Origin of the sequence: Burkholderia pyrrocinia, from assembly GCF_018417535.1 — a bacterium.
GTDB classification, from domain to species: Bacteria; Pseudomonadota; Gammaproteobacteria; order Burkholderiales; family Burkholderiaceae; genus Burkholderia; species Burkholderia pyrrocinia_E.
The window spans coordinates 3,191,010-3,306,352 of the sequence record NZ_CP070978.1 but is presented as its reverse complement, the minus strand read 5'-3'; the positions used below and the strand labels follow the sequence as shown (position 1 = coordinate 3,306,352).

Genomic DNA, 115,343 nt, shown 5'->3' with positions numbered 1-115,343 from the left:
TGTACGCGCTCACGCCCCTTTCGGTTTCGCCGTCCGGCCCGGCCGGCGTGCGCGCGCGCGCCGGCCATCCGGCGCATCCCCTCGCTCGACGCACGGCCCAGGCGCCGCTCGCCCCTGCCCGGCGCCTGATCTGACGGCTCGGTCTCCTCCCGGAGCCAGGTCAGACAGGCTCCGGGCGATCCCCATAGGCACGCCACGCCTGCCCCTGCCGATCATTTGGAGAACTTCCATGAAACAACGCCTTTACCAGTTGACCGAACTCGACGTCGCTCGCCTCGAGAAGCACGCCGAGCACAACCCGCGATTCCAGACGATGCTCGACGCGCTGCTCGAGCGCGCCGACATCGTTCAGCCCGACGCCATCAAGGCGAACGTCGTCACGATGAACTCGCAGATCACGCTGCTCGACGAAGCGACCCAGGAACAGGCCACCTGGACGATTGTTTATCCGGACGCCGCCAATCTCGAACTCGGCCGCCTGAACGTCTTCTCGCCCGTCGGCATGGCGCTGCTGGGTACGCAGCGCGGCCAGATGGTCAAGGTGATGCAGCCGAGCGGCGCCGAAAAGCTGATGAAGGTCGCCGCAATCGTGTTCCAGCCGGAAGCCAACGGCGAATACACGCGCTGAGCCGCCGGCCGGCCAGCGCCGCGCCGCAACGGGCGCAGAACGGAAAAAGCGAGGCACAGGCCTCGCTTTTTTGCGTCCGGGCAATCCGGATCGTCGTCATTGCAATTCGCACACGAAAAAAAGGCGCCCGAAGGCGCCTTTTTCGAAGCTGCGAAGCTGGTTACCCAGCCGTCACGCTTAGAAGCGGTGACGCAGACCAACCGTTGCTGCGGTTTGGTTGATCGACGAGCTCGGCAGCGTGTCAGCGTCGCCGTTGTAGATCGATGCGCCGCCTGCGTTCTTCGATGCACGTTGGTACACAGCTTGTGCGTACACGTCCGTGCGCTTCGACAGAGCGTAGTCAGCTTGCAGGCCGAACTGGTTCCAGTGCGCGCTGCTGCCGTCAACCTTCGCGTTCGTGTACGTGTAAGCAGCACCCAGGCCGAGAGCCGGCGTCAGGTTGTACTTTGCGTTGACTTCGTAGTTGTCAGCGCGCAGCGAGCCGCCGCCGTTCGCTTGGTTGTCCAGACGCGATTGCGTCCATGCTGCACCGACTTGCGCCGGGCCGAATGCGTACGCAGCAGCTGCACCGAACGTACGGTTACGGCCTTGTGCCGTAATCGAGCTTGCACCTGCCGTGTTCAGCGGGCTGCCGATGTTGGCTTGCGAGTACGCTGCACCCAGCTTCAGGCCTTGGTACTGGTACGACACGCCGCCGCTGTATGCACGGTTGTTGCCGAAGTTCGTGTTGTTCGAGAACGAGTACGTGCCGCCGAATTGCAGGCCAGCGTAGTTCGCGCTCGTGTACTTGACCGTGTTGTTCAGCGCGACGTCGCCGTTCGTGCTCAGACGGTCATTGTTCAGCGGGTGCGCGAAGTACGTGCCGCCCCACGAACCCGTTGCCGTCAGCGGCGCCAGGTAGTCTTGCGTTGCGTCGTACTGCTTGCCCAGCGTGACCGTGCCGTACTGGCTCGACAGGCCGACGAATGCTTGACGGTTGAACATGCCGCCGTTGCCGTTCGCGAACTTGCCGTTACCGATGTTGAAGCCGCTTTCCAACGTGAAGATTGCCTTCAGGCCACCACCGAGGTCTTCCGAGCCACGCAGGCCGAAACGGCTCTGGTCAATGCCCGAACCCATCGACCACAGCGACTTGCCTTGGCCGGCTGCGTTCTGGACGTTGCTTTGGTAGGTGATGCCTGCGTCCAGCACGCCGTACAGCGTGACGCTGCTTTGCGCGTGAGCGACGGTAGCGAACGATGCTGCAGCTGCTGCAACGATCAGAGTCTTGTTCATTCGTGGAGCTCCCTTCTAAAAAGAGGCAGGTCTCGCGACCTTGTTTCATAAACGGTCTTCAACCGCCCGGGAACGCCATCGGTCCTGCTGGCCGCGCCCGGATAGTTGCCCGTTTGGGAACCGTGAGTTTAGGGGTGTACCCTAGGGGCGCGATCCGCGAATAAAGAAATAAGCTTTTCCAGAACTAGAAATAATGAAAACGGGGCCGCGTTATAAGTATTTGTTTTGATGCCTTTTTTTGGCTTCTTGACGGCGGCTTTTTGGAGGCTTTCATCGCACCATTCTTTCATGTCATCGTCTTGACGGTTGCATAGAAACAACAAACAGGTTCGATGGGCACCCAGAAATCGGTAACTTTTGCCTATTTCTGCCTCGAATACCGAGCTTCGATCGTCTGGAACGCGTCTGTCGAACAGTAAACAGGGAGCGACGCCCGTGCAGCGGGCCATGTCGGCCCGTCGGCCCGCAGAGACGGAAAGGTCGATCTTCGCCGGCTGGCGGCCCATCCACGTGCCGTGACACGCGGTAACAGCCTTGACCGCTCGCGTAACCCGGCCGGCGGACCGGCAGGCTAATGTAAGGCAGCCTCTAATACAGAACAGGACACGTCATGAATCGACGCTCGTTGTTGCGCGCCATCGGATTGACCGCCGCCTTCGTCGGCACCGGCTGGCTCCGCGCCGCCTCAGCCCAGCCCGCGCCGCCCGTGTACCGGCCGTCCGGCCCGAACCGCGTACCCGGCGGGCCGCCTTATTCCGACCGGCCGGGCTTCGCGCCGCCGGCGGCTCGGCACGACCGCCGACCGCCGCCACCGCGGCCGCATGGCTATATATGGACCGACGGCTACTGGCGCTGGCAGGGCGGCCGGTATATATGGGTGTCCGGCCGCTGGGTCGCACGGCGCCCCGGGCGTCGCTGGGTGCCCGGCTACTGGCGTCGCCAGGGGCAGGTGTGGGTCTACGTCGACGGTTCGTGGCGATAGGCGGCTGCCCGGCTCCGGCTCGTGGCAGGCCCGCAGCCGGGCAATGCGTGCGAACCCGCGCCGTCCGGCCACGGAATCATGGTGCCCGGCAGGCGCGCATGTGACCTGCACAGGTTGCCTCAGTCGGGAACGATCCTGACCGGCCAAACCGATGCCCAGGCGTCCAATCTGCCAGCGTCGATAACCGACACGCCCGCCAATCGCCAGCGTGTAATCGCGCATCAACAGAATTCCTCCCAGCCTCCCGGCGTGCGTATCGCACGCCACCCAACAAAAGACGGCAGGTTTCGCTCGCCCGGATGCAAGGCCCGCGATTCGGACGTCGAGTCGCAAGCACATTGCCGTATTCGCAACGAACACGGCAAAGCATCGTCAAGCCTCCCATCCTGACGGGTTCCTTCGGATAACGAAATCATGCGCTGCCGATGCAGTGCATCGAGCCCCGCTCCATCTGCAACGCACCGCCAATCGACAGAGTGGCGCATGCATCCCGCTCAGCGCCCGCCGCCCTCCTGCTCCCGCGCACGACGGCGCGCAGCGCAGATCGCACGATGATGCTCATCGGCCCACCGGATCATCGCCTGCATCGGCGTCAGGAACGAACGCCCGAGGTCGGTCAGCGCATATTCGACACGCGGCGGCACTTCGGCGAACAGCGTGCGGCTGACGAAGCCGTCCTGCTCGAGCCGCTTGAGCGTGCGCGACAGCATTTGGTTCGACACATCGCCGATCGCGCGGCCGAATTCGTTGAAGCGCATCGTCCCGCCGGACAGCGCCTCGAGCACGAGCAGGCTCCACTGGTCGCCGATGCGGTCCAGCACATCGCGGATCGGGCACGGCTGATCGAGTTCGACGGTTTCGTCGGCGGACGGGAACGGCATGACTGGATTCTCTTTCACGGGCAACACACGGTCACCGCGGTGTGACCTGTTCATACCGCGGTGACTTCTTGTGACGGGTTCGCGGCAACTGTACCATTCGATCGGCCCGAAAGCCGCACGTACGGATTCGCCAGTTCAACGAAGCATGACGACGCAGCCCGTCGTCGCGACATCGCCGCTCGTGACGGCACCGGATTCGCGACGCACCCTGCATGTCGATACGGCATGCGTGCTCGCGCCCACGCCCGCATCGCCCGCCGATCAAGACGATCGGCGTAACCCGCAGTCGCGCATCGCGCGCCAACCGACGACTCGTCAGACAAGGAAAACGCACCATGTCATCGCTCCGCTCCCCCGTTCGCGCCGTTGCCGCGTTCGTCCTGCTGGCCGCATCGGCGGCCGCATTCGCCGCCGGCCCGGCCACGCGCGACCTGGCCGCCGAGGAAGCCAACCGACAGCTCGTGCTGACGTTCTACGACCGCTTCTTCAACAAACATGAAGCGGTCGAGGCCGCCGCCGTCGTCGCGGACGACTACAAGCAGCACAACCCGCACGTGCCGGACGGCAAGAAGCCGTTCGTGTCGTACTTCGTCGGCGCATTCGAGAAGAACCCGGCATCGCGTGCGCGCATCGTCCGCAGCGCGACCGACGGCGATCTCGTCTATCTGCACGTGCATGCGACCGAGCGTCCGGGCGATCGCGGCGAAGCGGTCGTCGACATCTTCCGCGTGAAGGCCGGCAAGATCGTCGAGCACTGGGACGTGATCCAGCCGGTGCCCGAAACGGCCGCGAACCCGAACACGATGTTCTGACGCGCGGGCCGCCATGCGGCGCGCCACAATGCGCGCCGCCCGTCGACGGGCGATCGGCCGCCCGCCAGGCAAGCGCGACTGCCCCGCGCCTGCGAAGTCCCCTACAATCGAGCTTCGCCTCCGCGGCGGCCGCCGGCTCGCACGACCGCACCGCAGGCCGCCGCCCCGCAGGCGCGCCGCCGCACGCGAAGCACGGCCGGCGCGGGCGGCCGTTCGCGAAGACGGTGTCAACGATGAGCCCCGCCCATATTTCCCTGAGCAACGCCGGCGACCTGGTCGCCAGCCTCGGCAGTCCGCAGTTTCCCGCCCGGCTTTGGGCGTGGCTGCGCGATACCGTCGACCCGCAGTCCCATTACAGCGTCGCGACGCGTTACCGGCGCGACGCGCCGTCGCAATCGGTCGACAGCGTCGACGTGCTGTTCTTCGCCGGCGGCGACGATCCCGACGGCACGCGCCATGCGCTCGATCTGTATACACAGGGCGACTGGCGGTCCGACACGCTGCTTCCGCATATCGAGCGCGTCACCGATTCGCAGCTCGTGTTCTCGTGCAACGAGGAAATCGACACCGCGACCGAATACGGCCGCCAATTCGCGCTCGGCGAGCTCGGCGAGGACTGCACGCTGCTCGGCAGCGAGCGCGACTATGTCTACGCGTTTTCGCTGTTCCGCCGGCGCGGCCAGCCGTCGTACACGCTGGCCGAACTGGCGCTGCTGCGGCAGCTCGGCGATTTCGTGCTGCCGCTGCTGATCCAGCATGCGCGGCTCGCACGCCTGACGCCGCGCTCGGACGACGGCGCGCTGCTGCAGCGCTTCGAACAGCGGCTGTCGGGCAGCGGCGCGGCGCTGTCGCAACGCGAACGACTCGTGTGCCGCGCCGTGCTGCAAGGCCGGCCCGTCCCGCAGATCGCCGACACGCTCGCGCTCAAGCCGAGCAGCGTGCGCACCTATCTCGAGCGCGCGCTCGCGAAGCTCGGCGTCGCGAACCGGGCCGGGCTCTTCGCGTGGTGCGTGACCGAAGACGACACACCCGATGTGTCGCGGTCACTAAATAACGCCGCCACCTCACCGCAACCGCTCCCACCGCCTTTGTCGCGCGTTGTCCTCAAAACGATGACAGACAGCCGGCTCTCCCGCTCCTAGTATCTGTCTCACCCGACGACAGGAACGCGTCGGATGCCACGGAGACACGGAATGCCGAATACCGGATGGACGCCGGCCCGCACGGCCGCGAGTGCGTCGCCGATCGCTGTGCCGATACGAACCGATCGGCGAAATCGGCGTGACGTACCGCCGGCGAAACCCGTCCTTCGCCGCAACGCGTCGCCGCCCGTGCCACGCAACGCCGGCGCATAACGCCCTACACCCCATTCCAACCCGACCGGGTTCACCCGACCGGACGAGCCAGACGGCCCGCCCGCCGGACACGTGCGCCCGTCGACAAGCCCCCTGTCCGGAGGAGACACATGCAACACGCCGATACCGTCTATCTGAACGGCCTGCTCTACACGGGCGACGCGCAGCGCCGCTTCGCCCAGGCACTCGCCACGAAGGACGGCAAGATCGTCGCGGTCGGCCGCGGCGACGACATCCGCCCGCTGGCCGGCCCCGCGACGCGCATGGTCGACCTGGCCGGCAGGCTGATGCTGCCGGGCCTCATCGACGGTCACGTGCACCCGCTCGAAGGCCACCAGATCCTCGGCGACTTCGACCTGTCCGGCATCAACGATCCCGATGCGATCCTGCGGCGCATCCGCGCGTGCGCCGATGCGACGCCGAACGAACCGTGGGTCTATCTCGGCGGCGCCAACCTCGCCGCGTTCGGCGCGTATCCGACCCGCGAGCTGCTCGACCGGATCGTGCCCGACCGGCCGCTGCTCGTGGTCGGCTTCGACGTGCACAGCGGCTGCCTCAACACGAAGGGGCTCGAAGCGGCCGGCATCCAGGCCGACACGCCCGATCCGAGCGGCGGTGTTTACGAGCGCGATGCGTCGGGCGCGCCGAACGGCGTCGCGCATGAAGCGGCGTTCTACCGCATCTGCCCGATCATTCCGCAATTGAGCCCGGCCGGCTACCCGAAGTCGCTCGCAAAGGCGCACGCGATGGCGCACGGTTTCGGCATCACGGGCTGGTTCGACGCACGGGTCGAGGAAGCCGAGCTCAAGGCTTATGCCGACGCGCAGCGCGCCGGCAAGCTGAAGGCCTACATGAGCGCGGGCCTCTATGCGAACCCGCGCCGCGACCCGCGCGAGCAGGTCGAGCGCTTCGTCGCATGGCGCCGCGAATACGAGCGCGACAACCTGCGCCTGCATACGGTGAAGATCTTCGTCGACGGCGTGCCCGAATCGAAGACCGCCGCGCTGCTCGAGCCGTACGAAGGCACCGACGACTGCGGCCTCGCGCTGTGGAACCAGGACGCGCTGAACGAGATCTGCCTGCTCGCCGATACGGCCGGCTTCGACCTGCACTTCCATACGCTCGCCGACCGCGCGGTGCGCATGACGCTCGACGCGCTCGAACACGTGCAGCGCCGCAACGGGATGCGCGACCGGCGCGCGCAACTCGCGCACCTGCAGCTCGTCGATCCGGCCGACATGAGCCGCTTCAACCGGCTCGGCGCGATCGCGAGCGTGCAGACGCTGTGGACGGCCGCTCGCAAGGAGCAGCAACAGCTCTATCGCGACCTGCTCGGCGACGAGCGCGCCGCGCGCAATTACCCGTTCCGCAGCCTGCGCAACGCGGGCGCGATGCTCGCGGCCGGCTCCGACTGGTCGGTCAGCACGATGGACCCGATGCAGATCATCCAGACGGGCGTCACGCACCTGCTGATCGACCAGCCCGACAGCCCGCCGTGGAATCCGCACGAGCGCCTCGACCTGCTCACGATGCTCGAAGCGTATACGGTGAACACCGCGTATGCGCTGCGCTTCGACGACTGCACGGGCTCGCTCGAAGCGGGCAAGGACGCGAGCTTCGCGATCCTCGACCGCAATCCGTTCGCGCATCCGGTCGAGACGTTCGCGCAAACCCGCGTGATCGAAACGTGCTTCCGCGGCGAAGTCGTGCACGCCGCGCCGGGCTGGGCCGACTGAAACGCGAACCGGGCGGCCGTCAGGCGACGTCGAGCGCCAGCACCTGCCCGGTCGTCAGCACGTCGCCGAACGTGTCCGACAGCGCGGCCAGCGTCGCGCGATGGAGGTCCCGGTGCGCCACCGTGCTGCCGTCCGCGACGTCGAGGTCGCGCGTCGCGCATGCGTCGTCGACGACGATCACCGCATAGCCGAGCGGCACCGCATCGCGGGCCGCGCCGGCGATGCATGCATGCGTCATCAGGCCCGTGACGATCAGCGTGTCGATGCCGGCCGCCTTCAGGCGCGCATCGATGTCCGTGGTCGGGAACACGCTCACCGAGGTCTTCCTCACAACCGTGTGATGCGGCGCCGGCTGCAGGTCCGCGTGAAAGCGGAAGCCGTCGCTGCCGTCGGCGAAGATCGGGCTGTCAGCCGTATCGACGTGCTGAACATGAAACACCGGAATGCCCGCGCGGTCGGCAAACGCGATCACGCGCCGCGCGTTGCCCAGCGCGTGCGGCCCTTCCGGAATCGGCAGGCGGCCGCTGAAGTATTCATTCTGGAAATCGATCACCAGCAGCGCGGTGCGGGCGGCATCGATCGACGTCGGCGCCGTCGCGCCGGCCAGGGTACGGATGGTCGGATGTTGCATGGGTCGCTCTCTCGGTTGGCACGTCAAACAGAACGGCGCGCCGGGCCTGCCGGCGCCGCCGGACGCGGCGTGGGGCCTTCCCGGCCGCGACGCGCCAGTGTCGGGCCGCGCGGCTTTGCGCGACAGCGGCGCGCGGGACAACGTCCGACAGGATCGGGCCAACGTGCGCGCGACCGCCTACGACAGCGCGGCCGCTCGCGCGCCCGGCCGCGTGCGCCCGGCCGCGACCATCATCACAAAGCTGGGCAGGATGCCCGCGTGCGGATCGCTGAAGATCGCGGACATCATCGGATAGACGAGCCCGGACCCCATCGCGTCGATCGCGATCGCAAGCAGGCAGGCAGGGGCCGAGCAGCGTGTAGTCGAGCCGGGACATGGCGACCTTCCGGACTGAGTGGATGATCGCCCCAGCGTAATGACCGGGCGGCGGCCGCGGTAGGCCGCCGCCCGCGATGCCAACCATCGGCCGAGCCGATACCCTGCATGCCGCCCGCGCCGATGGCTCGCCGGCACGGGCGACGGACCGCCGGCCGCTACTTGGCGCTCAGCGGTTCGCCCTGAAACTGCCGGCGCGCGAGCACGCACGGTGCGCCGTCGTGCATGAACACGCTCGCGAGCAGCCCGAACGACGCCGCGAACAGCCCGTACCACGCGGGCGCGACCGGCGATCCGCTCGCGTGCGTCAGCCACGTGACGATGAACGGCGCGAAGCCGCCGAACACCATCACCGCGACGTTGTATGCGAGCGCGATGCCGGTCGAACGCGAGCGCGTCGCGAACTGTTCGGCGAGTGTGGTCGGCGCGGGGCCATAGCAGATGCCGATGATCGTGCAGATCACGAGCTGCATCACCAGCAGGCGCCCGATGCCCGGCGCCGCGGCCAGCCACGAGAACAGCGGATAAGTGACCGTCAGCAGCGCCAGCGTGCCGGCGATCAGCACAGGCCGCCGGCCGATGCGGTCGGACACGATCGCGGCGACCGGAATCGTCACCGTCAGCAGCGCGACCGCCACCATCTGCACCTTGAAGACCTGGTCGAGCGGCAGCCCGAAGGGCTTGTGCACGAATGTCGGCATGTTGACGAGCATCACGTAGAACACGGCCGTGCCGGTGATCGTCTGCCCCATCGACACCAGCACGCCGCGCAGGTTGTCGCGCAGCACGCGCGACACGCTCGCCGGCGGCTCGACGCTCGACTCGCTCGCATCGAGGAACGCGTCGGTCTCCTCCATGTGCCGGCGGATCCACAGGCCGACCGGCCCGATCAGCAGCCCGAGTGCGAACGGCACGCGCCAGCCCCAGCTATGCAGCGCGGCATCCGACAGCGACTGCGTCGCCCACGCGCCCATCGCGGCGCCCGAGAACACCGCGAGGCACTGGCCGATCAGTTGCCACGACCCGTACAGGCCGCGCCGGTTCGCGGGTGCGCTCTCGACGAGGAACGCGGTGGCGCTCGCATATTCGCCGCCAGTCGCGAAACCCTGCAGCAGCCGCGCGACGACGATCAGGATCGGCGCTACCGGGCCGATCGTCGCGTACGAAGGCGCGAACGTGATCAGCGCGATCGACAGCGTCATCAGGAAGATGATGAGCTGCATCGCAGCCTTGCGGCCCTTGCGGTCCGCATAGAGCCCGAACAGGATGCCGCCTACCGGGCGCATGAAGAAACCGACGCCGAATGTCGCCAGCGACATCAGCAGCGACGCGTACTGGCTCTCGGCGGGAAAGAACAGCCGCGCGATGATGCCGGAGAAGAACCCTTAAACGATGAAGTCGTACCACTCGAGGGTATTGCCGACGACAGCGGCAACCACCTGCCGATGCCGCGTATTCCGACGTGAGTCGCGCATGCTTGTCTCCTGCAGTCTCATGGTGCCGCGCCGCATGCGTGCCGCCTTCCGTGGCACGCATGGGCGAATCGGCTGTTCGCATCGTCGACGGCTCGCGGCGGAACGACGAAACCGCTCGCCCCGCGCGCACGACCGGCGTGAAACGATGATAGGGATGCCGAAAACCCGCATCAATTGATGCCCGAGGCAGATGATTAGCCGGAGATTAAATGTTTCCGCGCCACGCCATGCTGCGCGAAAACCCCGGTTATTAGCGCATTGTTGCGCCCCGGGTTCTGCGGCAGAATCGTCGGCCGCCCTTCCCGTCTTCCGCATCATGCGCAACCGCATCAACGAAGAGATCACGTTCCGCAAGCTCGAGGTGCTCCTCGCCTTCATGGAAGCCGGCAGCCTCGCGAAAGCGGCCGAGGCGCTGGGCGTCAGCACGGTCAGCGTGCATCGCGCGCTGCATACGCTCGAGGAAGGCATGCACTGCGCTGTTTCGTCATGAGGGGCGCAACCTGATTCCGACCGATGCCGCGCAGGTTCTCGCGGAAGTCGCGGGCGAAGTGCTGAAAACGATGACGGCCGGGATCCGCGCGACGCGCGAGGCGGCCGGCTACGGCGCCGGCCAGTTGAAGATCGGATCGCTCTATTCGCTGACGATCCGCACCGTGCCCGAGGTCGTGATCGCGCTGAAGGAGCGCCGCCCCGAACTGCAGGCCGAGCTCGTGCTCGGCTCGAACGCCGACCTGCTCGACAAGCTCAGGCAGGGCGCGATCGACGCGACGCTGATGGCGCTGCCCGAACCGGACGCCGAAATCGAACCGATCGTGCTGTTCGAGGACGAGATGTTCTTCGCCGCGCCGATCGATTCGCCGTATGCGCAACGCGACGCGATCGATCTCGGCGCGTGCCGCGACGAGCCGTTCGTGTCGCTCGGCGAAGGCTTCGCGACGCATCACGGCTTCACGGAGGCGTTCCGCGCGGCCGGCATCACGCCGAATATCGTGATGCGGGTGGGCGACATCTTCTCGCTGATCAACCTCGTGTCGGGCAGCGTCGGCTGCTCGCTGCTGCCCGGCCGCGTGCGCGACCTGTTCGCGCACAAGATCGCGCTGGTGCCGCTCGCCGGGCCCACGATCCGCCAGACGATCGGCCTGAGCTTCCTGCACCGGCGCGAACGCGACCCGAACCTGCTCGCACTCGTGACCGTGTGCCGACTGACGGTCAAGGGGCCGAACGCGCGGTGATGCGCGGATCGATCCGCAGCGCTCGCCGTCGCCCATTCCCCTTCGGTCGCCCGCATCCGCATCATGGCGGTGCCGCGTAACGCGGCAGCGAAAGCCGAGATTCCCTGCGACACAAGCAGCGCGTGCTAGTCCGTTCGGACGACACGAAGCGCACGCTTTGTTGCGATCATGGCCGTCATACATCGCGCGGCACGCACGCGTGCGCCCGCCACGGAGACGACATGAACGACCCGGTCCTCGGCCCCATCGACCAGATCGGCTATGTGGTTGCCGACCTCGACCGCAGCATCGCGCGCTGGCGCGTCCGCCACGATGCGGGCCCGTGGACCGTGTTCCGCAACGTACGCGTCGACGGCCGCCATCTCGGCGAACCGGTGACGGTCACGATGGACGTCGGGCTCGCGTATCGCGGCGGCCTGCAGATCGAACTGATCCACGTGACGAACGACACGCCATCGCCGTACCGCGATGCGCGCGGGCAACCGCTCGTCGGCCTGCATCACGTCGCGTGGGTCGTCGACGATCTCGACGCCGCGGTGGCGCGGCTGACGGCGCGCGGCCTGCGTGTCGTGTTCGAAGCGCGCAACCCGGCGACGCGCGTCGCGTATCTCGACGACGCCGACGATCCCGGCGTACGCGTCGAAGTGATCGAAGGCGCCGGCATGCGCGACATGATCGCGCACGGCATCGCCGAAGCGCGCGCGTGGAACGGCACCGATCCGGTTCGCATCATCGACGCGGCGGCCGCCTCCGCATGAGCGGGCTCGCGCGCGTCCCCCCTCACTCACAGGAGCAAGCAGGATGAAACGACTCGAAGGCAAGGTGGCGCTGATCACGGGCGGCGCCCGCGGCCAGGGCGAAGCGGAAGCGCGCCGGTTCGTCGCCGAAGGCGCACGCGTGGTGATCGCCGACGTGCTGGACGACGCCGGCCAGCGCGTCGCAGCCGAACTCGGCGATGCCGCGCGATTCCAGCATCTCGACGTAACGAACGAAGGCGACTGGCAGGCGGCCATTCAAGCGACGCTCGCGCAGTTCGGCCGGCTGGACATCCTCGTGAACAACGCGGCGATCCTGAAGCTCGTGCCGATCGAATCGTGTTCGCTCGACGACTATCGCAAGGTGATCGAAGTGAACCAGGTCGGCTGCTGGCTCGGCATGAAGTCGGCGCTTGCCGCGCTGAAGGATGCGGGCGGCGGCTCGATCGTCAACGTGTCGTCGACGGCCGGGATGGAAGGCGTCGCGGGCGGCAGCGCATACGTGTCGAGCAAGTTCGCGGTGCGCGGGATGACGAAGGCCGCCGCGCTCGAATTCGGCCGCCACGGTATTCGCGTGAACTCGGTACATCCGGGCGGCATCGACACGGTGATGGCGCGCCCGCCCGAGTTCGCGGACTTCGATCCGTCGTCCATCTATAGCGGTCTGCCGATCGCGCGCATCGGCAAACCCGACGAAGTGGCCAGTCTCGTGCTGTTCCTTGCGTCCGACGAATCCGCGTATTGCACGGGCTCGGAATTCATCGTCGACGGCGGGATGCTCGCGGGCAGCACGTTCCACTGACACCGCTCTCCTGCCGGAAACGGAAACGACAACGCCGCCGGCGGCCGTGCCCGCACGGCGGCGTTATCGTTCCGGGGCCAGGCGCCACGCGCCGCCGCTCAGTATCCGTTCGGCTGGATCGCCGGCGCACCGACGCCGCGCGCCGCGCGCTTGCCGCCGCGCACGAAGCGGCGCCCGTGCGGACCGTACACACCGTCCGGTTCCGGATACAGCGTCAGCAGCACCAAGTACAGCATCCCGCCGACCGCCAGCGACAGCGGCACGCTCAGGTCGAGCCCGCCCGCGAGGTTGCCGAGCGGCCCGACAAACTGGCCCGGCAGGTTCACGAACGACAGCCCGACGAACGCGGCAGGCATCGTCCATGCCGTGTGCCGCGCAACCGCTCCTCCGTTACCGCCCCGACTGCGCGAGCGGCCCTTGCGCGCGCAGCGCCGTTCCCGACGGCCAGCCGCCCGCCAGTGCCTTGTACAGCGCGACCGTCGACGTCGCACTGCGCGTGCGTGCGTCGGCCGCCGCATCCTGCGCCTGCAGCAGCGTCCGTTGCGCGTCGAGCACTTCGTAGTAGTCGATCGCACCGGCCGAGAAGCGCGTCTGCGCGAGCTGTGCGGCGCGCGCGCTGTCGTCCGCCGCGCGCACGAGATGGGACGTCTCGTCACGCGTACGCGCAACGCGCAGCAGCGCGTTCTCCGTGTCCTCCAGCGCACCGAGCACGGTCTGCCGGTACTGCGCGAGCTGGCCGGCCGCTTCCGCGTCGCTCGCGGCGATCCGCGCACGCACGCGGCCGACATCGAGGAACGACCAGTCGATGCCGAGCGCGATCAGGTTCGTGTCGCTGCCCGCGCGGAAGAACCCGTAGCTGCTCGTCGCGCTGCCGAGCAATCCCGACAGCGTGAAGCGCGGAAACAGGTCGGCCGTCGCGACGCCGACGCGCGCGGTCGCCGCGTGCAGCCGTGCCTCGGCGGCCGCGACATCGGGGCGCCGGCGCAGCAGGTCGCCCGGCGTGCCGGGATCGATGTCGGCGGCAAGCGCCGGCAGCGGCACGGGCGTGCCCGCCGAAGCGACGGCCTTCGGGAGATCGAACCGGCCGATCAGCGCATCCGGCGTCTGCCCGGTCAGCACCGCGAGCCGGTGTTCGTCGACGCCGATCGCGGCTTCGTACACGGCGATCCGCGACGTCGTCGATTCGTACTGCGCGCGCGCACGCGCCGCATCGAGCTCGGAACCGCGCCCCGCGCCGACGCGCGCATTGATCAGCGCGAGCGTCTGCTTCTGGTTGTCGGCGTTCTCGCGCGCGATCCGCAGCCGCTCCTGCGCGCCGCGCAGATCGACGTACGTGCTCGCGACCTCGCCGGCGATCGCGACGCGCACCGCGCGCACGTCCGCCGCGCTTGCAGTCGTTTCCGCACGCTGCGACTCGATCGAGCGGCGCACGCGGCCGAACAGGTCGAGCTCCCATGCCGCATTGATCCCGACGCTGGAAATCGGCGTATCGCGCTGGCTGCGCGGCGCGCCGAACGCCTGGTCCTTGCTCGTCAGTTGATGGCCGATCTGGCCGCTCGCGGTGATCGTCGGATAGCGGTCGAACGTCGCCTGCGACAGCAGCGCGTTCGACGCATCGTAGCGCGACACCGCGACCTGCAGGTCCTGGTTCGCCGCGAGCGCCGTGTCGATCAGTTGCGTCAGCGCCGGATCGCCGAAGCCGCGCCAGAACGCCGCATCGGCATCGGCCGACGCGTCGGGCGGCGTATCGGCCGGCGATGCATCGCGCTGCGTCGCCGGCTGCGCGTCGCGCGCGAACCGCGCGGCCGTGGCCGTATCGGGCCGTTTGAAATCGGGGCCGACCGCGCACGCGGCCAGCGTCACCGACATCGCGAGCGCGGAAAGACGGAAAGCGGCACTCATCGGTTTTCTCCTTCAAGGGTGCCGTGCTGTTCGCTCCAGACGGCCGGCGTGCCGCCCGCGAGCTTGCGGATCGCTACATAGAACACAGGTGTCAGGAACAGCCCGAACAGCGTGACGCCCAGCATCCCCGCGAACACGGTAACGCCGGTGGCCGCGCGCACTTCGCTGCCCGCGCCGCTGCCGATCAGCAGCGGCACCGAACCGGCGATGAACGCGACCGACGTCATCACGATCGGGCGCAGCCGCAGCTTGCACGCCTCGAGCGCGGCCTCGATCACGCCCTTGCCCTGGATTTCGAGCTCGCGCGCGAACTCGACGATCAGGATCGCGTTCTTGCATGCGAGCCCCATCAGCACGACGAGACCGACCTGCACGAATACGTTGTTGTCGCCGCCGGACAGCCACACGCCGAACAACGCCGCGCACATGCACACGGGCACGATCAGGATCACCGCGAGCGGCAGCGTCCAGCTCTCGTACAGCGATGCAAGCACGAGGAACACGAGCATCACCGCGAGCGGGAACACGACGATCGCCGCGTTGCTCTGCGTGACCTGCTGGTAGCTGAGGTCGGTCCATTCGAGCGTGATGCCGGGCGGCAGCACCTCCTTCGCGATCTGCTGGAGCTTCGCGATCGCCTGCGACGACGACATCACTTTCGGATCGGCGTCGCCGATCAGGTCGGCGGCCGGATAGCCGTTGTAGCGGACGACCGGGTCAGGGCCGTACGCGGGCCCCACCGTCACCATCGAGCCGATCGGCACCATCTCGCCCTTCGCATTGCGCGTGCGCAGGTTCGCGATGTCGGCGGCCGTCTGCCGGTGACCGGCATCGGCCTGCGCCATCACGCGATACACGCGGCCGAACACGTTGAAGTCGTTCACGTACATCGAGCCGAGATAGACCTGCAGCGTATTGAACAGGTCGTTCAGCGCGACGCCCTGCGCCTTCGCCTTCAGCCGGTCGACCTTCACCTCGAGCTGCGGGATGTTCGCCTGGTACGAGCTGACGGGGTAACTCATCCCCGGCGTCTTCGCGACCGCCGCCTGGAACGCGGTCAGCGCGTTCTGCAATGCGCCGTAGCCGAGCCCGCCGCGATCCTCCAGGTACAGCGAGTAGCCCGAGCCGTTGCCGAGGCCCTGGATCGGCGGCGGCATCAGCGCATAGGTGATGCCGCCGCCGATGGCCGCGAAGCGCGCGTTCAGGTCCGCGTTGATCTGCGCGGCGCTGCGGTGGCGCTGGTCGAACGGCTTCAGGATCACATACGAGTTCGTGATGTTCGGCGTGTTCACGCCCTGCAACGCATTCAGCCCCGCAAACGCCGGCACCATCTCGACGCCGTCGGTGCCGAGCGCGATCTTCGTCATCTGCTCGGTCACCGCGCTGGTGCGCGAGAGCGACGCGCCTTCCGGCAGCTTCGCGCCCGCGAACAGGTACAGCTTGTCCTGCACCGGGATGAAGCCGCCCGGCACCGCGTTGAACAGCAGCGCGGTGGCCGCGAGCAGCGCCGCATAGACCGCGAACACCACGCCGCGCCGTTTCAGCGTGCGCGCGACGACGCCGTGATAGCGATCGGAGCTGCGCTCGAAGAAGCGGTTGAACGGATGGAACAGCCAGCCGAACGCGCGATCGAGCGCGCGCGTGAGCGCATCCTTCGGCGCGCCGTGCGGGCGCAGCAGCTTCGCGGCGAGCGCGGGCGACAGCGTCAGCGAGTTGATCGCGGAGATCACCGTCGAGATCGCGATCGTCACCGCGAACTGCCTGTAGAACTGGCCCGTGACGCCCGACATGAACGCCATCGGCACGAACACCGCGCACAGCACGAGCGCGATCGCGACGATCGGCCCCGACACCTCACGCATCGCCTGGTGCGCGGCATCGCGCGGGCTCAAGCCCTGCGCGATGTTGCGCTCGACGTTCTCGACGACGACGATCGCATCATCGACGACGATCCCGATCGCAAGCACGAGCCCGAACAGCGTCAGCGTGTTGATCGAATAGCCGAGCAGATGGAGAAACGCGAACGTGCCGACCACCGATACCGGCACCGCGACGAGCGGAATGATCGATGCGCGCCACGTCTGCAGGAACAGGATCACGACGAGCACGACCAGCACCACGGCCTCGATCAGCGTGTGCTGCACCGCGCGGATCGATTCGCGCACGAACACGGTCGGGTCCCACACGGGGCGGTACGCGACACCGGGCGGGAAACGCTTCGACAGTTCGTCGAGCTTCGCATACACGGCCTTTGCCACGTCGAGCGCGTTCGCGCCCGGCGACAGGAAGATGCCGACCACGGCCGAATGCCTGTCGTTGAAATACGAACGCAGCGTGTAGTCGCCCGCGCCGAGCTCGATGCGCGCGACATCGGACAGCTTCACGACCTGGCCGTCGTCGCCGTTGCGCAGCACGATGTCGCTGAACTCCTGCACCGTGCGCAAACGGCCGCGCACGTTGATCGACACGAGGAAGTCGTTCGCCTTCGGCGACGGCTCTGCGCCGAGCTGGCCGGCCGACACCTGCACGTTCTGCTCGCGCACGGCCGCGATCACGTCGCTCGCGGTCAGCCCGCGCGACGCGAGTCGGTTCGGGTCGAGCCAGAGCCGCATCGCGTAATCGCCGGAGCCGTATACGCCGACGTCGCCGATGCCGGTGAGCCGCGACAGTTCGTCCTTCACGTGCAGCGTCAGGTAGTTGCGCAGGTACAGCGAATCGCGGCTGTTGTCCGGCGAATAGAGGCTCACGTACATCAGCGGCGTCGGCGACTGCTTCTGCGTGGTCACGCCGTACTGGCGCACCTCGTCGGGCAGGCGCGACAGCGCCTGGCTCACGCGGTTCTGCACGCGCACGGCGGCCGTGTCGGGGTCGACGCCCTGCAGGAACGTGACGACGACCTGCAGGCTGCCGTCCGACCCGGCGACCGACTTCATGTACATGATGCCTTCGACGCCGTTGATCGCCTCTTCCAGCGGTTCGGCGACCGATTCGGCGATTTCCTTCGGGTTCGCGCCCGGGTACGTCGCACGCACGACGACGCTCGGCGGCACGACTTCCGGGTATTCGCCGGCCGGCAGCATCGGAATCGAGATCAGGCCGATCGCGAAGATGACGATCGACAGCACGACCGCGAAGATCGGCCGGTCGATGAAGAATCGGGAGAAATCCATCACATGCCTCCCGTCATTGCGCGGCCGGCACGCCGGCCTCGGCCACGGCCTGCGTGCCGCCACCCGTGCCGCCGCCCTTGCCGCTGCCCGTGCCGGCACCGGCATCGGCGCGCGCGAGCAGCGCCTTCGGCTTCACCTGCGCGCCCGGATAGTAGATCCGCTGCACGCCGTCGACGACCACGCGGTCGCCCGCCTGCAGCCCCTTCTCGACGATCCGCTCGCCTTCGAGCTCGCGGCCGATCGTCACGTCGCGTCGCAGTGCCTTGTCGCCGGGGCCGATCACGTACACGTACTTGCGGTCCTGGTCGGTGAGCACGGCCTTGTCGTCGACGAGCAGCGCATCCTGGTCGCGGCCGCTGACGAGCTGCACGCGTGCATACAGGCCCGGCGTGAACGTGTGGTCCGCGTTCGGCAGCCGCACGCGCGCACGGATCGTGCCGGTTTGCGGATCGAGCCGGTTATCGAGGAAGTCGACGGTGCCTGCGTGCGGGAAACCCGTCTCGTTCGCGAGGCCCACGCGCACCGGATCGGCGCCGATCGCGCGATGCTTCGGATCGGCGCGGCGCGCGTTGTAGCGCAGGTAGCTCTGCTCGTCGCAATCGAAATACACGTAGACCGGATCCTGCGACACGACGGTCGTCAGCAACGTGTCGTCCGCGCGCGCGAGGTTGCCGGCGGTCGCGACCGCGCGGCCGACGCGGCCCGCGATCGGCGCGCGCACTTCGGTGAAGCCGAGATTGAGCTTTGCGTCGGCGACGGCCGCGTCGGCCGCCTGCAGGTCCGCACGCGCCTGCTCGGCGGTGGCGCGCGCGTTGTCGAGTTCTTCCTGCGACGTCGCATGCGCATCGATCAGCGTCTGCACGCGCTTGAGCTGTACGTTCGCGAGGCTCGCGGCCGCGCGGGCCCGCTGCTGCTGCGCGTTCGCGCGGTCGAGTGCGATCCGGTACGGGCGCGGGTCGATCTCGAACAGCAGCGCGCCCTGCGCGACGAGATCGCCCTCCTTGTACGCGACACGTTGCAGATAGCCGCTCACGCGCGGCCGCAATTCGACCGCGTCGACCGCTTCGACGCGTCCGTTGAATTCGTCAGCGAGGCGGACCGTGCGCGGCGCGACGGTTGCCACGCCGACTTCGGGAAGGGAATAGGCTGACGCTGCGCCTTTGCCGTCGTGACAGCCCGACAACGCCAGCAGCAGTGCGCAAGCGGCGCCCAAAGGCGACGTCCTGCGTAGGGATAAGGGGAACATGATGCCTCGCGACGGGTTAAACTGCCGCGTAGCATAAAAGTTGAAGTTAACTTCAAGTCAAGCTTTTCCCGGAGAACGTCATGGGTACCCCGGAAGAACCGAAATGGCCGCTGATGTCGATCCGCGACGTGGCCGCGCGCAGCGGCGTGCCGGCGTCGACGCTGCGGTTCTACGAAACGCGCGGTCTCATCAAGTCGCACCGGAACGGTTCGAGCCATCGCCACTATTCGCGCGCGGTGCTGCGGCTGATCGCGTTCATCGTGTTCGCGCAGAAGATCGGCTATTCGCTCGACGAGATCGCCGAGCAGCTCGTCAGCCTGCCCGAGGACACCGCGCCGAGCAACAAGGACTGGCAGCGGTTGTCGCGCGGCTGGAAGCAGCGCGTCGCGAGCCGGATCGAGGAGCTGCAGCGGCTCTACATCAACCTCGACGAGTGCATCGGCTGCGGCTGCCTGTCGCTGAAACGCTGCAAGCTGACCAACCCGGAAGACCGCGCGGGCCGCAACGGGCCCGGCGCGCGGCGCTGGCTCGGCGACAAGCCGCCCACGGACGTCGAATGACGCACGACCCTGCGCCCGCCGCCGGCGCGGGTTGCATCATCCGACTCGCCAGCCGCCGTTCACCGCGATCGTCGCGCCCGTGACGAACGACGCGCGCGGCCCGGCGAGCCACGCGACCGCGTCCGCGATGTCATCCGGATGCCCGGCGCGGCCGGGCTCGTCGCGGGCGGCATCGGCGTTGCGCTGATGCCGCGCCTGTTCGTGCCGATGCAGCCGCAAGGCATCGTGTTCCGCGAACTGAGGGATGCGGGCAGCCCGCTCGCGTACGAACTGGCGATCGCGTACCGGACGCCGTCGCCGCTCATCGACGCGCTGCGCGAGACAGCGCGGAACGCGGTAGGCGAGCTGGGGCTCGTCGCCGCGACGTGACGTGACCGCGCGCATCGCGCGCGGCGTTCAGTCGCCGACGATGTTGAACGCGACGTCGAGCACGGCCTGCCGGAACGCGTCCCGCCGCGTCGGCAGCGACGTGAACTCCAGCATCATGTGGCTGTACGACACCGTCGTGCCGATCGCGCTCGCGATCATGAAGAACAGCACGTTCGGATCGACCGCGCGAATCGCGCCGGCCTGCACGGCGTCCGACAGCAGCGGGAACATGACCTCGTGATACGGCCGCACGAGCCGCTCCTGCAGCCGGTCGAGCCGCCCGCCCACTTCGGTCGCCGCGGTCGAGAAGAACATGCCCATGTCGGGCTCGTCGAATTCGTGATCGACGCACAGCTCGAGCGCGCGCCTCACGCGGTCGCGATGCGGCAGTGACGACGTGCGCAACGCACGCAGCGCGTCGAACATCGGCTCGGCGAGATCGACGATCTGCTCGACGACAGCCAGCCACAACGTTTCCTTCGTCCCGAAATGATGGGCGATCAGCGCCGCGTCGACGCCCAGCTCGCGCGCGACTTCGCGCACGCTCGTCGCGTCGTAGCCCCGCTTCGCGAACGTGCGGCGCGCGGCCCGCAATATCACGTCCGGACCGACGGACGCACCCGCCAGCGGCCGCCCGCGCGTACGCCGCTTCGACGGCGCGCGCTCAGTGACTTCAGCCACGTTTTCCTGCTCCCTTGAATGGTTCGAATACCCGTGTTCGGGCCCCGGTTTCACATCGCCGGAACCGGGTTGCCTGCCCCGCTCGCGTTGACACGCGAAGCCGGGAAGCGCTAGGATCATACCTTATTCATCACGCGATGATTTATCCATGACAACCCCTACACGCATCGTCATCGTCGGTGGCGGGATCGCCGGGCTGCAGCTCGCGACCCGCCTGGGCGAGCGTCTCGGCCGATCCGGGCGGGCGCAGGTCACCGTCGTCGACCGCAGTCCGACCCATATCTGGAAACCGATGCTGCACACGATCGCGGCCGGCACGCGCGACGTCCAGCAGCAACAGGTGATCTTCCTCGCCCATGCGCGCGACCACGGCTACACGTACCAGCCCGGCGAACTGAAAGGGCTCGATCGCGCGCGCCGCCGCGTGCAGCTCGGCGAGATCCGCTCGCAGGACGGCGACGTGGTGATCGAGGCCCGCGAACTCGACTACGACGTGCTGATCGTCGCGCTCGGCAGCCAGGCCAACGATTTCGGCGTGCCGGGCGTGCGCGAGCACTGCTACTTCATCGACAGCCAGCAGCAGGCCGAGACCTTCAACGAAGCGTTGCGAATGCGCGTGTTCCGCAGCATCGCGCGCGACGAGCCGTTTCGCGTCGCGATCGTCGGCGCGGGCGCGACGGGCGTGGAACTCGCGGCAGAGTTGAGCCGCTTGCTGGAAGTGGCGCAGGCATATGGCGACGCGACGGTGCGCGAACGGCTGCAACTGACGCTGCTGGAAAGCGGCCCGCGCATCCTCGCCGCGTTTCCGCCGAGGATTTCCGCGTCGGCGCAGCGACGGCTCGAACAGATCGGCTTTCACGTGCTGACGTCGACGCGCGTCACGGCGGCCGACGCGAACGGCTTCCGCTACGGCGACGGCTCGTTCGCCGAAGCAGACCTGATGGTCTGGGCGGCCGGCGTGAAGGCACCCGATTTCATGCAGGCGCTGGGCGGGCTCGACACGAACCGCGCGAACCAGATCGTCGTCGGGCCCACGCTGCAAGCGACTGCCGACGAGCACGTATTCGCGATCGGCGATTGTGCGAGCCTGTTGCCCGACGGCCACGAACGGCCGCTGCCGCCGACCGCGCAGGTCGCCACGCAGCAGGCCGAGCATCTCGCGAAGCACCTGCCAGCGTGGCTCGACGGCAAGCCGATGCCGCCGTTCGCGTTCCACGATTTCGGCGCGCTCGTGTCGATCAGCGACTACGACGCATTCGGCACGCTCGGGCAGTTCGGGTTCTTCCGCGGCGGCTTCATCCAGGGGCGTTTCGCGCAGTTCAGCCACCTGATGCTCTACCGGCGGCACCAGCAGGCGCTGCACGGCTTCTCCAAGGCGACCCTGCTGTGGATCGCCGAACGGATCAACGGCTGCGTGCAGCCGCGCATCCGCCTGTCGTGATGCCGCGCGTCGCGGCATCGCGTAACGTTTCGAGGAACACCGACATGAACGACAGTGCAGCGCCCTGGCTCATGACCGTCGCCGCAATCGGCAGCTTCGACATGCCGTCCGTATCGTGGGGCATACCGCAACGACGCAGCGTCACGCGCGACCGGCTGCCGACGTGGGACGCGACGAGCCGGCCGACCATCAGCGTGCTCGAGCGGCCCACGGCCGACACCGTGATGATTTCATGGTGCGACGCATGCACCGGGCACTACGGCTACCAGAAGTGGCGGCTGTTCACGACGCGCAAGCGCGGCACCTGCGCGCTGTCGGGGCGGCCGATCGAGATCGGCGACAGCGTCTATGCGCCGCAATTGCTCGGCTCGACGCCGGGCAACGCCGCCGCGATGGTACTGGCGGCGTGCATCGACGAGGCGCTGGCCGCCTGACGTCAGGTCGACGTGGCCTGACCGGCGCCATAGGCCGGATCGCTGTTCTGCCGTTCCAGTTCGGCATCGAGATGCGCGGCATGCGCCTGGGCCTCGGCTTCCGACATCAGCTCGCCCTCCCACTTCGCAACCACCGCGCTGGCGATCGAGTTGCCCACCGCGTTCGTGGCCGAGCGGCCCATGTCGAGGAACGTGTCGACGCCGAGAATCAGCAGCAGCCCGGCTTCCGGGATGTTGAACTGGTGCAGCGTCGCCGCGATCACGACGAGCGATGCGCGCGGCACGCCGGCCATCCCCTTCGACGTCAGCATCAGGATCAGCAGCATCGTGACCTGCGTGCCGAGCGACAGGTGGATGTTGTAGGCCTGCGCGATGAACAGCGACGCGAACGTGCAGTACATCATCGAGCCGTCGAGGTTGAACGAATAACCCATCGGCATCACGAAGCTCGAGATCTTGCGCCGCACGCCGAAACGGTCGAGCGCGTCGAGGATTTTCGGATACGCGGCCTCGGAACTCGCGGTCGCGAACGACAGCATGAACGCTTCCTTGATCAGCACGAGCAGCTTGAACACGCGGCGGCCGAGGAACAGCAGCCCGGCGGCGACGAGCGTGGCCCACAACAGCACGAGGCTCACGTAGAAGTCGCCCATGAACACCGCGAACTTCAGCAGGATCGACAGCCCGTTGATCGCCACCGTCGATGCCATCGCGGCCATCACCGCGAGCGGCGCGAGCTTCATCACGTAGCCGGTGATCTTGAGCATCACGTGCGACAACTGGTCGATCGCGGCGACGAGGATCTTGCCGCGCTCGCCGAGCGCCGACAGCGCGACGCCGAAGAACATCGAGAACACGACGATCTGCAGGATCTCGTTGTTCGCCATCGCCTCGGCGAACGACTTCGGCACCATGTGGCCGACGAAGTCCTTCAGCGTGAACTTGGCCGTCGCGAGATGCGCGGACGCGCCGATGTCCGGCAGCGGCAGGCCGAGGTTCTCGCCGGGCCGCAGCAGGTTCGCCATCAGCAGCCCGAGCAGCAGCGAGATCAGCGACGCGGTGACGAACCAGCCGAGCGCCTTCACGAACACGCGCCCGACGGACGACGCATCGCCCATGTGCGCAATGCCGACGACGAGCGTCGAGAACACCAGCGGGCCGATCACCATCTTGATCAGCCGCAGGAACACATCGGACACGAGCGAGATGTAGCCGGCGATTTCCGCCGCGGATTGCTTGTCCGGAAGCTGCGTGTAGATCAGGTAGCCGATGAAGATGCCGGCCGCCATCGCGAGCAGGATCCAGCCTGCCGCGGACATTCGTTTGTTCATGTCGGGATTCGTCGCACGATGAAGGGGTTGACGGATGAAAGGCGCGCGTCCGGTGCCGTACCAGGGCGCGCGCATGGCGAGCCGGTCGTGCGCCGAGTGCCACGCACCGGCGCCGATCGGACTTGCGGATGTTCGCGAGCGGACGCGCTGCCGCCGTCACGGCATTCGCGCAAGCGCGAACGCCGTCGGCAGCGGTTCGGCACGATGCGATCGGGTCGGTCAGTAACCGATCGCCGATCCGGCCGGACGACGCGGATCGTTGTAGCCGTAGATGAAGCCGACGCGCACGTTGCCGGACACGGACGAGTCGTTCCCGGAACTCTGGCGGCTCGCCGCCTCGGTGCCCGGCAGGCCGACCATGATCAGTTCGGCCGCGCCCCACGGCGTCTGCTCGACCATCTTGTAGCCCATGTTGCGCAGGATCGCGAGCGTGTCGGGCGACAGGCCGTAGGTTTCGTAGTAGACCTCGTCGGGCAGCCACTGGTGGTGGATGCGCGGCGCGGCGACCGCATCCTGCGGCGTCATCCCGTAGTCGATCACGTTCAGCACGGTCTGCAGCGTGATCGTGATGATGCGCGACCCGCCCGGCGAGCCGACCACCATGAACACCTTGCCGTCCTTCTTCACGATGGTCGGCGCCATCGACGACAGCGGACGCTTGCCCGGCGCGATCGAGTTGCGGGTGCCCTGCACGAGGCCGAACAGGTTCTGCGCGCCGACCTTCGTGGTGAAGTCGTCCATCTCGTCGTTCAGGAAGAAGCCCGTGCCCGGCGCGATGACCACGGCGCCGAAGCGGCCGTTGACCGTATAGGTCGTCGACACCGCGTTGCCGTCGTGGTCGACGATCGAGTAATGCGTCGTTTCAGGCTTCTCGTGCACGCCGACACCGGGCTGCACGTCGACCGACGGCGTCGCCGTATCGGCATGGATGCTCTTGCGGATTTGCGCCGCGTATTCCTTGCTCGTCAGCTTCGCGATCGGGTTGTCGATGAAGTTCGGATCGCCGAGCAGCGTGTTGCGATCCTCGTATGCGTGCCGCATCGCTTCGGTCATGTAGTGGACCGACGCCGCGGAGTGATAACCCAGCTTGCGCAGGTCGTACCCTTCGAGGATGTTCAGCGTCTCGCACATCGTCACGCCGCCGGAGCTCGGCGGCGGCGCCGACACGAACTCGTAGCCGCGATACGTGCACGTCAGCGGCGCCATGTCCTGCGCGCGGTAGGACGCGAAATCGGCTGCCGTGACCAGGCCGCCCGCCTGCTTCGATGCCGCCTCGACGATCTTCGGAATCTCGCCGTGATAGAACGCGTCGGGCCCCTGCTCCGCGATCCGCTCGAGCGTGCGGGCCAGGTCCTTCTGCACCAGGCGGTCGCCCGGCTGCAGCGGCGTGCCGTCGGGCCGCAGGAAGATGCGCGCCGCGTCCGGGTCCTGCTTGAAGCGGTCGATCGTCGTGTCGAGGATGTCGGTATCGCCGCGCGTCAGCACGAAGCCGTCGCGCGCGAGCCGGATCGCGGGCGCCATCACCTGCTTGCGCGTCAGCTTCCCGTATTTGCGCTGCGCGAGATCGAGGCCAGCGACCGTGCCCGGCACGCCGACGGCGCGATAGCCGTACAGGCTTTCGCCCGGACGCACGTTGCCCGACGCGTCGAGATACATGTTCGCGGAAGCGGCAGCCGGCGCGGTCTCGCGGAAATTGATGAAGCGGTCGCGGCCGTCGGCGAGGTGCACGGTCATGAAACCACCGCCGCCGATGTTGCCGCAGCATGAATTGGTCACCGCCTGTGCATAGCCGACCGCCACCGCCGCGTCCACCGCGTTGCCGCCTTCCTTCAGGATGTCGACGCCGATTTGCGACGCGAAGTGCTGCGACGACACGACCATGCCGTTCTTCGCTTCAACCGCGGGGTCCGAAGCGGCGAACGCGCACACGCTCAATGCCGACAACAGGGTGAGTACGACGAGCCGCCTCATGCGGAATCCTCCAGACAAATAACCGGGCCATGCCGGGATGCGCCGCCGCGTCATCGCGTGCCAACGCTGCCAATCCGGCATGTAATAAACAGTACATTCCGGCGAGGCCGCGATCATAGCACTCGCTTTTTTGCGCTAAAACCTAGGGTTATTACTGAATATAAAGTGAAGGCACGCGGAAACACTTCCAGATAAATGTTCGTTTCATTACATTGACTGGCGTACCACCCGCCCAAGTGATACGTCCCTCTAATTTCGGACCGCGGGCGGTCCGCCGCACGCCTATCGGCTAACATGCGTGGAGTCCCGGCAGACGCACGTCTGCCGTTTGTCATTCAGATAAGAGAGCTGGAGTGCCCGATGGGGACGAGCATCAGGGCGTTGCTGTTATCCCAGATGGATAGCTTCACGCCGTCGGAACAGAAGGTTGCGCATGCGTTGCTGGATCGCTATCCGAGCCTCGGCCTCGGGCCGATCGCGAGCGTGGCCAAGCAGGCTGAAGTCAGCGACCCGACCGTGTTCCGCTTTGTCGTCCGGATCGGCTTTCCGAATTACTCGTCGTTCCAGCAGGCGCTGTACGACGAGATCGACACCGCGATGAATTCGCCGCTCGCGCGGATGGATGCGTTCCATTCCGAATCGGGCATGCGCGACAGCCATTCGGCCATTTTCCAGCGGCTGTCCGAGTCGCTCGCGACCACGATCGAAGGGCTCGACGCGGCTGCGTTCGACGCAGCCGTGGCGCTGCTGGCCGATCCGGACGTGCGCATCTTCTGCGGCGGCGGGCGCTACACGGCGCCGCTCGCGTCGCTGTTTTCGTTCACGCTGGCCTATGCGCGCCCGCATGTGCAGTACGTCGAACCGAACGTGAATCTCGCGTCGGTCGCACTGGCCGACATGGGGCACGGCGACGTGCTCGTCATCTTCGACCTTCGCCGCTACCAGAAGGACAGCATCCGCTTCGCGCAGGCCGCGCACCGGCTCGGCACGCGGATCCTGCTGATCACCGACGAATGGCGGTCGCCGATCGGCGAGTTCGCGGAGATCGTGCTGCGGATCCAGGGGCGCCCTTTCGCGATGCTGCAGACCAACGTGCCGGCGCTGGCGCTCGCCGAAGCGCTGGTGATCGGCGTGACGAACCAGTTGCCGGAACTGGCGCGGCAGCGGATGGAGAAGATCGAGGATCTCAATACCGACGGGATCGAGCGGGATACCAACCAGCGCGATTTGCCCGAATGACGATCGCTCGCCATCCGGGCGCGGGCATCAGCTCTCGACATCCTCGAGACTGAACACCTCGGTCTTGTCGTTATACGAGAAGACTTCGCCGTAACGGCCCCAGTCGATCACCGCGTCGAGCGTCTCCTCGGCCGCTTCGTCCGACAGGAAATCTTCCAGCTCCTGCTCGAAGCGCACGCGCGGCGCACGATGGCCCGGCCGCTCGTTCAGCACCTTCCTGATCCGTGCGGCGAGCGGCACGTGCTTCAGCAGGTGATCCGCGAACATCAGCTTGCGCTCCTGCGTGCCGAATTCCGCGAACACGCGCCCCGGCGGCGTCAGGAACACGTCGCCTTCCCGCACGTCCGCGAATCCGAGGTACTGCAGCACTTCGGCGATCGGGAACAGATCGTCGACTTCCAGATGCAGCGTACGCGCGATTTCCGGCATGTCCGCGCGGCCGTGGTACGGCGCCATCGCGAGCGTTTCGATCAGGCCGGCCATCAGGTTGGTCGACACCTGCGGCAGCCAGCTACCGAGCTCGAGCCCCTTCTTCGTCGCCTCGTTGGTCTGGCGGGCCGTCATCTTCGCGTAGATATCGTCGACGAGCTTGCGGAAATCGGTGTCGAGCCGGTTGCGCGGATGCTTGAACGGCACCTTGATCTCGGCGATCACGCGGCCCGGATTCGACGACAGCACGAGAATCCGGTCGCACATGAACACGGCTTCCTCGATGTTGTGCGTGACGATCAGCACCGACTTGATCGGCATCCGCCCTTGCGTCCACAGGTCCAGCAGGTCGGTACGCAGCGTCTCGGCCGTCAGCACGTCGAGCGCGGAGAACGGCTCGTCCATCAGCAGGATCGTCGGGTCGACGACGAGCGCGCGCGCAAAGCCGACGCGCTGGCGCATGCCGCCCGACAGCTCGCGCGGATACGCGTTCTCGAAGCCGTCGAGACCGATCAGGTCGATCGCGGCGAGCGCGCGCTCGCGCCGCTCGCGCGCGCCGACGCCGAGCGCTTCGAGGCCGGCCTCCACGTTCTGCAGCACGGTGAGCCACGGGAACAGCGCGAAGGTCTGGAACACCATCGCGACGCCTTCGGCCGGGCCGCTCAGCGGCTTGCCGAGATAGGTCACTTCACCGCCGGTCGGCTCGATCAGGCCGGCGATGATCCGCAGCAGCGTCGACTTGCCCGAGCCGGAACGGCCGAGCAGCCCGACGATCTCGCCTTCGCGCAGCGACAGGTTCGCGTCGTCGAGCACGAGCAGCTCGCCCTGCGTCTTGTTGAAGCCGCGGCAGACGTGATCGACGCGCAGGATTTCTTCGCCGAGGCGCGGCGGCTGCAGCGGCTGGGACGTCTTGACAGGGGCGTTGATAACGGTCGAATTTTGCATCGCGCTTACTCTCAATCGAGACGGAGCCTGGATTCCGCATAGGCGTACATCGGACGCCACAGCAGGCGGTTGAACAAGGTAACGAACAGGGACATCACGGCGATGCCGAGGATGATCTTCGGGAAATCGCCGGCGGCGGTCGTTTGCGCGATGTACGAGCCGAGGCCGTGCGCGACAACCTTCGTGTCGCCCCACTGCACGAACTCGGACACGATGCTCGCATTCCATGCGCCGCCCGACGCGGTGATCGCCCCCGTCACGTAGTACGGGAAGATGCCGGGCAGGATCGCCTGCCGCCACCACTGCCGGCCGCGAATCCGGAAGTTCTTCGTGACTTCCTTGTAGTCGTTCGGATAGGACATCGCACCCGCGATCACGTTGAACAGGATGTACCACTGCGTGCCGAGCACGATCAGCGGCGACAGCCAGATGTCGGCATTCAGGTGGAAGCGCACGATCACGATCACGAACACCGGGAACAGCAGGTTCGCCGGGAACGCGGCGAGGAACTGCGCGATCGGCTGGACCTTTTCGGCGAGCGCCGGGCGCAGGCCGATCCACACGCCGATCGGCACCCAGATCACCGACGCGATCGCGATCAGGATCATCACGCGCAGCAGCGTGACGAGCCCAAGCACGAACACGTGGCCGACCTCGGCCAGCGTCACGCCGGTCGACACGAAGCTGACGACGCGCCACACGACGTACGCCGTCAGCAGGATCACGAGCGCGCCCCAGATGATGTCGCCGATCCGTGACGAACGGCGGCTCAGCGCGACACGCGCGCCAACGCCCTTGAACGACGGCACGCGCAGCGGCACACGGGCCGCCTGCGACAACAGCCAGCCGGCCGGCACCAGCAACTGGTGGATCAGGTGCGTGCGACGCATCATGTCGAGCAGCCACGACTGCGGCGCATCGCCCGACGCGGTGTTCTCCATCCGGAACTTGTCGGCCCACGCGACGAGCGGGCGGAACAGGAACTGGTCGTACGCGAGGATCACGATCGACATCGCGACGATTACCCAGCCGACCGCACCGAGGTTCTTGTCCGAGATCGCCTGCGCGAGATACGCGCCGATCCCTGGCAGCGTGATCGTCTGGTTGCCGACGGTGATCGCTTCCGACGCGACGACGAAGAACCAGCCGCCCGACATCGACATCATCATGTTCCAGATCAGCCCCGGCATCGAGAACGGCACCTCGAGCTTCCAGAAGCGCTGCCAGGACGTCAGGTGAAAGCCCCGCGATACTTCGTGCAGGTCGCGCGGCACCGTACGCAGCGACTGGTAGAAGCTGAACGTCATGTTCCACGCCTGGCTCGTGAAGATCGCGAAGATCGCCGCGAACTCGGCGCCGAGCACGCGGCCCGGGAACAGCGCGAGGAAGAACGTGACTGTAAACGAGATGTAGCCGAGCACCGGCACCGACTGCAGGATGTCGAGGATCGGGATCAGCACCATGCCCGCACGGCGGCTCTTGGCCGCGAGCGTGCCGTAGACGAGCGTGAACACGAGCGACGCAACCATCGCGGCGAGCATCCGCAGCGTGGTGCGCAACGCGTATTCGGGCAGGTTCGACGGATCGAGCGAGATCTTCTGCGTCTGCAGCACGCCGATCGGCGCCAACGTCTGATGGAAGCCGACGATCGCCATCGCCAGCAGGCAGATGATCAGCGGAAACGCGATGGCATCCCAGCGGTTGGGGAGCACGCGCCACGCCGAGGCGTTCGCGGTGCGATTCGGATCGAAGAAACTGATATCCATCGGTAGCGTCTTGTGTTGAATTGAAAATCGATGGGACCGGCCGCATGCCGTGCGGCCGGGCGGCGCATCCGTCGACGCCGGTCAGAACAGTCCGTGCAGCGCCCAGTACAGGGCGGCCGACAGCGCGATCGACGCGGGCAGCGTCAGCACCCATGCGAGCACGAGGTTGCGCACCGTGTCCCGGCGCAGGCCCGCGCCGCTCGCCGTCATCGTGCCGGCCACGCCCGACGCGAGCACGTGCGTCGTCGACCCCGGCAGCCCGTACGCGTCGGCCATCCCGATCGTCAGCATCGCGACGGCTTCTGCCGACGCGCCCTGCCCGTACGTGAGATGCGACTTGCCGATCTTCTCGCCGACCGTCACGACGATCCGCTTCCAGCCGACCATCGTGCCGAGGCCGATCACGATCGGCAGCATGAACGGCAGGACCAAACTTCCCCTGACCGGACTGAGGCCGGCGCTCGGGTGAATCGCGATATAGAAGATGCCGCAGGCAATGATCAGAAAAAACAGCGCGAAGCCGAGGGTGCGGGTGCGCTGGCCGGCCGCGCCGCTGGTTTCCGTTGCCGCGAGATTCGGCATGAAGAGGCTCCGGAGAGGTGACTCGGTGTCGCAGGCTATCGGGCGGCCATGACGCAAATGTGACGCGTCAATTACAGGACATTGACAAGTCATCGTCCGGTATCCCGACGGCCGCCTTGCGGGCTGCCGGCACCGTGCACGAATTCACGGATGGCGGGAATAAAACCGTCGTCGCGCCGGTATGGCACACGAAGGCGCCGGCTTATTCCAGGACGATCCGGCCGTCCGTTTTCGTCATACGATTGCGAGGCTCCCATGTCTTCATCGAACCCCACCCGCCCGTCGCGCCGCAAGGCCCTGCAGTGCATGGCCTTCGGCGGCCTCGGCACGCTGTTTACGCTGTCGGGCGGCATCCTGACGCCGTTCGACCTCGCGCTCGCGCAGACCGGCGACGCGCGCCCGGCCGATGCGGGCCGGCCGCTGTTCGTACAGATCAGCGACACGCACATCGGCTTCAACAAGGACGCGAATCCCGACGTGTCGGCCACGCTGCGGCAGACGATCGACTTCGTCAACGGGATGCCCTCGATGCCCGCGCTGGCCATCCATACCGGCGACATCACGCACCTGTCCAAACCCGAGGAATTCGACCACGCGTCGCAGTTGCTGTCCGCGCTGCGCGTGCCGGAACTGCATACGGTGCCCGGCGAGCACGACGTCACCGACGGTTCGGGCGCCGAATATTTCGGCCGGTTCGGCAAGGCGTCGGACAACCGCGGCTATTACAGCTTCGATCACGCGGGCGTGCATTTCATCGGCCTCGTCAACGTGATGCATTTCAAGCCGAACGGGCTCGGCAGCTTCGGCGACGACCAGCTCGCGTGGCTCGCGCAGGATCTGAAGAGCCGCTCGTCGAGCACGCCGATCGTCGTGTTCTCGCACATGCCGATGTGGACCATCTACGAACCGTGGGGCTGGGGAACCGGCGACGCGCCGCAGACGATGGCGCTGCTGCGCCGCTTCGGCTCGGTCACCGTGCTGAACGGGCACATCCACCAGATCGTGTCGAAGGTCGAGGGCAACATCACCTTCCACACCGCACGCTCCACCGCGTTCCCGCAGCCGACGGCCGGCAACGGCCCGGGCCCGGTGCCGCTCACGGTACCGCGCGACCAGTTGCCGAGGATGCTCGGCGTGACGACCGTCGAGTTCGCCGGCCACCCGGCCGCATCGGCGCTGCACGACGCGACGCTGGCCTGACAGTCGCAAGGAGACCGACATGACCCGCTTCAAGCAACCCAAAATCATCGCCGCACTGCTCCTGTGCGCGGCCGCTGCCGGCACGCCGCTCGCCGCGTTCGCGCAGGGCCCGGACGGCCCGCTGGTCACGATCCACAACTTCATGTTTTCGCCGATGTCGACCACGATCAAGGCCGGCACGACGATCACGTGGAAGAACCTCGACGGGGAACCGCACACCGTCGTCAACGATGCCGGCACCTTTCATTCGAAGGCGCTCGACCAGGACGAGACGTACTCGTTCCGCTTCGACAAGCCGGGCGTCTACAAGGTGTTCTGCGGGATCCATCCGTACATGAAGGAGACGATCACCGTCGAATGACGCGGCCCGCCACGAAACGCGCGGACGAACGGCGGGCGGCGGGCGCCTACAATGACCACCGTCCCATTCGCCCGCGTGGCAGACGGAGCCGCCCATGCCCAGGATCGACCTCGGCGCCGTACCCGAACGCCGCGGCAGCGGCTATCCGCGGCCGTTCGACGCGCCGTGCGCGCAGCGCACCCGCCAGCGCCTCGGCGACGCCGGCGGGCTGCGCGATTTCGGCGTCAACCTGATGCGCGTGCCGCCGGGCGGCTGGTCGAGCCAGCGCCACTGGCATTCCGACGAAGACGAATTCGTCTATGTGCTCGAAGGCGAACTCGTGATGATCGAGGACGGCGGCGAGACCGTGCTGCGCGCGGGCGACTGCGCGGCATTTCCGAAAAACTCCGGCAACGGCCATCACCTGGCCAACCGGTCGGACGCGGTCGCCGTCTATCTCGAGGTCGGCTCGCGCTCGCCGGACGACGTGATCACCTGCCCCGACATCGACATGATGAGCCCGAGCAGCGACGGCCGGTTCCTGCACAAGGACGGCACGCCGTACCCGGACGCTTGACGCCGGCCGCACGACAAGCGATCCCCCGCCGCCGATCGCCTACACTGAATCGAACTGTTCGGATCCGACCCACCGTCACACGCAGCGAGGCAAGCCATGACCGCGAGCCAGCCGGCACGAATGGACCTCCCCGGGCAAGTCGTGCTCGTGCTCCAGGGCGGCGGCGCACTGGGTGCGTACCAGCTCGGCGTCTTCCAGGCGATGGACGAAGCCGGTATCCGGCCCGACTGGGTGGTCGGCACGTCGATCGGCGCGATCAACGCGGCGCTGATCGCCGGGAATCCGCCGGAACAGCGCTACGAGAAGCTGTCGGCGTTCTGGCATCGCGTGACCGAACGGACCCGTTTCGACGTCTCGCCGCTGCTGCCCGGCTGGGACAAGACGCTGGCCGAGCTGATGATCATCGGCGGCGGCATTACGGGATTCTTTCAGCCCAATCCGGCGTCGTGGCTCGGCCCGATGATCCGCCTCGGCGTCGATCGCGCGTCGTACTACCGGATCACGCCGCTGCGCGACACGCTCGCGTCGCTGATCGATCACGACCTGCTGAACGCGGGCCACCCGCGCCTGACCGTCAGTGCGGTCAATGCGTGCACGGGCACGATGCGCTATTTCGATTCGCGCGACACGCACCTGGGAATCGACCACATCATGAGTTCCGGCGCGCTGCCGCCCGCGTTCCCGGCGATACGGATCGACGGCGAGCCGTACTGGGACGGCGGCGTGTATTCGAATACGCCGGTCGAGGTCGTGCTCGACGACAACCCGCGCCGCAGCTCGATCATCTTCTCGGTGCAGATGTGGAATCCGGCCGGCCCCGAGCCGGAGAGCATCTGGCAGGTGTCGGAACGGCAGAAGGACATCCAGTACGCGAGCCGCACCGACAGCCACATAGCGCGCCAGCAGCAGATTCACCGCCTGCGCCACGTGATCCGCGAACTGGCCCGGCACGTGCCGGAAGCCGACCGCGCATCGCCGGCCGTGCGCCGGCTCGCCGCGTGGGGGTGCGAGACCACGATGCACCTGATCAAGCTCGCGGCGCCGCGACTCGACGGCGACAATCAGTTCAAGGACATCGATTTCACGCCGGCCGGCATCGCGGCCCGCCGGCAGGCCGGCTACGACGCCGCGAAGCGGGCCATCGCCGCACGCCCGTGGGACAGGCCGACGGACCCGACGGAAGGCTTGACGGTGTTCGACCCGGACGCACCGGCGGCCGCTGAAAAGCCGGTTTGACGCGCGGCGTCGCAGCCCTGCTCCGCTCGCCCCGGTGCGATCATGCACGATCGACCTGAAGGTGCGCGCGGCCAGCCCGCGCTCAACTCGCCCGTCGCCGGGCCGCCAGGCGCATGGCGCCGGACCACGTAGCCGTGCGCGCAGGCTTCCTCCCAGATCGGCAGGCGCGGGCACGACGTTCGCCATTCGTCGATCACGTCGTCGCAAGGCCGCACGCCGGGCCCGATCCATTCGAGCAGGTCGAGGATCAGCGGCTCGATCGATAATCGGGAAATGAATCTATCTTGCCGATTCCTGCATTTTTTCGATCGATCCACGGCCGTCGTCGCGGATGGCGCGCGCACGCTCACTGCCCCGCCGCGTGCACGACCGGCGCGGTTCCGGCGACAACCGGACACGACTGCGGCAACGCCTGGCCGAACAGCACGGCCAGCCCGCAAGCGGACGTGAACATGCCGGGATTGTCGTGCCCGACGCCCGGCACTTCGACGACCTGCTGCGCGAGATCATCCGGATGCCGCTTCTTCAGGTAAGCGAAATATGCCAGCCCGCGCGCAAGCCGGTACGGCCCTTGCGCCATCGCCGCGCACGAGCGGTCGATCAAATGCGTGTAAGGGTTCGTGTCGGCCTGGCCGAGCAGGTACACGACGTAGCGCGCGGACACGCACCGCCCGCGAGCGCCTGGCTGTCCGGCCGTTCGTCTTCGAAATACAGGTAGCTCGACGGGTTCGCGATCACGTAGCGCACGGCGATGCCGGCCTGCACCAGCGCGTCGCCTTCGCGCCCGGTCACCGCGTAACGCTGCAGCAATTGCGCACCGGCGGAATGACCGATCACGACCACGGTCGACAGCACGGGGTACAGGCTGCAGCCGGCGAAATGCGCGAGCAACGCATCGAGCGCGGCAAACGAACTGACCGGCCCCGGCTGGCGCGCCGGTTCGCCGCCCTCACATCTGAAAAGCAAAAACCTCTCGCTTCGGAAGGCGAGAGGTTTTTCGACAATTCAAGGCCCGGCAAGCAGCACCATCCGTGCCTGGCCAAGCGCTTGTCAGAACCGATGACGCAGACCGATCGTCGCTGCGACCTGGTTCTTCGTGCTCGACACGCCGCCGTTGGTTGCGTCGTAGACCCACGAGCGCGCGCCGGTGCCCGACGCATGTTGATAGACCGCCTGCGCATAAACGTCAGTGCGCTTCGACAGTGCGTAATCGGCCTGCGCGCCAACCTGGTTGTAGTGCTGGCGCGCCGTAGCACCGAACAGCGACTCGCCGACCTGCGTGTAGGTGTAAGCGACCCCCAGGCCGAGTGCCGGCGTCAGATTGTACTTCGCGTTCACCTCGTAGTTGTTTTCGTGAACTGTCAGCGGAATCTGCGCGTTGTCGAGACGGGCCTGGGTCCACACGAAGCCAACCTGAGCCGGTCCGAACAGATAGCTCACGCCCGCACCGTAAGTACGCTGACGGAAGTTTCCGACGTTCGTCACGACACCACCGCTCAGGCCGTCGACAATCGAATCCGCGAACGTTCCGATGTTCGATGTGCCTGACGCACCAACCGATGTATTGAGCGGATTGTTTTGCTGCACATAGGCCGCAGCGATTCGCAGCCCCTGCATCTGGTACGCCGCACCGAGACTGTACTCGCGATTGTTCGCGAATCCGCCGGCCTGGTTCGAGAAGCCGTAGGTACCACCGAACGTCAGGCCGTAGTAGTTTGCGCTGGCGAACTTGATCGAGTTGTTGACCGAAGCGCCATAGTTCGAATTCAGGTTGTCGAAGTTAGCGAAATGCGCGAACGGAGTTCCGCCCCAGCTCCCCGTCGCAGACAACGGAGCGAGGTAGTCTTGCTCCGCATCGTATTGCCGGCCAAGCGTGACAGTGCCGTAATTGCTGGACAGGCCAACGAATGCCTGGCGATTGAACAAGCCGCCGTTGTTTGCCAAGCCGCCGGTATTCAGGCCAAAGCCACTTTCGAGCGTAAAGATCGCTTTCAGGCCACCACCCAGATCTTCCGTGCCACGGAGCCCGAAGCGACTCTGATCGATGCCCCCGCTCGTCTGTTGCCAGGCGGCGTGGCCGCCCATGTTGCTCGTGTACGTAATGCCGGCATCGAGCGCGCCGTACAGGGTGACGGAGCTCTGTGCATGCGCGGCCATTGCGAACGCCGACGATACGGCCACGAGCACGATCTTCTTGTTCATTCTAAACATTCCTTTTTCTAGTCTAAATTGCCGCCCCGATCAACGGTGGCGCTTGAAACCTACGTAGATATCCTGTGAGGCAGGAGTCCTGCAAGCCATAGCCGAGCTCCGACATGAATAGTCAGAGGTAAGTCGAACGGTCACACATTCAATCGGCTTCGCGCACGGACATCACGCGATCGGATCGCATAGACAAAACAGGTCCGACGATTAGCAATACAGAGCCAATTCAAGCCGACCTAGTCGGGCATACCACTTGTCGCTGCTTCGCATGACGAACGGCGCTGCCCCCGAATATGTGGGTGCCATATTAAGGTGGCATCAACCTTACATGGATCAACAATTGTGATTTTCACGAACACTTGGCATGCTGTCCGGAAACGGCGATTTCTCTGCCGATTGCGCAAACCGGTAAAACCGTTCCATGCATTCGATATAGCGACACATCGGAACACGGCTCACCGCCTCGTCGAACCACAAGAGGATTTTCTCCAGGATGGGCGACTGTTCAGCGGTAACCTCCCAGGTTCCAGCTTTCTCTGCCGTCGAGATGCTTTGATCCAGCACCGCTTCGGCATCACGAAACAATGCCATCTCATCATCCGAGGCCACGCGCTCGATCAAGAAATACGTCATATAGAGCGCGCGCGTCAGCACCTTCATGATCCGTGGCGCACCCCATCCGGTTCTGATCGCGGCCAGAGCGAGATGATTCTCCAGAGAAAGACTACGTACGATATGAGTCGACAACGGCAACAACATCTCCCGCGTCCGATCGATCGAATTGTGGTTTTTCGTTTTCATGTTGCACTTGCCTCCCGTAATCCACCTGCCGCGCGGCCACGCCAGCTTGCCCCCCCGTTTCCATCCGCTGTCGGCCACTCCGAAATGCATCCGATACGGCCGGCACCGTACCGTCATTTATCAATGAAGAACGAGCTGCGTTTCAAATATGATGCGAAGCACAAGGTAGAGAAAAATCCCAGAAACCAATATCAGTGCGAGGATTCCAGCCACCTTCCTGCGCATACCGACTCGACGGGTTTCGAATCGTGGGACAGATTCACCGGCCCGACGCTGTGCGGCCAGGTTCTTCATATCCCCAATCCCTCGGCCTGGATTTGGTTGTTTCATTTTTTCTCCGTCGATCAACTTCGCGTACCGAAGTACGCTGGCCAGTTCGGCTGGCGATAACGACTTCGGTCATGTCCACCTGCTCTTTTGAACACAAACGTATTGAGCCAGATACCAACCAGATCCTTCAGCCGCATGGCGAAATCCTGGCGAGCCGTTTCGCGTCAAGCTTGGACGATGGCCCGCAATTGCATGAGTAAGCTTCACGACCGGGAGCAGCAAGCATGTGGTCCCGCCCTTCGCCACCCGGATCCCTCGAACCTCACCCACGACCACTCTCCACAGTCGTCGCGACTCGGCGCTGTACCGGCGCGTTAGCACGTCGAACGGCATTCCGGACTTCGCTCGGGTCAGTCCTCCCACTGTGGGCGGGACATCCTTCACGACGACCACACGGGACTTACTATTCCCGGCCAAAAGACGCCACGCTGGTCTTGTAGTGCTTCTTAACCTCCACTCCATATTGGGCCCCGGGCGGGTTCAGACGATCTCAAGTGCTGCAGTATCTCGCTGCCTGAAAAACCGCCACGTGAACTTCGGGCAATTTCAGTAGATGACTTTTTCGGCGGCCTGTTCGAGTAACCTGTGAGCGATTGGATCGTTCTTGATCGCCATTCGGTTCTCCCGGGCTTGTCAGGCGGGTACGCCGAATGCCGCGCCAATATCCGCCACCGTAATCGGCGCATCATTCACTGTTGTAACGATGGCCGCCCGCCGCGAAGTTGACATCGCGGCTTTCACATCGATCGTGCCGAAATACAACGCGGATATCGCGATGAAAGTTGTCCTATTGGGTAAATTCGTGATCATGTTTCTGTACATATTTTGGTGAATGCTTGCTGATTCGAGTCGCGACATCAAACGGCGTGTGTCACGTTGCAAGTGGATTCACGCACCAGATATCACCGTACCCCGCGAGTACGCGACTTTTTCCTGCATGTTGTCAACACCGTGACGATCGCGCATGCGAAATCCATGGCAGATCATCGAGGTCCAGCAGCAAACCGGGACCATAGCTATCATGGCTCGTTGCCACAGGTTCAGCAGCGTCTTACAGGGCGACGCCATTCGCGCTTCCGTACGACTCTCGACGAGGGGATATGTCAATTCTTCGACTTGATCGCCTTAACGTCCGGTACGGATGCCGCGCCTGCCGTCGACTTCGACAATATTGACACAACGACTGCAAAAGCCACGATCACAAATAGCACGCACAAACCGAGGCGGTTTTTGGTTCTATGTTCCATCTTCATATCGCCACGAAGGTCTTCGCAGTCTTGACTCTCTTCGGCTTTCCGATCTCGGCGCATAGAACAATGCCGATATCGCCGCCGACGCCCCGTTCTCTCAGGTTCCCGCACCCGCAACGCGTATTTTCTTCGCTCGATCCGGCACCGAAAAGCGATCAGCGTGCAATCGCACATCCGGGATACAGTCGACACATTTTAGAACGGCGCAAACCTTGCAAGTATCAACAATCGTCATGTGAGAGACGCGATGTGTCGGGCATGCTACGTCCTACCGGACACCTTGCCAACAAACGACTTTAACCGTTCGAATACCATCCGTCTCGATCGCCGGGACATTCGGAGAGCGAACCGAAGCCGGACTATCTTTGTCCTGCTCAAGGGGCGCGTGCCGTGCACAGGTTCGGCACCGATCTACTTCAAAGTGAAAGTCAGTGTGCCGTAGCCAAGCTGATCGAAGCCCCCGCTATTGGGCCCATAGTCTCCGCCACCGCCTTCGGTGCCGGCTGCGTCTGCAAATGCCTTGACATCGGGCGCGCTCAATCCCTTGACCACCACGTAATGGTTGTAGAGTAACGCCCATATTGGCCGCATGTCGCCCCGACCTGTGTCAGATATCGTAGCCTGCGTGACATCACTGTTGCTGTACGGCGTGTACGGCACATCGCGTCCACGGTTGTAACGCGCAGCATATTCGGCGCCGAGCAACACGCGGTTGTGATCGTAGCCAAACAAGTCATCACCCTGATTCCAGGCCATCTGGCAGAACGTCCCGAGCAGAGCTATATCAAGCATGGTGTGACCCTGGTCGCGGCCGCTCTCCTGCACCTGGGCAATTCCACCGTCATAGACTCTCCAGATCGCGTGCTCGATAGACCCATTTCCCGCGCCATGCCGGAAATAATCGACTGCCTCGTTGTAGATGTCCCGCCGATCCGCAAGTACGCCGATCGCAAGCATAGACGTCATGTTCGCAAGGTCCCAGTTCGCCCAATAATGATCGACTTTCGCTCCGTTGTGACGAATCAGGAAATCATGATTCATCGGGTAGAAGACCGTCAGCATCATCGATCGGAAGCGCTCGAAATCGGCCGGGTTCCAACGCGAGAACCCGCGCAGGATCTCGGCAGCGTTTGCCAGCTGATAGCCATAGATCCCGGCAGCCAGAAATTTGTCCGAGCTGCCGTCAATCGAGGTTAGCGTCGACGACCACGCATTCAGGATCGCGACAGCCTTGTCCGCATACGCGTCGTCACCTGAGATCTTCCAGCGCAATGCCAGCACATATGCTGCGGCGGCATCGTTGTAGAGCGCCGGATAATTTTGCGCGTGACGGTGATCCGAGCCTCTATACACAGTCGCCTGTAGATTGGGCTTCCAGTTCACCGACGCATGACGGTTGGCGACGAGCTTGCGCCAACCGTCGGCCCATGGTTGATCTCCTTGCTCGACTTTGGAGCGCATGCGGTCAAAATCTCGCTGCGTATGAAGCATGCCTGGATGTACGAATGATCTGGCCTCGTCTGCACTCACCGTGGGACAAATGCCGATCAGAAGCATTGACGTGGATACTACACAACCGACCCGCCTGGCGCGGGACCAATAACGATCCGTGCTCGATGAGCTCAACATGACTCCAGAAATGGTGAACGTATATGGCCGACAAGCGCCTGCAGCGCGATCGCAACCTCCGCGATAACCTGTTCCCAATCACCTGGTGAACGTTGCCTGAACAGCCGCGCCGTCGGGTACCACGGTGAATCGTCGCGATTCGATAACCAGCGCCAGCACCGGTCGAATCGCGACAAGATCCATACCGGCTTTCCAAGCGCACCGGCGAGATGAGCGACCGACGTGTCGACCGTGACGACCGGATCCAGATTTTCGATGATTGCAGCCGTATCCGCGAAATCGACCACGTCACTCATGAAATCCACTGGACGCCGCGTTGCCGGAAACGCGGCAATCTGCTGCCTTGCGGCTTCTCCCTTCTGCAGGCTGACGAAAATCGCGCCCGCACCTCTAGTAACGGGAGATACATGCTCGCATGAAACGACCGCCTCCGATCGATGGAATTCGCGTTGGCCTGCTCCGGGCGCGAATCGCCCGCCCAAACGAGTCCGACCCTGAGACCATGTGTCGGCAACCGCATCGTCCACTCTGACGTTAGCCCCTCCGCCGGTCGAATGTAGCGCACGCCGCCTGGAATCGTCTCGAGCGTCGTCCCAAACCGTAGCGGCAAGCTCATCATCACACAGGCAAAGTCATGTACCGATAGCGAACCGAGTTCGTCGGTCGTATAACACGAATCCACACCCTCGATTGACTCGATCACCCTACGCAACGCTGTCGGGCAGATTACACTCAGGCGCCGTACGCCAAGCGCCTTCAGCAGAGGCAGGTAGCGACAAAAATGCAAAGAGTCCCCGAGCCCTTGTTCATGTACTACGACGAGCGATCTTCCTTCCAGCGGCTCGCCACGCCATTCCCGACAAGGCAACGCCGGACGCTCATGGCACGATGCATCCTCGCCCCAATAACACGATGCGTCATAACGCGCCTCATAGAGCGGCCAGCCTTCCTCGTAACACCCCATCGCAAGCAAGACCAGAGTCAAATTGAATGCCGTCGGACGCCGTTCCGGGGCGAGCATAAGTACTCGACGAAAGCACTGCTCGGCCTCCGCGAGACGTCCGCTGTCCTGCAGCACGCGTCCCAGGTTGTTGATTGCCTCGACGGAATCCGGTGACTGTTCGAGTACTGTTCGATAACAGGCCTCTGCATCGGAGTAGCGTTGTGTTCCATAAAGCAGGTTGCCGAGATTGCCGTGAGCATCGAGACAACTCGGGTCGAACGAGATCGCGCGCCGAAAACACGCTTCCGCTTCAAGTTCCCGTCCGAGCTGATGAAGCAATACGCCAAGATTCCGATGGGCACGGGCAAGCAACGGGGCGCACTCTATCGCCTTGCGATAGTATGTCTCTGCCTCCTGACAGCGGCCGTCCTGATGCAGCACCGCGCCAAGATTCGCCAGCACATCCGCATCATGCGGTACCGACTTCAACGCGTAGCGAAAGTGACATTCGGCATCCAATCGTCGTCCGGTCGATTGAAGAACAAGGCCCAGCTTGTTATGCGCGATCGCATGCTCTGGATTGACCAAAATGGCTCGCCGATAGCAGACTTCCGCTTCCGCCAGATACCCTCCGGAATGCAGTAGCAGACCCATGTTGCAATGCGCATCGGTGCAACTTGGCCTCCCTGACAACGCATTCCGGTAATGTGCTTCCGCCTCGTCGGCGCATCCCGAAAGCTCCACCAGAATGCCGAGGTTATTGTGAGCTTCTGCATGACCAGGATCGATCGCAATGGCTTCTCGATAGCATTGTTCCGCCACGGCAAATGAGTTTTCCCGATGTGCGACCACGCCTGCGCTGAACTCTTCCGCCACGCGTGCTCCAGGATTATTGCCATCGCTTTCAGACATGATCTTAACTACTCGCTCGCAACGCCGGAAGACATCGAGCCGCCCACAAGCAAGCGCCGCGGCTTCCACGATACCGTGTGAGCTCCGGTGCTGCGCGGTGCGTTCGATGTGGTTGATTCACTATTGGATTCGGCATGTGGCCAACGGATGAAGTTTCGCGTCGACGATTTCGTCGCAACCCGACGGCATTCGATCAACTCGTAACCGATGAATTCGTCGCATCGGTTCGTAAGTATCGTTCCGTGCCGAGCCTCGACGAGAACATACGGACCGTTGACTGTTACAGCCTGACCGTATGTTTTCATATTCCTGTCGCACCTCAGAAATTCACCACCTGCGACATCATTTCTCGCTCGAATCCGCTGACCGATGGAACGAGTTGATAACCGGAACCGCGAACAGATATCAACTGGTACCCGCACTCGCCGGTCAATCTAAGTTTCGAGCGCAAACGCGACATATGAACACACACGGTTCGCCGCTGCGGCTCCATTCTCGATATACCTTCCCACATCGCCATCCAGAGATCCGTATACGTCACCAACCGGGAAATGCGCGCGAACAGCAACATCGCCGCGCGATACTCCATGCGTGTTAGCGAGATCCGCTCCCCATTCAGACAAACTTGATCGGCGCCCGTGTAAAACGTATAGACACCGTGCGATCGCCTAGTCGCTCGTGGGTACGTGTGGTAGACGCGACGCAGAAGAGCGCGGATGCGCGCGACAAACAGGCGTGAAGGGGTTGGCCATGCGAGATATACATCCGCACCGGCGGTCAGCATGGCGACCGTGCGATCCTCATCGTCCGGCCCGAGGACCACCACCGGCACTGTGCACGTTGCCGGATCGACGCGAAGTTCGGCAACCAGCACATCGAGAGGCTCCGCTTGCACGGGGTCTCCCACTACCACAAAGTCGACACTCGCTGACCTGATATATGCCTGCAGCAAGAGGTCAGTATCGAACCGGATACACTCGTAGCCCGCGCCAGAAAGAGCATCGCGAGCTTCGCTGAATCGTCCGGAATCTCTGTCCAAAATCGCGCACGTCGCTTCAGATCGCTCGCAGAGCGAAAATGTAAACACCCCCTTCCCCTAAAATTTAGCGATGGTTTGGTCGCACAGTTCGTAAGTCAGTCCAGCCACCTCGTTGCGTGTTCTTTAGTTTGTTTCGCCCATTCGCCTGGACGTCACTTTCGTCGCGATTCGTTCTACTCGTTCTAAGGTTTGAGCCTGAATTCCTCCGGGTCACGCCCATTCATCCACCGCGGTCGTTTGCCCCGGCCCGACCACGTCGCACCGGTTTGGGGATCCCAATATCGCGGCTCGACCCGACGCGACGACGCACGCGAAGTGCGTGACTCAATTTCCCGGACGGTAATTTCGTATTCCTGCATCAACCGTACGATCTGATCGACAACCTCCCTACGCCGTACCGCGCGTTGTGCGGCGATCTCGGCATCTAGCTGGGCTCGCCTCGTCAACAGGGCCTGCAGGGGATCAATCGACATGTCTTCTCCTTTTATTCGACATGGCGTTCCGTCAAAACCGCACGCCGGCGTGGCATCCGGCTGCCGTCGCTCCATTCGTGGCAACACCGCCGCAACCGAACATTCCGCATCCGGCCAAGGCGAAGAGCACAATCGATACGCTCACGGGATAACGCATGCTTCGTTACTCTGTCTTGTTCACGTCCGTTTCCCGGAACTTTTCGGGTGACGTTCGTCGTTGCGCGACCGCCGGCCAGGCGGCCCCGGCCTTTTCGCAAAGGTCCGGATGACAATGCGGGACATCGCTTTCTTTCGAGCCGGACGGCTCGCGGTCCATCACACGGTCTGACTGCCGCATGCGCGGCAGCCAGACCGGCGTCAGGCTCGGCGAATCAGATTGATGAGAAACAGCAAGATGACCGCGCCGACGATCGCGACCACGATCGTCGAAAAAATGCCGGACCCGATGCTCATACCCAACACCGATACGAGCCAGCCGCCGACGATCGCGCCGGCGATCCCGACGAGGATGTCGACGATGAGACCGAACCCGTTACCTTTCACGATCAAGCCAGCGAGCCAGCCCGCTACACCGCCGACAACCAGCCACACGAGAATTTGATGAAGCATGTTGTTTTCCTATAACGGAATTTTTTATGAATCGATTACTCGACCTAATTAGTTACCCTTAATGTTATTTGCATGATGATGGAAATGATGTCGGTGATGCTTGTTGTGAAACGTCGCTGCCTGCGCAGCGCCGACACCGAATACCGAGACCATCAGTGCGACCATCGTCATCGTCAGCCGTGCTTTCATTCGATTTCTCCTGGGTTTGGTTTTTGGCGAGTGGCCGGTCGCCGTCCGGTTTCTTTGTGCGTCGATCAGGATTCCGCTCTGCGTTTGGTCAAGTGCGGAACCAGCTCGTTGCTCGCCGCGCGCAGTTGGTGAATTTGTCTCGACGTCTTGTTCAGATGCGCTTTCGCTCCGGCCCGTTGCATCTCGAGCTGGGCAACTTCCTTGCGCAAATGCTGCTGACGGGTAGTCACGAGTTGCGTTTGCGCAGCATGGGACTCGAGATCGTTTCGTAGTCGCTCGGCCAGCGCCTCCGATGCCTCGATCGCAGCCGCGAACTGCCGGTTCTGCGCTTCCAGGTACGCACGCCTCAATTCCGCGTCCGCCAGTCGCACCGCCTGTTCCTCGAAACTCCGAAATGCCGCTTCAGCCGATTCGAAATCGTCCGCGTGCAACGCTCGCCACAGGCGCCCATCTTGAGAAAGCGTGATGTAGTACGAGAGCGCTGTATGGTGAAACAGCAGATTCGCAGAGTAGGAAAACGCCTGCAGAGTCCTGAATGAAATCAACGCTTGTTGCGCGCTCAATGCCTCGATCGTCGCGATCTCTACGGCCTGCACCATTCGGCTTGCGCCTTGCGGCGTAGCTGCATTCGCGGGACGCAATGGAGACACGGCCTGCGCGACAGGCGTGGCATCACTTAACGGCGCCGGTTCGTGCATCGCGTCGCTCGTTTCGACCGTAACAAGCATGGCCTCATCCGGTGAAAGGTCCTCGGTCAAGACCGGTTGTGTACTCGGATGCAGCTTCACGATCAATCTCCTTAATTCTCGACGTCGATTCAGAAATGACAAACCCATGCTCCATTTCATTCGTGCGAGATAAACTCGACGCGCCGGTTGGCGAACCGCCCGATGCTCGTAAGATTGTTCGCCAGCGGCCGGTCAGCCCCATAGCCTTTCGAAGTCAGCAACGCAGCAGGTACGCCGGCTCCGACGAGATGGGCACGGACCGCGTCGGCGCGCTTCTGGGAAAGTTGAAGAAGCGCCTGGGCATCACCCGCGTTGTCCGTGAAAGCGGCGATCTCGAACTTGATCGGATGACCTACGTTCGCGCACGTCTTGAGCAGTAGTGCCGCGTCATCGAGATTCTCCTTAGCCGATGCTGGCACGTGGCCGCTTGATCGCGCGAAATCGATCACCTGGAGATTAAGCACGCGTGCGACCTCACTCGGCGTGCATGGATGACCGCCATCGACGGTCTTGGCCAATTCGCGGCGGAATACCTGCGTCGCTTGCCCGACACTCGTTGCCGCATCGAATGCCGAAACCTGCCATTGCGAACCGAACGCTTGCTGCAATCGCGCAATCCATCCACGCTGCCCCTCCGCGGCTGGCCCTGCCAGCTCGATCGCTCTTGAACGTAACGCCAGCTCCGCGTCATGAACCGTCACGAGCGACAGCAACGCATCGACGTGCTCAAGCCAGTCTGCACGCGCACCGGGTGTGATCGTCACATCGGCGTCGAAGTGGCCCGCGACGAACTTGTCGTTGAGGAGATTTATCAATTTCTGGCGCTGCTCATCGTTTGCCACCGTCGCGAAAATATGCGGAACGCCAGCGCCATCAACACGCATGGCCATCGCTGAATCGGCTACGGCGTCGTGTTCGACTGCGTTCTGGTCCGTCAGCATGACGGGCGCAGATGCGGTGCCCGGCGGCGGCGCCGCAGACGCGGACGAAGACGAAGACGAAGACGAAGACGAAGACGTTTTGTCGGGCGCCGCAGGCTTCTGTTCCATGGAGTCCACGACCGCGGATGACGCACTTTGCGCCGGCGTTGACGCTTGCTGAGTGCCAGCAGTCGACGACAGCGTCAAATTCTGGAAGCCTTGATGTGTTTGCGCGTACGCAAACGCTGCCGCTGCACCGACCGCAAGCAGCAGAAGCAACCAGGTCATGCCACGCCCGGATCGGCGACGACGTTGTTGCGGCTTGCGTTCGAAAGCCGCTTCAGGCTGCGGCGTCGCGGTGTGCGTTTCTTCACCTGCGGTCTCGACCGGCGGCGTTTTCGGAGCCAATTTTGGCGAAAAAACCGGCGTAGCCGCAGTTTGTTTGGACGACACGACGGCCTGCTGGGGCAACGATGCAGGACTCGTGGCGGGTGAGCGCGGTGCAGTGGTCGTAGCCGCGTTGACCGTCGCGCTGACAGGGGCGTTGACCGGCCTGTATGCCGGCGTAGCGCCGGCTTCTTTCGAATCGGGCGCCACCGTCGGCAACTCGATCGAATCGATAAACTCCCGTGCGCTGGCGAAGCCGATGCATTGGGCCATCTCGTCGGTCATAAACGGGGCGACTGACGGGATTTGAAGACGCAACAGCTGTGCGAGATCATTTACGGCACCCTGATCGAGCAGCAACTGATATTTGATCAGGCCGCACGCGACCGCCGAGGCTAGTGCAGCGAGCACGTGGGTCGCCTGCGGCGGTACGCCGGTTTGCATCGAAATTGGATCGCTGAGCACGGCAATTCGCCGCTGTGTCGCACGCTCGCTCAACGCGGTACCACTCGCTTCCAGTTCCTTGAGGCCTGCGGTGCCGGCCACCAACGAGCCGAGTTGCTCGGCGATACGCGGGTTGGCGGTCGTCGACATGATGGCACCGAATGCCGACGCCAATCCCTGCGGCGTTCTGCTGTGCTCGATCAGCGATGCCGTGAGCGCAGCGGTACTCCGTTCAATGACGTTATGCACAACGTCCGGCGCCAGCCCGATTTGCGCCGACACCTGCTCGCGCGCCAGGTGCGCGAACGTCGTGGTCACCGCCTGAACGAGATCGATAGTTTTCAAAGCTCACTCCATGAAATTCTGTTTCGGTTCCGATCGCTGCCGGATGCGGCTACACATCGCGAGCCCAGCCTCAAGTTCCGCTTCATTCGAGAATCGCCAGTCGCCGAATTCCGATCGCACGCGAACGCAACCCGCGTAGATCTGCACGATTGCGTCCTCGCCCCAGGCCTCATACAAGGTACGTAGCAGCGCGCGCTGGTTGCGGTTCAGGTAATGCGGCCATTCGACTCGCCTCAGATCGCACTGCGACACAGGCGGGAAGCGAAACAGGTTCGAGATGTCCATATCCGTGCCGTTGCAATCGCGTGCCTTTCTCGTCAGGCCTCGGTTATTGCATGTCCACGCTCGTGACGCAGGTCGCGCGCGACTCTTCAAGCAGCACTGGCGGCACGGATATGACGGAGTCGGCGCCGCTCGCCAGCGTTCGGACATCCTGACCCAGTTGCTCAAGCACGGGGCTCCAATCGCCGTATGTCCGTTGTCGGTACAGCTTGACGTTCGGATACCAGGGGCTATCGGACCGTTCGGTCATCCATACCCAATGTGGATTCACGTCGAGCAGGACCCAGGTCGGCACGCCGAGCCCGCCAGCCAGGTGCGCAACGGACGTGCAAACGGTTACGACGAGGTCCAAGCCCTGTATGAATGCGGCGGTATCGTCGAACGACTCGAATTCGCTCGTGCAATCGATGAGAGGGAGCCCGGCTTCGCGCGCTGCCGCGACGTCCTGGTCCGCTTCCACCTGGAGGTTGTAAAACTCGACGTCCTGAATGGATCGAAGCACTTTGGCGAGTTCGACCGGATCCACTGATCGCATCGGATTACGCTGGTGCGAGCGGCTGCCACTCCACACAAGGCCCACTTTGAGCTTTGCGTCGCCCGTACGGCGACTGCTCCACATGTCGACCGTCTTCTCGGGATCCGCCCACAGATACCCGGTCCTCCCAGGAAGATGCTCGACGCGGATGCCGAGCATCAACGGCACGCCGCAGAGCGGCAGGTGATAGTCGAATGTCGGCAGCGGACGCAGATCGTGCGGGATGACGCATTCGACCGCATCGCCGAGGCTTCGCTTGAGCAGCGGCAGCAGATTCGCAAAGCAGCAATAGATCAGTTTCCCGCCCTCGCGCTTTACGCGTTCGGCAATCGCGGGCACGAATCGCGCGAATTGAAGAGCGTCACCGTGCCCCTGCTCGCCCCAGACAAGAACTGTCTTTCCATCAAGCGGCTCTCCGGTCCACTGCGGCGCCGGCAAGTTGTGCGGGTTGCCGCGCAACTCCGGCGAACCGTTCCATCGCGCTTCGTGATTGATCCAGCCATTTGCGTAGTCGCCGCGCAACAGTTGCAGCATCGCCACCGCCCAGACGAGCGACATGTTCCGCGGATCGAGCCTGATCGCGCGCTCCACCATCATCTGCGCGCCATCCCATTGCTGATGTTCACGCAGTACGTAGGAGTATGTTTGCAGCGCTGTCGGATAATTCGGTGCCAGCGCACACGCGCGTTCCGCCGCCACGAGGCTGTCGGGCAGCTCGCCCTGCTTCAGCAGGGTCGTGGCCAGATTGTTCCACGCTAGCGCGTTGTCCGGATCGTCCTGCAGCGCCTGCTCGAGGAGCGCCTTCGCATCGTCATACTGCTTGAGCTCGAGGTGAGCTGCGCCCATGTTGTTGCGCAACATCGGCAACGCTGGCTCGATACTCGCGGCATGCCGGTAGGCATCCAGCGCCTGCAAATGATGAGAGGCCTGCTGATGTGCGAGGCCGAGCCGAAACCACGGGCCGGCCTGACCAGGCGTTCGTTCGCAGCGCACCGTCGCAATGTCGCGAGCGGCGACATACTTGCCGAGCCGCAACAGCACGTCGATCCAATCGACCATCCAGTCGTCGCCCGGTGCATCGTGCCGATACGCGCGCTCGAACCAGCCATCGGCACCTCCGTCATCGCCGAGCCGCACGGCTAGTCGAGCACGCTCCGTCAATGCTTCGACGTTGGCGCCGTCGATATGCAGCGTGCGATCGAGCAATTCTCGCGCTTCTGCGAACCGTCCGCGCAAACATAACAGGCGGCTCGTGAGAATGAGCTCGCGCGGATTTGAAGATTGCATCGCTTGCTCCAACGACAGGAGCCGCGACGCGTCGACGAGCGAGCCGCACGCAATTAGCGCCTCGGCCTGGTCCAGAGAAGATTTAGCTTGTTTTGCCATAAGATGCTCCAGTGATTCCATCCCGATCGGTTAGGCCTCGTTTCACATGCCCTGAATGAAGATTCCGACAATCAGGCCAATGCCCATACCGACCAGCCGCCCACGCCATGCGGCCTTCCGGGATTCCTTGTCCTCGAAGATCGACGGACGAATTCGGCATACGAATTTGACGACGGCGGGACCGACGAATAGCACGCAGACCGCCACCACACAGGCAATCACTATCTCCACACGCGGCGTCGCCCCGCGCAACCACGTCGCCTCCATCGAATACTGGTCGACGCCAATCACGATGCCGAAAGCAATCAGCCAGCTCGCGATCAGGTTGCCAATGAAACGATCGGTGTAATCCAGTGCGTTCATACATTCTCCGAAACGTTCACACCTTTAGGGTTATCAACGAACAATCGATGCCTTCTTCGCGAGCGCATCAACCAGTGCATTGAACGCATCCTCCCGCGCACGGTCCGTCATCGAGCGGCTCAACTCACCGCGTACCTGCTCGTAGGTCGGGATCGCGGTCGCTCGCTTTGCATCGAGTTTGACCAGAACACGCGTATCGCCGACGGCGATCGGGGTTCTCGTGTATTCGCCTGGATTCAGCTTGACGAGCGCACGCGCAACATCGTCAGGCAAACCTTGTGTTTGACCTGTGACGACAGGTGTCTTGAGACTCACCCACGGCAATGCCCCGCCGTCCGCCTTGCTCGGCGCGAAACTGTCTCGCGAAGCCACCGATTCGAACGAGGCACCGCGTGCCAACATGGCGAGTGCCGATCGCGCCACGTGTTCGTTCGGCACCACAATCACGCGAGGCTTATACGAGACCGGGCCGAGCGATGAGACAATCGCGTCATAACGCGCGTGCACCTGCTGGTCCGTCACGGCGCTCGCGTTCATGTGTCGGGCTATGTAAAGGCGATTCTCGGTGTCGACACGCGCCTTTTCGACCGCCGCCCGCGTCTCGGGCGCATCGCCAAGTTTTTCCGCTTCTGCGGCCTGACGAATGAGTTCTCTCGCGATCAACCCGCGTTCAGTCGCCGCGCGCTGCGTCGGCGTATCCGGCTGGCCGCTTGTCTTCAGCCATGCTTCGACCTGCGTGCGCTCGATCGGCACGCCATTGACGCTCGCCACGGCGTCCGCCGGGCGTACCGGCGCCGGCGTCGCAGTCGGCCGCGGGTGCGCGCAAGCGCTCAATAGAAAGACTGCGACAGACGCCGCGCCGAGCGCGGTACGGTGTTGGATCCCCTGTGTGCTGTGAATTTGGTTTTTCATCTTCAGGTCCTCGTGTGGTTAATGTGTCACCCTCTACGACCGGCGGACGTCATGCCTGTATCAGGCTGTTTCGTCCGATGATGCGAACAACCCGATCAGAAGCTTGTCGTACGCCTCGATCTGGCGTGGGTTCGTCGACAAAAACCGGCCGATCTGCTCGCGCTGCCTCTTCACGTAACCCTGCCAGTCTTTGTCGTGTGCTTCGATGGCCTCGACGAGCTGGCGGGTGCCTTCTTCCAGGTCATTGCCCGGATAGAAGTAGCCGATCTCATTGCAGAGCTGAGCGTTGTGCACAAGCGCGTACCCGTTCCAGCAGACATCAAAATAGAAATAGTTCAGCGCGAGTCCCCACTGATTCGACACCACGATGTCGGTATGCTCGGAAAGGAATTGCGGCGTATCGAAACGACCGACGAAGCTCACCTTGCTGTCGCGTACGAGATCGAGGTGATTGGCGACACCGATGAACTCCGGACTATTTCGGGCAAGGTGATCCGAGTTGGTCACGTGCACGTAGCCGATCTTCGAGCCGCATTTCCGATACGCCGATTCGGCAATCAGCAGCGGATAGAGGCAGAACTTAAGCACATCGATATTGGGTTCCATGACCGACAGCTGCTTCGACCGCGCGCGCGGCCGGTACGCCCCGTGAAACGGCAGGTCGTGCGTGCGCATGTCGATGCACATCGGATCCCACACGAACGGCACTTCGCGTACCGGCCGGCGCCGCAGGACGCTGAAGAACCCCGCGCTCGTATCCACGACCTGCGGAATGACCCAAACCTGGTCGTATTGCTGGTTGATGAAGATCGAGTCGGCCATCCGGCGCGAGAAAATCATCGCCTCCATCATCTGCACATACTCCGGGCCGCAGCAATAGCTGACGACCTTTGCGCCCCGGGATTGCAGATACTCTGTTTGGGGCCGACCAATCTGGCCGCCGAGTTCGATCAGAACGTCGAGCGAATCCTTCGCGTCGTTGAACGAACATGCCGGGAATTGCTCGAGATCCCACGGCAAGCTGGCCGTGATCGGCACGTCGGTCGTGTTGACGAGCGTGACGCGGTGTTTCAGCGGCGACCGCTGAAACAGTTTCATCAGATACAACGCGTTCTGTTTGATGCCATTGACCCACAGGCTTTCCGCCGAATCGCGCAAGCCGATCGTAATGCCGATGCGTAGAGAGCGTGCCGTGCTCATGATTGAATTCCAAAAGTTCCGGGTTGCGTCGAGGAGATGCGATCGTTGACTGCACTCATTGCGTATCCATCGTCCTAGCGGGGTACTGAACCTGCCGCCTGACAATGACGCAGGACGGCGGTGCCTCGAGGAGTGTCACGGTCTCGCGCGGATGCGCCGGATTTGTGTAGACGGTGACGGATTTGACGAGCGGCCCTGCGCGGTAGCTGGACAACTCGGAGCGCGCGACTTCCCTGCACGGCAATGGCGCGCTCGAGATCCGCTCGACCAACACCGCACATCCGGTTTCGACGGACGAGGTTGTCAGCGACAACAGCGCGGCTCCCCGGCCGTAATCGAGGCCCGACAGCGAAAAAAACGGCGCCACGTCAGGGTTGGCTCGATCCCAGTCGAGCACGACGTCGTTATGTTCGGTGCCCGCGAACGTTCGACCCGATACCGCGTTGATGATCGGATAGCAACGGCGCACGCCGGCCCTCATCGCCGCTGCCGCGAGCACCGTACTGGGCGGCTCCAGCGGCCCCTGGCGTGCATCGACACCGCCCGCCTGCCCCGGCAACGGTTGCGCGAAAGACGTCGACACGGCAGCAAGCAGCAGCCCGAGCGATGCGATACGAGTCCAGCCTCGACGCCGGTCCGACATGCTCGCGAACTGGGGGCGCGTGGATTTCTCGATGAGCTTCCGAATATGTTTCATTGGAAAAGCTCCGCGATCGCCCCGCTGTATGCGTCGACGTTCTCCTGGCGCTCCGGGTCAAGGCTCGCAAGAAATGAGCGGGCATTCGCGCGGTACGACTCGAGGTTCAGGTCGTGAACCAGATAAGCCTCGCGCAGCGCCAGTGCCCCGTCCTCGCAGTCGAATCCGTCGTACTGGTACCCGCAACCACCCAGCAAGTCAGAGTTGTGAATCAGCGGATAGCCGCCGTACAACGCCTCGTAATAGAGGTAGTTCTGCGCGTTCTCCCACTGGTGCGACACGATCGCATCGGCCTGCTGGCCCAGAATCTCGTAGATCGGCAGGCGCGGCTCGAAGCTCGCGCAGCCGTGGTTGACGAGGTCGAGGCTGCGCGCAAAGCCGACGAACTGAGCATCGCTTTTCAGGTGAAGCGTGTTGAACACGCGCAGACAGTCGATGGTTTCCGGCGCCTGCCGATATGCCAGATCCGAGGCGAGCATCGCAAGATGCGACGTCTTCACCATGCAGATATTCGGTTCGAGAATCGCGAGCCTCCAGCGCGAGCGGCCGGGCTCGTATTCGAATCGTTCAGGCGCACCGCTCGCCTCGAGCGAGCGCATCAGGAGGTTCGGGCTCCACAGGTGCTGCATCGCACGAACCGGCGCACGCAACGCGGCCTGATAGTAGGGGGCGCAGGTTCGCTCGAACGCCGGCAGCGTCCAGATGGCGTCGTAAGGCGTGCCGGATACCAGCATGCCGTGCTGAAGACCGAACATCATGCGCTCGATGTCGATCACGTAGTCGTTCGCAACACGCATGCCGACGACACGGCCGCCCCGTTCCCGGAATGCTCGAGCCCAAAGAGGATTGAGCTGGGCGCTCAACTCGATCACGACGTCAAGCGTTTCTCGCGCCGTCTCGAGATCGATCGTCGGCGCCGGTGCGTGTTCCAGGAAATGCGTCGACTCGGACGGCAATCCGTCTCCGCCGTTGACCAGGAAAACCGCTTCGACGAGCGGCGAGCGCTTGAGCAGCATTGCGAGGAAAAAGCAGTTCTGGAAGATCCCGTTTTCCCAGATCGATTGCTGACCGGCGCGGAGAAAAATGGTGATGCCGACCTTCAGACGACGATTGACCATGGTTATTCCCGTCCGGTTACGTGTTTGCCGCCGGATGCGACGAGCGCGAGCAATGCTCTCGCATAGTCCGACTGGTTTCGGGGATGGTCGGGACTGAGCTGCGCCAGGAAGCCGCGCGCTTGCGTCACGTAATCTTCGTGTGCTAAGTCGTGCATGTACGCGGCATTCAGAAGCTGCCCCGCGCCCTCTTCGACATTCGAATCGGGGTAGTAATAGCCGACCGCCTCGAGCCATGGCGAGTTATGAATCAGGGGGTAGCCGCCATAAAGCGCATCGAGGTAGGCGATGTTCTGGTCGTTATGCCATTGATGCGCGACGATCGCGTCGCCGTATTGGCTGATATAGCCGACGAAGTCGTGCCGCTGATCGAGGCACAGTTTTCCGTTTTCGTTCAACGCCAGCGAACTGGTCAGGAACGAAAAGGTCGGATGATCTTTCATATGGATGCTGTTAAGCACGTGAACGCGCTCGATCGACGCCGCGTCGCGCCGGAATGCCACGTCGCAAATGAGCAGCGGAATCGTGCAGCACTTGACCACCGAGATGTTCGGTTCGAAGATCGCCGTCCGCAGCCGCCGCGGCGAGATCGGTTCCGGCATCACCTGATAGCCGAACTGCAGGCCGGCCGCCTCGACCGTGCGGATTCGTTGCTCGATGAAGACGGGATCCCAGAGAAACGGAACCTCGACAACCGGGCATCGATGCAGTGCGCGCAACATCGGTGCGAATGCGCGATCTTTCGACAGCATCCAGACCTCGTCGCAGCGCGTTGCCCGCGAGAAATAGCCGTTTTTCTTGAATACGGTCGGCTCGATCAGCCCTGCATAAGGCTGCCCGCAGCAGAAGAAAACGACCTTCTTGCCGCGCGCACGAATATGGTCGAGCCATTCGACATCGAGCCCGCCTCCCATCTCGAAGACAAGGTCGATGAGATCCGTGGCGTCGCGCGGCGCGACGAGCCGGATGCCCGGCAGCGCGTCGCCAGCCTCAGACGCGACATGACGCTGGTCGCCGCAGTTCAGCAGCACGATTTCCGTCACGAACGGAATCTTTTGCAGCAGTTGAACTAAAAAGAAAACGTTCTGGCCCAACCCGTTTTCCCAGACACTCTGTCCGGCATGGGTCAGCACTGAAATCCCGATACGCATGGCTGTTTGTGTGAAGCTAAATTGTTATGAGAAAAAAGCAGGGAAAGGGCCACGTCTCGGAGCTTTGCGGCCCCCTCCCCAAACCCGTTGGATGCATCCCGCGATGCAGTTCTGCAAGGCGGACAACGGGGTACTTCACAGCGCTAATTAATCCAGCTGGATCTCGACGCGCCGGTTCTGTGCGCGGCCAATCGCAGTTGCATTCGAGGCGACCGGATTCGCCTTGCCAAAGCCGTTCGCGACAAACCGCTGGGCGTTCAGACCGTGCTCGCGCAGATAGGCAGCCACGGTCTGCGCGCGATGCTCCGACAACGCCAGGTTGTGCGCGACCGAAGCGGTCGAGTCGGTGTAGCCGTCTACCGTCACGTTGCGGAACGGCATGCCCCGTGCCTGCGCAACGAGCTGGTCCAGGCGCGAGCGAGCGTCGGCCGTGAGATTGGCTTTATCGACTTCGAAGTTGGCGTCGCCGCTGAGCGTGATTTTTTGCGGCGGAGACGGCGGCGGCATGGGCGCCGCTACCGGTTGAGGCGCCGGCTGCGGTTGAGGCGCCGGCTGTGGCGGCACGCCGCACTGGAACGTCAACTCGCGCACGCCGGAGCCGCCCGCATAAGGCGCGATTGCCTGGATCGGGCGAACCTGGACGTTGCCGCAGATTTCGCGGGCCTTGGTATCGCAGATACCTTGCCCTTCCAGCAAACCGTCGCACTGCACGCGATACGCCTGTTGCTGGTTCGGCAGCGTCACCGTATACGCATCGAACGTTGGACCCGATGCCGAGGAGCAACCGGCAAGCACCACTGCCGCCAGAAGCAGCGTGGTCATTATTTTCGTCATGTCAAACCTCTTGGTTAGTGAATGCCATCGACTGATCAGGCCAGGCGTGAGACAAGCGATGTTCCCGTTTGCCTCACGCCCGTCCTGTTACCACTGGTAGCTGATACCGCCGCCGACCGTGTACCCGGAGCTGCTGCTGCTGAAGCCGCCCTTGATCTTGACGTTGTTCGTCAAGCGCGCCGAGAAGCCCAACGCAACGGCGGCATAACCCTGGTACGTCGCGCTACCGACACCGACTGCGATCGTCTTGCCGAGATCGACTTCCGGAATCATCGTCAGCGCAGCGGCGCCGGCGACACCCGAGTAGGCTCGACGAGCGACGTTGCTGACGCCCGACTGCACGGCGTTCAACTGGGACACGTTCACCGCATCGGTCGGATTCACGCCCGCCGCGACATTCGTGATGCGCCGCTCGTTGCCCGCCGAACCGACGGAGACGGTATTGGCCTCGCTCGCGATCGACCCGGCACCCAGCGCAACCGAATTCGCTGCGCTGGCGGTTGCGTTCGTGCCGAGCGCGGTCGCGTTGGTACCGGACCCGAGCGCGTTCGCGCCGACGACCGTCGCCCCTTCGGCGGCGGCATTCGCGCCGTTGCCGATCGCGATCGCATTCGTGCCCGCAGCCGTTGCGGACGGGCCGAACGCAAGCGCGTTCGTACCGGTCGCACCGTCGTTGGTGTAGTTGGCCTGCTGGGTCCCGTTATCGTTCACGCTCAGATAGTGCGTTTCCGACTTCGAGATCAGCGTGGACAGCGACACAACTGCCGTGGAGCTCGACGTGGACAGCGATGAGACATTGCTGTTCGTCGTCGACAACCCGGTCGACAGCGAGCTCAGACCGGTCGACAGCGAACTGGCCGTCGTCGACGTCGAGGTCGACAGCGACCCGACCGAGCTGTTCGTCGTCGACAGGCCCGTCGACAGCGAACTCGCGATCGTCGAAACCGAGGTCGATACCGATGCCGTATTGTTCGTGATCGAACTCACGGTCGTGGACAGCGACGACACGGAGCTGTTCGTGGTCGACAGACCGGTCGACAGTGAGCTCATCCCCGTGGACAGCGAACTCGCCGTCGTCGAAGTCTGCGTCGACAACGACGACACGTTGCTGTTGGTCGTGCTCAAACCGGTCGACAGCGAACTCACCCCCGTGGACAGCGAGCTGGTCGAGGTCGACAGAGACGACACGGTGCTGTTCGTCGTGCTCAGGCCCGTCGACAGCGAGCTTTCCGCCGTCGAAGTCGAGGTCGACAACGACGACGCCGTGCTATTCGTCGTGCTCAGACCGGTGGACAGCGAGCTAACGCCCGTCGACAACGAGCTGGCCGTCGTCGAGCTCGAGGTGGACAGCGACGATACCGTGCTGTTCGTCGTGCTCAGACCCGTGGACAACGAGCTGGCCGTCGTCGAGGTCGAAGTCGACAGCGACCCAACCGTGCTGTTCGTCGTCGACAGGCCCGTCGACAGCGAGCTGGCCGCCGTCGAGGTCGAAGTCGACAACGACCCAACCGCGCTGTTCGTCGTGCTCAGGCCCGTGGACAACGAGCTTTCCGCCGTCGAGCTCGAGGTCGACAGCGACGAGACCGTGCTGTTGGTCGTGCTCAGACCCGTCGACAGCGAGCTGACGCCCGTCGACAACGAGCTGGCCGTCGTCGAGGTCGAAGTCGACAGCGACCCAACCGTGCTGTTCGTCGTGCTCAGGCCAGTCGACAGCGAGCTTTCCGCCGTCGAGCTCGAAGTGGACAACGACGACACCGTGCTGTTCGTCGTGCTCAGACCCGTCGACAGCGAGCTTTCCGCCGTCGAACTCGAGGTGGACAGCGACGAGACCGTGCTGTTCGTCGTGCTCAGACCCGTGGACAACGAGCTGGCCGTCGTCGAGGTCGAAGTCGACAGCGACCCAACCGCGCTGTTCGTCGTCGACAGGCCCGTCGACAGCGAGCTGACGCCCGTCGACAACGAGCTTTCCGCCGTCGAGCTCGAAGTCGACAGCGACGAGACCGTGCTGTTGGTCGTGCTCAGACCCGTCGACAGCGAGCTGACGCCCGTCGACAACGAGCTTTCCGCCGTCGAACTCGAGGTGGACAGCGACGATACCGAGCTGTTCGTCGTGCTCAGACCCGTCGACAGCGAGCTTTCCGCCGTCGAGCTCGAAGTCGACAGCGACGACACCGAACTGTTCGTCGTGCTCAGACCCGTCGACAGCGAGCTTTCCGCAGTCGAGCTCGAAGTCGACAGCGACGATACCGTGCTGTTCGTCGTGCTCAGGCCCGTCGACAGCGAGCTTTCCGTCGTCGAAGTCGAGGTCGACAGCGACGATACCGTGCTGTTGGTCGTGCTCAGACCCGTCGACAGCGAGCTAACGCCCGTCGACAACGAACTTTCCGCAGTCGAGCTCGAGGTGGACAACGACGACACCGTGCTGTTCGTCGTGCTCAGACCCGTGGACAGCGAGCTAACGCCCGTCGACAACGAGCTTTCCGCCGTCGAGCTCGAGGTGGACAACGACGAGACCGTGCTGTTCGTCGTGCTCAGACCCGTCGACAGCGAGCTGGCCGTCGTCGAGGTCGAAGTCGACAGCGACCCAACCGTGCTGTTCGTCGTCGACAGGCCCGTCGACAACGAGCTTTCCGCAGTCGAACTCGACGTGGACAACGACGACACCGTGCTATTTGTCGTGCTCAGGCCCGTCGACAACGAGCTTTCCGCAGTCGAGCTCGAGGTGGACAGCGACGATACCGAGCTGTTCGTCGTGCTCAGACCCGTCGACAGCGAGCTTTCCGCAGTCGAGCTCGAAGTCGACAGCGACGATACCGTGCTGTTCGTCGTGCTCAGGCCCGTCGACAGCGAGCTTTCCGTCGTCGAAGTCGAGGTCGACAGCGACGAGACCGTGCTGTTCGTCGTGCTCAGGCCCGTCGACAACGACCCAACCGTGCTGTTGGTCGTGCTCAGACCCGTCGACAACGAGCTTTCCGCAGTCGAGCTCGAAGTCGACAGCGACCCAACCGCGCTGTTCGTCGTGCTCAGGCCCGTCGACAGCGAGCTTTCCGCCGTCGAGCTCGAAGTCGACAGCGACGACACCGAGCTGTTCGTCGTGCTCAGGCCCGTCGACAGCGAGCTTTCCGCCGTCGAGCTCGAAGTCGACAGCGACGAGACCGTGCTGTTCGTCGTGCTCAGACCCGTCGACAACGAGCTTTCCGCCGTCGAGCTCGAGGTGGACAACGACGACACCGTGCTATTCGTCGTGCTCAGGCCCGTCGACAGCGAGCTGACGCCCGTCGACAACGAGCTTTCCGCCGTCGAGCTCGAGGTCGACAGCGACGAGACCGTGCTATTCGTCGTGCTCAGGCCCGTCGACAGCGAGCTTTCCGTCGTCGAAGTCGAGGTCGACAGCGACGAGACCGTGCTGTTCGTCGTGCTTAGACCCGTCGACAGCGAGCTAACGCCCGTGGACAACGAGCTTTCCGCCGTCGAGCTCGAAGTCGACAGCGACGATACCGTGCTGTTCGTCGTGCTCAGGCCCGTCGACAACGAGCTGGCCGTCGTCGAGGTCGAAGTCGACAGCGACCCAACCGCGCTGTTCGTCGTGCTCAGACCCGTCGACAGCGAGCTTTCCGTCGTCGAAGTCGAGGTCGACAGCGACGATACCGAGCTGTTGGTCGTGCTCAGACCCGTCGACAACGAGCTTTCCGCCGTCGAGCTCGAAGTCGACAGCGACGAGACCGTGCTGTTCGTCGTGCTCAGGCCAGTCGACAGCGAGCTTTCCGCAGTCGAGCTCGAAGTCGACAGCGACGACACCGAGCTGTTCGTCGTGCTCAGACCCGTCGACAGCGAGCTTTCCGTCGTCGAAGTCGAAGTCGACAGCGACGATACCGAGCTGTTCGTCGTGCTCAGACCCGTCGACAGCGAGCTTTCCGCCGTCGAGCTCGAGGTGGACAGCGACGAGACCGTGCTATTCGTCGTGCTCAGGCCCGTCGACAGCGAGCTTTCCGTCGTCGAAGTCGAGGTGGACAGCGACGACACCGAGCTGTTCGTCGTGCTCAGACCCGTCGACAGCGAGCTTTCCGTCGTCGAAGTCGAAGTCGACAGCGATGATACCGAGCTGTTCGTCGTGCTCAGGCCCGTCGACAGCGAGCTTTCCGCCGTCGAGCTCGAAGTCGACAGCGACGATACCGTGCTGTTGGTCGTGCTCAGCCCCGTCGACAACGAGCTTTCCGCCGTCGAGCTCGAGGTGGACAGCGACGAGACCGTGCTGTTCGTCGTGCTCAGCCCCGTCGACAACGAGCTGGCCGTCGTCGAGGTCGAGGTCGACAGCGACCCAACCGCGCTGTTCGTCGTGCTCAGACCCGTCGACAGCGAGCTTTCCGCCGTCGAGCTCGAAGTCGACAGCGACGACACCGAGCTGTTCGTCGTGCTCAGGCCCGTCGACAGCGAGCTTTCCGTCGTCGAAGTCGAGGTCGACAGCGACGATACCGTGCTGTTCGTCGTGCTCAGGCCCGTCGACAACGAGCTTTCCGCCGTCGAGCTTGAGGTCGACAACGACGACACCGTGCTATTCGTCGTGCTCAGACCCGTGGACAGTGAGCTAACGCCCGTGGACAACGAGCTTTCCGCCGTCGAACTCGAGGTGGACAGCGACGAGACCGTGCTATTCGTCGTGCTCAGACCCGTGGACAGCGAGCTAACGCCCGTCGACAACGAACTTTCCGCAGTCGAGCTCGAGGTGGACAACGACGACACCGTGCTGTTGGTCGTGCTCAGACCCGTGGACAGCGAGCTGACGCCCGTCGACAACGAGCTGGCCGTCGTCGAGGTCGAAGTCGACAGCGACCCAACCGTGCTGTTCGTCGTGCTCAGACCCGTGGACAGCGAGCTTTCCGCCGTCGAGCTCGAGGTCGACAGCGACGAGACCGTGCTATTCGTCGTGCTCAGGCCCGTCGACAGCGAGCTTTCCGTCGTCGAAGTCGAGGTCGACAGCGACGACACCGAGCTGTTCGTCGTGCTCAGACCCGTCGACAGCGAGCTTTCCGCCGTCGAGCTCGAGGTCGACAGCGACGATACCGAGCTGTTCGTCGTGCTCAGGCCCGTCGACAACGAGCTTTCCGCCGTCGAGCTCGACGTCGACAGCGACGATACCGTGCTGTTCGTCGTGCTCAGGCCAGTCGACAACGAGCTTTCCGCCGTCGAACTCGAGGTGGACAGCGACGATACCGTGCTGTTCGTCGTGCTCAGGCCCGTCGACAACGAGCTGGCCGTCGTCGAGGTCGAAGTCGACAGCGACCCAACCGCGCTGTTCGTCGTGCTCAGGCCAGTCGACAGCGAGCTTTCCGCAGTCGAGCTCGAGGTCGACAACGACGACACCGTGCTATTCGTCGTGCTCAGGCCCGTCGACAGCGAGCTTTCCGCAGTCGAGCTCGAAGTCGACAGCGACGATACCGTGCTGTTGGTCGTGCTCAGGCCAGTCGACAACGAGCTTTCCGCCGTCGAGCTCGAGGTCGACAGCGACGATACCGAGCTGTTCGTCGTGCTCAGCCCCGTCGACAACGAGCTTTCCGCAGTCGAGCTCGAGGTGGACAGCGACGATACCGAGCTGTTCGTCGTGCTCAGCCCCGTCGACAACGAGCTGGCCGTCGTCGAGGTCGAGGTCGACAGCGACGCGACGTTGCTATTGGTCGTCGACAGTCCTGTGGAGAGCGAACTGATCCCCGTCGAAGTCGAGGTCGACAAGGTGTCGATCGCCTGGTTGGTCGCAAACAGTTGCGAGCCGTTGATCGCGTCGGTGCTCGTCGCGCTCACCTGCCCGGCCGCTACGTTCGTGATCTGCCGTTCCGCACCGGCACTGCCGACGCTCACCACGCTGGTCGGACTGGTGCCAGCGTAGCTATAAGTGGTGCCGCCAATCGTCCCGCTCGCGGTTGGGTTGGCTGCTGCCGTCACCGAACCCGAACCCAGAGCAACATCGCCTGCATTGGCCGCAGTTGCACCCGAGCCCAAGGCGACCGCGCCCGTTGCCGCTGCCGTCGAAGTGCTGCCGAGGGCAACTGAACCCGTACCCGCAGCCACGTTCGAGTTGCCTAGCGCGACCGCGCCCGTACCAGTTGCGGTGTTGTTCGCACCCACGGCTACCGCGCCCGTGCCCGTCGCGGTGTTCGGATCGCCGATAGCCACGGCACCGTCACCGCTCGCCGTCTGCTGATAGCCAAGCGCAACGGCGCCCGTGCCCGACGTTACCTCCGACTGGGCGCCGGCAGCGATCGAACCTTGGCCGGCGGTCGCATCCACCGTGCTGTTATCGCCCAGTGCGACCGTCGATTGCGCCAACGCCTTGGAATTATTGCCCAACGCAGTAGAACTATCCCCAGCGGCGGTCGACTGCATACCTAGCGCGGTCGCCCCCGCCCCAGATGCTTCTGTCACGAAGCCTAGTGCCGTCGAGCCGCGGCCGGAAGCGGTGGCACTAGGACCAAACGCCGAAGCGAAAGTATTGCTAGCAGTGGCGGCGAAGCCTGTCGCCGTCGCCTCGTCCCCGCTCGCATTCGAACTGGCTCCGAGTGCTGTGCCCTGGTCTGCGGACGCCGTCGACCCACTACCCAGCGCAGTTGACGCAATACCCGAGGCGTTAGCTGAGACCCCTAGCGCTGTGCTGTGCCCCCCCCCGCTCGTAGCCCCAGTACCAACCGCCGTTGAATAGTCCCCCGTAGCGCTCGCAAAAGCACCGAGCCCAGTTGCCTGAGCGCCGCTTGCGACCGAACTGGGGCCGAGCGCCGAAGCATAATAGCCAGTGGCCGCCGCAGATTCGCCAAGCGCAGTTGCCCCGGAATTCGAGGCGGTAGCTGAAATCCCTAGCGCTGTGCTGTACCCCCCCGAGCTAGTAGCCCCAGTACCTACCGCCGCTGAATAGTCCCCCGTAGCGACCGCAAAAGCACCGAGCGCATCGGCCTGGGCGCCGCTTGCGGTAGAACTGGAGCCGAGCGCCGAAGCATGAAAGCCAGCGGCCGTCGCAGAAGTACCAAGCGCAGTTGTCTGGGTATTCGAGGCGGTAGCTGAAATCCCTAGCGATGTTCCGTCTTCCCCCGTGCTCGTAGCCCCAGTACCAACCGCCGTTGAAAAGCCCCCCGAAGCGATCGCAAAAGCACCAAGCGCAGTTGCCTGGTAAGTCGAGGCGGTAGCTGAAAGCCCTAGCGCTGTGCTGTCCCCTCCCGCGCTCGCAGCCCCAGTACCAACCGCCGTTGAAAAGCCCCCCGAAGCGATCGCAAAAGCACCAAGCGCAGTTGCCTGGAAACCCGAGGCGGTAGTTGAAAGCCCTAGCGCTGTGCTGTCCCCCCCCGTGCTCGCCGCCCCAGTACCAACCGCCGTTGAATAGTCCCCCGTAGAGTGCGCAAAAGCACCAAGCGCAGTTGCCTGGAAACCGCTTGCGACCGAACCGGAGCCGAACGCCGAAGAATTCGCACCCGTAGCTGAGCCGCCCACTGAGACCGCTTGGCCGTTAGCATTGCTTGAAATTGCCAATCCGACACCCATAAGCGCCGCAATGGCTAGTGGAATGGCGCTTAAAGAAGGATGACATTGAGCAATCCCGCCTGGAGATTCCCCATCGAGGCGTCCGTCGAACACAGACGAAGGCACTCCACATTTTCCCTTGCCGCTCGCACTGTCGAGCTCCGACGCCGCAACGAAGGACCCGAGCGCCTTGTTCCAGATGGTACGGTAGATCTTGTTCATTCTTGTTATTTCCCCGACCTTTCCATAAATTGGAAAGCTCTAAAATTAGTTAATCTTCCGACGACAATTTAGTAACTTTCAAACGAGAAAATACGACTATCGAGATCGTCATCCGTATCTAATTCGCCCTCCAAAATTCACACCAATATCCCTAATCGCGGAAACGGTATTTCTCGACTCGCCTGCCTCTTCAATTTCGACTTTCCGGAGAGATTCGGATCGACCGCGTAGGCCCCGCGAAATCGCGGATTCCTCCCCGAAAAATCCTTGAGCGAGTCCCGCATCGAATGCCGCCCTGACAGATTCACCCTGTCGGGCATCGAGTAGCAGATCGACAACGGCGTGCACTCCCACCTGAAATTCCGCGAGCATCCTTTCTCGGAAAAGGCCCGGCGCACTCCACGCTGCATCGGCGATCGAGGGTGCTGCCCCGCCATGGATGGAATTGCCGAGAGCCACCACATTGGCAACCCATTCATCCTGCATTTGGCGTTCTGTCATGGTCGTCATTGCTGCACCCGTTTCGCCCCTGCCTGCCGCGCCAACTGACGGTCAGCATCCGTCTCGGCCCCCCAGCACCACGACATCGCGCGCGACACTTGCGCCCAATTTCACCAATCGCTTTAACTTGTCCTTCGCAACATCGCCGTGCTGGGCCGCCTTGATGAATGAAGGCCCGATCTTCACGATGTCGGGCCAAGGGATTTCCGTACCCACATCGACCCCGTAGGTGACCCCGTATCCGTCGATCGCTACCCGGCATCCAAGTTGTCGTAAACGCCCAAGAAATGTGCGGCCGGCACCCTTCTCGATCTCGACGTTCTCCGCGACCTGCACCACCAGACGTCTTGCTAAATCAGGCGACGAGTGCAGGTGGACAAAGAGGCTCTCCCATTGGAGGCCCGCCGAGAGGCTGTCGCCGGACAGATTGACACCAATGCTCAAATGCGGAGACTGCTCGAGAAGACTCAGAACGCGCGTTAGGACATAGCGATCGAAGTGAGACATCAGCCCCACACGCGCAAGACACTCCAGATACATTCGAGGGGACAACATTTCATCAACCAAAGCCCTGCACCAGACGGCGCACTCGAAATAGAGAACATCTCCGTCGGGGTCCGGGTTATGGATGGGGAGCATCACGAGCGTGAATCCGTCGTTTTCGATGGCTCGCAATACGGCACACGCGACGACGCAATCGGCGCGCATCTGCTCAGAAGAACCCGGCGTCAAGAAATTGGCGTCGTTTGCAGGCAAGATCTCGTCGCCGACTACCTGCGGAGCGCTCGGCATGCGACCAGATCGGGTTTTCGACACGAAAAGTGGTGACTGCCGATATTGCTCCCGCCCGGCGGAATCACTGACAAACGGCGCCATGCGCCCGGGGGAGACTGGAATCTTTCCCGCCCCAGACAACAACCTTGAACTGTCGGTCATACCCCCCCCACACACTCAGCTAACGAACCGTTCCCAAGGCGCTAAAGGTGTGGTCATCACCTCCGTGTGCAGCGCCTTGCCGCAATCACCCTGCAACTACGGATCTGCACTTGCCGAATACAAGCCAGAGCAAAGGAGATTCGGCGCGATCGCATGCAAACGCGTCAGAACCCCTGGTGAGCGACGGAATCACTCACCCGACAGTGCCCCCGCCCGAATGAGTGAAGATGAATCGCTCGGCGAGTGCAAAAGGGAACCTTTGTGCGAAAGTGCGTGGAAATATTTGCGGTCCTTATAGGACGGGGGTTCTGCGTAGCTGGGCAGGCGGGCGAGGCGATGGGCAAAAGGGTTCCCTTTTGTCCACTACAATGCAGCTGTCTTTGCAAGGTTTGACAATCTGTCGTTCACCGAATCTCCTGGCACGTTTCGCGTCGTTGACGCTCTACGATTTTTCGTGAAATCACCGGAGGAACGACACACCCCAATCTCCAGAATTTAATAACTAAGAATCGTGCGCCCCATGCGGTACCTCGCTCGTCCACACCACTCTCGACTCCCCGCGGCAGAGCAACATGTTCTAGCTCGATGCGCTGCCGTCCGTGCCTCCTTCATGGCGAACACCGCGGCACTCAAAGGGGCAATTCTATGAAGGTCGGGTATGCACGGGTATCGACAGAAGAGCAAAATCTGTTGCTACAGGAAGATGCGCTGTTCCGCGCCGGATGCGAGGTCCTGTATACCGACCAAGGCATATCCGGCACAGAGTTCTCCCGCCCTGGGTTGAATGAAGCACTGTCCGCGATTTCAAGCGGCGACACGCTCATGGTGTGGCGACTCGATCGCCTCGGACGTTCCCTCGCCAAATTGATCGACCTGATCAACTATCTTGCGAAGCACGACATCGGGTTCATCTCGCTTACGGAATCGATCGATACATCGTCCGCCGGCGGCACCCTGATGTTTCATATGATGGCGGCGTTGTCCGAGTTCGAGCGGCGCCTCATCAGCGAGCGCACGAGGGCCGGCATGCGTGTAGCTCGTGCGCACGGAAAAAGGATGGGCCGCAAACCTTTGCTCTCGCCTGCCCAGTGCCGGCAAGCCATAGCGCTCTTGAAAACGAAGCCGATGTCCGACGTCGCCAAAAAATTCAAGGTCCATCCGCGCACGCTCAAACGTGCGGTAATGGGGCAAACCGCGTCGCTGGCGGAGGGCACTCGATCCAGAAAGAAGAACTAGACACGACGTTGCACTTCCATCGTCGCTCCATGGGATCGATGTCCGTTTCGGCTGCCGCGAACGCAAAATTCATATCGTTGAGGAACACCGAGCATGGCTCAAGGCACCGTACTGAGTTTTTTTCATGAATCCGCTCACTGTGCGAGCGCCAATCACGCGCAATACGCGAACGCGTACTCATACATCCACGAAATCGTCGATGCGAGCGATGGGCCGCGCGACCGGCAAGTGCACGCGTTACACAAGTACGAGCGTCTGCTCGATATCATGCACCGCACTCCGGACGCCCATATCGTGCTCCTCCTCACCGAGCATGCGGCGATTGTCCGGCCGGTCCCGCTCAGCCACCTGATCGGCGATCGAGACTTTCTGCTGATCTCGACCTCTGGAGAGGCGCCGCAGCCCAACATTCAAATCTGGCGAAATACCGCAACATCGCGCAGCAGGCTCGCGGACGTCGTCATGCAATGCAAACTAGGTGGCCAGTCGTTCACAGGCGAAGCACGGTTACTCGCCCAACTGGACTCGGTGCCGTGGCATGCGACGATTGACGGCCTCTGTGCAGCGATGTACACGGGACCGAATATCGACCCGCGTTGGAGCGTCGTACCGACTTTCGCGATCAGCGTCGACGACGAGACACACTCGCCCGTTGATATGGGTTCCATCCCGCGATTCCGCGATACGCTGTTCGCACACATAGACGAATGCATGGGCGGCGCTCGCTCCTATTTCGCAATAGACTGGTCGGACAGTATTCCACTCGACGAGCGCAGCACATTCAGTCCGGGCCGATCTATCGCATTCGTGACGCTCTACACGCCCGAAATCGACGTGTATGCGCATATCGCCGAAATGAACTTCCGGCAATACTGCGAACTTCATGGCCACACGTTGCACGTGCACCGCGCCATTCCGCCGGAAATCGGGCTCTCCGGCACCGGGAACTGGATCAAGCCGTGGCTCCTGCATGCGTACCTCGCTCATCACGAGTGGGTAATCTGGCTCGATGCCGACGTATTGATCGGCAATCACGCGTTGCAGATCGAACCGTTGCTCGAAGGCAGGGATCGGCTCCTTGCACGGGATATCGGTCAGTGGCCGTTCAACTCGGGCGTGATGGGATTTCGGCGCACGCACGCGAATCTCGCCATGCTGTCCGACCTGATGCATACCATCACCGCGTTGCCGGACCGATCAAGCGTCTATGCCGGCAACGGCGACCAGTACTATTTCATCGAGGCGATGAAAAGGCATGGACTACTCGACAACACGGAAATACGGAGTCTGCTTGCCATCAACACGCCGTGGTTTTTCAGTTGTCGGGACAGCTTCATCGTCCACTACTTCGGCATGTGGCCGCAGATGCGCGCGCTGATGATGGACCGCGACGAATGTGCCAGATTGGCCAGCACACGACGACAGCACGCGCCGGTGAATTTTCCGGACGGCGAAATCGAAATCGCCAAGCCAGAGGATCTCGAACAGTCGCCGTCATAGATCTGCCTGGATCGGCTTACGAATCGTCGGCAGACAATGTAGTCAGGTCAGCGATTTGCGCCTGCGCACGACGCAGAATTTGGCTTCGCGTCACACGTACCGTTCATGCCGCATAGTCGTGCAACGGGGTAACGGATGCGCTCTTGAGCGTTAGGCGCACGATCGCCCCCTGCCCTTCGATGCTTTCAATGTTCAGTTGCGCGCCTAGCAGCCTCGCACGCTCCTGCATGCCGAGCAGGCCGTAGGACTTTCCGGCACAAACGGTCGACGGATCGAACCCCTGTCCGTTGTCGATGACTGACAATTCAAACGCGCGTCCAATGTCACAGAGCCGTAGTTCCACTTGCGTGGCGCGCGCGTGGCGCGCGACGTTGGTCAGCGCTTCCTGCGCAATGCGGAAAACCGCAGTGGCATGCGCATCGGAAAGCTGCGGCTTGTCTCCGTAAACGAAGAAGCGGCATCGCACAATTCCGTGCCGGGAAAATTCAGCCGCCAGCCATTCCAGCGCCTCTGCGAGACCGTAATTGAGCGCTGCAGGCCGCAGATTACTCGCGACGTCGCGAACAATCTTCAACGTTCTTTCGACCAGACCGTTCATCTGGTCGACGGCCGACCGCTCCGTGCTCCCCGGATTCAGCTTATTCTTCAGCAGCGCGATGTCGATTTTCAACGCGGTGAGCAACTGACCGAGTTCGTCGTGAATTGTCATCGCGATTTCCTTTCGCTCTTCTTCGCGGACCGATTCCATGTGCGCCGACAGCTTGCGCAGCTGTTCCTGGGACACCCGGAGATCGTCTTCAGCACGCCTCCGCTCGGCTACTTCACTTCGCAACTGATCTCGATGTCGACGCATGCGCTCGCGCGCACGCCGGCGCTCGGTAATGTCTGCCAGCATGCCCTCGATATGCTCCGGTTCACCGGGCAAGCTCGCGACGATTCGCGCGTTGAGTTCGACCCAGATCGACTCGCCGCCCAGCTTGCGCAATTGCATCTCGAGCCTGACTATCCCGCCCTCCGCGTCGGCGGTGGCGAATAGATCGCGCGTCTGTTGCGACGAAAACACCGAAGGTACATCCTTCGTCATATCCCTCGAAACAAATTCATCGGCACACCGGTAGCCCAGCACGCGCACCATCGCTGGATTGACATCGTGAAGCCTTCCGTCGCGATTCAGGAGAAACATACCCTCGATCGCGTTCTCGAATATGCGCCGATACTTCTGCTCACTCTCACGCAGGCGACGTGTCGACTCCCGTAAATTGTGCGCCATCGCATTGACTCGCGTCGCCAGCTCGCCGAATTCATCCTTGTGCGTGATCCGGCAGTCGACATCCAGGTTACCGGCAGAGATCGCATCGATCGTCGACTTCAGTTCTACGATGGGACGATGCACTATGTATTTCAAAAGGAAGTAAACGGATGCGTACAGTCCGACCAGAAGGAATCCCATCGACGCCAGAAGAGTGTTCTCCGCATGGCGGATCTCTTCCTTCATGCTGGCTTTCGACAGCACGACCCTGACCTCACCGAGCTTTTCTTTGGGCGCGCCGCCCGATGCAACGTGAAAAATCTCGCGCACGCGGACGATACGATCGCTCGGGCTTACGGCAGGCAGCGGCTTGACCGAGGCCACGACGCCGAAGTCCGTTGACGTGACCGTGAATTCGGCGACCTCAGGATTGGATGCCAGGGGTGCGAGCAGCGAATCGATCGCGCTCTTGTCCACATTCCAAAGCGGCGGGTCCAGAGCGATGCTGAGCAGATCTGCAATACGCGCAGCCTTGTTCTCCAGCATCTCGACATGTACCTGGCGCTCGTGTTCGGTCAGGGAGCAGCCACCTACTCCGCCCACCACGACCACGAGAGCAAGAAAGGCAAACATCAGCTTGCCTTGCAGGTTGGGCGGCCAAAACACGCGCGCAAATCTATTGAAGCCAAGCGTCACGAGAATTTCTTTATGTTGTCGAGCAAGCGGTCGATGTTGAAGTCGTAATCGGCTAACTTCCGATGCCGCGCCCTCGAAAGCGCGCTGAAGTCCGGGTCGCCCAAACCACCGAAAAGTCGTTCGTAATAAGAGGACGCGTTGCCGCGATGGACCAGCTTGAGGACATCCAGCTTCCTGCGTGCGCCTCCGTGCTCGGCAAAATCGAACCCCTCGTGATAGTCGTAGATCAAAACCATCGCGAAAGCCCCGATGAAGTAGGTACCGGCCATCATGGCAGTCAGCCCCCCTCGCATCACGCTCACCAATGCGTCGGGCAACGCGCCCATTCCTCCGACGATTGGCCGTGCGCCATACGCTTCGCATGCCTTTAGCGCGCCGATCGCCATCGAATCGTTTGCCGCCCAGATCAGATTGGTATTTGGGTAGCGCCTCAGGAGTGCGCGGGTCTTCTCGTAGCTGTCGGAAAAACTCCAGTTGCCATAAACCAGTTGATTCAGGTGCGCCCCCGGCTCATTGATCAGCCACTCGTAAACGCCCTCCGCGCGTTCCAGCGACACCGGGGTAAGAGGGTCGCCCGTAATGCCGATGACTTGCGGTACGGTGGCGTTGGCCTGACGTTGATGCAAATACTCCATCAAACGATACCCGGCACGCTTCGCATCGGCCGTCACCGTACCGATCCAGTTCACGATCCGCTCGCGTTCGTTGCCAACCTCCTGGCGCTGCGCTTCGGTCAAGTCGTTGTGTATCAACACGACCTTCGACGGCATCCGGCCAAGGACGCTCAACATTCGCGACGCCATGCGCTTCTCGTTTACCAGGACGACGTAATCGGGGGCCGTATGGCGCTTCGTCAGCGCCTCCGCCTGACGAAGCATCAGCAAATGGTCGCGTTCTGCGTAAAGCACTTCCAACTGCATGTCCAGTGCCTTCGCCGCAGCCACCATGAAACGGACGACGAGCTGCCACTGCTGCCCGGTTGCACGCTCCACCGATTCGCCAGGGTTAAGAAAAACGACGCGTATCGGTTTGATCGCCGATGCGGCCAGCGTCGACTTGGGAGCAAACGCGGACGCCGCTACGCCGAGCAGGATCCGCCGGCGATTCATAGAAATGTCACATTCCACTGTACGTACCGAGGGAATTGGGGAATGGGTGGATCGGAGCCGCGCTCACCGCCGGGAGCGCATGGCTCGATCGTAGGAGGAGGGAAAGATTGCAGCGTAAACGTTAACAATTCGTTTTACAATTACGGTTCGTTTGATAATTCGAACTACCCTTTTCCGTGCATCAAGCAGAGGAGACACGCGTCTGTCAGACGTCATTCATCTGATTATTGCCCACCCTTCGAATGTTAGTTCTTCCGTGCGCCCCGCGCACGTTCTGTGCTCTACCCGCCTATGATTCACACGCTGATAGCCGATGACCACGCGATCCTCCGCGGAGGCATCAAACAGGTATTGGCAACGACAGCCGACATCGTCGTCGATGCGGAAGCAGCGCGTGGCGAGGAGGTGCTTGACCAGCTTGGCCTTCACCAAGTAGATGTCCTGCTACTGGACATGACGATGCCCGGCCCCTCCGGTGCCGAACTGATCCAGTCGATACGCGTCGTATTTCCAGTACTGCCGATTCTCGTCCTGAGCGTTCACAATGACCCTCAAACTGTCACTCGGGCACTCCGCGCAGGCGCGTCCGGCTATGTCACCAAGGATAACGATCCGCAGGTGCTGATCGCTGCGATTCGAAAGCTCGCTGCCGGTGGACGCTTCATCGACCAGCAACTGGTCGAAGCGATCGTTTTCGATGCTCCTGCATCGCTCCCCACCGCCAGAGAAATGCTTTCGGCGCGTGAGCTGCAGGTGTTGGAGCGCTTGGCGACCGGCAGTACTGTCAACGAAATTGCTTCCGAGTTCTCGTTGAGCGCAAAGACGATCAGCACGCACAAGGCGAGGTTGATGGAGAAGCTAGACATCCGAACGAATGCCGACCTGATCCGTTATGCGATCGCCAATAATATCTGCGTGAGTTGATCGCTAGCCAATCAAAGCTTTATCGCCATTCGCGAAACCTTCATACGAGGCCACATCACAATTAAGCCAAGCTCCGCTTTGAACTTTAGTCGATTTGGCTGATTCAGAGATCCGGTTCATCATTTGTCATGATGCACTCTTGATGCATTTTGATATGCCGCATTAGTGTCGTGCGATGGACATTAAATTTCTGCGCAACCAGAGTCGGCGCGTGTTTTCCCAGAAGGTCTTGCGCCTCGATTCGCTGAGCGTCGCTCAACACCTTCGGGCGGCCAATATGACAACCCCGATCACGAGCCGCGGCCATGCCGGCCCGCGTTCGCTCACTGATCAGACCTCGCTCGAACTCGGCGAGTGCGGCAAGCATATGGAACGTGAACCGGCCGCTTGATGATCGCGTGTCAATGTACTCCGTGAGCGAGACAACGCGGACCTTTCGCTTGTCGAGTTGACCTATGATGTTCGCGAGATGCCCCAAAGAGCGTCCGAGCCGATCGAGCTTCCAGACAATGAGCGTAGCCCCTTCAGTAAGCTGGTCCAACGCGAGTTTCAAGCCAGGCCTATCGAATCGCGCCCCCGAAATCCCCTTGTCGAAATGGATGACGTCGCATCCGAAATTATTAAGCGCCTTAATCTGCATATCGAGATGTTGCTCATCAGTTGAAACCCTCGCATAACCGATTTTTTTACCAATCTCCACCATCCCGACACCTCGATTTATATTTCACTCAAGACACATCCAATTTCGATAACGCTGATGCGCAACAGAATTTTTCCCAAATACTGAATCTCCGCACAACACGTCAAAATTGGACTCGCTCATCGATGACGCAAGCATACTCAATATATTTTCAATGGAATTGTCAAACAATGTAAAAACAGAAGAAATCGACTTGATCTTGAAATAATCCTACAACAAGCACCATCCATCACCTACCCACAAAGTAGGGATTTCCTTATATAGAATAATCCAATCCCCAATTTTACTTACACATTGATTTCACTTCTTACAAAAAACAAAATTCCATTCCTATTTTCAATGTCATTAAATCGATCAATCGCTTTTGCGCAATGAGCGGGAGGTGATCGGTGTAATGGGGTTAGCGGAAACAGTTCACCCTCAGGCACGAGTTCGCAATAGATCAGTCGGACCAAAAAAATTCTGTATCCGATGGAATCACGCTTGTGCAAGCGTCTGGACTTGCGCGTCGTCCAGGGCACCGCAATAGACCCGGAAGTCGTCGATCATGCCGTCGAAGTGCGGGTCGATGGCAAACTGCGACCGCCCGATCCAGTTCCGCGCGGCCGATCCGATGCGGAAGGGCGCAAATATCACGTCGCTTTCGCTTCCCACCAAGTCTCCGTTCAGATACAGCCTGGCGGCCATACCGGAAAGCGACACCGCCTCGTGGGACCATTGGGTGGCCGGCAGCCCCGCGCTGCCCTTTCGAAACCGCCCCAAAACCAACCAGCTGCACTACTTCGCCGCGGCTCACCGCGTCGACAATGAGGTCCAGCACCGCATGGGCGGTCTTGCCCGCCTCGCTCTTGCTGATGCCAACGTCCGTGGCGACAGCGTCGATGAGTTCCTGCTTGTTCATGGACAATCCTGCTCGCGCACCCTACCGCATACCGCGGCTAGGGAACCAGTAAGACGGCGGCCACGTCGCCCCGTCGCCTCCTGCCACCCGCCTGGAGAGTGCCGGCGCAGGGATACGCCTCCCCCGGCTCGCTATTGAGTCGAGTCATGCAGCCCCAGTTCGAAAGTTTTATGAAAGGATATCGTCTTCCCTTGCTACATCGCGTGCGCGCGGACTTACATTTAGGAATAGCTATTATTTTCACTCGCGTAATGGCTCCCCCACTTCCCGATGAATCTCAGGCCCACCTAACGTAAACACACATATAACACATTGATATCAACCGGTTACGTCGATTTCCCGCATTGTAAAATGTGAAGTATGGTCTTTTTTGCACGTTTCCCCACCCTCCTTCCGGGTGCGATCTTTTTGTCCATCGACAGCTATCAACCCCATAGCCGGCAGTGCTTTCAAACATATCGTCAAAATACGATATAAGATTCGCCCATCGACGATACCCGTTTGCCCGACCGAAACACCCGCTCCATCCATGCCGACCGAACTCGACATCGACGCGATCCTGAAAGCGCTGTCCAACCCCGTGCGCCGTGAAATCCTCAACTGGCTGAAAACGCCGGACGCGCATTTTCCGGCGCAGACGCTGTCGCACGACCACGGCGTCTGCGCAGGGCAGATCGACGCGCGCTGCGGGCTGTCGCAGTCGACCGTTTCCGCGCACCTCGCGACGTTGGAACGCGCGGGGCTCGTGACGTCGACGCGGATCGGCCAGTGGGCGTTCTTCCGGCGCAACGAGGCCGTCATCGACGCATTTCACGACGCTTTGCGCCGCGATCTCTAGCCAACCGGCCGTATCGGCCACGCGGGCCCGCGTTGCGCATGACGCGACGGCGCGCCCGCCTTTCGTGAAGAGGTTACCTGCCATGCCCACGCTGTTCGATCCCGTTACCCTCGGCGACCTGACCCTGCCGAACCGCATTGTGATGGCGCCGCTCACCCGCTCCCGCGCGGGCGCGACGCGCGTGCCGAACGCATTGATGGCCCGCTATTACGCCGAGCGCGCATCGGCCGGCCTGATCATTACCGAAGCGACGTCGGTCACGCCGCAGGGTGTCGGCTACGCGGACACGCCCGGCATCTGGTCCGATGAGCAGGTCAGGGGCTGGAAGCAGGTGACGCAGGCCGTGCACGCGGCCGGCGGGCGGATCGTGCTGCAGCTCTGGCACGTCGGCCGGATCTCCGATCCGGTGTTCCTGAACGGCGACCTGCCGGTCGCGCCGAGCGCGATCGCCGCGGGCGGCCACGTGAGCCTCGTGCGTCCGCAGCGTCCGTACGTGACGCCGCGCGCGCTCGAACTCGACGAAATTCCGGGCATCGTCGCCGCGTATCGCAAGGGCGCCGAAAACGCGAAGGCGGCCGGCTTCGACGGCGTCGAGATCCACGGCGCGAACGGCTACCTGCTCGACCAGTTCCTGCAGGACAGCACCAATCGCCGCACCGATGCCTACGGCGGCCCGATCGAGAACCGCGCGCGCCTGCTGCTCGAAGTGGTCGACGCGGCGGTCGACGTGTGGGGCGCCGGCCGTGTCGGCGTGCACCTCGCGCCGCGCGGCGACGCACATACGATGGGCGATTCCGATCCGGCGGCAACGTTCGGCTATGTCGCGCGCGAACTCGGCCGTCGCAAGATCGCGTTCATCTTCACGCGCGAATCGTATTCGGGCGACCACCTGAGCCCGCGCCTGAAGGAAGCGTTCGGCGGCCCGCTGATCGCGAACGAGCAGTTCACGGTCGACACCGCGCAGGCCGCACTCGCGAACGGCAGCGCCGACGCGATCGCCTGGGGCAAGCTGTTCATCGCGAACCCCGACCTGCCGCGCCGCCTCGAACTCGACGCGCCGCTCAACAAGCCGGTGCCGGAAACTTTTTACGCGGAAGGCGAAACGGGCTACACCGACTACCCGGCGCTGAGCGACGCGGCCTGACGGCCGGGCCGCACGTGTTCAGGCGCGCACGTCCGCGCGCATGAACACGCGCTGCGTCTCGTCGAGCCCGCGCGCGACATGATGCGCGCGGATCGCATGCAGCGTGTCGTCGAGCGACGCGTCGTCGATGATACGGAAACCGAGGCGCGCGTAGTACGGCTCATTCCACGGCGCAGCGCGGAACGTCGACAGCACGACCTGCGCGATACCCTGCTGCGCCGCGCGCGCCGTCACCTGTTCGATCAGGCGCGCGCCGATCCGCTGTCCGGCATGCGACGGCGCGACATCCAGTTCCTCCAGATACAGTCGCTGCCCATCGAGCAGCCGGTAGAACGCAAACCCGACGCACGCGCCCTGCGCATCAACCGCGACAACCGCGCGGCCATCGTCGATGCGCGCAAGTACGTCGGCCGTATCGGTCGGCTCGGCATCGGCGATGTCGGTCATGCCGATCTCGCGAAACCGCTGCGCGGCGGCGACTTCCACAGCGGCCATCGCGGCCGCGTCTTCCCGCGTGGCGGGACGGATCAGGATCGATGCAGTCATTGCGGCAATTCAGGCAGGCAGTCAGGAACGCCCGTCACTATAATCGAAACTTCATACGTTTCGAACGCCCCACCCACGAGGCCCGTCATGACGTTGTCCGCACTCGCCGTCTTCGCCTTCGCCCTGCTCGTCACCGCCGGCACGCCCGGCCCGAGCGTCGCCGCGCTCGTCGCGCGCGTGCTGACGAACGGCGTGCGAGACGTGCTGCCGTTCCTCGCGGCGATGTGGCTCGGCGAAGCGCTGTGGCTCACGCTCGCGGTCGCGGGGCTGTCCGCGTTCGCGCGCACGTTCGAGACGGGCCTGATCGTGCTGAAGCTGCTCGGCGTCGCGTACCTGCTGTTCCTCGCATGGAAGATGTGGACCGCGCCGACCGGGACGGGCGCGGACGACCTGCCGCGCGGCCAGTCGCCATCGCGCATGTTCGTCGCGGGCCTGCTGGTCACGCTCGGCAATCCGAAGATCATGGTGTTCTATCTCGCGCTGCTGCCGACCATCGTCGACCTCACGCACGTGGGCGTTCTCGCGTGGGCCGAACTGGTCGGCACGATGCTCGCGGTGCTGATCCTCGCCGACTGCTTCTGGTCGCTGCTCGCGTCGCGCGCACGAGCCTTCCTGACGTCGGCGCGCGCGAAGCGGATCGCGAACCGCACGAGCGCGGCCGCGATGGCCGGCGCGGCGGTGGCGATCGCGACGCGCTGAGCGACGCGCCAACCGCTTCCCCCCTTCGCCAGCGCGCGCAAGTCAACGCCCGACCCACCACGTTGCGCCCCTTTTCCAATGTTTTGCCAGCTGTTCCTATACTTTCTCTAACCGCAGCGCCCAACGACGTTGTCGGCATTCAGATCGCACCCCGATAAAGAAAGAAACGAGCGACGGAGCACATCGGCCCGTACGGCCGCTTCGCCGCCGCGCGACAGAACCCGGAGGGACAGATGGGACATTCTGCATCCGCCGCGTCGGAGGCCGACCGGCTCGGCATGCCCGGCCCTCACAAGCCAGCCCTCCCGGCGCTGGCGCTGGCCGCACTCGGCGTCGTCTACGGCGACATCGGCACGAGCCCGCTCTACACGCTGTCGACCGTGTTCGATCCGGTCAACGGGCTGGCGCTCAACGCATTCAATATCGTCGGGATCGTGTCGTTGATCTTCTGGTCACTGATGGTGGTCGTCTCGATCAAGTACGTGGTGCTGATCCTGCGCGCGAACAACCATGGCGAAGGCGGCATCATGGCGCTGCTTGCGCTCGCCGCGTCGTCGGTCGCGACGCGTCCGCGGCTGCGCCGCACGCTGCTCGTCGTCGGTGTGATGGGTGCCGCACTCTTTTTCGGCGACAGCGTGATCACGCCGGCAATCTCGGTACTGAGCGCCGTCGAGGGCCTCGAGGTCGTGGCGCCGGTGCTGAAAACCTATGTGATTCCGGTCACGTTGGCGGCGCTCGTCGCGCTCTTCATCATGCAGAAGCATGGCACGAGCGGGATTGGCGCCGTGTTCGGGCCGGTGATGGTGGCATGGTTCGTCGTGATCGGCATCGCGGGCCTCGTCAATATCGCCGACGCGCCGGCCATTCTGGCCGCGCTCGATCCGCTGCGCGGCCTCGGCTTCTGCCTGCATCACGGCTGGCTCGCGTTCGTCGCGCTCGGCGCCGTCGTGCTGTCGTTGACGGGGGCCGAGGCACTGTATGCGGACATGGGGCATTTCGGCAAACGACCGATTCGCGTCACATGGTTCGGCGTCGTGTTCCCCGCACTCGCGCTCAATTACCTCGGCCAGGGTGCGCTGCTGCTCGCCAATCCCGGCGCGCTGCAGAATCCGTTCTATCGGCTCTTTCCGCAATGGGCGATCCTGCCGATGATCGTGCTTGCGACGATCTCGACGGTCGTCGCATCGCAGGCCGTGATCTCCGGCACCTACTCGATGACGAAACAGGCGATGCAGCTCGGCTTCCTGCCGCGGATGAACATCGTCTACACGTCGGGCGAGGAAATGGGCCAGATCTACGTGCCCGGCATCAACTGGACACTGCTCGCCGCGGTGGTCGCGGCGGTGCTCGGCTTCGGCTCATCCACCGCGCTTGGCTCCGCATACGGCATCGCAGTCACCGGCACGATGCTGATCACGACGTTCCTCACGTTCTTCGTCGTCCGCTACGCATGGCATTACAACTGGTTGCTCTGCGTGTTCGCCACCGCGTTCTTCTTCATGATCGACGCGATGTTCTTCTCCGCGAACCTGCTGAAGGTCGTCGAGGGCGGCTGGTTCCCGCTCGCGATCGGCACGGTGGTGTTCACGATCATGGCGACCTGGGGCCGCGGTTGGGAAATGTTGCTTGCCGAAGCACGCGTGCGCGCCGGCACGACGCCACTCAAGCCCTACCTGGCGTCGCTGCTCGCGCGCTCGCCGGCTCGTGTAAGCGGCACCGCGATTTTCCTGACGCCGACCCCCGAGGCGGTACCGCATGCGCTGGTCAACAACCTGATCCATAACCGGGTGTTGCATGAACGCGTGGTGTTCGTGACGGTGATCACCGCAGAGGTGCCATGGGTGCCCGACAGCGAGCGCATGCGGGTACAGCTGCTCTGCCCCGGCTGTCATCAGGTAACGGTCACGTACGGATTCAAGGACGAAGTCGATCTGCCGAAGACGCTCAGCGAACGCAGGGCCGCCGGGCTCGCGTTCGAACCGGCGGAGACATCGTGGTTCCTGAGCCGCGCGTCGGTCGTGCCGACGCCAGGCCACGGAATGGCGCTATGGCGCGAACGCCTGTTCGCGGTGATGCTGCACAACGTCGGCAATATCGCCGCATTCTTCAAGTTGCCAGCCAACCGCGTGATCGAGGTTGGCGCACGGGTCGAGATCTAGCACGGCTCGCGCACTGGAATGCGCATGTCGCATGCCTGATCCGTCGGACGCGCGCGGACAGCTTCGGGCGCGATGCAGGCGACTGGCGCGCATGATGCTCGTCGAGTCGGCGACGTAGCGGCTGGTTTCCGACAACAGATCCGCGTTGCCCTAGCGGCAAAACACGACGCCCGAACCTTCCTGGTCGTGTAATGAAGATCGTCCGCGCAGCGGTCACGAACGCGCTACACGACCAGACACCCTTGCGTCGCCGCGACGGTCACCGTTGCCTCCATTCCCGCCGTAAACCGCAAATAGTCGGCCTCCATCCCGTCGGAAAAAATCACGCCGTTTTCCGGCATCCGAGAACGCAACCGCAGCGGCTCTATTGCGTCCACGTAGCCGAATACCAGCCCGGCCTTCGACGCGCGGCTCGGAAACGGTTCGCGCACCGCGAAGGTCAGCCGTGGACTGTCCCACGGTTGCGGCCGGTACTCGAAATCGCCGGCTGATTCCTGCATCGCGTGCGCGACGCCGAGCGACCCTGTCACGACGCTCTTCAGCCATGCGGTCGAACCGAGCCCAGTCGACACGATGATGCCGGACGACGATTGCGACTCGCGCCGCTCGCCCAGCTCGATCTCGTAAAGCGCCGACGCATGCGTGCGCGGGCCGATGAACAGGTCGTTGACGGCGCGCAGCACCTGCCCGTCCGCCAGCCGCGCTTCCGCCATCGTGACCGCCTTCGTCGGTCGGCGGCCCCGCGCGACATCCGCGAGCACCGCCCCGAGCGCCGACGGCTCGAACGGCAGCAGGAGACCGTCCCACCGCCCCGGTTCCGGATTCACGCCGATCAACGGCTGTCCGTCCAGGTACTTCATCGTGTTCGCGACCAGACCGTCCTGCCCGAGCGACACGACAATATCGTCGGCCGCGAAGATGAAGTTCGGCAGATAGCTGCGATCGACGATCTGGTAGCGCCCCCAGCCTTCGAGCGCGCGCACGGCAAGCGCCATGCTGCTTGCGTACGCGGCATGCTCGGCGACGTAGTCGGAGAAATCCGCGCCGAGGTGCTCGATGTAGAACTTCGCCTGCGCGAGCGTGTGATGCCGCGCGATCAGTTCGTCGAGCCGCGTGCGGCGCGTCACCAGCACGACCTTGCGAGCGTCGGCGCTCATGACGTTGCCCGCGCGCCGGCGCCCATCAGGCCCTGCAGCAGTTCGGGCGACACATTGAGCTGCCCGATGCGCTCCGCCCGCTCTGCGATGCCGCCGAATGCCTGCGCGATCAGCTGGCCCGGCTGCATCCCGGCCGCCGCGAGCACGTTGACGATGCGCGGATCGGCCTTCTCCAGCGCCTGCATGACGGCCCCCACCCGGTGCGCTTCGGCCTCCGCCAGCGTCCGGCTGTTGTGCGCCTGCCCCGCGACGAACGCCTTGCGCTTGTCCTCGAGCGCGATGTCGGCCGCCATCTGCTCGTCGCGCAGCACGTTTTCCCGGCGCATCAGCGTGGCCCTCGCGTCCATCTGCGTCTCGCGGATCTGCCGCTTCTTCTGCTCGACCGCGATGTCGGTGTCCAGTTCGTTCTGCCGGATCGCGCGCTCGTTCTCGACGGCCGACATGCGCCGCAGATAGATCGCGTCGTCGGCTGCCTTCAGGTTGGATTCGCGCGCTTCGGCTTCGAGCGCGCGGGCAATGTCCGGCGTGGGCTTCACCGCCATCACGGAGGCGCCCAGTATTTCCAGGCCCAGCGCCTCGATTTCCGGCTGGCTCGCGAGACCCGTCTGCACCGTGTGCGCGATGGCCGCCGACGCGCGCAGCGCTTCCTTCAGACCCAGCGCCTGCACGGCCTGCTGCACGATCACCTCGACCTGCATCGCGACGCGATCCCCGAGCCGCTTCGGATCTTCCGATACATACGACTTGCCGTCCTTTCCGAGCGAGAAATCCATCATCGCCGCCGTGCGTTGCGGGTCGCTGATGCGATAGGTCACCTGCCCCTGCACCGTGACGCTCTGGAAATCCGCCGTGACGAGCTCGAGGATGAACGGCCGGTCCTGGCTCGCCACCGGCACGGACACCAGCGTCGTCGCCGGCGCGTAGTAGAAGAACGACAGCCCCGCGCCCTCTCGCACCACCTTGCCCGCACGGAACTGCATCAGGTGAACGGTCGGCTGCGACTTGATGAATCGAATCCCGAACATGGTGGGCTCCCCTTTGAGTTGTATAGTACAACTTGTATGAGTTGCACAATACAACTTAGAATGAGGATCGTCAAGTTCTTGCCGGTTCGCCATGACACAGAAGAAATCCCCGTCCGGACGACGCGCCGGGCAAGGACTCGCTTTTCCGCTGCCCTACACGACCGTCGATGTCGTGATCTTCACGGTGCTCGACAACACGCTGCAGGTCCTGCTCGTGCAGCGGCCGGGCGAAGCCGGCGAGCCATTTCCCGGGCGCTGGGCATTGCCGGGCGGCTTCGTCGATGTGGCCGTCGACGCGACGCTCGAGGATTGCGCGCGCCGCAAGCTGTTCGAGAAAACCGGTGTGAAGAGTCCGTATCTGGAGCAGCTCGGCAGCTGGGGCAGCGCAACGCGCGACCCGCGCGGCTGGTCAGCCACGCACGTATGGTTCGCGCTGATCCCTGCCCAGGACGTGACGCTCGCGAAGGGGGCCAATGCCGCCGAAGTCGCATGGTTCGCCGTCGATACGGTGACGCAGACGCACGCACTCGCGTTCGATCACGACGACATTTTCCAGACGGCAGTCGAACGGCTGCGCAGCAAGGTCGAGTACACGTCCCTGCCGGCTTTCCTGCTGCCGGAGCCGTTCACGCTGCCGCAGTTGCAGCGCATGTACGAGGTCGTGCTCGGCCGGCCGGTGGATAAAAGCGGGTTCCGCACACGGATGCTCGCGGCGGGGTTCCTGAAGGAAGACGGTCACGTCGCCGGGGAATCGAACCGGCCGGCACTCGGGTATCGCCTCGCGGACCGCGGTACGGTCGTGGTGTTTCCGCGAACGTTCAGTCCGCGTGGTGGCGACTGACGCGTCGAACTCGCCCCCTTCCCCTTTGGATCGCACAAGTCGATCGCCCAGCGCCCGCTGTCGGCGAACGGCAGGTGCGACCGCCTGAAGCGCACTGGCGCGCAAAGTACAAATAGCGGCGGCGGCGGTCAAGTTCCCGCGCGGGATTCGCGCGTAAATAGGCATCGGAGATTGTGTGCTGCCGATCCGGAGCAAGAACCGGCGAATCGGCAGCGCACGATGCAAGGACATCGGCAAACCACCCGCTTGCGCGTGTCGAACTGATCGCGTCCCTACCCGGCTTTCCGTCCAATGCGAAGGATACCGAAGCATATCGGTGCCATTCGCTCCGGCTTCACGCCATTCATACCCGACAAGGCAAAGGAGACGCCCGCCATGACAAAGAAATATTTCGCCGTTCGAGCCATTCGATACGCCACCGTCGGCGGCGCCTGCATACTGGCTTTCTTTCCCGCCGCCCATGCGCAGGGCAACGTCACCCTCTACGGCGTCACCGACGCGTCGATCCTCTATACGAGCAAGACGCTCAACCTCGCCACCGGCGCCAACACAGGACACCAGTTCTCGCTCGAATCCGCCGGCCAGAATGCGTCCCGCTTCGGCCTGCACGGCACCGAGAATCTCGGCGGCGGCCTCGCCGCCATCTTCGGCCTCGAAAGCGGCATCGACATCGCCAATGGCGGATTCGCGAACTCCAACGGCGAGTTCTTCGGACGGCAGGCCTGGGTCGGCGTCACCGGCGGCTTCGGCACCCTCACCGCCGGCCTGCAATTCTCGCCGTTCCTGATGTCTGTCTTCGCGACCGATTCCCGCGACCTCAAGCAGTTCGGCAGCGGGCTCATCACCTATGTCGACAACGTGATCGTCACGGGCCTTTTCAACCCCAATTCCGTGATGTACGCGTCGCCCGAGATCGCCGGCTTCCAGGGGCGCGTGATGGTTGCGTTCGGAGGATCGCCCGGCAACTTCAAGGCCGGGCAACAATACTCGGCCGGGCTCTCGTACCACTACAAGGGGTTGCTGTTCAGCGCAGCGATGTACAGCGGCAACGCCGGCGGCTCCGCGGCCACCCTCCCGTACCCCAGCGCCGTCGCGTTTGCCGGCCGCAACATCGGCGCCAGCTATCGTTTCGACCGCCTGACCGTCAAAGCCTCCTACACGCTCTACAAGGTCGCCGGCGCCTTCGACAACCGCGTGATCTCCGGCGGTTTCGCCTTCTCGCTCACCCCCGCCCTCTCCGTCGACGGCGGCGTCTGGTACACCCGCGACGGCAACGATTCGAACAACCATTCGATCCTCGGCTCGCTTGGCGTCGACTACCTGCTGTCCAAGCGCACCACGCTCTATACGCAGGTCGCCTACGTCGACAACCACGGGCGCATGAACACCGGCCTTGCGATCAACGGCGCCCCTTTCGGCGTCGCCGGCGCGCAGTTCGCTGCCGACGTCGGTATCCGCCACGCGTTCTGAGTGCCGGCTATCCATCCGACGCGTCTCGACCGCGGGTTGGCACCTGTTGTCATTTCGTCCGGCGTCCCGGAGACTGCACGCGAGCGATCACACGCAGCAAACCTTCTCAAGTAACGACCCGCATCCAGCATGCAAGACTTCATGCCCAGTGTGGTGCTGACCGGCGCCGCTGCCCTGCTCGACGCACTCGGAGCCAACCCGGAGCGGGTCGCGGCCGGGGCCGACCTGCCGGAGCTGGCGCTCCGTTCCGCCGATGTGCCGGTCCGGGGCCGGCAAGTGCTCCGGTTCCTGACGCTCGCCGCCGACGTCACGCAATGCCGGACATTCGGGCTGAGGCTCGCCGAATATCAGGGCCTGGCCGTACTGGGGCCGATCCTCGTCATGATGAACGGCGCACGCACGATCGGCGAGGCCATGGAAACGCTTGCCGACTTCTACGTGCTGCATACGTCGATGTCTTCCGTGCGGGCCGTGCGGGACGGACCGGAGATGGTCCTGACCTACGATCTGGAGAATGCGTCGGGCCCCGGGGAAATTCAGGCGATCGAGCTCGGTCTCGCGAACGGGATGCAATATTTGCGTTCCGTCTGCGGCACCGGCTGGCGCCCGGCCGTCGTGCAATTCCGCCATGCCGCGCCCGCGGACATCTCGCTGCACCGGCGCATGTTCGGACCATCGCTGAGCTTCGATCAGGACAGGAACGCGATCGTCCTGGACCGCGACACGGTGATGCGTCCGGTGGCGCAGCTTCGCCGCGACGCGCATCGCATTCTCGACGCGCATTTGCGCAGAGAAAGAGCCCAGGTAGAGGCCCTTTGGGTCGTGCGCACGCAGACGATGATTCGCGCGCTACTCCCGTTCTCGGACAGCTCGTTGAACGCGATCGCACGCGCGCTCGCCACTTCCCCGCGGTCGTTGCAACGTCGGCTGTTCGAGGCCGGCACGACATTCGACGAATTGCGGGAACGCGTGCGCGAGGATCTCGCCGTCAAGTACGTGCAGCAATCCAGCCTGCGCCTGTCGGAAATCTCCGAGATGCTCGGCTATTCGCAGCAAAGCGCGTTCAGCCGTGCGTTCAAACGACTGCGGGGCGTCACGCCCCGGCAGTTTCGGGCAGCGCGTCACGAGGCGGAACCCGGTCGAACCGCGCGGTAGCAGCGGCGCGGGCCGGGCATCACGCGGAAACGAACGCCGGATTCCGGAAGTCCGGATCCGGATATCGATAGAAGCCGTGCCCCACCGCCTCGCCGAGATGGCCGGTGTCGATGAAATGCGTCTTCACGTACTCCGCGATGCGCCGGTGCGACGAATCGCCCGACCGTTCCGCGAGCGCACGGGTCACGTTGTAGACGGTCGTCATGCCGATGCCGTCGAGAATGCCGAACGGGCCGATGCGGTCGCCCTTCGCAATCATCCACGCCTTGTCGATCGTCGGCACGTCGGCCACCTCGTTGACCAGCAGACCCAGCGCGGCGATCAGCGTCGGGACGAGCATCGTATTCAACAGATAGCCCGGCTGCTCCTTGCGCAGTGGCAGCGGCACCATGCCGATGCGGTGCGCGAACTGAACCACGCGCTCGAATACCGCGGGATCGGTGCCCGGATGCCCCATGATTTCCGCGATATTGTGTTTCCAGACTTCGTGCGCGAAATGCAGGCTCAGCACGCGCGCGGGGCGGTCGGTAAAGGTGGCGAACTGGCTCGGCACCAGCGTCGACGAGTTGCTCGCGAAGATGGCGCCGGCCGGCGCCACGCCCGACAGCGCGCGGTAGAACGATTGCTTGATCGCCAGATCCTCGGGAATGGCTTCGATCACGAGATCCGCGTCGGCGACGGCGGAACCGAGGTCGGTATGCCCGTCGATGCGTGCCAGCGCAGCGTCGATCTGCTCGCGAGACGCGCCGAGGTCCGCCGCGTACGCGCACCGGAGCGCATCGAACCGCGCGTTGGCACGTTCGAGGCAAGCGACGTCTGCGTCATAGGCCGTCACATCGACACCGGAAAACGCGCACTGAAAGGCAATCTGCGCGCCCAGCACGCCGGTGCCCGCCACCATGACGCGAGTAATGGGATGATGGTCGGCATCGAAAGTGGAACGCATGGATGAGGGGTAGGTCATGGCTCGTAGGCTGATTGGTTCGGGCTGGCCGCTGACCCGGGATTCACGCCGCGCGTGCAGCGGCGAGCTGATCGAGCAACAACGGGACGATCCGGTCCGGCGCTTCTTCCGGGAGCCAGTGGCTGGCCCCTTCGAGTATTTCGAAACGGTAGGGCCCGTCGACGAAACCGCCCGTGAGCAGTGCAGCTTCGCGGCCCAGGGCACGGTCCCCGGATCCCCAGGCATACAGCGTCGGGACCGCAATGCGCGCCGCGGGAAAGGACAGGTCGTCAGGGAGCGCGCGATACCAGTTCAGCGTCGCGGCAAGCGCGCCCGGTTCGCTGAGGCGCCGCACGTTTTCGTCCACGAGCAAAGGCGGAACGCGCCCCGCATAGGCCGCCCGCAGCGCCGCTGCTCCGTCCGCCAGCAGGCGCTGCTCCGCGACACCGCATGGCTGGCGAAAAACGCGGACATAATCCAGACGCCGGTATTGATCTTCATCACGGAGCGCCGCCTGCAGCGCCAGCGGATGGGGCGTCGCCAGCACGGACAGCGAACGCACGCGATGCGGGTGCGTCGACGCAAGCCCCCACGCAACCAGTCCGCCCCAGTCATGCGCAACCAGATGGAAGCGCTCCGCACCCAACTGATCGGCGAAGGCCAGCGCATCCGCCTGCAGATGCCCGGCTGCGTAGGACGCAACGTCCGCGGGTCGGGCCTGCTCGGCATACCCGCGCTGATCCACGGCGACCGCCCGGTATCCCGCCGCGCCGAGCGCGGCCAGAATCTCGCGCCAGCAATCGGCGAATTCCGGCCACCCATGAAGCAGCAGGACGCACTCCCCGCTCCGCGGACCCGCAGCCAGTGCCGTGTGGACATGGGCTCCACAAACGAGCGACAGCGCCTCCAGCGGCGGAAACGGTGCAGCAGGTGCAAGTCCGGTCATCGGTGTGATCTCCGTAAGGCAGTCGCGTGGGTCATGCCCGTTAAAGCTGCTTAACGGCTGCCGTTGCAGCCAATCAGGTCGATCTCGGGCACCTGATTGCGACGGCAGTATTCCCGATAGCGGTTCAATGCCGTCCGCCACGTCTCGACGTGCGTGACGTTACCGTCTTCGTCGAGGAAGTGGAGTTCCCCTGTCGACACGACGAGCGCCATGCCATTGTCGTCATCGGAAAGATTCGTGAAAGAGTGCGACGACTCCGACGGCTCAAAAACGAAATCGCCCGCTTCTGCGATCCAGTCGTGCTGATCGTACTTCCAGCGGCCGCTGAGGGTGTAGACCATCACCGTGCCGGTGTGGCGGTGGATATGCGCACCCTCGCCTTTGGCCGCCTTCATCAGCAGGACCACTTCGCCCGTGACGGGGTTGATCCTGAAGTACTTGAGGTGGATCTTGTCATTGATGGGCGCGAAGGGAAGCCACGGCGTGGACTTGCCGCCGATGTGGACCGTGTCGATCGCAGAAACATCGTTGAGGACTTGCATGGCTCGATCGTTCATGGAAAGCGTCTCCGTTGGGTTGAGAAAGTGACGCACACTGGCCTGCCAGTGCACGATTTCCGGTTCCCATTCAATCGCAATCCCCGTGTCGGAACTTCACCCGCGCCGCCGATATTTGTACTTTACGCGCCAGTCGCCTCCCCCGTCCGACGAACATGCGCGCCACGTGTCAAATGCCGATGTTCCCGGCCCACCGACGGCACGCCCGTTCGTCAGCCGACCGGAGCCCGACCGGCACCGGCAAGCACGCCGCACATCGCTACCCGTTCCGCGCAACCAGCTCGCGCACGAGCGCCCAATCATCGTCATCGCAGAAGTCGAGCAGCACGATCCCGCATGGCCCGCGCTGCGTACGCAGCCGTTCTGCGAGCCGCACCTGAATCCCTTTTGTCCGGCCTTCACCGCGTGCAACCACTGAAGGATTGGCCCCCATCCCCGTACCGCTGCAGAAATTGATCGCCCAGCGCCTGCTGTCGGCAGGCGGCATGTGCGTGAGCAGCGTATCGATCGCCTGCCATTTGTGTTCGATCGACGCCACGACCGGCACCCGGTATTCGTCCTGGATCACGAACGCCGAATCGGGATGATCGATCGTGAACGTCTGGTTGTCCGGCCACGCGCTCAGGTCGACGCCGAGCGGACTGCTGCTCCGGAAACGCCGCAGCAGCACCACCGAACCGCGTACCTCGCCCAGCGCGGGAATGGCGCCGCCCGAATGCCAGCGCAGCCGCGGATGCCGCGCGCGATGCGCGTCGAACGTCGCATCGAAACCGCGCGTGCACGCGTGCGCCGGCCACTCCTCCTTCACCGACATCACGATGCATTCGCGCGGATGCGCATCGAGAAAGCGCGTGCAGGTTGCCAGCACGTCGTCGAACGTCATGCCGAGCGCGATGCCGCCGTGATGGATGTCGAACGCATCGCGCACGTGCCGGCAGCGGATGTCGAGCAGCCGCACGCCGTGCATCAGTTGCGCATCGAGCGGCGCATGCTGCGTACGAACGAGCGCATCGTCGACGGTATACGCACAGGTGTCATGACTGCCCGGTACGGTCAGCGTATGCAGCGGTTGCCCGTCGTCGAGCGCCGACATCCAGTCGGCGAGCGGCATGCATGTTTCGTGGCTCGATAGGATCATGAATCGATGAATGACAAGGAAAGAAAACCGTGGGTGACGGCGTCGGATGTCGCGGCGCGGGCCGGTGTATCGCGCTCCGCGGTGTCGCGCGCGTTCTCGCCGACCGCGAGCATCGCGCCGCAAACGCGCGAACGCGTGATGGCCGCCGCGCGCGCGCTCGGCTACCAGGTCAACCTGATCGCGCGCGACATGATCACGCAGCGCAGCAGCATGATCGGCGTCGTGACGGCCGGATTCGAGAACCCGTTCCGCGCGCGGCTGCTGTCGGACCTGATGGCCGCGCTCGGGCAGCGCGCGCTCACGCCGCTCGTGACCAATGCGGAAGATCCGCGCCAGGTCCGGCAATCGCTCGAGCAACTGCTTAGCTACCGGATCGCGGGCCTCGTGATGACGTCCGCGTCGCCGCCGCTGTCGGTGGCGCAGCAGTATCTCGAACACCGGATCCCCGTCGTGATGATCAACCGCGACGCGAACCTGCCGGGCGCGGATGTCGTCGTCAGCGACAACGCGGCGGGCGCCGTCCATGCGGCGCAGCGGCTCGTGCGGGCCGGCGCGCGCCGGCTCGCGTTCGTCGGGCCGCGCGGCGCGAGCTACAGCGCGCAGTCGCGCGCCGCGGCGTTCGAGCAAGCGATCGGGCGCGGCGACGCATTCGACGCGACGCTCGCGCGCGTGCTCGACACGCCGTCCGACACCCATGCATGCGGGATCGACGCCGCGCGGCAACTGTTCGCGGCCGGCGAGCGGCCCGACGGCGTGTTCTGTTCGTCCGACCTGCTCGCGCTCGGCGTGATCGACGTCGCACGCAACGAATTCGGGCTGCGCGTGCCGGACGACCTGCGCGTGGTCGGCTTCGACGATATCCCGGCCGCCGAATACGATGCGTATCGGCTGACGACGCTCCGGCAGGACACGCGCGGCCTCGCGCACGCCGCAGTCGACCTGCTCGCCGACCGGATGCAGGCGTTCGACGGCCCGTCGCGCACGCGCGTCGTGCCGGTCACGCAGGTGGTGCGGCATAGCTGCGCGTAACAGGATGAGATCGGGCGCGGCATTGCCGCGCGTCACTTCAACCCGCCCGCGAACCCGCGCAACAGGTAGCGCTGCACATAGCCGGCCACGGCCAGCGTGGGCAGCGACGCCATCAGCCCCGCGCTCATCAGGTCGCCCCAGTCGATGCCGTTCTCCGTCACATAGCCGGCAATCGCGAGCGGCAGCGTGAAGCGGCTCGGCGTCGACACGAACAGCAGCGCGATCAGGAACTCGTTCCACGCGGCGATGAACACGAAGATCGCGGTCGCGATCAGCCCCGGCGCGCACAGCGGCAGCACGATCTGCACGAGCCGCCGCGCGAGCCCGGCACCGTCGATGCAGGCCGCCTCTTCGTACTCGACGGGCACGTCGCGCACGAACGCGAGCAGCATCCAGATCGCCATCGGCAACGCGTAGATTTGATACGCGAGCATCAGGCCGAGCGTCGAATCGAGCAGGTGCAGCCGCTTCGCGAGCGCGAACAGCGGCACCGCGATCGTGATCGGCGGCATCAGCTTCAACGCCAGCACGAGCACCAGGAACAGCAGGTCGAGCCGCGCCGGGAACCGCAATCGCACGAGCGCGTACGCGGCCGGAAACGCGAGTGCCAGCGCGAGCAGCGTCGTGCCGAATCCGACCAGCAGCGAATTGAAGAGCGGCGCGCCGATACCGTTGGACCACACCGACGCGAAATGCTCGAAGGTCGGCGCGGCCGGCCAGATCCGCAACGGATGATCGAGGCGTTCGAGCGTCGGCATGAAGGCCGCGCCGGCCATCCACAGGCACGGCAGCAGCAACAGCGCGAGTGCTGCGACACGCAGCGCCCACGGCATCGCGCGACCGAATACGGTGCCCGTTCGCGCGCGCGAGATGCCCGCGGGTTGCGCCGTCATGCGCGCCGCTTGCGAACCGTCTGCCATACATACCCCGAGACCAGCAGCGCGGACGCCGCGAGCATCAGCACCGACGCGGCACTCGCCGGCCCGACGTTGAAGAAGCGGAAGCCCGTGTCGTAGATATAGGTCGACAGCGTCTGCGTCGCGTTGCCGGGGCCGCCGCCCGTCAGCGCATAGACCTTGTCGAACAGCTTGAACGTGTCGATCGAGCGCAGCAGCAGCGCGAGGCCGATCTGCGGCGCCGCGAGCGGCAGCGTGATGTCGCGCAGGCACTGCCACTCGCTCGCGCCGTCGGTGCGCGCGGCTTCGTACAGTTCGCCGGGAATCGACTGCAGCCCGGCCAGCACGATCAGGAACGCCATCGGCGTCCACTGCCACACGTCGACGAGCGCGAGCGACCACAGCGCGAGATGCGGATCGGACAGCCAGCGCACGCCTTCGACGCCGAACGCGGCGAGCAGCGCGTTCAGGAAGCCGTCGAAGTTGAGCCAGTTGCGCCAGATCGCCGAGCACACCAGCGTGGACAGCATCATCGGCAGGATCGCGAGCGGCAGCGCGATGCGCCGCCCCGGAAACGCGCGCACGAACAGCAGCGCGAGGCCGAAGCCGAGCGCGACCTCGGCGAGCGACGCCACGATCGTGAAGCGCAGCGTGTTGCCGAAGCCGGCCGTGAACGCGTCGTCGCCGAGCACCGCGCGATAGTTCGCGAGCCCTGCGAACGCGCGGCGGCCGGCCGCGTAGTCGACCCGGCAGAACGAATCGATCAGCACCTGCGCGACCGGATACAGCGCGAGCGCGGCGAGCACCAGCAGCGCGGGACCGAGCAGCGCGACGAACGGCAGGCTGCGGCCGAAGGCTTTCATGCGCGGTATCCGGACGACGTATCGAGGCGGGCCGTCACTTGCCGGCCGCGGCCATCGCCTGCGCGATCTTCTGCTGCGCCTGGCGCAGCGCGGCGTCGGGCGCCGACTGCCCGGTCAGCGCGAGCTGGAGCTGGTCGCCGAGAATGCTCTCGACCTGCTGCCAGTCCTTCACGCGCGGCCGCGCACGGCCGGCCTCGAGCGCCTTCAGTTGATCGGGATACCAGCGGTACTGGCGCACCAGCGCCGGATCGGCGAACACGCTGCGGCGGGTCGGCGGAATGCCGATTCCGGCGAGGCGCGTCTGCGTGTCGCGCGAGCTCAGGTACGCCAGGAAGTCCTGCGCGAGCTTCGCGTGCGGCGCGTCCTTCGGAATGCCCATCTGCCAGATGCCGAGCATCGGCGCCGGGCCGGCGGTCTGCCCGGGCGGCGGCTGCAGCGCGATCTGCCCGACCACGCGCGACTGTTTCGGGTCGTCGAGCGCCGGCACCCAAGCGGGCCACACTTCGATCGACTGCGCGGCCGTGCCGCGCTGCAGCGCATCGCGCACTTCCGCCGCGCCGTACACGTCGACGTCCTTCGGCGCGGACGCCTTCAGCGCGAGGAACGTCTTCAGCGCGGCCTGCGCCTCGCGCGAATCGATCGTCACGTTGCCGGCATGGTCGAACACGTCGCCGCCGTATGCCCACAGGATCGGCAGGAAGCCCGTCACGACCGGGTTGCCCTTCGTGCCGCGAAACACGACGCCCGACACGCTCTTGTCCGCGCCGCCGACGGTCTGCGCGATCTTCAGCACGTCGTCCCAGTTGCGCGGCGGCTGCAGCTTGTACTTCGCGAGCAGGTCCTTGCGGTACGCGAACATCTCGACGTTGCCGACGATCGGCAGCGCGTACAGCGCACCGGCCGCGTTGCGGCCGAGCGCGACGGCGGTCGGCACGAGATCGGCGTCCGCGAGCGACGCGGGCAGCGGCTTCAGCCAGCCGTTGCCGATGAATTCGGGCGCCCACGTGTCGTCCATCATCACGAGGTCGTACGCGCCGGTGCCTTCGCGCATCGACAGCTTGAGCTTCTGGTACAGGTTCGCGTTCGGCAGCTTGAGCAGCTCGATCTCGGTGCCCGGGTGCAGTTTGTTGAAGCCGGCGACGGCGTCGGCCAGCCCCTTGCCGTAGATGTCGTCGCGGCCGGCGATGACGAGATCCGCCGCAACGGCGTGCGTGGCGGCGAAGGACAGCGCAAGGGCGGCGGACAGCGCGCGCAGGCGGCTCAGCAAGGTCATGAGGTCTCTCTCGTTCGGCGTGGTGGCGGGACGGCCAGGGCGTTGCACACGTGTGCAACGCGGGCGACGCTTCCGGCCGCCTGAAGCGAACGCCATTGTTCACGCCGATCGTTAAGAATTTATGGCACGCGACGGAAGAGGCAGCCGCCGTGCCCGGCCGCCCCGCCCGCCTGACCGCCCCGGCCCCGTCAGAAGTTCACGCGGATCCCGGCCATCACCGCCAGTTGCCGGCTCGAGTTGCTGTTCGCGAGCACCGGGATCTGCGCGTAGTTCACCGCGTTGCCGTTCGCATCGGTGCCGAGCCCCGTGCCGCTCGCGATCTGGCCGATCGCGACCGCGTACAGCGCCGTGCGCTTCGACAGGCTGTAGTTCGTGCCGACGTTCACCTGGTGGAAACGCGTCGTGCCGCGCCCGTCGGTATGCGCGGCGTTGAAGATGTACGCGACGCCGCCCTGCAGCGCGGGCGTGAACATGTACGTGACGTTCAGCTCGCCGATGTCGAACGTGAACGCCTGCGTGCGCGGCTGCGTACTCGTCGAGAAATATTGGCTGTCGTCGAGGCGCGTGTGCGTATAGGTCAGCGCGATCGTCGCTGCACCGAGCGCCACCGAGCCGCCCGCGCCGAACGCACGCATCGAGCGCGCTTCCTGCAGCAGGCAGTACATCGCGCCCGGGTTGCTGCACGCGAAATCGCCGATGTAGCCGCTCGCACCGCCGAGCGCCGCGTCGAGCGGCTGCCGCAGGTTCAGGTAGCCGACCGAAAACGCGACGGGCGCGCGATTGTAGGTCACGGCGAGCGCATAGCCGCGCTTCGCGGAAAAGTCGCCGGCCTGCCCGCCGAAGCTGAACGTGCCGCCGAACGTGAGGCCGTGGAAATCGTCGCTGGTGAACTTCACCGCATTGTTGAAGTTGAACGCGGCGTTCAGGTTGTCGACATCGCCGAGATGCGAGCCGTACGGCGTCGCCCAGTTGTTGCTCGACGCATAGGCGCCGAGCATGTCGGTGTACGAGTCGTATTGCCGGCCGAGGCCGAGCGTGCCGATCCCGTCCTGGCGCAGCCCGACCCACGCCTGCCGGCTGAATGCGGTCCCGCCCTGCAGCACCTGTCCGTTCGCGGACAGGAACTGCTGTTCGAGCGTGAACACCGCGCTCAGGCCACCGCCGAGCGGTTCGGCGCCCTGGAAACCGAAGCGGGACGGCACGAGGTTGCCGCCGCCCATCTGCCACGCATGGCCGCCGCCCGTGCTGCCGTCGGCGCGCGTGAACTGCTGGTTCGTCGAGTAGATGATGCCGGTATCCACGGTGCCGTACAGCGTCACGCTGCCCGAAGTCTGCGCGTGTGCATGCATGCAACCCAGCGTGGCCGCGGCTGCGGCCAGTCGTCGTCCGATCTTCATGTCCCGTCCCTCTGTTGTCATCGATTCGCAGTGCAAATCAATGAAGTTGTCGATATGAGTGACAGGACTCTATCCAGCGAAAATTCAGGACCTCTATCGCAAATCGGCAAATGGTGTGACGGATGCGTGCCGCGACGCTTCCCTGCGGCGCCGCACACACCGCGCGTGCGTCATGCCGGACGCGTCGTCTGCGAAGGCAGCTCGCCGAACAGGTCGCGATACTCGCGCGCGAAATAACCGAGATGCGTAAAACCCCAGCTCGCGGCGGCCTCGCCGACGCCGAGCTGCTGTACCGACGTCGTGCGCAGCATGCGCCGCACCGCGTTCAGCCGGATCGTGCGCAGATAACCGACCGGCGTGACGTCGGCAACGCGTTGAAAGCTGGTTTGCAGCGTGCGGCGGCTGCAGCGCAGCGCGCGGCACAGTTCGAGCACGGTGACGGGTTCTTCGGGCCGGTCGCGCAGATGCTTCTCGCAGCGGCTCACGATGTCGCTGTAGGTGGCGTGCGTGATGTCGCGGCGCTCGACGCCGATGCCCTGTTCGAGCGCATCGAGGAACATGCCGAGCATCGCGTCGCGGAACATCTTGCGGGTGGCCGCGTATTCGAGGTGGCCCGGGTTGCGCTGCGCATCGTCGATCAGCGCCGACAGCCGCACGCCGAGTGCGACGCCCTGCGCGTCGGACAGCCGCGTCACATGCCGCAGCTTGCGCGCGCCGGCCGTACCGAATTCGGCCTCGCACAGCTCGTCGACCATGTCCGACGCCGCGCTGATTCCGACGAGCCCCATCCCCTCCGGCGTGTGGAACTCGAAATCCTCGCCGGCACGCAGCGCGAGCAGCGCATAGCCGTCGACCGGCTGGCCCTGGAACGTGCCCGCGAGCGGCACGGACAGCGGCACCGCGAGCGACGTGCGCCCGGCCGGCGCGAGCCCGGTTTGCGCGACGCGCCGGTTGGTCGTTTCGCGGAAGAAATGGAAATCGTCGTACAGCACCTGCGTGACCGTGCCCCTGAAGCGGCCCGGCGTCATCTGGCGGTAGACCTGATGCCAGCCCGCGATCGCGAGCCCGTGATCGTGTACGTCTTCGTGCGAGCGTGACTGGAACAACATCGGCGCCTCCGGTAAAACCCTGATCCCTGGGCGGCCCGCGCGTTCGCCCGGCCGCAACGCCACAGCTTACGCGCGCAAAATTCTGCGTAGTGCGGTTTCGAACGCAAGACAGGCCGCCGACAGCGCGTCCGCCTGCTCGCCGGTCAGCCGGACATAGCGGCGAAACGACGGCATCCGGTTCACGACCTCGCTGCCGCCGAACGGCACGATCGCGAGCGTCCAGCGGCCATCGCGCGCATCGATCGCGCAGTCGGACAGGTGCAACGGCCGCAGCGCGTCGGCCAGCGACGGCTCGGCGACCAGCGCCGTCACCGTATCGACGAATCCGGGGTCGCATCCCGGCGCGGGCACCGCATCGATGCCGGTGCGGCGCAGCCAGCCGGTTTGCCGCACACGGGCGCTACCCTGTGCGGCCGGGCCGCGTACGGTCGTCGCCACCTTCACGCTGACCGTATGCATCAGGAACTGGCGCTCGACGCGCTCCTCGACGCTCACGCGCACGCCGTTCGGCAGCCGCGCCATCGGACTGCCGGCACCGTCGGCGTCGCGCGCGGCATGCAGGTCGGCGAGCACGCGCGCGCCGATCGCGCCGGGCCGATGGCCGGGCGGCGGCGCATCGGGCGCCGCGCGCCACCGGGCGAGCGCGGCCTTCACGACGCGACGTGCTCGTTGCGCAGCACTTCCTCGACCGGCACCGGCTTGAACGGATGCCGGCGCTGCACGACGAGCGTCCAGAACAGCGCGTACAGCGCGGTGAGCCCGAGCATCGCGCCGAACGGCACGTAGATGTCGCGCGGGTTCATGCCGGGCGGCGTGATGTACCAGATCGCGAGCACGATGCCGACGCTCGACACGATCTGCGGCAGCGGAAACAGCGGCGAGCGGTACGGGCGCGGCAGGTCCGGGCGGCGAATGCGCAGCATCACGACCGACGCGGTGACGAGCAGGTACGCGGTGCCCCACGCGCAGGTCGCGGCGAGCACGAGGTGCAGGATGCTGTCGAGATTGCCGTTGATCAGCCACGCATGGAAGATCGGCACGACGGCCGCCGCGACGATCCCGACCACGGGCGTCTTGAAGCGCGGATGAAGGTACGCGAAGCAGCGCGGCAGCGCGCCGTCGATCGCCATCCCGTACAGGATGCGCGGCAGCCCGGCCATCAGCGTGTTGATCGTCGCGGCGCCCGCGAACAGGAACGCGATGCCGAACCAGATGCGGCCGAACGGGCCGAGCACCTGCAGCGCGAACGCGGGAATCGCGCCCGGCGTGTCGAGCAGGTGCGTGAGGCCGTCGGGGCTCACGGGCACGTTCGCGACCTGGCGGCGGATCGCGGCGCCGTACAGGAACATGCAGATCGCGACGCCGACGAGGCCGATCGTCATCGCGCGCGGGATCGTGCGGCCCGGCGCCTTCATTTCCGGCGCGAGCGGCGTGACGAACTCGCAGCCGACGAACATGAACATCGCCATCCCGACCAGCGACAGCACGGCCGGCACCGACGTGCCGACTTCCGAGCCGCCGAACCAGCCGTCGAGGTGCACGGCCGGCGCGGCCGCGAGCCCGAGGATCCCGAAGATCATCAGCGACAGCCACATGCCGGCCGTCAGCACGATCTCGAGCTTGCTGAACACCTTGATGCCGACGATGTTGGTGATCGCGAACGTGACCACGAGGCCGACGCCGACGAGCCAGGAACTGTTGTGCTTCTCGAACGCGGCGTTCAGCGATTCGAAATTGACGAGCGCCATGATGCCGCTCAGGATCGTCTCGGCCGTGCCGGCGAACACGTGCACGAGGAAATACGCGGAGATCGTGCCGGTGATCGCCCAGAAGCGGCCCAGCCCGGACGACAGGTAATCGTAAACCGAGCCGGCCGTCGGCAGCATCGCGGCGGCTTCGGAGAACGTGGTCGCCTGCGCCTGCATCATCACGAACGCGATGATCATCGCGACCGCGAACGCCCAGCCGCCCATCCCGAAGCCCGACGTCGCGGTGAGGATCACCGGGCTTGCCATGATGAGGCCGACGGCGCTCGCCAGCGCGGTCGGAAAGCCGACCGCACCCGCCTTCAGCGCCGTGCCGCCGCCCGCTTCGGCCGGCGTGCCGGCGGACGTATCGCCCGCGGCGCCGGTAACTCCCGACCATCCCGACATCTTTGTCTCCTTCCTTTGTTGACCTGAACCCGCGCTTTCGCACCGGGGCCCCCTGTCGATCACACCTTGATCCGATGTCGAGAAAATACGCAGGCAAAATAATCCGGTCATAGCGCAAATCGGCAAACCGGCGGCGGTGGCCAGGCCGCCCGCCACCGGTTTGCGGTCACGCGATCACGCCGTCAAGCCGTCACGCGAACGGCACGACCTCGAAGCCCGCCGCGAGCGCGTCGACGATCCGGTCGAGCTGCTCGCGCTGGATCACGAGAGGCGGCGACAGGATGATCTTCGTGCCGACCGGTCGCACCAGCACGCCGTTCTCGCGCGCGACTTCCGCGACCGCGTTCGCATAGCCGGACAGCGGGTCGATCGGCTCGCGCGTCGCCTTGTTCGCGACGAGGTCGAGCGCGAGCATCAGCCCCTTGCCGCGCACTTCGCCGACTGATGCGAAGCGTTCCGCGAACGGCTGCAGCGCTTCGAGCAGATACGCGCCCTGCTTCGCCGCGTTCGCCGGCAGGTCTTCCTTCACGACGATGTCGAGGCTCGCGATCGCGGCCGCGCACGCGACCGGGTGGCCCGCATACGTGTAGCCGTGCATGATCGCGCCGCCGAAGTCCGCATTCGCGGCGAACGCGTCCTCGATCCGCGCGTTCACGACCGTCGCGCCGAGCGGCACGTAGCCCGACGAGATCCCCTTCGCGAGACACATGATGTCCGGGCGCACGCCCCAGCCGCGGCTGCCGAACATGCTGCCGCTGCGGCCGAAGCCCGTCACGACTTCGTCGGCGATCAGCAGCACGCCGTATCGGTCGCACACCTCGCGCACGAGCGGCCAGTAGTTGGCCGGCGGCACGATCACGCCGCCCGCGCCCTGGATCGGCTCCGCGATGAACGCGGCGACCGTGTCGGGGCTCTGGAACTGGATCTCGCGCTCGAGCATTTCCGCGCAGATCCGGCCGAGTTCCTCCGGATCCTGCGTGAACGGGTTGCGGTACAGCCACGGCGTCTCGACGTGGAAGCAGCCGGGCAGGTTCGGCTCGTAGTTGCGGCGGAACACCGTGTTGCCGTTCACCGATGCGCCGCCGAAGTGCGTGCCGTGATAGCCCTGCTTCAGCGAGATGAACTTCGTGCGATCGGCCTGGCCGCGCACCTTCCAGTACTGGCGCGCGATCTTCAGCGCGGTCTCGATCGAGTCGGAACCGCCCGAGCTGTACAGCACGCGGCGCATCCCTTCAGGCTCGAGCATGTCGATCACCTTCTTCGACAACTCCTCCGCGCGCGGGTGCGAGATCCCGTCGAACAGCTGGAAGTATTCGAGCTCGTCGAGCTGGCGCACGATCGCGTCCTTCACTTCCTTGCGGTTGTGGCCGACGTTCACGTTCCACAGGCCCGCAACGCCGTCGACGAGCTTGCGGCCCTCTTCGTCGAACACGTAGCAGCCGTCGCCGCGCACGATGCGGATCGGCTTGCGCTGCTTCATTTCGTTCGGGTGCACCATCGGGTGCCAGAATTTCGCTTCGTTGTAGCTCATTGCAGTCTCCACTGTCGGATCGTTTGAACTAGGTCGTTCGGGTTCGAGGTTCGCGCCGCGCGTCAGTGCGCGATGCAGACGGATTTGGTTTCGGTGAAGCCTTCGATCGCGTACTGGCCGAACTCGCGGCCGATGCCCGATTGCTTGTAGCCGCCGAACGGCATCGACGGGTCGAGCGGGATATGGCAGTTCACCCACACGGTGCCGGCCTCGATCTGCGGCACGAGGTTCATCACGCGCTTCAGGTCGTTGCTCCAGATGCTCGCGGCGAGGCCGTATGGCGACGCGTTCGCGAGGCGCACGGCGTCGGCCGCGTCGTCGAACGGCACGACGACGATCACCGGGCCGAACACCTCGTCGCGCACGATCGCGCTGTCCGGATGCGGATCGGCGATCACGGCCGGCTTCACGAAATAGCCGGGCAGGTCGTCGGCCGGCGTGCCGCCCGCGAGGAAGGTGAGGCCGGCGCGGCGCGCGCCTTCGATGTGCTGGACGACCTTGTCGCGATGGTGTGCGGAGACGAGCGGGTTGATCTGCGCGGTCGTGTCGAGGCCCGCGCCGAGCTTCATCGACTGCGCGACGCCCGCGAGGCCGTCCGCGAGCTGCGCGAACTTGCTGCGATGCACATAGATGCGCGACGCGGCCGCGCACACCTGCCCCTGGTTGAAGAACGCGCCGGCGGCGACGCCGTCGAGCGCCTGCGCGACGTCGACGTCGTCGAGCATCACGACCGGGTTCTTGCCGCCGAGCTCGAGCGAGAAGCGCGTCATGTTCTGCACGGCCGCCGCGCCGACCAGCTTGCCGGTCGCGGTCGAACCCGTGAACGAGATCTTTGCGATCGACGGATGGCTCGCGAGCGCGGCGCCGCACGTGCGTCCACCCGTAACGACGTTGAACGCGCCGGGCGGCACGCCAGCTTCGCGCGCAAGCTCGGCGAGGCGCAGCGCGGTGAGCGGCGTTTCCGGCGACGGCTTCAGCACGATCGTGCAGCCGGCTGCGAGCGCGGGAATCAGCTTCCACACCGCGATCATCAGCGGGAAATTCCACGGCACGATCGCGGCGACCACGCCGACGGGCTCCTTGCGCGTATAGGCCGTATAGCGCGTGCCTGGCGGGAACGGGATCGACACGTCGAGCGTCTGGCCGGTGATCTTGGTCGCCCAGCCGGCCATGTAGCGCACGTATTCGACGCTCGCGCCGACCTCGATCGCGCGCGACACGTGGATCGACTTGCCCTGGTTCAGCGTTTCGAGCTGCGCGAGCGTTTCGGCGTCGCGTTCGATCAGGTCGGCGAGTTTCAGCAGGATGCGTTCGCGGTCGGCCGGGCGCAGGCCGCTCCATACGCGCGTATCGAACGCGTGCTTCGCGCTGGCGACCGCGCGATCGACGTCGTGCTCGTCGGCGTCCGCGACCGTCGCGAGCCGCTCGCCCGTCGCGGGGTCGTACACGTCGAGCCGCGCAGCCGCGTGTGCGGGCTGCATTTCGCCGTCGATGAAGAGGCCGAAATCGCGCGCAACGAAGGTGCGCACGGTGTCGCTGACAGCGACGAAGTTCGTGGTGCTCATGGGCGTCTCGATGATTGTCGTGGCTGGACCGCGTGCGCGTGGGCACGCGGGCGTCGTACCACTCTATCGACGAGGGATCGCGCTCGGTGAGCGCAAATTGGCAGCGTGTGGGGGGATGGTGGCGTGCGCCGAAACAGGCATCCGGCGCCGGCGGGCGTGCTGGACGGGAACGAACGGCCCGTTGGCTTACTCAGTCAATCGTCAGCCGCGCCGATGGGCGGTCAGCCGCTGACTTCCATGCATCCCGCAGTTCCGACCAGTTCATTTTTGTTGGCGCTACCCGACGTGAATAGGCAGACGTTCGTGCCGATCCCGCTTTCGAATTCCATCAGGAAGTCAGGTCGGCCGTCGCGATCGAGGTCGCCCGCCCAAATCAGGGACACGCGGAATGGCGGCATGCTGCCGCCGAAGTCATGCAGGACCGACCGCTTGCCGCCGCCTTCGGCAATCACCGAACCGGATGCGGTGTAGCGCAGATCGTACTGGCGGCCGTGAAAACCGACACGCACGGGTTTGACGCCGGGTTCAATCGTCCTCCCGCCAGCCGGGAACGCCAGGTTCGCCGCGTCGACCGCGCCCTGCCTGAGCGACGTGCAATGAAACAGCGCAACGGCCTTTTCCAGGTCGGACGTGATGTCGACTGCTTCGCCGCCTGGCCGAGCCGGTTCGAACCGAATGCGTGCGGGCGCGAGCTTCCAGTGGTTCCTGCTCATTGCCAGTCCGAGCCACCCGTCCTTTGGATAACCGCCGACGTCATCTGCCAGCATTCGGGTCGGTTGCAGCACGACGCAGGTGTCGCGGTCGCCCTCTTGCGCGAAGGCCGTGGCGGAACCCAGCAAGACGAGCAGCACGGCCAGCAGCGGTTTGGTATTCATGAATTCGCGATCGGGAAAGGTTCGATGTCCGGACCGCGATTATCCGCTGAATTACAGGAACAGCGCCCCGACCAGTTCGGTGCGATTCGACACGCCGAGCTTGCGATACATGCGCATCAGGTGCGTCTTGATGGTCGGTTGCCCGAGCGCGAGATCGCGTGCGATCTCCTTGTTCGAGCGGCCGTCGCGCACGAGGCGCGCGATCTGTTCCTCGCGGTAGGTCAGCCGCTCTTCGCAACCGATCCGGTGAATCCCGCGCCGCGCGCGCAGCAGCGGGCTCAGCGCGGCTTCGGCGACAGGCTGCAGCCGCGCGAGCGCGTCGATCTCGCCGGGCGCGAACCGGCCTGCCGTGCTATTTCCGGTCGCGCAGCCGCCCGCCTCACCCGTCCCGAAGCGCAGCAACGAAAACGCACCGACCGTGCGGCCCGCGTCGCGCAGCCAGATCTCGACGACGTCGGCCACGTCGTGGCGCCGCAGGAAGCGGGTCCAGTACGCGGACGCATCGCGTCTTTCGTCAGGCAATTGGGAAGCGAGCGTGACGACCGCGCATTCCCCTGCCGCGCAACGCGACGGATGCAGCGGATCGAGCATCCGGTAGCGCGCGACATAGGTGCGATGCATCGATTCCGGCATCCCGAACAGTTCGAAATCGGCCGGTTCGCCGCTCTGGTCGAGCCGGTAGAACACGATCGCGGACGGGCTCGCGAACGCGTCGAACGCGTCCACGCACGCGCGCAGCGCGCGTTGCCAGTCGGCGGCGTCCTGGTCGGCGGGAACGGATGGGGTCGGCATGGTGGAGTCGGCTGGCGGGCGAACGCATCGAAGTTCGGGCCAGCCTACCGGCGCCGAAAAGCGCCGGTGAGCACAAATCGGCAAATCGTCCCGGTTCAGCCGGTGTGGCCGGTTCAGCCGGTTCAGCCGGTTCAGCCGGTTCAGCCGGTGTGGCCGGTTCAGCCAGTTCAGCCAGTTCAGCCAGTTCAGCCGGTGTGGCGGGTGTGGCGGGTTGGCCGGGACGATGCGGGCGCGACGATGCGCGCCTTCTGTCAGCGCGCGTTCGCGGCGAACGTGTCGCAGGCGCTCACCTCGCCCGCCTCCATCCCGCGCCGCAGCCAGTACACGCGCTGGTCGCTGGTGCCGTGCGTGAAGCTCTCCGGCACGACATGGCCCTGCCCTTGCTGCTGCAGCCGATCGTCGCCGATCGCGGCCGCCGCCTTCAGCCCCTGCTCGAAATCGCCGGGCTCCATCAGCCGCTGGTTCGCGCGCTGCGCGTTGTTCGCCCACACGCCGGCGAAGCAGTCGGCCTGCAGCTCCATCCGTACCGACAGCGCGTTCGAGCGTGCCTGGCTCGAACGCCGGCGCGCGGCGTCGACCTTGTCGGAAATGCCGAGCAGGTTCTGCACGTGATGGCCGACCTCGTGCGCGATCACGTAAGCCTGCGCGAAATCGCCTCCGGCGCCGAAGCGTTTGCGCAGCTCGTCGTAGAAGCCGAGATCGATATACACCTTGCGGTCGGCCGGACAGTAGAACGGCCCCATCGCCGTCTGGCCCGTGCCGCATGCGGTCGGCGTCGAGTTCGTGAACATCACGAGCTTCGGCGGCTCGTACTGCGCATGTAACTGGGTGTTGAACACGCCCGTCCACGTGCGCTCGATATTGCCGAGCACCTTGCGCGTGAACACCGAGCCCGGATCGTTCACGGGCGCGCCCTGGCGCTGCGCCGGCGCGGGCTGCGCCTGCTGCTGGCGGCCCTGCAGCGCCGATGCGCCTTCGAGCACCACGCGCGGGTCGATCCCGAAGAAATACGACGCGGCCAGCGCGACCACGATCGTGCCGATGCCGATCGTCGCGCCGCGCCCGCCGCCGAAACCGCCGGCGCCGCGGCGATCCTCGACGTTCATGCTTTCTCTTTCGTCGTCCAGCCTCATTGCCGGCCCTCCCTTCCTTGTCGTTGTGCTGACCGGACAGCCCCCCGGCAGACGATTGATTCCCATTGCGACGGGCAGCGTCCGGCTCGCTACCGCACGGCGGCACCGCCCGGCCGGTCGTGCAATCCGTGCAGACCTGTCGATACACGACGCACGCGGCACCCGGATGACAAGCCGGCGCACGCGCCATTTTGCCGACCTTGGTGTCTCTTATCGCAAAAATAAGGAGCATAGAGCGACCGGGCCGGCGACATCGTCATTCTTTGCAAAATGACGGCACGTGCGGCCCGGGAGGACGAGATGACCAGGGAGAAAAACGGGCTTGCCCGCCCGCCGCACGGGCAGGCCAGCCGCGACTTACTTCGCGCGCCCCCGGCCGTCGCTCACTGCGTCGAGCAAGCGATACTTGCGGATCTTTTCATAGAGCGTGCTCTTCGCGATGCCGAGCTGACTCGCCGCCTTCGTCAGGTTGCCGGCATGACGCACAAGCGCGCGGCGAATCGATTCCGCCTCGGCCTTCTTCAACGAGTCGCCCGCATCCGGCGCGAGCGCGTCGGCGGGCCGCGCGGCGCACGCATCGATCGGCGCCCCCGCGCCGATCTCGGCAGGCAGCTTGTCGGCCTTGATCACCGGGCTGTCCGACAGCAGCAGCGCCCCCTCGATCGCGTTCCGCAGTTCGCGCACATTGCCGGGCCACGGATAGCGCAACAGGCGCGCGTACGCATCGTCGTCGAACGACCTCGGGGAGAGGCCATAGGACTCGCACAGATGCCCGAGCCAATGCGCAATCAGCGCCGGCAGGTCCTCGCCACGCTCGCGCAAGCTCGGAATCGACACGGTCGTGACCGCGATCCGGTAGTACAGATCCATCCGGAACTGGCCTTTCGCGACGGCGTCCTTCAAATCCCGGTGCGTCGCCGCGACCAGCCGGAAATTCACCCTGCGCGGCGCATTCTCGCCGAGGCGATAGATTTCGCTCTCCTCCAGCACGCGCAGCAGATGCGGCTGGATGTCGAGCGGCATTTCCCCGATCTCGTCGAGAAACAGCGTGCCGCCATCGGCCGCTTCGATCTTGCCCGCCGCACCGGACTTGCGTGCGCCGGTAAATGCGCCTTCCGCGTAGCCGAACAACTCGCTGGCAAGGAGGTCTCTCGACAACCCGCCGCAGTTGAGCGCAACGAACGGACCGTCGGCGCGATCGCTCGCCTGATGGATACCCTGCGCGAACAGCTCCTTGCCGACGCCGGTGTCGCCGAGCAGCAGCACCGGCACCCTGGACGGCGCGAGCTGGCGCGCACGATTCACGGCCTGCCGCAATGCAGCGCTGTCGCCGACGATGCGCTCGAACCCTCGCGGCTCGCCGCCGTGCCGTTCCCGTCCGCGCGCGATCGGGACGGCCCCGCGGGGATTCGCGATGCCCGGCGTCACGATCATGTAGCCGAGCACGTCCGCGCCGTCACGCACGGTTTCGATGTGGCTGCGCGACAGCCATGCCGGCGCGCTCGCCGACAGGCGGCCGTCGCCCGCGTAGTGTTCGAGTTCGGGCAGCACGAACGCCGCGTCGCACCGGATATCGAATCCGAGCCGGCGCAACACCGGAACGACCTGCGCGTTGGCCTTGACGAGTCGGCCGCGCTCGTCGACGACGATCACCGCATCGGAGGAAGACGCACCGAAGCGTGACGCGCAGCGGTCAAGCAGGCTCAGGCGGCGCGCCATGCCCTCCTTCGCGAGCCGGCTTTCGATACGGCCCGCAAGCGATACCGCGAGCGCAAGGCTGTATGGGTTATAGGTTTGCGCGAGCCCCGAAATGTCGATCACGCCCAATACGTGCCCGTCGCGCGGATCCTGGATGACGGTCGCCGAGCAGGTCCAGCGCTTGATGCCCGCGCAGAAGTGCTCCGCGCCATGGATCTGGACCGGCTGCCTGAGCGCGAGCGCGGTGCCGATCGCATTGGTGCCGCAATTCAGCTCGGTCCACTCGCAGCCCGGAATGAGGCCGACCTCGCGCGCAGGCTCGACGATCCGCATGTCGCCCTCCTGCTGGAGGATCATCCCGCTCGGATCGGCCAGCAGCATCACCGTGCCCGTCTGCGAAAGGAAATCCCGGGTCTGCTGCATCAGCGGCAGACTCGCATCGACGAGGCGACCGTTCGACGTGCGCCACTGCACGAGCCCGTCTTCATCGAGCGGCGGCGGCGCGCGGTCGACGCCGGGATCGACGCGGCTGACGAGACAGCGCTGCCACGAATCGTCGACCACGCCGCGTACGTCGGGCGAACGCCACTCGCTGCCTGTCACCAGATGCTCCCATGCGGCCATGATGCTCGCGTCATGGTGTGGACTGGGAAACCAGTCCATCGGCGTGCCTCTCTGTTGCATGTCTGTCTCCTGGCGGTTTCGTGACGGCACGAACCGCAAGGCCGTCGCAGCGGCCTTTTGGTCGACTTTGTGGGGCGCCCGACCGCAGCCGGCGGCGAGCGTAGCGACTATCGTACTCCGTCCCGGCGCCTCGATGGCCGGCCGGACACCAACCACTGCAAGCAATGCGCGCGCCAGCAAGCGGTCGCCCGCACGGCGTCGCGCGGCCCGACACGCCGTCGAGAACCGATGGCCGAAAAGAAACCGGCCGTTCGAAAATCGAACGGCCGGAAATCGAACGCTTCCCGCGGACGAAGCCGAAGCGAGGCCGGCGAACGCCGAGCCCCGCAGGCAGCCTCAAATGTCAGATCATTGCACGCGCTCCGGAACCGGCAGCTTCACCCATTCCGCGTAGAACGCATCGATGTCGGGTTCGAAGTCGTGAATGACCGGGTACCACGGCGTAGGTGCCTCGACGTCGTGCATCGCGCCGCAGGTCGGGCAGTAGTATTCGCGATAGACCTGCCATTGCGTGTCGGGCGCCATCAGGCGTGGATAGACCTCGTCCATCGCCTCGTCGGATTCGCGCACGAAGATGTTCGCGTGCAGCTTCCAGTTGTCGCGGTAATCGCAGAACACGTGACCGCAGTCGCACTGCGTGACCCAGTGCTTCGTCGCCCATTGCTGCACGATGTACAGGTGCGGGCCGAGCGGCAGCACGATGCGGTCCTTCCAGCCGAGCTTCCGCTGCAGCGCATCGACATACATCCGGAAGCGCTCGCCGTCCTTCGGCATCGACAGCATGCGCAACGTCGTGTCCCAGTCGAGCTTGCCGTCGACCATGTTCCTGATCTGTTCCTTCGTGTAGGTAGACATCTCCAGTCCTCCATGTGGGTGATAGTGCGCTGGGTCCGGCTCACTCCTCGACCAGCACCACCGTATTGACGTCGGGCATCTTCGACAGGTCCATGCGGAATTTCGAGCCGTAGGTCGGCACGTCGAGCTCGTCCTCGGTGAGCGTCCACGTGTCCGGCAGCTCCCAGAACGCGCGGAACTGCTGCTCGAATTTCGTCGACAGGCCGAAGCTCGTCGCGAACATGTGCTGCACCTGGGTCGATGCGTGCTTGAGCAGGATCCGCTCGCGCTCGCCCTTCATCCATTCGCGGGTCGGTTGCGAGCGTGCGAGACGGGCGTTGCGGATCTCGATGCGCAGCAGCGCGCTCGCTTGCGGATCGACCGTCCAGATGCCGTTGGCATCCCGCGTCGCGACCGCCCCGTAGACCTTCTGCGCGTATTCGGGCAGCAGCACCGCGTTGTTGAGATCGCGTTCGATCGCGTCGATCTCGCGGTCGAGCGGATCGCCGAAGCCGGGGCCGCCGCGCAGGTAGTTCAGGTAGAGATCGTAGTTGCTGTAGCAGTCCTCCGTGGTCATGCATTGCTGGTCGCGCTTGACGACCGCGCCGGCGTTCAGGTGGTTTTCGTAATCCGGCAGGTCCGGATTCGTATCGCCGCCGAGCGGCAGGCTCTCGCCGAGCGCGATGCGTTCCTTGATGCCCGTGCGATGCGCTTCGAAGCGATAGCCGGTGGCGGGCGGGTAACCGCCCATCAGGCCCCAGTCGCTGTTCATGTAGCCGTTGCCCATGAAGAACATCGTCCAGTCCTGCGCCTTCCAGACCATGCGCAGCGTCTCGAATCCGCACCCGCCGCGGTACTTGCCGTAGCCGCCCGAATTCGACTTCACGTTGCGGCCGAGGTACAGCAGCGGCTCGGCCATCTCCCAGATCTCGATGTCGCCCATGTCGCCTTCGGGGTTCCAGATCGCGGCCGCGTGATTCAGGCCGTCCTTGATCGCGCACGCGCCGGTGCCGCACGACGATGCCTCGAAGCTGTTCACCGCATGGATATCGCCGTCCTGGTTGATCCCGCCGCCCTGCAGCCAGTTCGACGTGTTGGCGTTCCCCGCGTTGACTTCCTCGAGATAGCCGCGGCTGAAGTACGCCTGCGACAGGGCGCGCCACATCGCGCTCCAGCCCGACACCAGGAAGTGCCACGCGTAAGCGTGTCCGGTGCGGCGGTCGTCCGGGTTCATCCACGCGCCCTTGGGCAGGTGGAATTCGGTGCCGAAATACGCGCCGTCGTTGATACGCTGCGTCGGCACCAGCGTCTGCGTCATCATCACCCAGATGCCGCTCGTGAACGCGACCTGGTGCGCGTTGTACGAGTGCCAGCCCCAGCGGCTCGCGCCTTCGAAATCGAGACGCCACGAGCCGTCCTTGCGGATCTCCATCTCGACCGGCGAATGCATGATCGAGTCGAGCTTCGCAAACGCCGACGACGTCTGCACGTCGGGATGGTTGTACGGCACGTCGACGAACGCGACCTTGCGATACTTGCCCGGCAGCGTCATCGCCTTGATGCGCGTCTGCAGGCCGCGCCGTCCTTCCTCGATCACCTCGAAGCTGAATTCCTCGTACGCGTCGAGGCCTTCCTCGTCGATCACTTCCTCGATCAGATCGCGGATCATGTGGCAGCCGGCGATACGCGTGCGCTCGTCGAGAATCCAGTACTTCGGCGTGCGAACCGAGCGCTGGCTCTCGTGCAGCCAGTCGCGCAGCGGCGTGTCGTTCACCCCTGTCTTGCGGCACGTGATCATGTAACCGTCGCCGAAACGCTGCACCTGGCCCGTCGACATCGAGCCCGGCGTCACCGCGCCCGTATCGATCACGTGCGTGACGCCGCCGACCCAGCCGACCAGCTTGCCATGCGCGAAAATCGGCACGATCGTCGCGATGTCGCACGGGTGGACGTTGCCGATCGAGCAGTCGTTGTTGGTGAACATGTCACCGGGCTGAATGCCCGGATTGGCTTCCCAGTTGTTCTCGATCATGTACTTGATCGCCGCGCCCATCGTGCCGACGTGGATGATGATCCCGGTCGACGTGAGCACGCAGTCGCCCGCCGCGTTGTAGAGCGTGAAGCACAGCTCCCCTTCCTGCTCGACGATCGGGCTCGCCGCAATCTTCTTGGCCGTTTCGCGCGCATGCACGAGGCCGCCGCGCAGCTTCGAGAACATCTTCTCGTAGCGGATCGGATCGCGCTCGCGCAGCGCGAGCCGTTCGAGCCCGTTGTAATGGCCGGTTTGCGCGGTGCGCTCGAGAATGCCGTCGCGAAACTGCTTGAGCGTCTGGCCGTTCTTCAGCAGATCGGCGAAGCCGACTTCCTGGCTGGACATCATGTTCATCGCATGTCTCCTTACTTGACTTCGCTGAGATGGAAGAGGCGGTGCTTGTCGAGCGTGGTGGCGAAGCCCTTCGGGACGACGAACGTCGTCGCGTCGGATTCGATGATCGCGGGCCCGGTGATCTCGTTGCCCGGCTTGAGCGACTCCATTCGCCAGATCGCCGCGTCATGCCACTGCTTGTGCCGATACAGCCGCCGCGTGCCGACACGCGCGTCCGCCGGCGGCTTGGGGCCGGCGACAGGGTCTTCCGGCAATACCGGCTTCTGCGTGACGACCATGCCGCGCATGATCGCGCCCGTGACCGAGAAGCCCAGCTCCGGCGAGCGCGCGGAACTCGCGTACACGCGGCCGTAGGTGTCTTCGAAGGCCGTCACGATCTTGTCCCAGTCGTCCGCACCGGACGCGCCCGCGATCGGCGATTCGATTTCGAGGTCGTTGAGCTGGCCCATGTACTGCATCCGGAAGCCTGGCCGCAGGATCACGTCGCGCTCGCTGAAGCCGTTGATGCGAAACTCGTCGATCACCTTGGCAGTCAGTTCGGCCCATGCCTTCTGGATCGTCTGCGCGGCCCGCGCCTTCTCGCCGTCGGACGCGAGCTGCGGCAGCGCGAGATCGACGCTCTTGTCGTAGCGATACTCGAAATCCGCGCACGCGCAGCCGAATGCCGAGAAGCCCGCCGCCCACGCCGGCACGACGACATCCTTGAAGCCGAGACCTTCGGTGTAGCCATATGTATGAACCGGCCCCGCGCCGCCGTACGAGAAGCACACGAATTCGGTCGGGTTGTACCCTTTCGCGCTGACGTTCGAGCGCAGGTATTCGCGCAACTGCAGGTCGAGCAGCTCGATCACGCCGGCCGCCGCATCCTCCACGGAGAGTCCGAGCGGCTCGGCGATCTGCACGCGGATGTGCTCGCGGGCGCGATTCACGTCGAGCTTGATCTGGCCGCCGAGGAAGTTGTCCGGATTCAGGTAGCCGAGCACGACGTGGCAATCGGACACGGACACCGTCGTCAGGCCGCTGTCGGGCCAGCACGTGCCGACGCGATAGCCGGCGCTGTCCGGCCCGAGCTTGATGGCTCCGCTGTACGGATCGAGCCGCACGAAGCTGCCGGCGCCCGCGCCGACCGAATCCATCGTGACGAGCGGCAGCGACAGCACGAGGCGCGCCATGTCCGGGTCGGACGCGATCGCGAATTTGCCCTTCGTGATGAGCGCCATGTCGAACGACGTGCCGCCGATGTCCGAGCATGCGATGTTGTCGTAGCCGAGCGCCTCGCCGAGGAGCTTCGAGCCGATTACGCCGCCGATCGGCCCCGACACGATGGTGCGCGCCAGTTCCTTCGCCTTCCAGCTGATCGTTCCGCCGTGCGTCGCCATCACGCGCAGGTCGAATTTCGCGCCGTGCTTGCGGAAGCGGTCGCTGACTTTCCTGAGCGTCTGCCGCGACGGCTCGGCCGCATACGCTTCGAGCACCGTCGTGTTCATCCGGTGGCTTTCCTTGCGCTGCGGGTAGTAGTCGACCGATGCGAACACCGGGAGATCGACGCCGCGCGCAGCCAGCTCGTCGCGCACGATGTCCCGCGCCTGGCGCTCGCTCGCCGCGTTCTTGTGCGACTGGAGAAAACAGATGACGATCGCTTTCGCGCCGGCGGCGACGAGCTCCCGCGTGGCCTGCCGCACTTCGTTTTCCCGCAGCGGAATGACGATCTCGCCCTGGACGTCCGTACGCTCGGTGACGCCGCGCGTTCGCGACAACGGCACGAGCGGCTCGTCGTAGCGGTGCGTATTCAGGTGGATGCGCTCTTCGAGCGCGTACCCGAGATAGCTCTGGATCGCCCGCCCCATCAGGTGCACGTGCTCGAAGCCCTTGTTGACGAGCAGCCCGACGTCGAGCCCCTTGCGCTGCACGACGCGGTTGAGCATCGCCGTGCCGGAATACACGCAGGTGACGAGTTCCGGATAGACGTCGTCGACGTCGCGTTGCCAATGCGCGAGCGCGTCCTGCGACGAGTTGAAGATCGCGAGTGACTCATCCTCCGGATTGCTTTGCGCCTTGCCGACGACAAACCGTCCGTCCTCGCGCACGAAGAAGGTGTCGGTCATCGTGCCGCCCGCGTCGATGCCCAAGACCTGGACTTGCGAAAGTCCTTCCATGGTGATGTCTCCAATGATTGAAGTCGTGATGAGCCGCGTTCCGGTTCGAGCGGGGTCATCGTTCGATCCCGGGCGTCGGCTCATCTGCAAGGAGGCAACAACCGTGCCATTCGGCGGATCCGGCCGGTCGGCGCGGCCCGGCCAAGCCAGGCGGGGCGCTCATCGGATGGAGCGGGTTGCGTCGGGTCGGTGACGCACCGGCGAACGGCCGGATTCCGGACTGGTCTGGCGTCCGAATATCAGTCGGCTCCACCGGCGGGCGTTGCACGCTCGCCCCGGATCCGGAACGGCGGCAACGCGAGCGCCTCGCCGTGCGGCGTCGCGTCGTCGCCGGCTGTCATCCCTCATTCGCGTTCATCCTTTCGGCTGATACCGGCGCTCGCCCGCGCCGCCTAAAGTGACCGGCAACGACACCCTTCCGGAGCACGACATGACGCATCCACCACCCCGCACGATCGCGATCACCGGTGCGGGCACCGGCATCGGCGCCGCGTGCGCGCGCCGCTTCGCCAGCCGCGGCGACCGCGTCGTGCTGATCGGGCGGCGTCAGGCGCCGCTCGACGCGCTGGCCGCCGAAACGGGCGGCCTCGCGCTGGCCGGCGACGCCGCGAACACCGCCGACTGGGCCGGCTTCCTGCCGCGGATCGCCGAACGCTTCGGCCGCGTCGACGCGCTCGTCGCGTGCGCCGGTGGCCACGGCGTCGGCCGCGCGGACGAAACCGACGACGCGCAGTGGCGCGATGCGATGCACGCGAACCTCGACACCGCATTCGTCAGCGCGCGTGCGTGCGTGCCCGACCTGATCGCGCGGCGCGGCAGCATCGTGCTGGTCGCGTCGATCGCGGCGCTCGCGGCCGGGCCAGGCGTGTGCGGCTACACGGTCGGCAAGCACGCGCTGCTCGGGCTCGCGCGGTCGCTCGCGCGCGATTACGGCCCGCACGGCGTGCGTGCGAACGCCGTATGCCCGGGCTGGGTCCGCACGCCGATGGCCGACGCGGAAATGGAGCCGCTGATGGCCGCGCATGGCGACACGCTCGACGGTGCATACGCACGCGTCAGCGCCGACGTGCCGCTGCGGCGCGCGGCCGATCCGGACGAAATCGCGGCCGTCTGCGCGTTCCTCGCGTCGCCCGATGCGTCGTTCGTGACCGGCGCGACGCTCGTCGCGGACGGCGGTGCGACGGTCGTCGACGTGCCGACGCTCGCGTTCGACAAGCTTTGATGCGCAGGGTCACGCCGCCCGCGTGACCGATCGCCGCGGGCGGCGTTCCGTGCAGGTCCGCCGGCGCTTCGCCGCCCGTCCCGGCACCCGCTACGGCGCGCTCTCCGCACCGCCCGCTCGTTTTCCGCCCCGAAAATCCGCTACCATCGACCGACCGCGCCACCCTGCCCGGCGCCGCCTCACCGTTCGGACATCGATGAACATCCGGTTTCTTGAAACCTTCGTCTGGCTCGCGAAGCTGGAAAACTTCCGGCTGACCGCCGAAAAACTGCACACGACGCAGGCCGCCGTGTCGAGCCGCATCGCGTCGCTCGAAGAGGCGTTCGACGTGCGCCTGTTCGACCGCAACACGCGCTCGGCCACGCTCACGCCCGCGGGCCGGCGCATGCTGGCCTATGCGGAACGGATCGTGCGGCTCGACGGCGAAATGCGCCGCGACATCGACGCAGCGAGCGATGCCGGCCTGATCCGCATCGGCGTGATCGAGTCGATCGTGCATAGCTGGTTCCCGGCGCTGATGGCGCAACTGCGCGAGCGTTATCCGCGGCTCGACGTCGAGATCACGAGCGACACGACGCTGCACCTGATCCGCCTGCTCAGCACCGACGGCGTCGACCTGATCCTGCAGACCGACCCGGTGCCGGGCCCCGACTTCACCAACCTGCCGCTGTGCGAATTCCCGGTGCGCTGGGCCGCAAGCCCGCGCCTCGGGCTCGGCGGCCAGCCGCTCGACGTCGCGCGCCTCGCGGAATTTCCGATCATCAGCTTCTCGCGCCATTCGGGGCCGCACGCGACGATCGAGCGGCTGTTCGCGGCCGTCGAGCGGCCGGCCAGCATCAACTGCATCACGTCGGTCGCCGCGATGATCCGCCTCGTCGCCGACGGCCTCGGCGTGGCCGCGCTGCCGCCCGCGATCATCGGGCGCGAGCTGCACGAAGGCGCGCTCGAACTGCTGGACGTCGAACCCGAATTCCCCGCGCTGCCGCTCGTCGCGACGTACCGCAGCCAGGGCCTGCCGGTCGCCGCTCGCATCGCGGAACTGGCAAGCGAGGTCGCGCGCGCGATGGCCGCCGCCGCGAGCACCGCGAAGCCGGCCGCACCGGCCGACCTCGAACCCGTCGACGCATCGCCCGCCCGTACGGCCGCCAAAACAACGACAAATACGAAGGCAACTGCGAAGCGCACCGCGAAATCCGCGCCACCCGCGGCCACGCCGGCCAAACGCCGCCCGCGCCGCTCATAAGAAAACCTGTTCACCGCGAATTTGTTTTCTTGTTGGACGGGCGCGGCCCGTCTTCGGGAAACTGCGGTTCCTGCACACCCCCGTCACGAGGAACCCCGCGATGACCCGCCTTTCCCTTCCGCACGGCCAGCTTTGCGTCTGGACGGATATCGACCCCGCGCACGAAGCCGATTTCAATGCGTGGTACGACCGCGAGCACATGCAGGAACGAGTCGCGATTCCCGGCTTCACGCATGCGCGGCGCTTTCGTACGACCGATCGCGGCCCGCGCAAGTACCTCGCGCTGTACGTGACGGACACGCTCGACGTGTTCCGTGGCGACGCGTACCGGCGCGCCTTCACGCAGCAGACCGCGTGGTCGCTCGCGAACTTCGAACGGATGACGGGCACGCAGCGGCGCGTCGGCGAACTGACGCTCGAGGCCGGCGACGGCGAAGGCGCGCATCTCGCGCTGTTCGTGCTGCCGCCGGATCGCATCGACGTGCCGCAACTGCGCGCGCGCTTCGACGAAGCGCTGCGCGAACCGGGCATCCACGCCGCGCGACTGTTCTGCACCGCACCCGACCTGTCCGCGCCGATCGGCGCCGCTGCGGCCGCCCGCCCGGCCGCCGATGCGCTCGTGCTGATCGAAGGCAGCGACGCGGCCGCGTCGCGCCGCGTGGCCGCCGCGCTCGCCGGGCACGACGACGTGCGCACCTTCGACCTGCTGTGGCGCGCCGCCGCGCCGCTGCCGGTTGCGCGCCAAGGCTCCGAGGCCGAGCCGGCCACCGCCGCACTACCTGCCTGAACGCCCATGCCGACGCCGGCCGCGCCGCTTCCGCACGCGGCCGACGCGTCGGCCCTGCGTTTCATCCCGTTCTCCGTCACGACATGCCCGATACCATGAGCACTCTCGCCCAGCCCGCCGCCCACGCGCCCCGCCGCGTCCGCAACAGCCGACTCGCGACCGCGAGCATGATCGGCACGTCGCTCGAGTGGTACGACTTCACGATCTACAACACGCTCGCCGCGCTCGTCTTCAACCACCTGTTCTTCCCGTCGGTCGATCCGCTGGCCGGCACGATCCTCGCGTTCTCGACCTATGCGGTCGGCTACGTGTCGCGCCCGCTCGGCGGCTTCGTGTTCGGCAATCTCGGCGACCGCATCGGCCGCCGCGCGGTGCTGATGCTCACGCTCGTGCTGATGGGCGTGACGACCGCGCTGATGGGCGCGCTGCCGACCTATGCGCAGGCCGGCATCCTGAGCCCGATCCTGCTCGTCGCGCTGCGCTTCGTGCAGGGCGTCGCGCTCGGCGGCGAATGGGCCGGCGCGGTGCTGCTGTCGGTCGAGCATGGCGACCAGAACCGGCGCGGGCTGTCCGCGTCGTGGACGCAGATGGGCCCGTCGTTCGGCACGCTGCTCGGCACCGGCTGCATCGCGCTCGTGACGCTGTCGACCACGTCCGCGAATTTCCTGTCGTGGGGCTGGCGCGTGCCGTTCGCGGCCAGCGCGCTGCTCGTCGTGTTCGGCTTCTGGCTGCGGCGCGGCGTCGACGAAACGCCGCAGTTCGAGCAGCTCGCCGAATCGCACGCGACCGCCGAGGTGCCCGTCGCCGACGTGCTGAAGTACCACTGGCGGCGCCTGTTGATCGCGGGCGGCGCGCGGATCGGCTCGGACGTGCTGTATGCGCTGATCGTCGTGTTCACGCTGACCTACGTGACGAACGTGCTGCACCTGTCGCGCCCCGTCGCGCTGACGGCCGTGATGGTCGGCACGGCCTGCAACGCGCTCGCGGTACCGTTCTTCGGCGCGCTGTCGGATCGTTTCGGCCGCCGGCCCGTCTATCTCGCCGGCGCGATCGCCGGTGTCGTGTGGGCGTTCGTGTTCTTCGTGATGCTCGATTCGGCGCGCCCCGGCGCGATCGTCGCGGCCGTCGCGATCGGCCTCGTGATCCATGCGGTGATGTACGGCCCGCAGGGCGCGTTCGTGACCGAACAGTTCCCGACGCGCGTGCGCTATGCGGGCTCGTCGCTCGCGTACACGCTCGCCGGCATCGTCGGCGGCGGCTTCGCGCCGCTCGTGATCGCCGCGCTGTTCCGGCAGACCGGCACGACGACGGCCGTGTCGCTGTACGTCACCGCAGCGCTCGTCGTCACCTCGATCGCGCTCCTCGCCGCGCGCGAGACCGCGCATCGGCCGCTCGCGGATTGAGCGTCGCCGCAAGCCGATTCATTCCTTCGCAATTCAAACGGATATCCGCATGCAAGCCCTGTCGTTCAACGTGATTTCCCTGCAACGCGCACCGGCCGCCGTCGACGTCGAGATCGAGCGCGTCGTGATCGCCGGCTGGGCCGGCCGCGATCCGGCAGCGATCCGCGCGCATATCGACGAACTCG

General features: G+C 64.7%; 94 protein-coding genes and 11 pseudogenes (1 of these 105 only partly in view). 35 read left to right on the top strand and 70 right to left on the bottom strand.

Annotation, left to right across the window (positions count from 1 at the left end; genetic code table 11):
• Window positions 1–229: 229 nt before the first annotated feature.
• Window positions 230–628: a GreA/GreB family elongation factor gene (locus JYG32_RS33030; protein WP_213266424.1), complete on the top strand. Its 399-nt coding sequence runs from the start codon at window positions 230–232 to the stop codon at window positions 626–628.
• A gap of 177 nt (window positions 629–805) precedes the next feature.
• On the opposite strand, the gene JYG32_RS33025 is transcribed toward JYG32_RS33030, so the two are convergent.
• Entirely contained in the window at window positions 806–1,903 is a 1,098-nt protein-coding gene (locus tag JYG32_RS33025) for a porin (RefSeq protein WP_174380596.1), read from the bottom strand.
• Between the two features lie 610 nt (window positions 1,904–2,513).
• On the opposite strand from JYG32_RS33025, the gene JYG32_RS33020 reads away from it, so the two are divergent.
• Window positions 2,514–2,885, top strand: coding sequence for a YXWGXW repeat-containing protein (locus JYG32_RS33020; RefSeq protein ID WP_174380597.1), 372 nt, complete (start codon window positions 2,514–2,516; stop codon window positions 2,883–2,885).
• Window positions 2,886–3,379: 494 nt separating this feature from the next.
• Here the strand turns inward: JYG32_RS33020 and JYG32_RS33015 are convergent, their stop codons facing one another.
• Entirely contained in the window at window positions 3,380–3,766 is a 387-nt protein-coding gene (locus JYG32_RS33015) for a winged helix-turn-helix transcriptional regulator (protein ID WP_213266423.1), read from the bottom strand.
• A 335-nt stretch (window positions 3,767–4,101) separates the two neighbouring features.
• On the opposite strand from JYG32_RS33015, the gene JYG32_RS33010 reads away from it, so the two are divergent.
• The 3 genes from JYG32_RS33010 to JYG32_RS33000 all read left to right on the top strand — a co-directional run bounded on the left by JYG32_RS33010 (window position 4,102) and on the right by JYG32_RS33000 (window position 7,669).
• Window positions 4,102–4,578, top strand: a complete 477-nt coding sequence (locus tag JYG32_RS33010) for a nuclear transport factor 2 family protein (protein WP_213266422.1) — start codon at window positions 4,102–4,104, stop codon at window positions 4,576–4,578.
• A 233-nt stretch (window positions 4,579–4,811) separates the two neighbouring features.
• Complete coding sequence (locus tag JYG32_RS33005) at window positions 4,812–5,720, top strand: helix-turn-helix transcriptional regulator (protein ID WP_249744808.1); 909 nt, start codon at window positions 4,812–4,814, stop codon at window positions 5,718–5,720.
• Between the two features lie 323 nt (window positions 5,721–6,043).
• On the top strand, window positions 6,044–7,669 hold the full coding sequence (locus tag JYG32_RS33000; protein WP_213266421.1) for an amidohydrolase: 1,626 nt from the start codon (window positions 6,044–6,046) through the stop codon (window positions 7,667–7,669).
• 19 nt (window positions 7,670–7,688) lie between these two features.
• Here the strand turns inward: JYG32_RS33000 and JYG32_RS32995 are convergent, their stop codons facing one another.
• From JYG32_RS32995 to JYG32_RS32985, 3 genes and pseudogenes are all read right to left on the bottom strand, one after another.
• A complete protein-coding gene (locus tag JYG32_RS32995; RefSeq protein ID WP_213266420.1) occupies window positions 7,689–8,300 on the bottom strand; it encodes a cysteine hydrolase family protein in 612 nt (203 codons plus the stop codon).
• A 240-nt stretch (window positions 8,301–8,540) separates the two neighbouring features.
• A pseudogene (locus tag JYG32_RS39220) lies at window positions 8,541–8,763 on the bottom strand (MFS transporter); the annotation flags it as partial.
• A 70-nt stretch (window positions 8,764–8,833) separates the two neighbouring features.
• Window positions 8,834–10,186 (bottom strand): annotated as a pseudogene (locus tag JYG32_RS32985) (MFS transporter).
• A 280-nt stretch (window positions 10,187–10,466) separates the two neighbouring features.
• Here JYG32_RS32985 and JYG32_RS32980 point away from each other — a divergent pair.
• The 3 genes and pseudogenes from JYG32_RS32980 (at window position 10,467) to JYG32_RS32970 (ending at window position 12,939) form a co-directional block, all read left to right on the top strand.
• Window positions 10,467–11,382 (top strand): annotated as a pseudogene (locus JYG32_RS32980) (LysR family transcriptional regulator).
• 221 nt (window positions 11,383–11,603) lie between these two features.
• Entirely contained in the window at window positions 11,604–12,140 is a 537-nt protein-coding gene (locus JYG32_RS32975; RefSeq protein WP_213266419.1) for a VOC family protein, read from the top strand.
• A 43-nt stretch (window positions 12,141–12,183) separates the two neighbouring features.
• Window positions 12,184–12,939 (top strand): glucose 1-dehydrogenase, encoded by a 756-nt coding sequence (locus JYG32_RS32970; protein ID WP_174380606.1) that lies wholly within the window; start codon window positions 12,184–12,186, stop codon window positions 12,937–12,939.
• Between the two features lie 98 nt (window positions 12,940–13,037).
• Here the strand turns inward: JYG32_RS32970 and JYG32_RS32965 are convergent.
• From JYG32_RS32965 to JYG32_RS32950, 4 genes and pseudogenes are all read right to left on the bottom strand, one after another.
• Window positions 13,038–13,295 (bottom strand): annotated as a pseudogene (locus JYG32_RS32965) (cytosine permease); the annotation flags it as partial.
• Window positions 13,296–13,329: 34 nt separating this feature from the next.
• Window positions 13,330–14,841 (bottom strand): efflux transporter outer membrane subunit, encoded by a 1,512-nt coding sequence (locus JYG32_RS32960; RefSeq protein WP_213266418.1) that lies wholly within the window; start codon window positions 14,839–14,841, stop codon window positions 13,330–13,332.
• Entirely contained in the window at window positions 14,838–18,011 is a 3,174-nt protein-coding gene (locus tag JYG32_RS32955; protein WP_213266417.1) for an efflux RND transporter permease subunit, read from the bottom strand. The genes JYG32_RS32960 and JYG32_RS32955 overlap by 4 nt, the downstream gene beginning before the upstream one ends.
• A 13-nt stretch (window positions 18,012–18,024) precedes the next feature.
• Window positions 18,025–19,257 (bottom strand): efflux RND transporter periplasmic adaptor subunit, encoded by a 1,233-nt coding sequence (locus JYG32_RS32950; RefSeq protein ID WP_213266416.1) that lies wholly within the window; start codon window positions 19,255–19,257, stop codon window positions 18,025–18,027.
• An 80-nt stretch (window positions 19,258–19,337) separates the two neighbouring features.
• On the opposite strand from JYG32_RS32950, the gene soxR reads away from it, so the two are divergent.
• Entirely contained in the window at window positions 19,338–19,817 is a 480-nt protein-coding gene (gene soxR, locus JYG32_RS32945; RefSeq protein ID WP_174380610.1) for a redox-sensitive transcriptional activator SoxR, read from the top strand.
• 36 nt (window positions 19,818–19,853) lie between these two features.
• Here soxR and JYG32_RS32940 read toward each other — a convergent pair.
• Window positions 19,854–19,970: pseudogene (locus JYG32_RS32940) on the bottom strand (SDR family oxidoreductase); the annotation flags it as partial.
• Between JYG32_RS32940 and JYG32_RS32935 the strand changes: the two are divergent.
• A pseudogene (locus JYG32_RS32935) lies at window positions 19,941–20,186 on the top strand (LysR family transcriptional regulator); the annotation flags it as partial. The pseudogenes JYG32_RS32940 and JYG32_RS32935 sit on opposite strands and share 30 nt — an antisense overlap.
• Window positions 20,187–20,213: 27 nt before the next feature.
• Here JYG32_RS32935 and JYG32_RS32930 read toward each other — a convergent pair.
• A complete protein-coding gene (locus JYG32_RS32930) occupies window positions 20,214–20,867 on the bottom strand; it encodes a TetR/AcrR family transcriptional regulator (protein ID WP_213266415.1) in 654 nt (217 codons plus the stop codon).
• A gap of 148 nt (window positions 20,868–21,015) precedes the next feature.
• Here JYG32_RS32930 and JYG32_RS32925 point away from each other — a divergent pair, with 148 nt between their 5' ends.
• Both JYG32_RS32925 and JYG32_RS32920 read left to right on the top strand, forming a co-directional pair.
• Entirely contained in the window at window positions 21,016–22,308 is a 1,293-nt protein-coding gene (locus JYG32_RS32925; protein ID WP_213266414.1) for an NAD(P)/FAD-dependent oxidoreductase, read from the top strand.
• A gap of 44 nt (window positions 22,309–22,352) precedes the next feature.
• Complete coding sequence (locus JYG32_RS32920; RefSeq protein WP_213266413.1) at window positions 22,353–22,742, top strand: DUF3331 domain-containing protein; 390 nt, start codon at window positions 22,353–22,355, stop codon at window positions 22,740–22,742.
• A 2-nt stretch (window positions 22,743–22,744) separates the two neighbouring features.
• Here JYG32_RS32920 and JYG32_RS32915 read toward each other — a convergent pair whose 3' ends face one another.
• Entirely contained in the window at window positions 22,745–24,073 is a 1,329-nt protein-coding gene (locus tag JYG32_RS32915; RefSeq protein ID WP_213266412.1) for a dicarboxylate/amino acid:cation symporter, read from the bottom strand.
• Between the two features lie 219 nt (window positions 24,074–24,292).
• On the bottom strand, window positions 24,293–26,044 hold the full coding sequence (gene ggt / locus JYG32_RS32910; RefSeq protein ID WP_213266411.1) for a gamma-glutamyltransferase: 1,752 nt from the start codon (window positions 26,042–26,044) through the stop codon (window positions 24,293–24,295).
• 360 nt (window positions 26,045–26,404) lie between these two features.
• Between ggt and JYG32_RS32905 the strand changes: the two genes are divergently transcribed.
• Window positions 26,405–27,283, top strand: coding sequence for a MurR/RpiR family transcriptional regulator (locus JYG32_RS32905; protein WP_213266410.1), 879 nt, complete (start codon window positions 26,405–26,407; stop codon window positions 27,281–27,283).
• Window positions 27,284–27,310: 27 nt separating this feature from the next.
• Here JYG32_RS32905 and JYG32_RS32900 read toward each other — a convergent pair whose 3' ends face one another.
• From JYG32_RS32900 to JYG32_RS39510, 3 genes are all read right to left on the bottom strand, one after another.
• Window positions 27,311–28,657, bottom strand: coding sequence for an ABC transporter ATP-binding protein (locus JYG32_RS32900; protein WP_213266409.1), 1,347 nt, complete (start codon window positions 28,655–28,657; stop codon window positions 27,311–27,313).
• An 11-nt stretch (window positions 28,658–28,668) separates the two neighbouring features.
• Window positions 28,669–30,423, bottom strand: coding sequence for an ABC transporter permease (locus JYG32_RS32895; protein WP_213266408.1), 1,755 nt, complete (start codon window positions 30,421–30,423; stop codon window positions 28,669–28,671).
• Window positions 30,424–30,504: 81 nt separating this feature from the next.
• Window positions 30,505–31,005: an inorganic phosphate transporter gene (locus JYG32_RS39510; protein WP_283842735.1), complete on the bottom strand. Its 501-nt coding sequence runs from the start codon at window positions 31,003–31,005 to the stop codon at window positions 30,505–30,507.
• Window positions 31,006–31,260: 255 nt separating this feature from the next.
• Here JYG32_RS39510 and JYG32_RS32880 point away from each other — a divergent pair, with 255 nt between their 5' ends.
• The 4 genes from JYG32_RS32880 to JYG32_RS32865 all read left to right on the top strand — a co-directional run bounded on the left by JYG32_RS32880 (window position 31,261) and on the right by JYG32_RS32865 (window position 34,358).
• Window positions 31,261–32,205 (top strand): metallophosphoesterase family protein, encoded by a 945-nt coding sequence (locus JYG32_RS32880; protein WP_213266407.1) that lies wholly within the window; start codon window positions 31,261–31,263, stop codon window positions 32,203–32,205.
• Window positions 32,206–32,224: 19 nt separating this feature from the next.
• Window positions 32,225–32,566: a cupredoxin domain-containing protein gene (locus JYG32_RS32875; protein ID WP_174380620.1), complete on the top strand. Its 342-nt coding sequence runs from the start codon at window positions 32,225–32,227 to the stop codon at window positions 32,564–32,566.
• A gap of 94 nt (window positions 32,567–32,660) precedes the next feature.
• The gene (locus tag JYG32_RS32870) at window positions 32,661–33,122 is read left to right on the top strand and encodes a cupin domain-containing protein (protein WP_174380621.1); all 462 of its coding nucleotides are present in this window, start codon (window positions 32,661–32,663) and stop codon (window positions 33,120–33,122) included.
• Between the two features lie 96 nt (window positions 33,123–33,218).
• Entirely contained in the window at window positions 33,219–34,358 is a 1,140-nt protein-coding gene (locus JYG32_RS32865) for a patatin-like phospholipase family protein (protein WP_213266406.1), read from the top strand.
• Between the two features lie 346 nt (window positions 34,359–34,704).
• On the opposite strand, the pseudogene JYG32_RS32860 reads toward JYG32_RS32865, so the two are convergent.
• The 3 genes and pseudogenes from JYG32_RS32860 to JYG32_RS32850 form a co-directional block, all read right to left on the bottom strand.
• Window positions 34,705–35,309 (bottom strand): annotated as a pseudogene (locus JYG32_RS32860) (alpha/beta hydrolase); the annotation flags it as partial.
• A gap of 99 nt (window positions 35,310–35,408) precedes the next feature.
• Window positions 35,409–36,560: a porin gene (locus tag JYG32_RS32855; protein ID WP_213266405.1), complete on the bottom strand. Its 1,152-nt coding sequence runs from the start codon at window positions 36,558–36,560 to the stop codon at window positions 35,409–35,411.
• Between the two features lie 336 nt (window positions 36,561–36,896).
• Window positions 36,897–37,364: a hypothetical protein gene (locus JYG32_RS32850; RefSeq protein WP_213266404.1), complete on the bottom strand. Its 468-nt coding sequence runs from the start codon at window positions 37,362–37,364 to the stop codon at window positions 36,897–36,899.
• Between the two features lie 123 nt (window positions 37,365–37,487).
• Here JYG32_RS32850 and JYG32_RS32845 point away from each other — a divergent pair, with 123 nt between their 5' ends.
• Both JYG32_RS32845 and JYG32_RS32840 read left to right on the top strand, forming a co-directional pair.
• Window positions 37,488–37,754 (top strand): hypothetical protein, encoded by a 267-nt coding sequence (locus tag JYG32_RS32845; RefSeq protein ID WP_213266403.1) that lies wholly within the window; start codon window positions 37,488–37,490, stop codon window positions 37,752–37,754.
• Window positions 37,755–38,298: 544 nt separating this feature from the next.
• Window positions 38,299–38,526: a hypothetical protein gene (locus JYG32_RS32840; RefSeq protein WP_213266402.1), complete on the top strand. Its 228-nt coding sequence runs from the start codon at window positions 38,299–38,301 to the stop codon at window positions 38,524–38,526.
• 829 nt (window positions 38,527–39,355) lie between these two features.
• Here the strand turns inward: JYG32_RS32840 and JYG32_RS32835 are convergent.
• From JYG32_RS32835 to JYG32_RS32735, 23 genes and pseudogenes are all read right to left on the bottom strand, one after another.
• On the bottom strand, window positions 39,356–40,405 hold the full coding sequence (locus JYG32_RS32835) for an alginate lyase family protein (protein ID WP_249744807.1): 1,050 nt from the start codon (window positions 40,403–40,405) through the stop codon (window positions 39,356–39,358).
• Window positions 40,406–40,566: 161 nt separating this feature from the next.
• Window positions 40,567–40,869, bottom strand: a complete 303-nt coding sequence (locus JYG32_RS32830) for a glycosyltransferase family 9 protein (RefSeq protein WP_213266400.1) — start codon at window positions 40,867–40,869, stop codon at window positions 40,567–40,569.
• Complete coding sequence (locus tag JYG32_RS32825) at window positions 40,866–42,428, bottom strand: tetratricopeptide repeat protein (protein ID WP_213266399.1); 1,563 nt, start codon at window positions 42,426–42,428, stop codon at window positions 40,866–40,868. Before JYG32_RS32825 ends, JYG32_RS32830 begins: the two co-directional genes overlap by 4 nt.
• Window positions 42,429–42,747: 319 nt before the next feature.
• Window positions 42,748–43,323, bottom strand: a complete 576-nt coding sequence (locus tag JYG32_RS32820; protein WP_213266398.1) for a response regulator transcription factor — start codon at window positions 43,321–43,323, stop codon at window positions 42,748–42,750.
• A 326-nt stretch (window positions 43,324–43,649) separates the two neighbouring features.
• Entirely contained in the window at window positions 43,650–43,826 is a 177-nt protein-coding gene (locus JYG32_RS39765) for an H-NS family nucleoid-associated regulatory protein (RefSeq protein ID WP_433960877.1), read from the bottom strand.
• A gap of 471 nt (window positions 43,827–44,297) precedes the next feature.
• On the bottom strand, window positions 44,298–44,549 hold the full coding sequence (locus tag JYG32_RS32810) for a GlsB/YeaQ/YmgE family stress response membrane protein (RefSeq protein WP_213266396.1): 252 nt from the start codon (window positions 44,547–44,549) through the stop codon (window positions 44,298–44,300).
• A gap of 48 nt (window positions 44,550–44,597) precedes the next feature.
• Window positions 44,598–44,738, bottom strand: coding sequence for a hypothetical protein (locus JYG32_RS32805; RefSeq protein WP_213266395.1), 141 nt, complete (start codon window positions 44,736–44,738; stop codon window positions 44,598–44,600).
• A gap of 65 nt (window positions 44,739–44,803) precedes the next feature.
• On the bottom strand, window positions 44,804–45,526 hold the full coding sequence (locus tag JYG32_RS32800; RefSeq protein ID WP_213266394.1) for a DUF2968 domain-containing protein: 723 nt from the start codon (window positions 45,524–45,526) through the stop codon (window positions 44,804–44,806).
• A 56-nt stretch (window positions 45,527–45,582) separates the two neighbouring features.
• Window positions 45,583–47,562, bottom strand: a complete 1,980-nt coding sequence (locus JYG32_RS32795) for an OmpA family protein (protein WP_213266393.1) — start codon at window positions 47,560–47,562, stop codon at window positions 45,583–45,585.
• A gap of 3 nt (window positions 47,563–47,565) precedes the next feature.
• Entirely contained in the window at window positions 47,566–47,847 is a 282-nt protein-coding gene (locus JYG32_RS32790; RefSeq protein ID WP_213266392.1) for a hypothetical protein, read from the bottom strand.
• 43 nt (window positions 47,848–47,890) lie between these two features.
• The gene (locus JYG32_RS32785) at window positions 47,891–49,765 is read right to left on the bottom strand and encodes a tetratricopeptide repeat protein (RefSeq protein WP_213266391.1); all 1,875 of its coding nucleotides are present in this window, start codon (window positions 49,763–49,765) and stop codon (window positions 47,891–47,893) included.
• Window positions 49,766–49,807: 42 nt separating this feature from the next.
• Window positions 49,808–50,128, bottom strand: coding sequence for a hypothetical protein (locus JYG32_RS32780; RefSeq protein WP_213266390.1), 321 nt, complete (start codon window positions 50,126–50,128; stop codon window positions 49,808–49,810).
• 33 nt (window positions 50,129–50,161) lie between these two features.
• On the bottom strand, window positions 50,162–51,040 hold the full coding sequence (locus tag JYG32_RS32775) for a peptidyl-prolyl cis-trans isomerase (RefSeq protein ID WP_213266389.1): 879 nt from the start codon (window positions 51,038–51,040) through the stop codon (window positions 50,162–50,164).
• Between the two features lie 60 nt (window positions 51,041–51,100).
• A complete protein-coding gene (locus tag JYG32_RS32770; RefSeq protein ID WP_213266388.1) occupies window positions 51,101–52,240 on the bottom strand; it encodes a DUF2827 domain-containing protein in 1,140 nt (379 codons plus the stop codon).
• Between the two features lie 55 nt (window positions 52,241–52,295).
• A complete protein-coding gene (locus JYG32_RS32765) occupies window positions 52,296–52,883 on the bottom strand; it encodes a hypothetical protein (protein WP_213266387.1) in 588 nt (195 codons plus the stop codon).
• Window positions 52,884–52,933: 50 nt separating this feature from the next.
• Window positions 52,934–54,055, bottom strand: coding sequence for a DUF2827 domain-containing protein (locus JYG32_RS32760; RefSeq protein WP_213266386.1), 1,122 nt, complete (start codon window positions 54,053–54,055; stop codon window positions 52,934–52,936).
• A 2-nt stretch (window positions 54,056–54,057) separates the two neighbouring features.
• Complete coding sequence (locus tag JYG32_RS32755) at window positions 54,058–55,203, bottom strand: DUF2827 family protein (RefSeq protein WP_213266385.1); 1,146 nt, start codon at window positions 55,201–55,203, stop codon at window positions 54,058–54,060.
• A gap of 147 nt (window positions 55,204–55,350) precedes the next feature.
• Entirely contained in the window at window positions 55,351–56,025 is a 675-nt protein-coding gene (locus JYG32_RS32750) for an OmpA family protein (protein WP_213266384.1), read from the bottom strand.
• 99 nt (window positions 56,026–56,124) lie between these two features.
• Window positions 56,125–56,385: pseudogene (locus JYG32_RS39760) on the bottom strand (YadA C-terminal domain-containing protein); the annotation flags it as partial.
• Window positions 56,386–56,460: 75 nt separating this feature from the next.
• A pseudogene (locus JYG32_RS39755) lies at window positions 56,461–62,496 on the bottom strand (BspA family leucine-rich repeat surface protein); the annotation flags it as partial.
• A 153-nt stretch (window positions 62,497–62,649) separates the two neighbouring features.
• Window positions 62,650–63,759: pseudogene (locus JYG32_RS39750) on the bottom strand (ESPR-type extended signal peptide-containing protein); the annotation flags it as partial.
• Between the two features lie 108 nt (window positions 63,760–63,867).
• Window positions 63,868–64,269 (bottom strand): hypothetical protein, encoded by a 402-nt coding sequence (locus tag JYG32_RS32740; protein WP_213266383.1) that lies wholly within the window; start codon window positions 64,267–64,269, stop codon window positions 63,868–63,870.
• A gap of 42 nt (window positions 64,270–64,311) precedes the next feature.
• Complete coding sequence (locus JYG32_RS32735) at window positions 64,312–65,196, bottom strand: EAL domain-containing protein (protein WP_213266382.1); 885 nt, start codon at window positions 65,194–65,196, stop codon at window positions 64,312–64,314.
• 645 nt (window positions 65,197–65,841) lie between these two features.
• Between JYG32_RS32735 and JYG32_RS32730 the strand changes: the two genes are divergently transcribed.
• Both JYG32_RS32730 and JYG32_RS32725 read left to right on the top strand, forming a co-directional pair.
• The gene (locus tag JYG32_RS32730; protein ID WP_213266381.1) at window positions 65,842–66,432 is read left to right on the top strand and encodes a recombinase family protein; all 591 of its coding nucleotides are present in this window, start codon (window positions 65,842–65,844) and stop codon (window positions 66,430–66,432) included.
• A gap of 93 nt (window positions 66,433–66,525) precedes the next feature.
• Window positions 66,526–67,932 (top strand): galactosyl transferase GMA12/MNN10 domain protein, encoded by a 1,407-nt coding sequence (locus tag JYG32_RS32725; protein WP_213266380.1) that lies wholly within the window; start codon window positions 66,526–66,528, stop codon window positions 67,930–67,932.
• A 103-nt stretch (window positions 67,933–68,035) separates the two neighbouring features.
• Here JYG32_RS32725 and JYG32_RS32720 read toward each other — a convergent pair whose 3' ends face one another.
• Together JYG32_RS32720 and JYG32_RS32715 are read right to left on the bottom strand one after the other, a co-directional pair.
• Entirely contained in the window at window positions 68,036–69,877 is a 1,842-nt protein-coding gene (locus JYG32_RS32720) for a PAS domain S-box protein (RefSeq protein ID WP_249744806.1), read from the bottom strand.
• On the bottom strand, window positions 69,874–70,986 hold the full coding sequence (locus JYG32_RS32715; protein WP_213266379.1) for an ABC transporter substrate-binding protein: 1,113 nt from the start codon (window positions 70,984–70,986) through the stop codon (window positions 69,874–69,876). Before JYG32_RS32715 ends, JYG32_RS32720 begins: the two co-directional genes overlap by 4 nt.
• 291 nt (window positions 70,987–71,277) lie before the next feature.
• On the opposite strand from JYG32_RS32715, the gene JYG32_RS32710 reads away from it, so the two are divergent.
• Window positions 71,278–71,910, top strand: coding sequence for a response regulator (locus tag JYG32_RS32710; protein ID WP_213266378.1), 633 nt, complete (start codon window positions 71,278–71,280; stop codon window positions 71,908–71,910).
• Window positions 71,911–72,013: 103 nt separating this feature from the next.
• Here the strand turns inward: JYG32_RS32710 and JYG32_RS32705 are convergent, their stop codons facing one another.
• From JYG32_RS32705 to JYG32_RS39200, 3 genes and pseudogenes are all read right to left on the bottom strand, one after another.
• Window positions 72,014–72,613: a recombinase family protein gene (locus JYG32_RS32705; protein ID WP_213266377.1), complete on the bottom strand. Its 600-nt coding sequence runs from the start codon at window positions 72,611–72,613 to the stop codon at window positions 72,014–72,016.
• Window positions 72,614–73,087: 474 nt separating this feature from the next.
• On the bottom strand, window positions 73,088–73,297 hold the full coding sequence (locus tag JYG32_RS39205) for a LamG domain-containing protein (protein ID WP_249744805.1): 210 nt from the start codon (window positions 73,295–73,297) through the stop codon (window positions 73,088–73,090).
• Between the two features lie 61 nt (window positions 73,298–73,358).
• A pseudogene (locus tag JYG32_RS39200) lies at window positions 73,359–73,511 on the bottom strand (HU family DNA-binding protein); the annotation flags it as partial.
• A 529-nt stretch (window positions 73,512–74,040) separates the two neighbouring features.
• Between JYG32_RS39200 and JYG32_RS32695 the strand changes: the two are divergent.
• Both JYG32_RS32695 and JYG32_RS32690 read left to right on the top strand, forming a co-directional pair.
• On the top strand, window positions 74,041–74,349 hold the full coding sequence (locus tag JYG32_RS32695) for an ArsR/SmtB family transcription factor (protein WP_213266375.1): 309 nt from the start codon (window positions 74,041–74,043) through the stop codon (window positions 74,347–74,349).
• 82 nt (window positions 74,350–74,431) lie between these two features.
• Window positions 74,432–75,493 carry an alkene reductase gene (locus JYG32_RS32690; protein ID WP_213266374.1) on the top strand — a complete coding sequence of 354 codons (1,062 nt, stop codon included), beginning with the start codon at window positions 74,432–74,434 and terminating at the stop codon, window positions 75,491–75,493.
• Window positions 75,494–75,511: 18 nt separating this feature from the next.
• Here the strand turns inward: JYG32_RS32690 and JYG32_RS32685 are convergent, their stop codons facing one another.
• A complete protein-coding gene (locus JYG32_RS32685) occupies window positions 75,512–76,039 on the bottom strand; it encodes a GNAT family N-acetyltransferase (RefSeq protein WP_213266373.1) in 528 nt (175 codons plus the stop codon).
• An 87-nt stretch (window positions 76,040–76,126) separates the two neighbouring features.
• Here JYG32_RS32685 and JYG32_RS32680 point away from each other — a divergent pair, with 87 nt between their 5' ends.
• Window positions 76,127–76,738 (top strand): LysE family translocator, encoded by a 612-nt coding sequence (locus JYG32_RS32680; protein ID WP_213266372.1) that lies wholly within the window; start codon window positions 76,127–76,129, stop codon window positions 76,736–76,738.
• A gap of 233 nt (window positions 76,739–76,971) precedes the next feature.
• Window positions 76,972–78,897, top strand: coding sequence for a potassium transporter Kup (locus JYG32_RS32675; RefSeq protein ID WP_213266371.1), 1,926 nt, complete (start codon window positions 76,972–76,974; stop codon window positions 78,895–78,897).
• A gap of 224 nt (window positions 78,898–79,121) precedes the next feature.
• Here the strand turns inward: JYG32_RS32675 and JYG32_RS32670 are convergent, their stop codons facing one another.
• Entirely contained in the window at window positions 79,122–80,054 is a 933-nt protein-coding gene (locus JYG32_RS32670; protein WP_213266370.1) for a sugar kinase, read from the bottom strand.
• Complete coding sequence (locus JYG32_RS32665; protein WP_213266369.1) at window positions 80,051–81,079, bottom strand: SPFH domain-containing protein; 1,029 nt, start codon at window positions 81,077–81,079, stop codon at window positions 80,051–80,053. Before JYG32_RS32665 ends, JYG32_RS32670 begins: the two co-directional genes overlap by 4 nt.
• A gap of 91 nt (window positions 81,080–81,170) precedes the next feature.
• Between JYG32_RS32665 and JYG32_RS32660 the strand changes: the two genes are divergently transcribed.
• The 3 genes from JYG32_RS32660 (at window position 81,171) to JYG32_RS32650 (ending at window position 84,545) form a co-directional block, all read left to right on the top strand.
• The gene (locus tag JYG32_RS32660; protein ID WP_213266368.1) at window positions 81,171–81,920 is read left to right on the top strand and encodes an NUDIX hydrolase; all 750 of its coding nucleotides are present in this window, start codon (window positions 81,171–81,173) and stop codon (window positions 81,918–81,920) included.
• A 375-nt stretch (window positions 81,921–82,295) separates the two neighbouring features.
• Window positions 82,296–83,390, top strand: coding sequence for a porin (locus tag JYG32_RS32655; protein WP_213266367.1), 1,095 nt, complete (start codon window positions 82,296–82,298; stop codon window positions 83,388–83,390).
• A 129-nt stretch (window positions 83,391–83,519) separates the two neighbouring features.
• Complete coding sequence (locus JYG32_RS32650; RefSeq protein ID WP_213266366.1) at window positions 83,520–84,545, top strand: AraC family transcriptional regulator; 1,026 nt, start codon at window positions 83,520–83,522, stop codon at window positions 84,543–84,545.
• Window positions 84,546–84,564: 19 nt separating this feature from the next.
• Here the strand turns inward: JYG32_RS32650 and JYG32_RS32645 are convergent, their stop codons facing one another.
• The 4 genes from JYG32_RS32645 to JYG32_RS32630 form a co-directional block, all read right to left on the bottom strand.
• On the bottom strand, window positions 84,565–85,446 hold the full coding sequence (locus JYG32_RS32645) for a 3-hydroxyacyl-CoA dehydrogenase (protein ID WP_249744889.1): 882 nt from the start codon (window positions 85,444–85,446) through the stop codon (window positions 84,565–84,567).
• Between the two features lie 106 nt (window positions 85,447–85,552).
• Entirely contained in the window at window positions 85,553–86,434 is an 882-nt protein-coding gene (locus JYG32_RS32640; RefSeq protein WP_213266365.1) for an alpha/beta fold hydrolase, read from the bottom strand.
• Between the two features lie 50 nt (window positions 86,435–86,484).
• Entirely contained in the window at window positions 86,485–86,991 is a 507-nt protein-coding gene (locus tag JYG32_RS32635; RefSeq protein WP_213266364.1) for a 2,4'-dihydroxyacetophenone dioxygenase family protein, read from the bottom strand.
• A gap of 259 nt (window positions 86,992–87,250) precedes the next feature.
• Window positions 87,251–88,129, bottom strand: coding sequence for a phosphatidylinositol-specific phospholipase C (locus JYG32_RS32630; protein WP_213266363.1), 879 nt, complete (start codon window positions 88,127–88,129; stop codon window positions 87,251–87,253).
• Window positions 88,130–88,135: 6 nt separating this feature from the next.
• Here JYG32_RS32630 and JYG32_RS32625 point away from each other — a divergent pair, with 6 nt between their 5' ends.
• The gene (locus JYG32_RS32625) at window positions 88,136–89,158 is read left to right on the top strand and encodes a LacI family DNA-binding transcriptional regulator (protein ID WP_213266362.1); all 1,023 of its coding nucleotides are present in this window, start codon (window positions 88,136–88,138) and stop codon (window positions 89,156–89,158) included.
• A gap of 32 nt (window positions 89,159–89,190) precedes the next feature.
• Here the strand turns inward: JYG32_RS32625 and JYG32_RS32620 are convergent, their stop codons facing one another.
• The 16 genes from JYG32_RS32620 to JYG32_RS32545 all read right to left on the bottom strand — a co-directional run bounded on the left by JYG32_RS32620 (window position 89,191) and on the right by JYG32_RS32545 (window position 110,503).
• Window positions 89,191–90,051, bottom strand: a complete 861-nt coding sequence (locus JYG32_RS32620) for a carbohydrate ABC transporter permease (RefSeq protein ID WP_174382826.1) — start codon at window positions 90,049–90,051, stop codon at window positions 89,191–89,193.
• Window positions 90,048–90,917, bottom strand: coding sequence for a carbohydrate ABC transporter permease (locus JYG32_RS32615; RefSeq protein ID WP_213266361.1), 870 nt, complete (start codon window positions 90,915–90,917; stop codon window positions 90,048–90,050). Before JYG32_RS32615 ends, JYG32_RS32620 begins: the two co-directional genes overlap by 4 nt.
• Before the next feature lie 34 nt (window positions 90,918–90,951).
• Window positions 90,952–92,190: an ABC transporter substrate-binding protein gene (locus JYG32_RS32610; protein WP_213266360.1), complete on the bottom strand. Its 1,239-nt coding sequence runs from the start codon at window positions 92,188–92,190 to the stop codon at window positions 90,952–90,954.
• A 188-nt stretch (window positions 92,191–92,378) separates the two neighbouring features.
• Entirely contained in the window at window positions 92,379–93,587 is a 1,209-nt protein-coding gene (locus tag JYG32_RS32605; protein WP_213266359.1) for a porin, read from the bottom strand.
• A 170-nt stretch (window positions 93,588–93,757) separates the two neighbouring features.
• The gene (locus tag JYG32_RS32600; RefSeq protein WP_174382829.1) at window positions 93,758–94,696 is read right to left on the bottom strand and encodes a helix-turn-helix domain-containing protein; all 939 of its coding nucleotides are present in this window, start codon (window positions 94,694–94,696) and stop codon (window positions 93,758–93,760) included.
• Between the two features lie 66 nt (window positions 94,697–94,762).
• Entirely contained in the window at window positions 94,763–95,350 is a 588-nt protein-coding gene (locus JYG32_RS32595; protein ID WP_213266358.1) for a DUF3156 family protein, read from the bottom strand.
• On the bottom strand, window positions 95,347–96,849 hold the full coding sequence (locus JYG32_RS32590) for an APC family permease (RefSeq protein ID WP_213266357.1): 1,503 nt from the start codon (window positions 96,847–96,849) through the stop codon (window positions 95,347–95,349). Before JYG32_RS32590 ends, JYG32_RS32595 begins: the two co-directional genes overlap by 4 nt.
• Window positions 96,850–97,039: 190 nt before the next feature.
• The gene (locus JYG32_RS32585; RefSeq protein WP_213266356.1) at window positions 97,040–98,380 is read right to left on the bottom strand and encodes an aspartate aminotransferase family protein; all 1,341 of its coding nucleotides are present in this window, start codon (window positions 98,378–98,380) and stop codon (window positions 97,040–97,042) included.
• A gap of 62 nt (window positions 98,381–98,442) precedes the next feature.
• Window positions 98,443–99,945, bottom strand: a complete 1,503-nt coding sequence (locus JYG32_RS32580; RefSeq protein WP_213266355.1) for an aldehyde dehydrogenase family protein — start codon at window positions 99,943–99,945, stop codon at window positions 98,443–98,445.
• Between the two features lie 221 nt (window positions 99,946–100,166).
• On the bottom strand, window positions 100,167–100,820 hold the full coding sequence (locus JYG32_RS32575; protein WP_213266354.1) for a hypothetical protein: 654 nt from the start codon (window positions 100,818–100,820) through the stop codon (window positions 100,167–100,169).
• A 51-nt stretch (window positions 100,821–100,871) separates the two neighbouring features.
• Window positions 100,872–101,612, bottom strand: a complete 741-nt coding sequence (locus JYG32_RS32570) for a helix-turn-helix transcriptional regulator (RefSeq protein ID WP_213266353.1) — start codon at window positions 101,610–101,612, stop codon at window positions 100,872–100,874.
• 251 nt (window positions 101,613–101,863) lie between these two features.
• Window positions 101,864–102,745 (bottom strand): KPN_02809 family neutral zinc metallopeptidase, encoded by an 882-nt coding sequence (ypfJ, locus tag JYG32_RS32565; protein ID WP_213266352.1) that lies wholly within the window; start codon window positions 102,743–102,745, stop codon window positions 101,864–101,866.
• A gap of 357 nt (window positions 102,746–103,102) precedes the next feature.
• Window positions 103,103–105,127, bottom strand: coding sequence for a sigma-54-dependent Fis family transcriptional regulator (locus JYG32_RS32560; RefSeq protein ID WP_249744804.1), 2,025 nt, complete (start codon window positions 105,125–105,127; stop codon window positions 103,103–103,105).
• A gap of 348 nt (window positions 105,128–105,475) precedes the next feature.
• Complete coding sequence (locus JYG32_RS32555; RefSeq protein WP_174382837.1) at window positions 105,476–105,982, bottom strand: acetone carboxylase subunit gamma; 507 nt, start codon at window positions 105,980–105,982, stop codon at window positions 105,476–105,478.
• 40 nt (window positions 105,983–106,022) lie between these two features.
• On the bottom strand, window positions 106,023–108,347 hold the full coding sequence (locus JYG32_RS32550) for a hydantoinase B/oxoprolinase family protein (protein WP_213266351.1): 2,325 nt from the start codon (window positions 108,345–108,347) through the stop codon (window positions 106,023–106,025).
• An 11-nt stretch (window positions 108,348–108,358) separates the two neighbouring features.
• Window positions 108,359–110,503, bottom strand: coding sequence for a hydantoinase/oxoprolinase family protein (locus tag JYG32_RS32545; RefSeq protein ID WP_213266350.1), 2,145 nt, complete (start codon window positions 110,501–110,503; stop codon window positions 108,359–108,361).
• Between the two features lie 430 nt (window positions 110,504–110,933).
• Here JYG32_RS32545 and JYG32_RS32540 point away from each other — a divergent pair, with 430 nt between their 5' ends.
• The 5 genes from JYG32_RS32540 to JYG32_RS32520 form a co-directional block, all read left to right on the top strand.
• A complete protein-coding gene (locus tag JYG32_RS32540; protein WP_213266349.1) occupies window positions 110,934–111,725 on the top strand; it encodes an SDR family NAD(P)-dependent oxidoreductase in 792 nt (263 codons plus the stop codon).
• 196 nt (window positions 111,726–111,921) lie between these two features.
• Window positions 111,922–112,968 (top strand): LysR family transcriptional regulator, encoded by a 1,047-nt coding sequence (locus tag JYG32_RS32535; protein WP_213266348.1) that lies wholly within the window; start codon window positions 111,922–111,924, stop codon window positions 112,966–112,968.
• Window positions 112,969–113,068: 100 nt separating this feature from the next.
• Window positions 113,069–113,755: a DUF4286 family protein gene (locus JYG32_RS32530; protein WP_213266347.1), complete on the top strand. Its 687-nt coding sequence runs from the start codon at window positions 113,069–113,071 to the stop codon at window positions 113,753–113,755.
• Window positions 113,756–113,838: 83 nt separating this feature from the next.
• Window positions 113,839–115,158: an MFS transporter gene (locus tag JYG32_RS32525; RefSeq protein WP_213266346.1), complete on the top strand. Its 1,320-nt coding sequence runs from the start codon at window positions 113,839–113,841 to the stop codon at window positions 115,156–115,158.
• Between the two features lie 49 nt (window positions 115,159–115,207).
• Window positions 115,208–115,343: the start of a DUF2848 domain-containing protein gene (locus JYG32_RS32520; RefSeq protein WP_213266345.1), read on the top strand. 566 nt of this gene lie beyond the right edge of the window; the window shows 136 of its 702 coding nt (coding positions 1–136); the start codon lies at window positions 115,208–115,210; its stop codon lies beyond the right edge, outside the window.

Excerpts from the sequence above, each read along its gene's own strand:
- JYG32_RS32765 (WP_213266387.1), bottom strand. The coding sequence starts at position 52,883 with ATGTCGGACCGGCGTCGAGGCTGGACTCGTATCGCATCGCTCGGGCTG.
- JYG32_RS33010 (WP_213266422.1), top strand. The coding sequence starts at position 4,102 with ATGTCATCGCTCCGCTCCCCCGTTCGCGCCGTTGCCGCGTTCGTCCTG.
- JYG32_RS32560 (WP_249744804.1), bottom strand. The coding sequence starts at position 105,127 with ATGCAACAGAGAGGCACGCCGATGGACTGGTTTCCCAGTCCACACCAT.
- JYG32_RS32585 (WP_213266356.1), bottom strand. The coding sequence starts at position 98,380 with ATGAGCTACAACGAAGCGAAATTCTGGCACCCGATGGTGCACCCGAAC.
- JYG32_RS32625 (WP_213266362.1), top strand. The coding sequence starts at position 88,136 with ATGAATGACAAGGAAAGAAAACCGTGGGTGACGGCGTCGGATGTCGCG.
- JYG32_RS32570 (WP_213266353.1), bottom strand. The coding sequence starts at position 101,612 with ATGCCGACCCCATCCGTTCCCGCCGACCAGGACGCCGCCGACTGGCAA.
- JYG32_RS32740 (WP_213266383.1), bottom strand. The coding sequence starts at position 64,269 with ATGACGACCATGACAGAACGCCAAATGCAGGATGAATGGGTTGCCAAT.
- JYG32_RS33000 (WP_213266421.1), top strand. The coding sequence starts at position 6,044 with ATGCAACACGCCGATACCGTCTATCTGAACGGCCTGCTCTACACGGGC.
- JYG32_RS32635 (WP_213266364.1), bottom strand. The coding sequence starts at position 86,991 with ATGAACGATCGAGCCATGCAAGTCCTCAACGATGTTTCTGCGATCGAC.
- JYG32_RS32920 (WP_213266413.1), top strand. The coding sequence starts at position 22,353 with ATGAACGACAGTGCAGCGCCCTGGCTCATGACCGTCGCCGCAATCGGC.
- JYG32_RS32995 (WP_213266420.1), bottom strand. The coding sequence starts at position 8,300 with ATGCAACATCCGACCATCCGTACCCTGGCCGGCGCGACGGCGCCGACG.
- JYG32_RS32925 (WP_213266414.1), top strand. The coding sequence starts at position 21,016 with ATGACAACCCCTACACGCATCGTCATCGTCGGTGGCGGGATCGCCGGG.
- JYG32_RS32905 (WP_213266410.1), top strand. The coding sequence starts at position 26,405 with ATGGGGACGAGCATCAGGGCGTTGCTGTTATCCCAGATGGATAGCTTC.
- JYG32_RS32650 (WP_213266366.1), top strand. The coding sequence starts at position 83,520 with ATGCAAGACTTCATGCCCAGTGTGGTGCTGACCGGCGCCGCTGCCCTG.
- JYG32_RS32540 (WP_213266349.1), top strand. The coding sequence starts at position 110,934 with ATGACGCATCCACCACCCCGCACGATCGCGATCACCGGTGCGGGCACC.
- JYG32_RS32915 (WP_213266412.1), bottom strand. The coding sequence starts at position 24,073 with ATGAACAAACGAATGTCCGCGGCAGGCTGGATCCTGCTCGCGATGGCG.
- JYG32_RS32775 (WP_213266389.1), bottom strand. The coding sequence starts at position 51,040 with ATGAAAAACCAAATTCACAGCACACAGGGGATCCAACACCGTACCGCG.
- JYG32_RS32675 (WP_213266371.1), top strand. The coding sequence starts at position 76,972 with ATGGGACATTCTGCATCCGCCGCGTCGGAGGCCGACCGGCTCGGCATG.
- JYG32_RS32865 (WP_213266406.1), top strand. The coding sequence starts at position 33,219 with ATGACCGCGAGCCAGCCGGCACGAATGGACCTCCCCGGGCAAGTCGTG.
- JYG32_RS32615 (WP_213266361.1), bottom strand. The coding sequence starts at position 90,917 with ATGAAAGCCTTCGGCCGCAGCCTGCCGTTCGTCGCGCTGCTCGGTCCC.
- JYG32_RS32695 (WP_213266375.1), top strand. The coding sequence starts at position 74,041 with ATGCCGACCGAACTCGACATCGACGCGATCCTGAAAGCGCTGTCCAAC.
- ypfJ (WP_213266352.1), bottom strand. The coding sequence starts at position 102,745 with ATGAGGCTGGACGACGAAAGAGAAAGCATGAACGTCGAGGATCGCCGC.
- JYG32_RS32870 (WP_174380621.1), top strand. The coding sequence starts at position 32,661 with ATGCCCAGGATCGACCTCGGCGCCGTACCCGAACGCCGCGGCAGCGGC.
- JYG32_RS32525 (WP_213266346.1), top strand. The coding sequence starts at position 113,839 with ATGCCCGATACCATGAGCACTCTCGCCCAGCCCGCCGCCCACGCGCCC.
- JYG32_RS32610 (WP_213266360.1), bottom strand. The coding sequence starts at position 92,190 with ATGACCTTGCTGAGCCGCCTGCGCGCGCTGTCCGCCGCCCTTGCGCTG.
- JYG32_RS32705 (WP_213266377.1), bottom strand. The coding sequence starts at position 72,613 with ATGGTGGAGATTGGTAAAAAAATCGGTTATGCGAGGGTTTCAACTGAT.
- JYG32_RS32950 (WP_213266416.1), bottom strand. The coding sequence starts at position 19,257 with ATGTTCCCCTTATCCCTACGCAGGACGTCGCCTTTGGGCGCCGCTTGC.
- JYG32_RS32790 (WP_213266392.1), bottom strand. The coding sequence starts at position 47,847 with ATGGACATCTCGAACCTGTTTCGCTTCCCGCCTGTGTCGCAGTGCGAT.
- JYG32_RS32755 (WP_213266385.1), bottom strand. The coding sequence starts at position 55,203 with ATGCGTATCGGGATTTCAGTGCTGACCCATGCCGGACAGAGTGTCTGG.
- JYG32_RS32855 (WP_213266405.1), bottom strand. The coding sequence starts at position 36,560 with ATGAACAAGAAGATCGTGCTCGTGGCCGTATCGTCGGCGTTCGCAATG.
- JYG32_RS33015 (WP_213266423.1), bottom strand. The coding sequence starts at position 3,766 with ATGCCGTTCCCGTCCGCCGACGAAACCGTCGAACTCGATCAGCCGTGC.
- JYG32_RS32955 (WP_213266417.1), bottom strand. The coding sequence starts at position 18,011 with ATGGATTTCTCCCGATTCTTCATCGACCGGCCGATCTTCGCGGTCGTG.
- JYG32_RS32690 (WP_213266374.1), top strand. The coding sequence starts at position 74,432 with ATGCCCACGCTGTTCGATCCCGTTACCCTCGGCGACCTGACCCTGCCG.
- JYG32_RS32880 (WP_213266407.1), top strand. The coding sequence starts at position 31,261 with ATGTCTTCATCGAACCCCACCCGCCCGTCGCGCCGCAAGGCCCTGCAG.
- JYG32_RS33020 (WP_174380597.1), top strand. The coding sequence starts at position 2,514 with ATGAATCGACGCTCGTTGTTGCGCGCCATCGGATTGACCGCCGCCTTC.
- JYG32_RS32785 (WP_213266391.1), bottom strand. The coding sequence starts at position 49,765 with ATGGCAAAACAAGCTAAATCTTCTCTGGACCAGGCCGAGGCGCTAATT.
- JYG32_RS32810 (WP_213266396.1), bottom strand. The coding sequence starts at position 44,549 with ATGCTTCATCAAATTCTCGTGTGGCTGGTTGTCGGCGGTGTAGCGGGC.
- JYG32_RS32770 (WP_213266388.1), bottom strand. The coding sequence starts at position 52,240 with ATGAGCACGGCACGCTCTCTACGCATCGGCATTACGATCGGCTTGCGC.
- JYG32_RS32575 (WP_213266354.1), bottom strand. The coding sequence starts at position 100,820 with ATGAATACCAAACCGCTGCTGGCCGTGCTGCTCGTCTTGCTGGGTTCC.
- JYG32_RS32645 (WP_249744889.1), bottom strand. The coding sequence starts at position 85,446 with ATGGTGGCGGGCACCGGCGTGCTGGGCGCGCAGATTGCCTTTCAGTGC.
- ggt (WP_213266411.1), bottom strand. The coding sequence starts at position 26,044 with ATGAGGCGGCTCGTCGTACTCACCCTGTTGTCGGCATTGAGCGTGTGC.
- JYG32_RS32970 (WP_174380606.1), top strand. The coding sequence starts at position 12,184 with ATGAAACGACTCGAAGGCAAGGTGGCGCTGATCACGGGCGGCGCCCGC.
- JYG32_RS32750 (WP_213266384.1), bottom strand. The coding sequence starts at position 56,025 with ATGACCACGCTGCTTCTGGCGGCAGTGGTGCTTGCCGGTTGCTCCTCG.
- JYG32_RS32655 (WP_213266367.1), top strand. The coding sequence starts at position 82,296 with ATGACAAAGAAATATTTCGCCGTTCGAGCCATTCGATACGCCACCGTC.
- soxR (WP_174380610.1), top strand. The coding sequence starts at position 19,338 with ATGGGTACCCCGGAAGAACCGAAATGGCCGCTGATGTCGATCCGCGAC.
- JYG32_RS39510 (WP_283842735.1), bottom strand. The coding sequence starts at position 31,005 with ATGCCGAATCTCGCGGCAACGGAAACCAGCGGCGCGGCCGGCCAGCGC.
- JYG32_RS32900 (WP_213266409.1), bottom strand. The coding sequence starts at position 28,657 with ATGCAAAATTCGACCGTTATCAACGCCCCTGTCAAGACGTCCCAGCCG.
- JYG32_RS32845 (WP_213266403.1), top strand. The coding sequence starts at position 37,488 with ATGAAGAACGAGCTGCGTTTCAAATATGATGCGAAGCACAAGGTAGAG.
- JYG32_RS32830 (WP_213266400.1), bottom strand. The coding sequence starts at position 40,869 with ATGAGTGACGTGGTCGATTTCGCGGATACGGCTGCAATCATCGAAAAT.
- JYG32_RS33005 (WP_249744808.1), top strand. The coding sequence starts at position 4,812 with ATGAGCCCCGCCCATATTTCCCTGAGCAACGCCGGCGACCTGGTCGCC.
- JYG32_RS32725 (WP_213266380.1), top strand. The coding sequence starts at position 66,526 with ATGGCTCAAGGCACCGTACTGAGTTTTTTTCATGAATCCGCTCACTGT.
- JYG32_RS32620 (WP_174382826.1), bottom strand. The coding sequence starts at position 90,051 with ATGACGGCGCAACCCGCGGGCATCTCGCGCGCGCGAACGGGCACCGTA.
- JYG32_RS32835 (WP_249744807.1), bottom strand. The coding sequence starts at position 40,405 with ATGCGCTCCAAAGTCGAGCAAGGAGATCAACCATGGGCCGACGGTTGG.
- JYG32_RS32850 (WP_213266404.1), bottom strand. The coding sequence starts at position 37,364 with ATGAAAACGAAAAACCACAATTCGATCGATCGGACGCGGGAGATGTTG.
- JYG32_RS32805 (WP_213266395.1), bottom strand. The coding sequence starts at position 44,738 with ATGAAAGCACGGCTGACGATGACGATGGTCGCACTGATGGTCTCGGTA.
- JYG32_RS32665 (WP_213266369.1), bottom strand. The coding sequence starts at position 81,079 with ATGTTCGGGATTCGATTCATCAAGTCGCAGCCGACCGTTCACCTGATG.
- JYG32_RS32580 (WP_213266355.1), bottom strand. The coding sequence starts at position 99,945 with ATGAGCACCACGAACTTCGTCGCTGTCAGCGACACCGTGCGCACCTTC.
- JYG32_RS32605 (WP_213266359.1), bottom strand. The coding sequence starts at position 93,587 with ATGAAGATCGGACGACGACTGGCCGCAGCCGCGGCCACGCTGGGTTGC.
- JYG32_RS32735 (WP_213266382.1), bottom strand. The coding sequence starts at position 65,196 with ATGACCGACAGTTCAAGGTTGTTGTCTGGGGCGGGAAAGATTCCAGTC.
- JYG32_RS32685 (WP_213266373.1), bottom strand. The coding sequence starts at position 76,039 with ATGACTGCATCGATCCTGATCCGTCCCGCCACGCGGGAAGACGCGGCC.
- JYG32_RS32530 (WP_213266347.1), top strand. The coding sequence starts at position 113,069 with ATGACCCGCCTTTCCCTTCCGCACGGCCAGCTTTGCGTCTGGACGGAT.
- JYG32_RS32630 (WP_213266363.1), bottom strand. The coding sequence starts at position 88,129 with ATGATCCTATCGAGCCACGAAACATGCATGCCGCTCGCCGACTGGATG.
- JYG32_RS32895 (WP_213266408.1), bottom strand. The coding sequence starts at position 30,423 with ATGGATATCAGTTTCTTCGATCCGAATCGCACCGCGAACGCCTCGGCG.
- JYG32_RS32780 (WP_213266390.1), bottom strand. The coding sequence starts at position 50,128 with ATGAACGCACTGGATTACACCGATCGTTTCATTGGCAACCTGATCGCG.
- JYG32_RS32680 (WP_213266372.1), top strand. The coding sequence starts at position 76,127 with ATGACGTTGTCCGCACTCGCCGTCTTCGCCTTCGCCCTGCTCGTCACC.
- JYG32_RS32545 (WP_213266350.1), bottom strand. The coding sequence starts at position 110,503 with ATGGAAGGACTTTCGCAAGTCCAGGTCTTGGGCATCGACGCGGGCGGC.
- JYG32_RS32710 (WP_213266378.1), top strand. The coding sequence starts at position 71,278 with ATGATTCACACGCTGATAGCCGATGACCACGCGATCCTCCGCGGAGGC.
- JYG32_RS32875 (WP_174380620.1), top strand. The coding sequence starts at position 32,225 with ATGACCCGCTTCAAGCAACCCAAAATCATCGCCGCACTGCTCCTGTGC.
- JYG32_RS32670 (WP_213266370.1), bottom strand. The coding sequence starts at position 80,054 with ATGAGCGCCGACGCTCGCAAGGTCGTGCTGGTGACGCGCCGCACGCGG.
- JYG32_RS32535 (WP_213266348.1), top strand. The coding sequence starts at position 111,922 with ATGAACATCCGGTTTCTTGAAACCTTCGTCTGGCTCGCGAAGCTGGAA.
- JYG32_RS32825 (WP_213266399.1), bottom strand. The coding sequence starts at position 42,428 with ATGTCTGAAAGCGATGGCAATAATCCTGGAGCACGCGTGGCGGAAGAG.
- JYG32_RS39765 (WP_433960877.1), bottom strand. The coding sequence starts at position 43,826 with ATGCAGGAATACGAAATTACCGTCCGGGAAATTGAGTCACGCACTTCG.
- JYG32_RS32660 (WP_213266368.1), top strand. The coding sequence starts at position 81,171 with ATGACACAGAAGAAATCCCCGTCCGGACGACGCGCCGGGCAAGGACTC.
- JYG32_RS32640 (WP_213266365.1), bottom strand. The coding sequence starts at position 86,434 with ATGACCGGACTTGCACCTGCTGCACCGTTTCCGCCGCTGGAGGCGCTG.
- JYG32_RS32730 (WP_213266381.1), top strand. The coding sequence starts at position 65,842 with ATGAAGGTCGGGTATGCACGGGTATCGACAGAAGAGCAAAATCTGTTG.
- JYG32_RS32550 (WP_213266351.1), bottom strand. The coding sequence starts at position 108,347 with ATGAACATGATGTCCAGCCAGGAAGTCGGCTTCGCCGATCTGCTGAAG.
- JYG32_RS32555 (WP_174382837.1), bottom strand. The coding sequence starts at position 105,982 with ATGTCTACCTACACGAAGGAACAGATCAGGAACATGGTCGACGGCAAG.
- JYG32_RS33030 (WP_213266424.1), top strand. The coding sequence starts at position 230 with ATGAAACAACGCCTTTACCAGTTGACCGAACTCGACGTCGCTCGCCTC.
- JYG32_RS32715 (WP_213266379.1), bottom strand. The coding sequence starts at position 70,986 with ATGAATCGCCGGCGGATCCTGCTCGGCGTAGCGGCGTCCGCGTTTGCT.
- JYG32_RS32975 (WP_213266419.1), top strand. The coding sequence starts at position 11,604 with ATGAACGACCCGGTCCTCGGCCCCATCGACCAGATCGGCTATGTGGTT.
- JYG32_RS32760 (WP_213266386.1), bottom strand. The coding sequence starts at position 54,055 with ATGGTCAATCGTCGTCTGAAGGTCGGCATCACCATTTTTCTCCGCGCC.
- JYG32_RS32960 (WP_213266418.1), bottom strand. The coding sequence starts at position 14,841 with ATGAGTGCCGCTTTCCGTCTTTCCGCGCTCGCGATGTCGGTGACGCTG.
- JYG32_RS32590 (WP_213266357.1), bottom strand. The coding sequence starts at position 96,849 with ATGTCGGGATGGTCGGGAGTTACCGGCGCCGCGGGCGATACGTCCGCC.
- JYG32_RS33025 (WP_174380596.1), bottom strand. The coding sequence starts at position 1,903 with ATGAACAAGACTCTGATCGTTGCAGCAGCTGCAGCATCGTTCGCTACC.
- JYG32_RS39205 (WP_249744805.1), bottom strand. The coding sequence starts at position 73,297 with ATGGCCGCCAGGCTGTATCTGAACGGAGACTTGGTGGGAAGCGAAAGC.
- JYG32_RS32600 (WP_174382829.1), bottom strand. The coding sequence starts at position 94,696 with ATGTTGTTCCAGTCACGCTCGCACGAAGACGTACACGATCACGGGCTC.